This is a genomic window from Nonomuraea sp. NPDC049504 (assembly GCF_040676845.1).
Taxonomy (GTDB): domain Bacteria; phylum Actinomycetota; class Actinomycetes; order Streptosporangiales; family Streptosporangiaceae; genus Nonomuraea; species Nonomuraea salmonea.
This window is the reverse complement of record NZ_JBFAPT010000013.1, coordinates 110638-218972: the sequence shown is the minus strand read 5'-3', so window position 1 is coordinate 218972 and position 108335 is coordinate 110638. Positions and strand designations below refer to the sequence as shown.

Sequence of the window (108335 nt, the reverse complement as noted above, 5' to 3'; positions counted from 1 at the left end):
CTCGACCTGGGATACGGCAGAGCCGGGGTGATCACCGCGGTCTGCACGATCGGCATGGCCATCGGTTCCCCGCTGTCGGGCAGGTTCGTCGATCGTCACGGGCTGCGTCCCGTGCTCGTCGTCACGACCGTGGCGCAGGCCGCGTTCTGGGCGTGCGCGTGGGCGCTGCCGTTCCCCGCGCTGCTCGGCGCGGCGGCGCTCGCGGGGCTGCTCGGCATGCCGGTGTTCAGCGTGACCCGCCAGTGCCTGGCCGCGATGGTGCCGGTCGACCGGCGGCACAGCGGGTTCGCGCTCGACTCGATGCTGGTCGAGGTGTCCTACATGGTCGGGCCCGCGCTGGCCGTCGCGGGCATCACCACGTTCGGCAGCGGGGTGACGATGGCCGCGATCGGCGCCGGGCTCACCGTGGCCGGGCTGGGGCTGATCGCGCTCAACCCGCCCACCAGGTCGGCGGAGGAGGACGCCGCGGCGCAGGGCGTGCGGGTGCCCAGGCGGCAGTGGCTCACGCCGGGCTTCGTGGCGCTGCTCGGCACGGTCGCCGCCGCCACGTTCGTGCTCACCGCGTCCGAGCTGTCGCTGGTCGCCACCATCAACGAGGCGGGCCAGACCGCGTGGGTGGGCCTCGCGGTGGCCGTCTGGAGCGGCGCCTCGCTGGTCGGCGGCTTCGTCTACGGCGGGCTGTCGCGGGGGTTCTCGCCGCTGGTGCTGATCGGCGGCATGGGGGCGCTCACCATCCCGGTCGGGCTGGTCGGCGGCGGGTGGCACTGGGTGGTCCTGGCGCTGCTGCCGGCGGGGCTGCTGTGCGCGCCGTCGTTGTCGTCCACGGTCGACGCGCTCAGCCGGTGGGTGCCGAGCGCGGCCAGGGGTGAGGCGATGGGCCTGCACGGCACGGCGCTGCTGATCGGCGGCGCGGTCTCGGCGCCGATCGCGGGCGCCGTCATCGACGGGGTGGGCCCGTCGTGGGCCTTCGCGGTGGCCGGGCTGGCCGGCGTGGTGATGGTGCTCATCGCCCTGCCCTTCTGGCGCCGCCACCCGTCGGAGCCCACCGTGCTGACCGTTCCCATCTCGGAGATGTCGGTGGAGAAGGTCGTGGCCACCGAGCCCGATCCGGTGTGAGTGTTCTCACGCTCGCTGCCGCGGCCGGGGTCTCGTGAACCTCGGCCGCGCTCTTTCCCGGGGCTGTGACCTGCGACTTCACCCTTCGGCTCGCCGGGATGAGGGCCGCCGTTCACATGCTAGTTACGAAACGGGACCGTTGCGTATCGGAAATAGCTCGCGATACGGTGGCGTTGCGAAACTCTGTCGTATCGAAATTTAAGGACTTTCTTCATGGACCCGATGACGGGACATCCACGCCGATGGGGCATCCTCGGTGTGCTGGTGTTCAGCCTGCTGGCGGTCGTGCTGGACAACACGATCCTGAACGTCGCGATGAAGACCATCGCCGACGAGACCGTGGGGCTGGGCGCCACTCAGAGTGAGCTCGAATGGGCGATCAACTCCTACACCCTGGTGTTCGCCGGACTGTTGTTCACCTTCGGCGTGATCGGTGACAGGACCGGTCGCAAGCGCATGTTGTTCATCGGCATGGCGCTGTTCGGCCTGGCCTCACTCGCCAGCGCCTACGCCCAGGACCCGATGCAGCTGATCCTGGCCAGGGCGGCGATGGGCATCGGCGGCGCGGCCATCATGCCGGCCACCTTGGCGATCATCTCCAACGTGTTCCCGCCCGGCGAGCGCGGTAAGGCGATCGGCGTGTGGGCCGGCGGCGTGGGCCTCGCCGTCGCGATCGGGCCCATCACCGGCGGCCTGCTCATCGAGCACTTCTGGTGGGGCTCGGTCTTCCTCATCAACGTGCCGATCGTGATCGTCAGCATGATCCTCATCGCGACCCTCGTGCCGGAGTCGCGCGACCCCAAGCCGTCCAGGCTCGACCCCGTCGGCGTGGTGCTGTCGATCATCGGGCTCGTGGCCATCGTGTACGGCATCATCCGCGGCGGCGAGCTGGCCACCGTCGCCAGCGCCGAGGTGCTGGTCCCGACCCTGTTCGGCGTGGCGGTGCTGGCCGTCTTCGTCTGGTGGGAGCGGCGCATCGACCACCCCGTCTTCGACGTGCGCAGCTTCACCAACGTCCGGTTCAGCTCGGCCATCGGCATGATGGGCATCGTCTTCTTCGCGATGATGGGCGGGATGTTCTTCCTGACGTTCTACCTGCAGATCGTGCTGGGCTTCACGCCGGTGCAGGCGGGCGCGCTGATGATCCCGTTCGCGGCGGCGCAGCTCATCTTCGCCCCGCTCAGCCAGCGGGTCACCGAGCGGCTGGGCGCCAAGCTGTCGGCCACGCTGAGCATGATCGTGGTGACGTTCGCGCTCGGCAGCTACGCGTTCATGGACCAGAACACCCCGATCGTGCTCATCGAGGTCATCTTCTTCGTGCAGGGCGCCGCGATGGCCAACATCATGCCGCCGGCGACCACCGCCATCATGGAGTCGCTGCCCCGCGAGAAGGCCGGCGTCGGGTCGGCCATGAGCAACACCGTCCGCCAGGTGGCCGGCGCGCTCGGCGTGGCCGTGCTCGGCTCGGTGCTGTCGTCCAGCTACCGCGGCGAGATCGCGCCCGCGCTGGCCGTGCTGCCCGAAGGCGCGCGGCACGCCGCGGGCGAGTCCATCATGGCGACCATGGGCGTCGTGCAGGAGCTCGGCGAGCGCGGGCAGGCGCTGGTGCAGCCGGCCTTCACCGCCTTCGTCGACGGCATGCACGTGACCGCGCTGGTCTCGGCGGCGATCGGGCTGCTCGGCATCGTCGTGGTGGCCGTGTGGATGCCGGGAAAGCCGCGGCTCGCCAAGCACGCCGAGAACAGGGAGCCGGTGCTGTCGTCCTCGGGAGGATGACGGACATGTCGGTGGGCACGTACCGTTTATCACGGGAAGGGGTAGGAGGAGGCTTTTGTGCCTCCTCCTACCCCCGAGAGCGGCGCGGTGCTGATGGCGCCCGCGCCGGAGATGTATGGTGAGGCCGCGATGTCGATCCAGCAAACCGGGACCGCCCGCCCCGCGGGCCGTCCGCGCAGCGAGAAGGCCGAGAAGGCGATCATCGAGGCGACCCTCGACATGATCGCCGAGGGCCTGGGCATGTCCGATCTGACCATCGAGGCGATCGCCGCGCGGGCGGGAGTCGGCAAGACCACCATCTACCGGCGCTGGGCCAACAAAGAGGACCTCGTCGCCGACGCCCTGTCCACGCTCAAGACGCCGGTGCCGCCGCTGCCCGGCACGTCCGTGCGCGACGACCTGATCGCGCTGGTCGACAGCATGAGCAGAGACGGCAGCGACGCACGCAACCGGTGCGTGCTCAACATCGCGATGAGCGAGGCCGACCGCTACCCGCGCCTGATGGAGCGCTTCGTCAAGCGGGCCGTCGAGCCGCGGCGGGCGGCCATCCGCGCGGTCATCGAGCGCGGCATCGCCACCGGCGAGCTGCGCCGCGACCTCGATGTGCACATGGCGCTCGCCATCATCTCCGGCACGATGATGTACCAGACGAAGCGCAGCCCGGCCGAAGGGCTGCCGCCCGACCTCGGGCAGCGCGTCGTCGACACCGTGCTGGCCGGCCTCGCACCCTAGCGGCCGGCCGTCCTGCGGCGGAACAACACGGCCGCCACCGGCAGCGCCGCCGCCACCGCGCCCGCCAGCCACGCCGCCGCCACCCCGCCCGACGCGCCCATGGGCTGGTCGAGCAGCAGCGCCCGCAGGGCCGTGATGATCGGCGTGAGCGGCTGGGCGAGCGCGAAGTCGCGCAGCACCCCGGGCATCGTCTCGGCGGGCACGATGCCGTCCGACAGGTACGGCAGGAACAACACCACGAAGCTGAACGCTCCCGCCGCCTGCGACGACCTGACCAGCAGCCCCCACACGGCGGCCAGCGCCGACAGGGCCAGCACGTAACCCGTCACCAGGGCCAGCACCAGCGCCCAGTCGGCAGGGGAGGCGTCCGGGCGGAAGCCCAGCAGCAGCGCCGCGGCCAGCGCGATGGCCGACGCGGCCACGTTGCGGATCACCGAGGCCACCACGTGACCCGCCGGGACCACCCAGCCGCCGATCGGCAGGGTGCGGAAGCGGTCGATCATGCCGGCCGTCATGTCCTCGCAGATCGTCACCGCCGTGAGCGCGGCGCCGTAGCCGCCGGACATCAGCAGCACGGCGGGCACGACGAAGTCGACGTACTCCAGGCCGCTGGAGCCGGTGGTGATGGCGCCGCCGAAGACGTACACGAAGAGAATCATGATCATCACGGGCAGGGCCGTGCTGATGATGAGGCCGTCGAGCACGCGCAGGTCGCGGCGCAGGTCGCGGACCACCAGGCGGCGCAGGTCGCCCGCCGCGTCGATCATCGGGGTGCTCATGCGGCCTCCGTCAGTTCCAGGAAGACGTCGTCGAGGGTGGGGGTGCGCAGGCGTACGCGCTCGACGGCGACGCCGGCCCGGTGCAGCGCGTCCAGGGTGCGCCGCAGGTGGTCGGGGTCCTGGAGGGCCAGCGTCAGCTCGCCCGCCGCGTCAGGGTGCGCGCCGGGCAGCGCGGCGCACGCGCGGCCCAGGTCGGCGGGGTCCGCGGGACGCAGCGCCAGCCGTTCGACACCGACCTGACGCTTGAGCGCGGCGGGGGAGCCGTCGGCCACCACGCGCCCGCCGTTGAGCAGCACGACGCGCTCGGCGAGCTGGTCGGCCTCCTCCAGGTACTGCGTGGTGAGCAGGATGGTGGTGCCCTGGCCGAGCAGCTCCCTGATGACCGTCCACAGCTCGGCCCTGCTGCGCGGGTCGAGGCCGGTCGTGGGCTCGTCCAGGAACAGGATCGGCGGTGCCGACACCATCCCGGCGGCGAGGTCGAGGCGGCGGCGCATGCCTCCCGAGTACGTCCCTGTCCGCCGGTCCGCCGCCTCCACCAGGCCGAAGCGCTCCAGCAGCTCGGCCGTCCGCTCGCGTGCCCGTCGCCTGCCCAGGTGGTGCAGGCCGGCGAACAGCTCCAGGTTCTCCCTCCCCGTCAGCAGGTCGTCCACGGTGGCCTGCTGCGCGGTCAGCCCGATCGCGCGGCGCACCGCCGCCCCGTCGGTGCGCACGTCGTGGCCCGCCACCGTGGCCGTGCCCGCGTCGGGGGCGAGCAGCGTGGTCAGGATGCGCACGGTCGTCGTCTTGCCGGAGCCGTTCGGGCCGAGCAGCGCCACTAACGAGCCCGCCGGCACCGTCAGGTCGACGCCGTCCAGCACCCTCTTGCCTTCTCCGAAAGTCTTGACGAGTCCCCTCGCGCTAATTGTGTATGGCGTACTGTGTATGACGTTCATAGTTTTCAGAGTAATGCAGAATCCTAGGGAGGCGTCAAGGAGGAGGGCCGGATGGCGGAGGAGCGGTCGTTGCCGCCGATGCTGCGACGCATGTGGGGGCGCGAGCCGGTGCCCCGACGGGGGCCGCGTCCCCGGCTCGACCTGGCCACGATCACCGCCGCCGCCATCGAGATCGCCGACGCCGAGGGCCTGGCCGGCGTCTCCATGGCCGCCGTCGCCTCGCGGGTCGGGGTGGCGACCACGGCGCTCTACCGCTACGTCGACAGCAAGGAGGACCTGCTCACCTGCATGGCCGACGGCGTGGCCCCCGAGCCGCCCGACCCGGCGGGGCTTTCCTGGCGCGACTACCTCGCCCTGTGGACCCGCGCCCAGCGCGACATCCTGCTGCGCCACACGTGGCTGCTGTCGATCACCCAGTACGCGCCGCCGCTCGGCCCCAGGCGGCTGCTTTGGCTCGACCGGGCGCTGGCCGCGCTGGCCGGCACCGGGCTCGACGACGGCGAGAAGATGAACGTGGCCAGCACCCTGACCGGCTACGCGCTGACCGACGCGGCCCTCGCCAGGGCCGCCGAGTCCGGGTTCCCCGAGCTCGATCAGAGCGGCGTCGAGGGCGCGGACGACTACGGTGAGCTGCTGGCCGAGATGCTCGACCCCGCCACCTATCCGGCGCTGTCGGCCGCGATGCGGGGCGGGGCCATGCGGGGGGCCGCCGGGTGGACCGACGACGCGGACTTCACGTTCGGGCTGGGCCTGCTGCTTGATGGGGTGGAGCAGCTGATCAGCCGCCGCTCCTCCTGACCCACGCAGCTCTTCCACCTGCGCCTGGGGACCCCCGCGCCTGCGTCCGGTGGCCCTACCGCCTGAGCCGGTGGCCCTGCCGCCTGAGCCGGTGGCCCTGCCGCCCGCGTCTGCCCCGCTTGACGTCGGCGGGCGCGGGGGCTTGCGGCAGGGTGCCTTTTGCGAGGTCAGGTGAGGTCGGTCGGGAGGAGGTGTTCGGTGAGCAGGCGGCGTGTCCGCTTGGGGCCGGTCGCCCAGCGGCGCACCAGCTCCCATCCGTGGAAATATCCGAATATGTACGGACTCATCGGCGACGGCTGGAGGATGCCCAGCGCCCCCTTGGCCTCCTCCTCGGTGACGAGCGCCCAGCGCCGCAGGTAGGCCGCCAGCTCCGCCTCGCCACGTCCCTCCGCCGCCATGAACGCGACATTCCCCCACACACCCCACAGCACGTTCTTGGCGTGATGCACGGCGGCCAGGTCGCCGTCGATGGGCGGGAGCCCGGCCATGGGCAGGGCGATGGCGTTCAGCCAGTCGCGGGCCTCGTTCTCCGGGAACAGCAGCTCCTCGGCCGCCAGCCCCAGCCCCTCGCTGAGCGCGAACGACGGCGACAGCATGAACCGCACCTTCTCGCCCTTGAGCATCGACTCGGCGATGTGCCCGGGATGGCCCTCGTGCGCGACCAGATAGAGCAGGTCCGCGAGGTTGAACGGGATGTCGGTGTTGATGTGGATCGTGGACCTGTGCCCGCCCTCGTACGCCCCGGCCCCGTGAAAGGCCACCCCGCTCACCAGCCTGCACCGCACCACCTCGTCCGGCGGCAGCGGCACGATCCGGGCGTTCGTCCGCGCCCTGGTCTCGGCCACCGCCGGCTCCACCAGCTCGGGCAGGAGCTCGATCGGATCCAGCCGGTACGCCGCCTGCCAGCCCCGCCACCGCTCCGCCAGCGAGCCCCGCGTACCCGGCAGCGCCCGGTCCAGCTCGTCGTGCGCCCGCCCGAACACCTCCTCCGGCACCCACCGCGGCTCCAGGCCCAGGCACTCCCGCGCGTACTCGGCCAGCGGCGCCCGCTCCCCGCCCACGTACCGGGCGGCGGCGCGCATCGCCCGTACCTGGGCGGCCAGGTAGGCGTCAGGCGCCGACTCCAGCAGCCGCTCCGCCGCCTCCTCGAGCGCGCCGGCGGACGCGGGCGGCTCCCCGGCGACCTGCTCGCGCCATGCCTCAGGGCCCTCGTAGATGAGCGCGGTGCCCGTCACGCCGCCGGTCAGGAGCCGGTTGAGCCGCAGCGCCAGCAGGGCGTGCTCTCGCCGCCAATCCATGACGTCCCTTCCTTCCTGTCGGGATCTCACGAGGGCGGCCTACGCTAGCCGTACGGTTTTCCGTACAGTGCACGGAAGGACGTGCCGATGCCGGAGAGCATCTGGTTCCGCGACGACGCCCGCCCGCGCCGGCCCCGCCTGTCCCGCGAGCGCATCGTGACCGCCGCCGTCGGGCTCCTCGACGCCGAGGGCGTGGCCGGCTTCTCGATGCGGGCACTCGCCGCCCGTCTCGGGGCGGGGACGATGTCGCTGTACGAGTACGTCCGCAGCAAGGAGGACGTCCTCGACCTCGCCCTCGACGAGGCCGTCGGCGAGATCGGCGAACCTCCCGCGGACGGCCCGTGGCGCGACCTCCTGACCGATCACCTGGCCAGGAGCCGGGCCGTCATGCGCCGCCACCCGTGGATGCCCGCCCTCATCGCCACCCGACCTCTGCTGGGCCCGAATGCGCTCGCCGGCTCCCGCGCGATCTACGGCGCGCTCGCCCGCGAGGGCCTGCACGGCCCCGAGCTGACCGCCGCGATCGGCACGCTCTCCTCCTACCTGTACGGCTTCGTCGCGGCGGAGAACACCTGGTGGGCCACGGTCCGCACCCCGGCCGCCGACGCCGAGCTCCGCGCCCGCGTAGCCGACCACCTGCACCGCCACGAGGCCGAGCTCGGCCATCAGGCCCAGGTGGACGACGGCGACTTCGACACCCAGTTCCGCCTGGGCCTGAACCTGATCCTCGACGGCTTGTCCACCCGCCTGAAGGAAAACCCCCGTGAGTGACCGGAGCGCGGCCGCTACGCTGACGAGATCATGTGCACCTACGCGATGGTCCACTACAAGGTCCACTACGTGTGCCTGCCATGCCGGCGCAGCTTCAAGCAGCCCTGGCGGCGCCAGGACCCCCGCTGCTCCGGCTGCCAACGGCCGATGCACTACGCCGGCCACGACTTCGCCGCACCCCGCCGTGGTGACGAGCGCCGATGGCGAGCGGTGGAGGCAGTGCTGACGGCGGGCCTCCGCTACGACGGCTTCGAACCCTGCGGCTGCGGCCGCCAACCCAAGCCCCGCCCCCGCACGAGCGCCGAGGTCCGCACCCGCCGCCGCCTCGCCACCCGCACCACCCTCTCAGACCCCGAAGCCCTGTCCCTACGCCTGTAACCGCCCCCCCACGCCCGCGCCGAAAGCCCGCCACCCGCCGAGCGGGTGCCGCGCCAGGAGCCCGTCACCGCGAGCGGGTGCCGTGCCGAGAGCCGGTCACCGCGAGCGGGTGCCGTGTCGAGAGCCGGTCACCGCTGAGCGGGTGCCTGTGTCGTGGGGTGCGTCCACCGGTATGTGTGGAGTGCACCCACATGCGCGTGAAGGGTCGTTGCTCGGAGGAGGGGCGCCGGTGGGCGGGATGCTGTCGGTCCTGGCGCAGAGGCTGGGCGTCGGGGCTCGAAATGTTCGGTGGTCGGGGTCGCGCGCGAGGGTCAGGGAGTCAGTTTCCAGAGGTGGCCGATGAGGCGGAGGCCGAGGCGTTCGGCGACTCGTTGGGAGGAGCGGTTGTCGGCGCTCGTGCTGTAGTACAGCCGGACGCCCGGCAACAGGCTCGCCCAGGCGGCGGTGGTGGCGGCGGCGTGGCCTCGGCCGCGGTGGGCGGGGGAGGTCCACGTGCCGGCCTCGGCGCCTCCTGGGGTGTTGCGGGCGGTGTGGCAGATCGACACCACCTCGCCGTTCTCCACGATCATCGCCCACGGGGCTCCTTCGCCGCCCGCGACCAGCTCGTCCCACTCGTCGGGCGCCCATTCGGCGGGGCGCAGCGGACGTACGAGCCGGGCGTGCGCCCCCGACGCCGACGTGACCACCTCCGCGGGTACGTCGAACCGCACCGGCCCCTCCACCACATAGCTGAACCCCTCCGACAGGGTGACCCGGTCACCGCCGAGCATCGCCCTGCACGTGGCCAGCACCTCCGGAAAGCGCCCGCCTCCCGACGACACGACACCGAGCAGGCGCTCGGCCAGCTCGTCGGGGAGGTGGCCCGCCACGGCGGCGGTCAGCCCGCCCGTGTGGAGGTGCTCTGGCACGGCGGTGTCCGGGCTGTAGGAGGAGACGTCATCCGGCGCGGGGGTGGTCGCCGCCCCGTAGGGCTGGGCACGGTCTGCTGCGGGAGCGGTCGGATCGGTGACGGGCACGCCGGTGGTGGTCGGGCCGAGGGTGGTCGGGCTGGTGGCGGTTGGGCCGAAGGCGGTTGGGCCGGGGTCGGGCATGCTGGTGGTGGCCGGGCCCGTGGTGGGGACGCCGATCACCATGTCTTCGGGGCCCGGGAGGCGGCCGCGTGCGTCGAGGCGCCAGATGACGCCCAGTTCGATGCGGAGCAGGTCGGTGTCGGTCAGGTGGGGTGTCCGGGGAGCGTGGCCGGCCGAGCGTCTGTCGTCAGGGTCGCTGTCGTCCGAGGTCATGGCGTTCGAGCCTAGGCCGTCACGGGCGCGGGCGTCAGGGTGAAGGGGATGGTGGCGGCTACGCGGCCGTTGACGATGACGTCGAGCTCTCGGGCGCCCGGTGGCTCGTCGCGGGTGGTGACCGGACGGAACGAGTGGCTCTTGCGTACGGTGAACCGCGCTCCTGGTTCTTCGGCGTCGCGCTGACCCAAATGGAAGACGCGGCGCGAGCCCGCTCGCCTGATCGCGTATTTCAGCAGCACAGGACCCGACGCGCCCGCCGTCACCGTGACCGCGAAGGCCAGCTTGCCGCCCACCGCCACCGTGTCGGACTCCAGCACCAAGGTGTCCACCGAGCCGCTGCCCGGGGTGGCGCCCACCAGGGCCAGGGCCTCGGGGTGGCCGGCGCGGAGCAGGCCGCGTACGGCGTGACGCAGCACCCGCTCCACGTGCGAGCCGCCGTCGGAGCGCCAGCGGGCCAGCAGGCCGAGCGCGACCTCGGGATGGTCTTTGGCGAGGTCGTTGACGTGGTTGGCGACCGAGCGGCGGACGTATTCGCTCGGGTCGTCGCGCAGCCGGTCGAGGAGCGGGAGCGTCGGCCCCGGCGTCATCAGCCAGGACACCCGCGTGGCCCACGGCAGTCTCGGGCGGGAGCCCTCGGAGGCCAGGCGGCGCAGGTGCTCGTCGGGGGACTCGGCCCAGCCATGCATGATCGTGAGGGCGTCGTCGCGGTGACGCTCGAGGAAGGGGCGTACGGCGAACTCGCCCGTCGCGTACGGCGTCAGCACGGCCAGCGTGCGCATCCCGTCGTCGAGGTGGCCGAGGCCCCGCTGGGCGGTGTGCTCGGTGGCGGGCCAGCCGCTCCACATGTCGAGCCTCACCCGCCCTGCCGCCTCGCGGACGATCTCCGCCGCCCGCGGGTAGGGCAGCGGCAGCGCCTCGTCGAGCGCGGCGGCGACGTGGGTGACCCGGGCCTTCAGCTCCAGGCCGTCGAGCCCGTGGACCGCCCGCTCCACGAACCGCTCGCGCGGGAACGCCGCCCATGCCGCGGACAGCCCGTCGGCCAGCACCGACACCGACCCATGGTTGATCATTTCCTTCAGAGGTTGAGCCACGGGAAGACCTTGCCAGGCGCCACCGACAATTTCCGGTCCAAGCGAGAGCACGGCCCCGCCGGCAGCGGGGCCGTGCGGGCCGGATCAGGTGGTCTCGCGCCAGCGGTTGGTGATGGGGAGGCGGCGGTCGCGGCCGAAGTTCTTCGGCGTGATCTTGGGGCCGGGCGGGTACTGGCGCCGCTTGTACTCCGCCAGGTCCACCAGCCGGATCACCCGCGTCACCAGCGCGGGATCGTGCCCGGCCGCGATGAGCTCCTGCGAGCCCATGTCCTTCTCCACGTAGTCGTCGAGCAGCCGGTCGAGCACCTCGTACGGCGGCAGCGAGTCGGTGTCGCGCTGGTCGGGGCGCAGCTCGGCGCTGGGCTCCTTGGTGATGGAGTTCTCGGGGATGGGCCGCTCGGCGTCGAGCAGGAACCCGGGGAGCGTGTGGGCGTTGCGCCACCTGGACAGCTCCCACACCATCGTCTTCGGCACGTCCTTGATGGGCGCGAAGCCGCCGGCCGAGTCGCCGTAGAGGGTGGAGTAGCCGGTGGCCAGCTCGCTCTTGTTGCCGGTGGTCAGCACCAGGTGGCCGTGCTCGTTGGACAGCCCCATGAGCAGCATGCCGCGTACCCGCGCCTGGAGGTTCTCGGCGGCCAGGCCGGACAGGTCGATCTCCTTCTCGTACGCGTTGACGATCTCGGCGATCGGCACCACGCGTGCGTTGATCCCCTGCCTGCGCACCAGCTCCTCGGCGTCGGCCAGGGAGTGGTCGGAGGAGTAGCGGGACGGCATGAGGACGACGTTGACCCGCGAGGGGCCGATGGCGTCGGAGGCGATGGTGGCGGTCAGCGCGGAGTCGATGCCGCCGGACAGGCCGAGGATGACGGACTGGAAGCCGTTCTTGGCGACGTAGTCGCGCACCGCGAGCACCAGCGCGGCGTAGACCTCGGCGTGCGGGTCGAGGCGCGGCGCCACGGTGGCGGGCTCGGGCGGGTAGGGGGCGAGGGGCTCGTCCGACAGCACCAGGCGCTCGACGGTGATGGTGGAGCCGTCGCCCGCGTCGTACGGGTACGTGCCCGGCTCGGCCTGCGACACCGGCAGCCCGTCGAGGTCGGCGATCAGCAGCTCCTCCTTGAACTGCCCGGCCCGCGCCACCAGCTCGCCGGCCTCGTCGACCACGATGGAGTCGCCGTCGAAGACCAGCTCGTCCTGCCCGCCGACCTGGTTGACGTAGACGAGCGCGCAGCCGGCCTCGCGGGCGCGCCGCGCGCACAGCTCCAGCCGTACGTCGTCCTTCTCCTTCTCGTACGGCGAGGCGTTCGGCGAGATCAGCAGCCCGGCGCCGGCCTGGCCGACGACGGACACGGGGCCGCCCTCCTGCCAGAGGTCCTCGCACACCGCGATGGCCACGTCGACGCCGTGCAGCCGGAAGATGGGCAGCCGGTCGCCGCGCACGAAGTAGCGGTATTCGTCGAACACGCCGTAGTTGGGCAGGTGGTGCTTGGCGGTCCTGGTGACCACCTCGCCCTTGTGCAGCAGGGCGGCGGCGTCGAGCGGGGCGCCCTTGGGCTGCCCGACCCGGGGCGCCAGGCCGGCGCGGTCGACGTAGCCGACCACGACCGGGAGGTCGCCGAGGCCCTCGCCGGCCAGCCTGCGCGCCACCTCCTCAAGCGTCCTGATGCTGGCGTCCACGAAGGACGTGCGCAGCACCAGGTCCTCCACCGGGTAGCCGGTGAGGAACATCTCGGTGAAGACGACGAGATGGGCCCCGCGCCCGGCAGCCTCGCGGGTCCACGCGATGAGCCGGTCGGCGTTGGCGCTCAGGTCGCCCACGGTCGGATTGGTCTGTGCCAGGGCAATGCGCAGTTGTGCCACGCGACCAGCCTAGTACGCCATGATCTTTATCGTCAAAGAGACGAAAAGTGGGTCATCTCACTCCCGGAGTGACCAGGCCCGACTCGTACGCGGCCATCACGAGCTGCGCCCGGTCCGTCAGCCCCAGGTGCTCCAGCAGCGACGTGACGACGAGACCCACCTCCTCCTCGCGCAAGGAGAGCGTCCGCCCGATCTGCTGGTTGCTCAGCCCGCGGGCCACGAGCTTCAGCACGTCCAGCCGGTCGTCGGGCAGCCCGGCCAGCGCGGGAGGCGAGCCGGGGTCGCTGCGTCCGGCGAACGCCGAGATCAGCCGCATCGTCACCGCCGGGTCGATGAGCGCGTCACCGGCCGCCGCCGCCCTGATCGCGGCCACGAACTGCTCCGGCGCCGACGTCTTCAGCACGAACCCGCTCACTCCCGCACGCAGCGCCGCATAAAGGTTCTCGTCGCTGCCGAACGTGGTCATCATCACGACCTTCGGCGGCGTCGGCGCGGCGAGGATCCTGCGGGCCGCGGCCAGGCCGTCGAGGTGCGGCATCTGGATGTCGAGCAGCACCACGTCGGGCCGCGTCTCCAGGACGGCGGCGATGGCCTCCTCGCCGTCGGCCGCCTCGCCCGCGGGGGTCAGCCCGGGCTCGCCCTCCAGCATCGCGCGCACGCCCGTCCGCACGAGCGCCTGGTCGTCGGCCACCAGCACCCGCAGCTCCCGCCCCGCCTCGCGCACCGGCTCGTGAATCACCGGCGGCGGGTCATCCAGGCGCTGGGCCAGCATGTCGGCCTCCAGACCGGTGAGCGTGGCCGACAAGTCGAGGCCCAGCTCATCCCGCCAGACGGCGCGCGCCCGGCGCAGCGCCGCCAGCGCGTCGCCCTGACGGCCCAGCCGGTAGAGCGCGAGTGCGAGCAGCCGCCACGCCTCCTCGCGCAGCGGGTACGCCGACGCGTGCGCCTCCAGGTCCGCGACCAGCGAGCGCGCCCGGCCCAAGGCCAGCCCGGCCTCGGCCCGCCGCTCGACCGCGATCAGCCGCAGCTCCTCCAGCCGGCTCGCCTCCGTGGCCGCCCAGCTCAGCTCGGCGAACTCGGCCAGCGCCGGTCCACGCCACAGCCCCAGCGCGCAGTCCATGTCGGCCCAGACCTGCGCGGGCGGGCCGTCCGCCTTCACCAGCGACTCGAACCGCCAGGCGTCCACCTGCTCGACGGCGGCGCGCAGCGCGTACCCGGGCGGCGCGGACACCAGCACCGACGCCTCCTCGCGGGGGGCGCGGCCGGGTTCGAGCGCCCGGCGCAGGCGCGAGACGTACCCCTGGATGGTGGACAGGGCCTGCGGCGGCGGCGCGCCCGGCCACAGCTCGTCGATGAGGGTGGACACGGGGACGGCGCGGCCTGCGGCGACCAGCAGCCGGGCGAGCACCGCCCGCTGCCGCTGCCCGCCGAGGTCGATGGGGGCGCCGTCGGCCCAGGCCTGGAACGGTCCGAGAGCGGTGAAGATCAGCATGTCAGGCGTAACTGTAGAGGGAGAGCGCGCCGCCGGTATATGGCGAAACTTCACATCTCACTTGGTACGCCGGAGAGCCGGGAAGCGGTCACCGGCGGCGGACGGCGGGGCCGAGGAGCAGCATGCCGGCCGCCGCCGTCGCGCCCACCCCGCCGATCGTGAACCACAGTGCCTTGGAGCCCAGTTCGAGCAGCACCCCGCCGAGCGTCGGCGCCAGCACGGCCGCCAGCGACCAGGCGAACCCGAACAGCCCGGAGTACCGCCCGCGCAGGTGGGACGGGGCGAGCCGGGCCACGATGGAGCCGGGGATGCCGGCCGTGATGATCTCGCCGGCCGTCCACACCACGATCGTCGCCACCAGCCCCCACGCGGTGGTGACGAACGCGGTCATCGCGAACCCGGCCGCCATCACCACCAGCCCCAGCGCGAACGTCCTGGCCGGGTCCCGCCGTCCCAGCCACCCCGACACGAGCGGCTGGACGATGACGATGAGCACCCCGTTCAGCGCCATGGCCAGGCCGTACGTGCCGAGCGGGAGCTTGACCACCTTCGTCATGGCCACCGGCAGCATGGAGAGCGTCTGGGAGTAGACCACCGCGTTGCCCAGCACGACCAGCGTGAACCCGAGCATGACCCGGTCGCGCAGCACCACCCCGAACCCGCCGGTCGACTCGTGCCCCTGCGGCCTGGTCTCCGGCACGGCCCGCCACACCAGTACGGCGAAGATCAGGCAGGACACCGCGTCGATCCAGAACAGCCACAGGAAGCCGAGCTGCGCCAGCCACCCGCCGGCCGTCACGCCGATGGAGTAGCCGAGGTTGACCCCCCAGAACAGCAGCCCGTACGCCCGCGGCCGCTCCTCCGGCGAGACCAGGTCGGCGACCATGGCGTTCGAGGCCGGCCGGTAGATGTCCATGACCAGGCCGAGGCAGAACATCGAGGCCAGGATCGCGGGCAGCGACGTGCTGTAGCCCAGCGCCAGCATGAACACCGCCGTCGCCACCATGCCGCCCGTGAGCGTGACCCGCCGCCCGATGCGGTCGGTGAGCACCCCCGAGATGAACTGCGACAGCAGCGACCCCGCACCGAACACGCCCATCACCAGGCCCGCGGCGGCGAGCGACATGCCGCGGCTCTGGGTCAGGAAGACGCCGGTGAACGGCATGACCATGGTGCCCAGGCGGTTCACCACGGTGCCGCCCCACAGCGCCCAGAACGGGCGGGGCAGCCCGCCGACCATGGACCGGACGAAGGAGGGCTTCTCGGCAGTTGTGCTCGACACGCTGGACAGCGTGAGGGGTCGGATGCCGCGGCGCGAACGATTTAGGCCACACTAAAAGCATGTCCATCGCCTGGCGGCTCAGCCCTGAGGACGTCGCGCGCCTGCGCTTCGCGTTCTCCCCGATGTGGGAGCTGGTGGCGAGCCTCCGCACCCTGCGCGCGCCCTCACGGCAGTCGATCCACCTGCCCTGGATCAAGGCCGTCCGGCCCCGCCTGGACGGGCTCGACCTGGCCGAGCTGTTCGCGCTGGTGCCGCCGGCCGGCTACCTCGCCGACTTCATCACCCCGCCGCCCGACACGCCGCTGCCCGACTTCGCCTCCGAGCTCCACCGGGTCAGGCGCAGCGACCCCGAACGGGTCAGGCACGAGGCGGCGCGGCTGCGAGCCGGCGCGCCCGAGGTGATCGACCGGTTCATCGCCGACCCCGAGGCGGGCGTCGCACGGGTGGCCGACACGCTGGAGGCGTACTGGGAGCGGTGCTTCGCCGAGTTCTGGCCCCGCGTGTATGGGCTGCTCGAACGCGACGTGCTGCGCCGCTCGCGCGAGCTCGCCCAGGGCGGTGCCCACGCGCTGTTCGCCGGCCTCGGCCCCGAGGTGCGCTGGACGGGGGAGCACCTGCTCATCGAGCGGCCTTCATGCGTGCTCGACGGGCCGCACGGCGACGGGCTCGTGCTCGTGCCGAGCGCCTTCTACTGGCCGTCCGTGGCCGTGATGTCGGCCCCGTACCAGCCGATGCTGGTCTATCCCGTGCAGGGCGTCGGCACCCTGTGGGTGCAGGGGCCGCCGCCCGCGCCCGACGCGCTCGCCGCGCTGATCGGCAGGAGCCGCGCGCGCATCCTGCTCGCGCTCGCCGAGCCCGCCACCACCTCCGCGCTGGCCGCCCGCATGGAGCTCACGCCCGGCGCGGTCAGCCAGCACCTGAGCGTGCTCAGCGGGGGCGGGCTCGCCGTGGGGATGCGGCTCGGCAAGCAGGTCGTCTACCGCCGTACGCCGGCCGGCGACATGCTCGCCGGCACCCGCTGACCACGCGCGGGGCCGGCGGGCCGGCGGCTCAGGCGTAGCGCTTCGACTCCAGGAGCCAGTCCAGGTGGGCGCGCGGCGCCGCCAGGTACGCGCACGCCACCTTGCTGACGTCCCGCGCCGCGGCGGGCGCCAAATCGTCCAAGGGGAGCCGCCTGGCCGCCTGGCGCATGTCCTGGCAGCGCGCCGCGATCCGGTCGAGCACCCACGCCGTCGCCGCCCGCTCGCCCAGCCCGAGCTGCCGCATCGCCAGCACCACGAAGTTGTGCACGTCGCCGCGCTCCTTGGGCCGCGAGGCGACGTCGTTGCACCAGGCCGTCACGTCGCTGCAGGCGTCCACGAGCTGCCGCCACGGCTCCGACTCGTGCACCCAGGCCGGCACCTCGACCCGCAGGCACGGCTCGACCAGGTCGTACAGGTAGGGCCCCACCGTGCCCCTGCGCAGCTCCGGATACTCCTCGATCGTCGGCATCCGCCCCGCCGCGCGGTTGTCGGCCTCGGTGCGGCAGGCGTCGTACTGGCGCTGCAGCCCCACCGCGAACCTGGCCCGCCACCGGTCGCTCATCCGCACGCTCGTCACCCGCCACAGGTCGGCGAAGGCCGCCTCCAGCGGATGACGGGCGGTGCCCGCCAGCATGCCGTGGAAGACCTCCAGGGGCCCCGACCGCTCGTCCAGCTCGTCGTCCAGGTGGAACAGCCAGGTCAGCCACTGCGCGAACAGCGCCGCCGCGGCGGCGTCGAACTCGGCGAACGCGCGGCCCGCCATCCGGTGGTAGCCGACGCCGGGGTCGGCGGGCAGGCCCGTACGCCTGGCCCAGTCGATGACGGCGGCCTCGATCGCGTACACGGCCGGGTGCATCCGGCACGGCGCCGCCATGGCGGGCACCCGCTCGGTCAGCGGCAGCAGCGCCGTCGCGGGTGAGCCGCCCCTGCGCGGCAGCGGCAGCAGCGACGACAGCGCCGTGCGCAGCGCGGTCCGCACCGTGGACAGCACGGTGCCGGACGGGGTGCCGGACGGGCTGACGGAAGGGGTGCCGGACGGGCTGACGGAAGGGCCGCCGGACGGGACGGCGGGTGGGCCCGACGGCGCGTCGGCGGGCGCGGGCTCCCCACTGTCCGAGGGACTGTTGACTGTGCTCTTCATGGGCTCTTCACCGTGTTCTCTGCGTTCTCCGCGCTCTGCGTCTCTTGCCGTAACTCCTCACAGCACCCTTGACAGTGCTCTTCACAGAGGGCCGAAAAGCCAGTTTCCGGTCGCGTTGGGATCGTCGCTGCGGTAGTAGTCGGCGGCCGCGAGGACCAGCTCCTCCACCGTGAGCAGGCCCCTCGCCTCCCGGTCGAGCCGGTCGAACGCCTGGTCCACGTCGTCGTAGGCGACACCGAACGCCGACAGCAGCGTCCGGAACTCGCCCATCGCGACCTCGCCGTCGCGGTCGCCGTCGCACAGCTCCGCCACCGCGACCGTGGCGGGACGGAACACCGGGTCGTAGTGCTCGCCGGTGACGAACGCCGCGGTCATCCCCTTGAGGAAGTCGGGGCGCGCGACGCCGGAGTCGCCGTCGCGTTCGAGCGCGTCGGACAGGGTGAACCAGATGCGGTCGAAGCTCTCGACGAGACGCGCCCCGGTGACCGAGGTGGGGGACTCGCCGAAGCCCACCAGGATGCGGGCGCCCAGCCCCAGCAGGTCCTCACGCTCGACGACGCCGTTGCCGTTCGCGTCGATGTGGTCGAACGCCCGATCGAGCTTGTGATTGAGCAGGTCGATGGCCACCCTTGCCTCCCCCGAGACTGACTGCGTTGATCACAGTAGGTCGGGGCGGGCCCTTTGTCAGCGAGGCTCGCACCGGCGACCCCCGTAACGTGTGCGAAACACGGACACGGCATGCTGGTAGGTGACCTGTACTTTCGTCGAACGAGGGGATGCTGTGGACCGCCAGCAGGAGTTCGTGCTCCGCACGCTCGAGGAACGCGACATCCGGTTCATCCGGCTGTGGTTCACTGACGTGCTCGGCTTCCTCAAGTCCGTGGCCATCGCGCCGGCCGAGCTCGAGGGCGCGTTCGCCGAGGGCATCGGTTTCGACGGCTCGGCGATCGAGGGCTTCGCCCGCGTCTACGAGTCCGACATGCTGGCCAAGCCCGACCCCGCGACGTTCCAGATCCTGCCCTGGCGCAGCGAGACGCCGGGCGCGGCGCGCATCTTCTGCGACATCCTCATGCCCGACGGCTCGCCGTCCCACGCCGACCCGCGCTGGGTTCTCAAGCGCACGCTCGCCAAGTGCGCCGACATGGGCTTCACCTTCTACACCCACCCCGAGATCGAGTTCTTCCTGCTCAAGAACAGGCCGGAGGCGGGCGAGCGGCCCGAGCCCATCGACTCGGGCAGCTACTTCGACCACACGCCCCACAGCTCGGGCCACGACTTCCGCCGCCAGGCGATCATGATGCTGGAGTCGATGGGCATCTCCGTCGAGTTCAGCCACCACGAGGGCGCCCCCGGCCAGCAGGAGATCGACCTGCGCTACGCCGACGCGCTCACCACGGCCGACAACATCATGACCTTCCGCCTGGTCATGAAGGAGGTCGCGCTGGAGCAGGGCATCTGGGCCTCGTTCATGCCCAAGCCGTTCACCGAGCACCCCGGCTCCGGCATGCACACCCACATGTCGCTGTTCGAGGGCGACAGGAACGCCTTCTACGAGGCCGGCTCCGACTACCGGCTGTCCAAGGTCGGCCGCTCGTTCATCGCGGGCCTGCTCAGGCACGCCGCCGAGATCACCGCCATCACCAACCAGTGGGTCAACTCCTACAAGCGGCTGTGGGGCGGCGCCGAGGCCATCGCGGGGCAGGGCGGCGAGGCCCCCTCCTACGTGTGCTGGGGCCACAACAACCGCTCGGCGCTGGTCCGGGTGCCGATGTACAAGCCGCACAAGGGCGGCTCGACCCGCATCGAGTTCCGCTCGCTCGACTCCGCCTGCAACCCCTACCTCGCCTTCGCGCTCATCCTCGCGGCGGGCCTGAAGGGCATCGAAGAGGGCTACGAGCTGCCCGCCGCCGCCGAGGACAACGTCTGGACCCTCACCAGCGCCGAGCGCCGCGCCCTGGGCATCCAGCCGCTGCCCGGGTCGCTCAACGACGCCATCGAGGTCATGGAGCGCAGCGAGCTGGTGGCCGAGACGCTGGGCGAGCACGTCTTCGACTTCTTCCTGCGCAACAAGCGCAGCGAGTGGCGCGAATACCGCCGCCACGTCACCGAGTTCGAGCTCGGCCGCTACCTGCCGATCCTCTGAGGCGATCCGGCCCCGCTACCCGCCGATCCGCTCGGCGTGTGGCGGGCGCCGCCGTGCCGGGCGGGCGGGCTCGTCCGGGAGCGCGTCGAACACGATGGCCTCCAGCAGGCCGGCCTGCGCCCGGTCCACGACGCGGGCGCCGGTCGCGGGGGCCGGGTCGCCGCCCTTGACGCGGGCCAGCAGGCGCTCCACGCCCCGCCGGTGGCGGGCGAACGTCCGCGGCGCCACCACCCGTCCCCGCGCACGCTGCCCGGCCAGCGCCTCCTCCGCGGGCGCGTCCAGCAGCAGCAGGTGGAAGTGCGCGCCGTGCCGGCGGGCCAGCCAGGCGAAAGCGCGCAGCACGTACGGGCCGCAGCCCCGGTTGTGCGCCACCACCGGCGCGCCCCGCGCCAGCGCCCGCCTGATGCGGCTCACGTGGGTGACGAACACCACGGCCCGCCGCACGGGGTAGGGCGCCCAGGTGAGCCTGCCGTCCCAGTGCCGCCGCGACTGCGCGGAGTCGATCACCACGACCGTCCCCGCGGTCAGGGGGCGGCTCTCGGTGCCGTGCAGGCCGTACAGGCGGCGCAGCAGCGTGGTCTTGCCCGCCCCCGGCAGCCCTGTCAGGATGACCAGGGATCCCGGCGGGTACCGCAGCATCGCCCCGGGCACGCTCCCCACCCCCGCCCCGTCTCGTCCGGCCGATCATGTACGCCGCGCCAGCATAGGCCCGTCGCACTCCAGACTCTGCGACTACGGCCGAACTCGCGCACCCCATCACGCCGCCGAAAGGTCCGCCAGGGCGCTGACCTGCGGAGATCGGATCCAGCTCGGCCTGCTTTGACGGGCTCCCCGCCGGATTCGGCAGATTGGTACGCGGCAACCGGGAAACCCCGTTAAGGTACTCCCGACGCCTTGATCGGCCTCACTCCCGGAGCGGTTCGGAGTGAGGCCGATTTTCGTTGCTTCTGACGCCCGGGACACGTCCCCGCGATGCGCGACCTCTACCGTCGTGTATCCCCGGGCGCGGGGAAGTTTCGGGCCCGTTCGAGGCGTTATGGAGAAGCACTGAGCAACCGCCAGGACCCCCGTCCCTAGGTAAAACGGGCGTCCGATAAAATCGGCCTGCTCTTTATGATATTTCCGGACTTTCGCCGAGTGGGGCGATATAGGAGGGTGTGGCATGACGACGGCTGCCTTGCAGACCGTGTTGACCGTTCCCAAGCGCTTCCGCGGTCCCGTGGGCGTCGCCAACGGCGGCTGGATCGCGGGCACCATGGAGGAGGCGCTGAACGGTGGCCGATCAGGCAGCCGATCAGCCGTCGAGGTCACCCTCCATGCCCCCACGCCGCTGGAGACCGAGCTGCGCCTCGACCACGTGGCCAACTCCGTCTCCCTCTCCCACGGCGACAAGCTGCTGGTCGAGGCCATCCCCGTGGCCGAAGACCTCGAGGGTCCCGGTTTCGTGCCGTTCAACGACGCGGCCCGCGCCGAGGCCGGGTTCGCGGGGCTGCGCAAGCACCCGTTCGCCGAGTGCTTCGCCTGCGGCCTGCGCGAGCCCGGCGACGGGCTGCGGATCTTCCCCGGCCCGGTGGAGGACACTGACCTGGTGGCGGCCGGCTGGCGGGTGCCGCACACGGTGAGCGGCGAGGACGGCGTGCCCGCCTCCATCGTGGGCGCGGTGCTCGACTGCATCACCGGCTGGGCGCACTTCAGTCCTGGTGAGAGCGCGCTGCTCGGCCGGCTGGCCGTGCAGATCAACGGCTCGATCCTGCCGGGCGGCCGCTACTCCGTGGTGGCCCGCCCGACCGGCCGCGACGGCCGCAAGCTCTACGGCCAGAGCGCCATCTACGAGATGGACGGCACGCTGGTGGCGGCGGCCCGCGCCACCTGGATCGCTCCACGCTGAAGCGCAGGTGAAAGGGGCCTCCGGGATCTTTCGGGGGCCCCTTCGCAGGTCCGGGCGTCGGGAACTCGCCCGGAGCGTGAGCCGCTCGGGCGTCAGGACGTGAGGCGGGCCGCCACGATGTCCGCGCAGCGCTCGTCGAACAGGATCGTGTAGTGGTTGCAGCCGGGCACCAGCTCGTCGCGCAGGCCGGGCAGCCGCTCGATCCAGGGCGCCGCGAGGCCGTCGGGCAGCAGGCCGACCGGCTGGTCGAGCAGCCCGCGCGGCGCCCTCAGCAGCACCAGCGGCGCGGTGATCCGCTCCAGCGCGGCCCCGATGCGGTCGCGCTCCACGCGCATCCACCGGCCGTCCGCCAGCACCGCCTCCCCGACCGCCCGTGACGTCAGCGCGCCGTCGGGCCCGGTCAGGTCGTACCGCACGTACGCCTCCACGTCGGAGGTCCAGTTGCCGGCGAAGGCGGGGTGGGCCTTGAAGAAGTCCACGTACGCCTCCGGCGAGGCGAACGTCTGCCGCAACCGCTCCAGCGCCGGACCGAGCGTGGCCTGGGTGGCCGCGTCCGGGTCCACGTCGTCGGGCAGAGGAGGCAGCGGGAGACCGCCGTCCACCAGCACGACCTTGGCGAACGCCCGCTGCCCGGCGGCCAGCGCGGCCACGTACGCGCCCATGGAATGGCCGGTCAGCACCGCGTCGGGGCCCGCGCCGACGTGCTCGGCCACCCGCAGCACGTCCTCGGCGTGCCTGGGCAGCCCGTACGGGCCCGGCAGGGACGCGCTGTGCCCCCGCCCGCGCAGGTCCATGGCCACCAGCGACCAGCCGTCGGGCAGCCGCCGGCCGACCGTGGCCCACGCCATCAGCGAGGCCGTGATGCCGTGCACCGCGACGATCTTGCGCGGGCCGGTGCCGAACGTGGCGATCCGCTGCCCGTCCACCTCATCGAATTCGACTGTCATGAGGGGAGCATAGGGACCGGACATCTCACGACAAGCCGGATAATTGACGGCATGCGGATCACGGTCATCGAACACGAGGCCGAAGCCGGTCTCGGGTACCTCGCCGGCTGGCTCGGCGTCCCCTGCGACGTCGTGCGGCCGTACCTCGGGGACGAGGTGCCCGTACGCGCGGCGGACGGGCTCATCGTGCTCGGCGGCGCGGCGGCGGCCTGGGAGGACGAGCGCAGCCCCTGGCAGCCCGCCACCCGCGACCTGCTGCGGCGCGCCGTGGACGAGGGCACGCCCACGCTCGCGATCTGCCTGGGCGCGCAGCTGCTCACCATGGCCTGCGGCGGCACCGTCGAGCGTGGCGCCGCCGGGCTGGAGGTCGGCGCCTGCGAGGTGACCACGCTGCCCGCCGCCGCCTCCGACCGCCTGTTCGGGGGAGTGGGCGAGCGGGCGGTGGCCGTCCAGTACCACCAGGACGCGATGACCCGCCTGCCCGACGGCGCCGTGCCCCTGCTCACCGGCGCCCGCTACCCGCACCAGGGCTACCGCCTGGGAGAGACGGCCTGGGCGGTCCAGTTCCATCCGGAGGCCACCCCCGAGATCTTCGCCGCCTGGACGTCCCAGCCGGAAGGCGGCGACCCCGCCGGCGGCCTGAGCGCCCACGGCTACAGCGCCGAGGACCTCAACGCGGAGGTGAAGGCCGCGGAACCCGCCCTGGTGAGAACGTGGCGCCCGGTGGCGGAAGCCTTCGGCGACGTGGTCAGGAGCTCCTGAGCAGCCACACCGGAGGATGGGTCAGGACTGCTGAGCGGCCGTGCTCGGGGGTGAGGGCCGGCCGGTCGCCGCACAGGAGCCGCACGAGAGGCCGATCACTCCAGGGGGAGCGGCCTTGAGGGCTGGGGCGGCGGCTCGTCAGGGCGTGGGCCAGGGCGTGCACGCCGGCCAGCACCAGGGGGAGCGCCAGGAGGCCGCTCGGCTTCGACGTCGTCGGCACCCCGGCGGCCCTGAGCCGCCGCCAGGCCCACACCGCGTACGGGAGCACCACCAGGGGAGCGGTCACCACGCCCGGCGTGTAGCCCCTGAACAGCGCCGCCTGCGCCAGATGCACCACCCCGTGCACCCCGAACCCGGCGAGCGCGGTCTGGAAGGACGGGCTGTGCCCGCCCGTGCGCGCCCCCATCGCCGCCGCGCCCGCCACGACCGCGCCCATGAGCCCGATGGCCGTGGCGGCGTGCGCCTGCGACACCTCCAGCCGCTCCCACGGCACCCCGGGGAAGCGCGACTCCAGCAGGGGCCGCGCCTCCCGCGTCCACCGCGCCATCGTGACCAGCTCCTCGGCGTCGTGCACGACCCAAGCCCCCAGCAGCCCCCAGGCCACCCCCGCCGGCACGCGCCCGGAATCCCCGCTCATGACACCCTCCCGAAAAGCGAAACGCAACGCAACGTTGCGTTCGCATGCTACGGCGGATCATGCGGGAGCTGTCAAGATGGAAGGGTGCCCAGGATCGAATCCACCGCGGCCCGGCTCGCCAAACTCGGTTTCGCCGACGGCGCCAGGGCCGCCCAGCTGATCCGTCAGTCCCCGGCCGACCTCGACGACATCCTGGAGGCCCTGGTCGCCGTCGCCGACCCCGACCAGGCGCTGGTCTCGCTCACCCGGCTGATCGAGCGCGAGCCCGCCGTCCTCGGCACCCTGCGCCACGACGAGGGGCTGAGAAACCGCCTGCTCGCCGTGCTGGGCGTCAGCGCGGCGCTCGGTGACCACTTCGTCCGCCACCCCTCCCACGTCGCGATGCTGGCGGAAGACCGCCTCGGCGACGCCAGGGCCGAGCTGCTGCGCGCCGTCGGCGCGGAGCCGGGCGAGAGCGAGCCGCGCGCGGAGAGCGGCGGCCACGACGCGCTCACGGCCCTGCGGGTGGCCTACCGCGGCCGGCTCGCCCACCTCGCCGCCCGCGACCTCACCGGCCGGATCGGGCTGCAGGACGTCACCTCCGAGCTGTCCGAGCTCGCGGGCGCCGCGCTGGAGGCGGCGCTCGCCGTCGCGCGTACGGAGGTCGGCGCGGAAGACGTCCGCCTCGCGGTCATCGGCATGGGCAAGTGCGGCGCGAGGGAGCTCAACTACATCAGCGACGTCGATGTGATCTTCGTGGCCGAGCCCAGGGAGGGCGCCGACGAGGCCAAGGCGCTGCGCACGGCCACCCGCCTGGCCCAGGCCATGATGCGCGGCTGCACCACCACCACGTCCGAGGGCTCGCTGTGGGAGGTCGACGCGGGGCTGCGGCCGGAGGGCCGCTCCGGACCGCTGGTCCGCACGCTGGAGAGCCACCTGGCCTACTACCACCGCTGGGCCAAGACGTGGGAGTTCCAGGCGCTGCTCAAGGCCCGGCCGGTCGCGGGCGACCTGGAGCTGGGCGCCGCCTACGTCGCGGCCGTCAACGACATGGTCTGGTCGGCGGCCACCCGCGAGCACTTCGTGGAGGACGTCCAGGCCATGCGCCGCCGGGTCGAGGCCCACGTGCGCGCCGAGGGCGACCGGCAGCTCAAGCTCGGTCCAGGGGGGCTGCGCGACATAGAGTTCGCGGTGCAGCTGCTCCAGCTCGTCCACGGCAGGCTCGACCCGCTGCTGCGCCGCAGGGCCACGCTGCCCGCGCTGGCCGCGCTCTCCCGCGGCGGCTACGTCGGCCGCGAGGACTCGCGCTCGCTCGCCGAGGCGTACACGTTCCTGCGCCAGGTCGAGCACCTGCTGCAGCTGCACCGGCTGCGCCGCACCCACGTCGTTCCCACCGACGAGGCCGACCTGCGCCGCCTCGGGCGGGCGCTCGGCATGCAGGCCGACCCGGTGGGGGAGTTCACCACCCGCTGGCGCCGGCACGCGATGGAGGCCAGGCGGCTGCACGAGAAGCTGTTCTACCGGCCGCTGCTCGAGGCCGTGGCGCGGCTGCCGGAGTCGGAGGCGCGGCTGTCCGCCTCGGCCGCCGCGGCCCGGCTCGAGGCGCTCGGCTACGTCGATCCCACCGGCGCGCTGCGCCACATCGCGGCGCTGTCCACCGGGGTCTCGCGGCGGGCCGCGATCCAGCGCACGCTGCTGCCGGTGATGCTCGGCTGGTTCGCCGACACGCCCGACCCCGACGCGGCGCTGCTCGGGTTCCGGCAGGTCAGCGACAAGCTGGGCACCACGCCGTGGTACCTGCGGCTGCTGCGCGACGAGACCGCGGTGGCGGCCAGGATGGCGCGGGTGCTCGGCACCAGCCGCTACGCCACCGGCCTGCTCATGCACGCCCCCGACGCGGTGGCCATGCTGGGCTCCGACGACGAGCTGACCCCACGCCCGCCCGATTCGCTGCTCGGCGAGGCGTCGGCCGCGGTCTCCCGGCACGCCGGCGACCCCGAGACCGCCGTCACCGCGGTGCGCGCGCTGCGGCGCAAAGAGCTGTTCCGCACGGCCGTGGCCGACATCTCCGGCCTCATCGACATCGAGACCGTCGGCACCGCGCTGTCCCGGCTCAACGACGTGACCCTGCAGGCGGCGCTCGACGCGGCGCTCGGCAAGGCGCGCGAGGTCACCTCGTTCGCGATCATCGCGATGGGCCGGCTCGGCGGCATGGAGTGCTCCTACGCCAGCGACGCCGACGTGATGTTCGTGCACTCGCCGCTGCCCGGCGTCGACGAGCGCACGGCCACTGACGCCGCGTTCGCCGTGGCCAACGAGGTGCGCAGGCTGCTGTCGCTGCCCGCGCCTGACCCGCCCCTGCTCATCGACCCCGACCTGCGCCCCGAGGGCCGGCAGGGCCCGCTGGTGCGCACGCTCGCCTCCTACCGCGCCTACTACGCGCGCTGGTCGTCGCCGTGGGAGGCGCAGGCGCTGTTGCGGGCCAGGTTCTCGGCGGGCGACGCGGAGCTGGGCGCGGCGTTCACCGCCATGATCGACGAGCTGCGCCACCCGCGCGACGGGCTGAGCGGCGACGCGGTCAGGGAGATCAGGCGGCTGAAGGCCCGCATGGAGGCCGAGCGGCTGCCGCGCGGCGCCGACCCCGCCCTGCACACCAAGCTCGGCCCCGGCGGGCTGTCCGACGTGGAGTGGGTGGCGCAGCTCCTGCAGCTCCAGCACGCCGGCCGGCTGCCGGTGCTGCGCACCACGCGCACGCTGGAGGCGCTGCGCGCGGCCGTGGCGGAGGACCTGCTCGCGCCGGAGGACGAGGAGGTGCTGGCCGAGGCGTGGCGCTTCGCCTCCCGTGTCCGCGACGCGATGATGCTGGTCAAGGGCCGGCCCGGCGACAGCATCCCGAAGGACACCGCCGAGCGCAGGCAGGTCGCCCGCACACTCGGCTACCCGCCCGACGGCTCCGAGGACTTCCTCGACGACTACCGCCGGGTCACCCGCCGCGCCCGCAAGGTGGTGGATCGCGTCTTCTACGGCGGCTGATCAGCATATGACGTGACTTTTGATGCGCTGCGTCATTGCGCTGTCACGCCCAGGGGTGTTTCATGGCGGCCGTGTTATCCGTTTACGTGGACCTCGCCCTCGGCCTGGTCGTGGCGTTCCTGCTGCTGTCGCTGCTGGTGAGCGGGCTCAACGAGGCCGCCGTGCGGGTGCTGTCCATCCGCAGCAAGTTCCTGTGGGCCTACCTCAGGGACACCATGGACGGCGCGGGCCCCAAGGGCTCGTGGCTGCCCGCCAAGGTGCTCGACGTGTTCAGGGCGATGCCGTTCGCCCGCGACCCGCGGCCCGTCCACGACGACAGGCCCGCGCCCGCCAGCGCCGGCGAGCTCCCCGAGGCGGGCACCGGCGCCTCCATGATCAACCTGCTGTACGAGCGGGTCAGGGAGATCGACCACGCCAAGCGGGGCAGGACGAGCATCGCCGAGATCCCGCCCGCCAGGTTCGCGGTGGCCGTCATGGAGCTGACGGCCGAGAACGGCGACGTCGAAGGCTTCCTGGCCCGGCTCAGGCAGATGAACAGCCCGCTCTACGGCCATCTCAAAGGCGTCTGGGAGGCCGCGCAGGGCGACCTCGACCGGTTCAGGCGCGGCGTCGAGACCTGGTTCGACGGCGAGATGCAGCGCCTGTCGATGCTCTACAGGCGCTACGTCAAGTGGGTCGTGGCCGCGCTGGGCGTCGCGGTGACGCTGCTGTTCAGCATGGACGGGCTGGAGTACGCCAAGACGCTGCTGCGCGACAACGCCTACCGCGCCTCGGTGACCGCCGTGGCGGGGACGGGGCAGGGCGCGTACGACGAGCTGAAGCAGCTGTGCACGGGCGGCGACCCGGTGCCGTGCGTCACCGAGACGCTCAGCCAGCCCGCGCTGGTCAAGCTGATGGGCCAGGCGCTGGTCAGCATCTCGATCCCGGCCGAGGGCGAGCCCGGCGTGCGCTGGAACGGCGCCGCCTGGTGGGAGCGGGTCAGCGCGCCCAGCCACTGGCCGGGCTTCCTGCTGACGTACGTGGCGCTGCTGTTCGGCGCGCCCTTCTGGTGGGACGTGCTGCGCCGCATCACCGGCGTCAGGTCGCGGCGCTGACCCCGCGCCCGGCGGCCAGCGCGACGACGTCGGCCAGCTCGGCCAGCTCCGCCGGATCGTCGGTGAGCCGGGCCGTCGCCAGGCGCAGGTGGGGCCGGGCGGCCTGGTCGATGACGTACCGGCTGCCGGGGGCGACCGAGATGCCGTGCGCGGCCAGCGTGACCAGGGCGGCGGGCTCGTCGCGTACCGGCACCCAGAGCACCAGCCCGTCGCCGCCGCCGGTGCGCACGCCGCGCGCCGCCAGCTCCGCGGCCAGCCGCGCGCGCCGCCCCGCGTAGACCTCGCGGGCGTGCGCCACGCGCGCTTCCACGTCCGGGTCGGCGAGCAGGTGGGCCAGCGCGTCCTGGAGGATCCTGCTGGTCCAGCCGGTGCCGAAGCTGCGCAGCACCCGGACCCGCTCGACCGCGTCGGCCGCGCCGCCGATGACCGCGATGCGCAGGTCGGGGCCGTGCGACTTGGAGTACGACCGGACCAGCACCGTACGGCCGGGAAAGCGCGTCCCCATGCTGACCATCGGCGACACCGACAGCTCGCCGATGCCGTCGTCCTCCACGATGAGCGTCTTGGCGGGCTCCAGCAGCGCCGCCAGCTCCGCCGAACGCTCCGGCGTGACCGCGTGCCCGCACGGCGACTGCCCCCGCGGCTGGTAGACGAACGCCACCGGCCGCGCCTTGAGCGCCTTGGCCAGCGCGGCGGGCAGCGGCCCCTCCTCGTCGCAGGCGACCGGGACGATCTGGACGCCGATCGTCTCCAGGATGTCCAGCAGCCGCGCCCCGGTCGGCTCCTCGATGGCGATGCGGTCGCCGGGCAGCGCCGCAGTCTGGCAGAGCAGATGCACGGCCTCGTACCCGCCGCCGACCGCGAGCCAGCTCTGCGCCTCGAACGGCCAGGTGGGCTCCACGGCGGCGCGCAGGCGCGGGGTGATCGTCGCGCGGGCGTAGTCGTTGAGCCCGTCGGTGCGGGCGGCGGCGGCCAGCGCGGCCTCCAGCGGCGGCAGCAGCGCCGTGTCGGGGGAGGCGATGGTCAGGTCGATGGCCAGGCGGTCGCCCCAGTGGCCGAGGCGCTCGTACCGGATGGGGCGCGGCACGTCGGGCGGGCCCAGCACCACCGTGCCGCGCCGCCGGTCGGTCCTGATCATGCCGTGCCTGCGCAGCTCGGACCAGGCCTCCGCGACCGTTCCCGAGCTGACGCCCAGCTCTCTGGCCAGGCCGCGGACCGTGGGCAGGCGCGTCTGCGCCGTCACCGTCCCCTCTCTGATGAGGTCGGTCAGGGCGGCGGCGATACCCCGTGCGCTCGGGTCCCCGATGCGCTGCGCCAGCCAAGCGGCGTCCACTTTGTCCCCCTGTAAATCTTTGTTCAGCAACAAAGATCTTCTTGTGCAGTCTGCTCCGCTGAACATATGGTCTGTGGCTATTAACGGCAAGTACGTACTGTTTGGGGGATTTGTGGCGACCGTTCGCCTTGCGCTGCGAGATTGGGACCATCTCGTGCCGATCGTCACCGGCGCCGTCCGGGCCGAGGGGTTCGAGCTGGACCTCGACTCCAGGGCCGTCACGCCGGACGTGCTCAGCGAGCCGGGACTGGACGGCGGCGAGACCTCCTTCAGCCGCTACGTGCTCGGCCGCGCCGCGGGCGACGACCGGCTCGTGGGCCTGCCCGTGTTCGTGATGCGCGGGTTCCGCCACCGCTGCGTGCTCGTCCGCCGCGACAGCGACCTGACCGCGCTCGGCCAGCTGAAGGGCGCCCGCATCGGGCTCACCGGCTGGCCCGACTCCGGCAACACCTGGACCCGCGCCCTGCTGCGCGCCGAGGGCGTGGACCTGACCGGCGTCACCTGGACGGTCGGCCCGCTCGTCGCGGGCGAGACCGGCAAGGACCGCGTCGGCCCCGTGCCGTTCCCCGACAACGTCTCGCTCACCGACGACGGCCTGGCCGAAGGGCTCGCCGAGGGCCGCTACGACGCCATCATGACTCCGTTCATGCCGGAGGAGTTCTTCACCCCGGACAGCCGCTTCCGCCACCTGCTGACCGACCACCGCGCCGCCGAGCTGGCCTACTACCGGCAGACCGGCTTCGTGCCCGGCATCCACCTGGTGACGCTCAAGCGTGAGAGCGTCGAGCGGAACCCGTGGCTGCCGCAGGCCGTCACGGAGCTGTTCGAGCGCTCCAAGCGGCACTGGCTGGCCCGCCGCCGCCTGCTCGCCGACACCACGCCGTGGCTGCTCGCCGACCTCACCGGCACGGCCGCCACCTTCGGCGCCGACTGGATGCCGTACGGCGCCGCCCCCAACGCCGCCATGGTCGCCGCGTTCTGCACCGAACTGCACGCCCAGGGCATCGCGAACCGCCGCATCGAAGCCGAGGAGGTCTTCGCCGCATGACCGACCTGAGAATCGCCGTGGGCCAGTTCGCCTCGGCCGAGGACTGGACCGCCAACCTCAAGACCTGCAAGGAGCTGATCGACGGCGCCGTCGCCGGCGGAGCCGACCTGCTCGTGCTGCCCGAGGGCGCGCTCGCGCTCTTCGTGGACGAGCCCGTACGCATCCGCGAGGCCGCCCAGCCCCTGGACGGCCCGTTCGTCACCGGCCTGGCCGAGCACACCCGCGGCTCGTCCACCACCGTCATCGCCGGCGTGCACGTGCCCGCCCCCGACGGCCGCGTCTCCAACGTGCTCGTCGCCGCCAGGGACGGCGAGATCGTCGGCACGTACGTCAAGCTCCACCTGTACGACGCCTTCGGCCGCCGCGAGTCCGACAACGTCGTCCCCGGCGCGAACGCGCCCGTCGTCATCGACGTCGCCGGCTGGAAGGTCGGCCTGATGACCTGCTACGACGTGCGCTTCCCCGAGATGGCGCGACTGCTCGCCGACCAGGGCGCCCAGGTGCTCGCGCTGCCCGCCGCATGGGTGCGCGGCCCGGCCAAGGAATGGCACTGGGAGGTCATGGTCACCGCCCGCGCCCTGGAGAACACCTGCTACGTCGCCGCGTCCGGCGAGTGCGGCCGCCGCAACATCGGCGCCAGCATGATCGTCGACCCGCTCGGCATCACCAGGGCCCGCCTCGGCGACGCGCCCGGCCTGCTGTGGTCCGACGCCTCCGCCGCCGAGCTGGAAGCCGCCCGCACGACGCTGCCCGTCCTCGAGAACCGGCGCTTCGCCGTGGACCCGCGATTGGAGCCGCATGCCTAAGCACGCGACCGCGCTGCTCGCCACCGCCGCACTCCTGCTGGTCGGCTGCGGCGCCAACCCCCCGGAGGCCGAGGGCGTGCTGGAGCCCACGGGACAGTCCTCCGCCGCCGCCCAGACCAAGGACCAGGCCCTGCACGACCGGCTGCCCGACAAGGTGAAGCAGGCCGGCAAGCTGATCTCGGTCAACAACGGCTCGTTTCCGCCGTACGAGATCGCCGGCCCCGACGGCAGGTCGCTGACCGGCGCCGCCGCCGACATGGCCGACGCGCTCGGCCAGGTGCTCGGCGTCAAGATCGAGCACGTCACCGTGGACGGCCTGCCCAGCTCGCTGACCGGCATCGCCTCCGGCCGCTACGACTTCGCCATCGGCCCCGTCGGCGACTTCCCCGACCGGCAGAAGGCCAACGACTTCATCGACTGGGTCAAGGAGTACGTCGTCTTCGCCGTGCCCAAGGGCAACCCCGACGGCATCGGCTCGGTGGCCGACACCTGCGGGCTGAAGATCTCCGTCATGGCCGGCGGCTCCGCCGAGGCGGTGATCAAGGGACAGTCGGCGGCCTGCGTCAAGGAGGGCAAGCCGAAGATCACGGTGCAGTCGTACAAGGACCAGCCGACCTCCGTGCTGGCCGTCAGCTCGGGCCGCGCGGACGCGTTCTTCTCCTCGCAGGCGCCGCTCACGTACTTCGTCGACCAGGCCGGCGGCAAGCTGGAGCTGGCCGGCAAGGGCCAGCCCAACGGCTTCGACGACCTCTACCAGGGCGCCGTCGTGGCCAAGGACTCGCCGCTGCGTGACGTGCTCAAGGACGCCTTCCAGCAGCTCATGGACAACGGCACCTACGACCGGATCATGGCCAGGTGGAAGACCAGCGACAACAAGCTGGACCAGGCCGGAATCAACCTGGCGAAATCATGACTCAGCCCCCCGAGATCGACGTCGCGGGCGCCGCGCGCACCCGCCATCCGCTGCGCTGGGTCGCCTCGGTCGTCCTGCTCGTCCTCGCCGCCCAGCTCGTCAGCCTGCTGGTCACCAACCCCAACTTCCAGTGGGACGTCGTCGGCAGCTACGTCAACGCGCAGATCATCGGCCAGGGCATCTTCACCACGCTGCTGCTCACCGTCATCGCCATGACGGTCGGCGTGACGCTGGGCGTGCTGCTGGCCGTCGGCCGCCTGTCGGAGAACCCCGTCGCCCGCGCCGCCTGCGGGCTCTACGTCTGGTTCTTCCGCGGCACGCCGGTGCTGGTGCAGCTCGTGCTCTGGTACAACCTGTCGTACCTGCTGCCGGAGATCTCCTTCGGCATCCCGTTCGGGCCCGAGTTCGTCACCGCCGACACCAACGTGCTCATCACGCCCCTCCTGGCCGCCATCCTCGGGCTCGGGCTGAACGAGGGCGCGTACATGGCCGAGATCATCCGCGGCGGCCTCATGTCCGTCGACCCCGGCCAGGGCGAGGCCGCCGCCGCGCTCGGCATGAGCGACGGCCGCACCTTCCGCCGCATCGTGCTGCCCCAGGCCATGCGCTTCATCATCCCGCCCACCGGCAGCCAGGTCATCAGCATGCTCAAGGCGACCTCGCTGGTGAGCGTCATCGCGCTGGCCGACCTGCTCTACACCGTGCAGTCCATCTACAACCGCACCTTCCAGACCATCCCGCTGCTGATCGTCGCGTGCGTCTGGTACCTGATCATCACCTCGATCCTGTACGTCGGCCAGTCGTTCATCGAGCGTCACTACGCGCGCGGCGCCACCAGGAACGCGCCGCAGAGCTTCTGGGCCTTCGCGACCTTCCGCCGCCGCCGTCCTGCGGCTGATCCCACGGAGGTGTCCTCATGAGCATGCCCATGGTGCACGCCCGCGCCGTACGCAAGCACTTCGGCCACCTGGAGGTGCTCAAGGGCATCGACCTCGACGTCCAGGCCGGCGAGGTCGTCGTCGTCCTCGGGCCGTCCGGCTCCGGCAAGTCCACGTTCCTGCGCTGCGTCAACCACCTGGAGACCATCGACGGCGGCGCCATCCACGTGGACGGCGAGCTGATCGGCTTCGAGGCGCGCGCCGGCAAGGTCCGCCACCTGCGCAAGCGCGACATCACCCGGCAACGCAGGGAGATCGGCATGGTCTTCCAGCAGTTCAACCTCTTCCCGCACATGACCGTGCTGCAGAACGTCATGGAGGCCCCCGTCGGCGTCCGCCGCGAGCCGCGCGAGCAGGCCAGGGAACGCGCGCACGCGCTGCTGCGCCGCGTCGGCCTGGAGGACAAGGCGGGCAGCTACCCCCGCCAGCTCTCCGGAGGCCAGCAGCAGCGCGTCGCGATCGCCAGGGCCCTGGCCATGCGGCCCAAGCTCATGCTGTTCGACGAGCCCACCAGCGCCCTCGACCCCGAGCTGGTCGGCGAGGTGCTGGCCACCATGAAGGGCCTCGCCGAGGACGGGCTCACCATGATCGTGGTGACCCACGAGATCGGCTTCGCCCGCGAGGTGGCCGACCGGGTGGTGTTCATGGACGGGGGAGTGGTCGTCGAGTCCGGCACCCCCGCCGAGGTGCTGGACAACCCCGCCAGCGAGCGGACCAAGGCGTTCCTCAGCCGCGTACTGTAGATCGGATGGAGACAGAACGGTTGATCATGCGCCGATGGCGCGAGGAGGACAAAGAACCCTTCGCCGCCATGAACGCCGACCCCGAGGTCATGGAGCTCTTCCCCGCCCTGATGACCCGCGAGGAGAGCGACGCCTTCGTGGATCGGATCGAGCGGCAGTTCGACGAGCGCGGCTACTCGCTCTGGGCGCTCGAAGTGCGTGACAGCGGCCGGTTCATCGGGTTCACCGGGCTGGCGCTGCAGACCTTCGACGTGCCCTTCCTGCCCGCCGTCGAGATCGGCTGGCGGCTGACCCGCTCCGCCTGGGGCCACGGCTACGCCATCGAGGCCGCCAGGCGCGCCGCCCGCTACGCCTTCGAAGAGGCCGGGCTGGACGCCATCATCTCGATGACGGCCGTCCAGAACCGGCGCTCGCGCTCGGTCATGGAACGCCTCGGCATGACCCGCGACCCGGCCGAGGACTTCGACCACCCCAGGCTCCCGAAGGACAGCCCCATCCTCCGCCACGTCCTGTACCGCCTGCACCGATAACGCGCGGCCCCGCTATAGGCTGCCGGGAAACGACCCCGGCAGCCTTCCAGCGGAATGAGGACCGATGCGCTTGCAGCATTCAGCCGCCATCTGGACCGACTTCCCGGCCCTCGTCCCCATGGCCCTGTACGCCGAAGGCATCACGCCGGACGTCTCCGTACAGGACCGCGTAGTGGCATACACCGAACGGGCCGCCGCCAGGCTCGCCACCGCCTCCGAGAGCGACCTGCCGGAGATCCAGGCGTGGCGGCGCGCCTTCTCCCGCATGGGGCTCAAGCCCACGCAGTACAGGTGCGCGTCGGAGTCGCTGCTGCGCCGCTTCAGGAAGGAGGGCGCGCTTCCGTCCCTCCACCCCCTGATCGACCTGTGCAACGCCCTGTCGATCGCGTACGCCGTCCCGATCGCGGTCTTCGACGTCTCCAAGATCGCCGGCTCCATCGAGGTCCGCTACGCCAAGGGCGACGAAACATACCTCACCTTCGCCGGCGAGACGGAGCACCCGCCCGCCGGCGAGGTCGTCTTCGCCGACGCCGAGGGCCGCGCCCACGCCCGCCGCTGGACCAACCGCCAGAGCGGCCTGTCGGCCGTCCGCGACGAGACCTCGAACGCCCTGATCATCGCCGAAGCCCTGCACGAAACGGCCGAAGCCGACCTGACTGATCTGCTGTCCACACTGACGACCGAACTCACCACCCTCTGGGCCCTCACCCCGAAATCGGCCCTCCTCACGCCGACCTCCCCGGCCTTCACCGCCTAGCCGGCGGCGTCCTCGGGCCGTTTGAGCTTGTAGACCCCGTACAGGGTCTCCAGGCCGCCGAGGACCATCAGGACGACGCCGATCTTGGACGGGGTGAAGATGACGATCTCCTCATCGAGCCCGAACAACCAGAGCGCCAGCCCCACCACGAAGGTGAGCGAACCGGTGAACAGTGTCTTCCGGGCAGAAGCCATGGGCAGTCCTTGCATCGCGTACGGATCTTGGCGAAAAGCCTAGTCAGGCACCGTCCGCGCGGCCTCCTGCCGCTGTGGGAGATCGCCCTACATCTTTCGGCTGACCCGCGCGGCTAGGACATGCAGGCGCCGGCCCGGGTGATGTCGCGCTGGTCCACCCAGAAGCGCGTGTCGCCCACCACCGTCGTCGTCTTCACGACCACGAGCCCGTCGGCGATCTTACGGGTCTCGCCCTGGTAGACCCTGACCGTGCTGCCCTTCCTGAAGAAGTTGCTCCAGCCCCACCCGGTCTTCGTCGGGAAGTGGCGCCGGGTGCTCCTGACGACCTCCATCGGGCAGATGACCGCCGCGGCCTGCTTCGCCGCCGTCGCGGATGAGCTCGTCGCGGACGAACTCGCCGCGGATGAGCTCGCCACGGCGAAGGAGGTCGCCGGCGTGATGAGGGTGAGGGTGGCGGCGGCGATGAGGGCGGTGACGGCGGTGGCGGTGGTGACGGTGGCCGACCTGGTGAATGCCATGCGATTCCCTTTCCTGCCTGTTCGGACGTTCCACAGGACAGGAGAAGGGACGGCCTGTTTCCGCGGCGTTTCCGCGACACGAGAAAGGCCCGGCATCGGGAAGCGATGCCGGGCCGTTCTGAGAAGCCGCGTGTTTACACGTCGTAGGTGTGACATATGCAGACGTCCGACCTGGCGAATCCTTGATCGTTAAGGGCTGTGTTACTCCTCTGTTTCTTCACCCAGATCTTCGGCGCCGAACGCCTCGTCGATCGCCTTTCGCGTGCGGCCTACGCTTCCCGGCAGCAGGTGCGTGTACGTCCGGAGCGTGAACCCTGGGTCCTGGTGCCCGAGGTATTCGGCCAGCGCCTTGATGGACTCGCCGGCGTCGAGAAGCACGCTGGCGTAGTAGTGGCGCAGCGCGTGCATGCCGTACTCGCGGACGGACTGGTCGCGCCGACCGGTCTCCTTCATCTTCGGCCGGACCTTCGGGATGATGCCCAACCGTTCAAGGGTGCGCTTCCAGACGTACTCGTTGATGTAGTTGCGGTTCAGCGGCTTGGACTCCCGGCTGGTAAGGATCAGCCGGAAGGTTCTGGGCTCGCCGTCCACCTCCTCCCACGGCAGGGTGACCTCCCGGGCCGGGAACAGCTCCAGGTGTTCCTCGACGGCCGCGGCGACCGACGCCGGGAGGGGGATGTCTCGTTCGTAGTCGTGCTTGGGCAGACCGAAGATCAGGCGGCCCCTAATCTGCTTGACCTGCTGCCGCACGTGGACGACGCCCTCGGCAACGTCCACGTCGTCCACTGCGAGCCCGAAGATCTCGCCCTGCCGTAGGCCGCAGCCTGCGCCGAGGGTGGCCAGGATGCGGTACCGCTCAGGCAGTGCGTCTCTCACCGCCAGCACGCGCTCTCTGGGCCACGGTCTTATCTTCCGCTTCGGCAGCTCGGGTGCCTTCACGGTTTTCGCCGCACACGGATTTTTGCTGATCAGCCCGTCCTCCACGGCGCTTCCCAGGAGCTGATCGAGGAGCGCCAGCACACGGCCGGCCGTGCTCGGCGCCAACTTCCTTTCGAGCTGTTTCAGCCAGGCCCGGATGTCGCTCGGCCGGATTGCGCCGATTTCGCGGCCGCCGAACCTGGGCGCGATGTGCACCCGCCAGTAGCCCTCATAGATCGTGCGGGTGGACGGGTCTGCTGTGTGTGACTCCAGCCAGGTCTTGGCGAGGACGGACAGGATCGTCTTGGCTCCGTTTGGGTCGATGTAGTTACCTCGCGCCTTGTCGGCCTCCATGAGGTTGAGGTGCCGTTCGGCGTCGGTTTTCTTGGCGAAGGCCTTCGTCTGCTGCCGTCCGTCGAGGTCGATCCAGACGGCTAACCAGCGCTTTCCCTTCCCGTTCCGCTTGGTCGGCACGCGCTGTGGCTTGCCGCCCGGCGTGTTCACGGACTTGAACCACAGGTCCTTGACGTGGGCCATGGCTGTTCTCCTGAGGGGCTTGATGATCTTCGCTAACGCGTCTCGTGCTTGCGCAGACATCGCGCTATGGTGTGTCTGACGCGTTAGATGCGTCTAGTTCTATCATTTGTACACGAGAAGACCACCGGCATGGCAGCGACATAGCCCTCACCGCGCGACGCCCGCCCGCCCCACAGGAGCCGCCCGCTAGACAACGAAAAAGGCGCCCCCCGCCGAAGCGGAGAGCGCCTTTCACCTCATCCAAACACCCGCATCCCCTGACGGCTCAAGAAGGTTGGTCGCCCTGGCGAGCCGATCGGGTGGGTGCTCGAAATGCGTGGAGCCGAAGATATCACCTCGCCATGCGTTCGCCCCGCCGCGCCCGCCCGTGCGGGCCGCTGCCCGGCCGAACGACTCACAGAAAACGCGTACCCCGTCCCGCATGGCCGTCCTGTCCGCCGTCCCCGATGGGATGCGGCGTGCCTCCTCGCAGCGTGACTTTCTCCGAGCTGTCAAGGAGCACCCCGACGCGCTCGCACTGAAGTGCCACGCCTACCGGAACCTCACCGAGATCGCGGCCGAGCTGGCCAACTGGGCCGACTGGACGGCCATGACGACCCGCCCGACCGAGCAGCGCATCGCTGACGATCTCGACCTGGCGCTGTCCACCGTGAAGCGCTGGATCAGGTGGCTGCGCGAGCGCAGGTTCCTCGGCGTCGTGGAAGAGGGCACAACGAACCGGTTCCGCAGAGGTAACCAGTTCGGCCACCTCGACGACGGCATGGGGAACCGTGCGGCGGTCTGGGTGTTGTGCATCGCTGCTCCGGAGCTGGACGAACGCGACTTGTGCACCGACAAAACGACAACTGAACCCCCTTCATTGACTCTCCCTAGGAGAGTCAATGAAGGTCCTACGCACGCGCGCGAGGAAAGATCATCTTCGCGCCGCCGGAACCGAATCTCGACGACGAACGAGGCCGCCGCCACGCCGGGGACCCGCAAGCACGCGCTCCAGGTCGCCCAGAAGATCCACGACACCAGCACCACGCTGCGGCGCCTGTCGCCGTGGTACATCCGGCACCTGACCAGGTCCTTCGTCGCTGCTGGGTGGACGGCCGCCGACGTGCTGCACGCCCTGGACCACAAGCCGGACGGATCTGCCTGGACCTACACCTGGACCAGCCGCGGCCAGCTCCGCAACGTTCCCGGCTGGGTGCGGTTCCGGCTCGCTGCATGGCTCGACGAGCACGGCCGGCCCCTGCCCGGCAAGTCGCAGCGCCTCGAGGCCGCGGCCGCCGAGCTCCGCGCGGAGCAGAAGGCGCTGCGGGCGTGGTTTGAGGAGATGGAGGCTCGTCGCGCTGGCGGTCCCAGGGAGGTGCCGCAGAGGTTGAGCAGGGCGGAAGCGCTTGCGCCGCCGCCTGTGGTGGACGTGGTCGGCGCGCCCGGTCCGAACGCGGCTTACCGCGCTGTACGTGCGGCGATGGAGGCGAAGCGGCTGCAGGAGGAGGCCGAGCTGATGAGGAGGTTGGGGTCTTGAGCGAGTCGTACGCCGAGCAGGCGCGGCGGGCGCGGGAGCTGCTGGCGCGCTCGTCACCTGCGGCCGCGCGAGCGATGCGCGCGCGGGAGCAGGAGGCTGCGCGGCCGCGCCGGGTGGCGGACAAGTGGTGGTGGGCCTCGATCGACCAGCAGGTGGGGGAGGCGATCGAGGCGCAGCCCCGGCTCGTCGAGGTATCGCCGCCGGCGGTGGAGGCGGGGGTGGACGTGGAGGAGGAGCGGCGGCGGGTGTCGCTGGCGCGGGCGCGGATGCGGGCCCGCGCCGAGAGCGCAGCCCGACAGAACGACAAAAACGAATCTACGGCGTAAAGCCGGGGACGGGGGAGCGGTGAGCGTCCGGAAATGCTGCTGTGCGCGCGTCAGATCGACGCAGAGACGCTTTTACCAAGCGTCTGATACGTCGGACGCGTCACGCGTGTTCTTCCGCTCTCGGTGCGTCTGAGACGGTAACCGAATTGTGATCAGTGGAAACGTTCGCTGGTATCCCTCATGTACATATACCTCTCTTATGTGTGTTAGCTTGAAGATCAAGCACCACACGAAAGCACCACTGACCAGCCGAAATACGGAAGGAACGCCGTGATCGCCACAATCCCGGCCCCGTACAACGTGCTGCTCGGCGCACGCCGAGCAGGCGCAACCACCACCCACCAACTCGACGCGCTCGCCTGGTCCGCAGCCGCCAACGCTGCCGAATCCCGCGTCAACGACACCTGGGACGACCTCCTCCAGGAGGCCACCGACCGCGTCTACTGCGTCGCCCACTACCGGGCCGTCGAGGGAGCTGACACGCTCGGCATCGACCTCGACACCGGCGTCACCTACGACGAACTGCCCGCACCCGTCACCGCGAACGTCATCACCTCCGCGTTCGTCGCCGCGTGCAACATGTGCGACCGCACCGACGAGCACGACAAGCCGATAGCGGAACTGCTATCAGAGATCACCGTCCAGGACTGACGACCACACATCACCCCGAGCGGCCCCGCCAACGCGGGGCCGCCGCATTTCCACCACAAGGAGAACCGACATGAACGCCATGATCACCCGCTCCCGCGCCGAACTCCGGGCCGCCGCGATGGAAGTCCGCGACGCGGGAGCCACCACCACCCAGATCCTCCACACCGTCGCCCGGATGCTGACCAAGCCGGCCGCCGCCCCGGAGCAGATCGAGGTCAACGAGGCGAACGTCCGCGACATGGCCAGCTTCTGGTTCGACGAGCTGTCCGACGAGTACACGCGTGAGCAGGGCTTCACGCCGTACTCGTGGGAGACCGCCAAGTTCGACGACCTGACCGGAAGGGATCAGGCGTGGGTGGTCGGGCGCGTGATCGAGCAGTTCGGCGAGCCCGACACGATGCCGCGGCACCCCGCGCCGGTCCGGCTCGCTGACCACCTGCTCACCGGACTCCGGCGGGCGGCCGCGCTGAAGGTCGAGTACGGCGAGCACTTCGCGCCCACCTACGCCGAGATCCGCGAGGCGCTCATCACGCTTCTCGGCACCCAGTCCGTTGAGCGCGAGCTGGCGATCGAGTCCATCGGCCACGCGCTGGCGACCGGCAAGGGCATCGCCGAGGCCGTCGCGTACATGGACGGCCAGCTGTGACCGCGCCGACGCTGGACACCAGCACCCGGGCCATCGCCGAGCACCTGCTGGAGACGCTGCGGCTGCTCAACCGGGCCGACGATCAGCGGTTGGCCGTCTCGCAGGGCGGCGCCTACGGCGACGTGCGCGAGGCCCTGATCAAGGTCCTGGAGACGCAGCGCTGGGGCCGCGCGATGGCCAACGAGGCGATCTATCTCGCGATGACCGGCGACATCTCGCTGTGGGACGCCATGTATGCCGCCCGCATGGGCTGATAGCGGAATTGAAATCGGCTCCACGGCCCGAGGCGGGTCGCGGAGCCTTCTCGTCTCAGGAGGAAAACGCTCATGGTCAGCACGCACGCCACCGTCACCGAGGTCACCGACGAGATCGCGCAGCTGGTGGCCGACGCGATCAGCAAGCACTTCCGCGCCGACCCCGACTACGCACCCCAGGTCATGGACGCCGGCTGGGATGGCGGCCCCGGCCGCGTCATCGTCTGGCAGTACAGCGTGCCCGACTGGGCGTACCTGGTGGGCCACGGCGGGACATCGGAGTACGACTACTCGACCGAGTACGAGCCGATGCCGCTGCCCGAAGGCGTGTGGGCCGAGCCGGTCAACCCGATGACCCTGCGCATCATGCCGAACTACCGCTGAACAAGCTGATGGCCGGGCCCGCCACAGGCCCGGCCATCCAAACCAACCAACACCACAGAAAAGCCCCGGACTCCTCGCCGCCACGACGAGGTCCCAGTGCATCCCAGAGTAACGCACACCCCCGGCCATCACGGAAAGTAGGAGGAAACGTGAAATACGTCGCCACCGCCACCCGCCGCTACCGCATGGAGCTCCCAGACCGGGACTGGTTCGAGCCCATCGTCACCGATGACGTTCACCGGGTGATCCGCTCCAGGCGCGCGGCTCGTCTCGCGGGGCTTCAGCTTGTTGTCACTCTGCTGCCGCTCAGGGCCGAGGAGGTGCCCGCCTGCTCCTGGTGTCGTGCCCGGCCGCGCGCGGTCGAGTACGACTGCGATGGGGCGTACCTGACCGCGACGTGCGAATCGGCGCAGTGCAGAAAGGCCCGCCGGCTGGCGTACGAGGGCGTCATCGCCTACCCGTCCTACCGTCGCGGCGATCAGGCGTCGCGGATCGTCAAGCCTGTCCGGGTTCGCCGTTTGGACGGGCCGCGGCCGGGCGTCGTGACGGTGGACGAGTTCGACGACATTACGTGTAGCTGCGGCAACATCTCGTCGTTCGCGGGGTTCCACCCATGTCTGCCGGGCGGTGCGCTCGTCGAGCCGGACCATCCGGAGTGGAACGGTCTGTGGTGGTGTGCGGGTGTCGGGTGTCCTGGCGTGATCGTCGATTGCCGGGAGCCTGCCGAGTACGCGGACGAGCCGGGCACGCCGGTCGAGATCGTCGTTATCTGATTGTGATCATTCGCGATCATGCCGGTATCTCATATGTCTATGTCGGTGTGCTGCACGTGCTAAGCTGCTGCTAGCAGCACCTCAGAAACGAACAGACCAACAAGCCGATAGCGGCACAGCAATCCACACACGGCACCGGCCCCGCGACCCACCGTCGCGGGGCCGTCGCGCGTTCGGAGGACAAACACCATGAGCACCGCCACCGCCACCAAGGCCCCCACGCCCGCCACCGACAAGCAGAAGGCGTTCCTCGACAAGCTGCTCGACGAGCGGGTCCACCAGCTCACCCCCGACATGATCCGCCTGGCCAAGGACAAGGCGTCCGCCCGCGACATGTCGTCCCTCATCGACACCCTGCTCAACGCGCCGCGCAAGCCCAAGCCCGCCGAGCCGGCCGCGACCATCGAGCCCGGCGTCTACAAGAAGAACGGCGACATCTACGAGATCAAGGAGTCCCGCACCGGCGTACTGCGCGTCAAGAAGATCCGCGTTGTCGGGCAGAAGGTCCGCCGCTTCGCCAGTCTCTACCGGCCCAGCCAGTTCACGCCCGACGACCGGATCACCCTTGACGACGCCAGCGGATTCGGCCACCAGTACGGCATCTGCTGCTGCTGCTTCCGGCTCCTCACCGACGCCCAGTCCGTGCACGACGGAATCGGGCCGGTGTGCAAGAAGAAGTACTTCCCCGGCCTCTGACCGCCGATAGCGCAACCGCAATCAGCACCGGCGGCCCCGCAACTCGGGGCCGCCGCTACCCCCAGGAGGAAGCGTTGGAGCAGGAAACCACCCGCATGTTCGGCAAATGCCCCTTCAAGGGCTGCAAGCACCGCGCCGTCATGGACACCCCCGCCATTCGGGAGTACGACCGCGACCGCGCGCAGCGCGTCATTGGCAGCTACCTCAAGCCCGTCGCCAAACACGCCGGGATGCCGGACACCGGCTGGTGGTCCTTCTTCGACGTCTACGACTGGCTGTACCACGACCCGTCCCGGTGGACCCGCGACGTGGCCGACGACCGGCCCCGCTGCCCCGACCACAACCGGCTGTTCCGCTGGGCCCAGCTCGACACCAGCAAGGGCGTCAACCACGACAAGCGGTGCGACGGCCGCTGCCGATCCGCCCGCGGCCACGTCTGCGATTGCCCATGTCTCGGCGAGCAGCATGGCGCCGACAACCTCCTCAAGATCTGAAAGGACCAACCCATGCCCATGTCCCCGAACCGCACCGCGCTCCAGATCATCAACCGGCTCCGGAGGGACGGGTTCACTGTGACCATCCCCGACGAGCCGTACCGCCGCGTCTACTCCATCCCGCTCAGCCGCGGCATGTACTTCGGCGAGTTGGTCGTCTCCGCCGACAAGGGACGCGCGCTGCGGATGTCCATGACGTGGCAGCCGAACATGACCAACCGCAAGGCCATCGGCGGCTCCCACATCATCGGCCTGCTCAACACCCTGCCCGACCACGGCTGGCAGAACTGAAAGGAACCCCCATGCCCCTCATGAACCTTCCGGGCATCGCCCGCGTCCACTACGACAGCATCCAGAACGGCCGCTACACCCAAGCTGACTACGTCGCCGTGCTCGACGGCGCATGGGCGCTGGCCGTCGCGGTGTGCGACGGCGCTGGTGACGACTCCGACGCGGCCGACGCTGCCCACATCAGCGCGCAGATCGCGGCCGCCGTCGCTGGCTCCACCAACAGCGGGGTGCAGGGCCTGCACGCGGCCCGCACCTACCTGCAGCAGCGCAACGAGGACGCTCCGCCCGGCCAGGAGGGCATCACCACGGCGGTCGTCGCGGCGATCACCTACGGCGGTCTGGACCTCGCCTGGGTCGGTGACTCGCCCGCGTGGGCGGTGCACCTGGACGGCAAGGTCGTCCCCCTGACCACACCGTCGTGTCACCCCTGCAGGACGCCGTGCAACGTCGAGGAGAAGCACGAGGGCGGGAGCTCCTGGCCGCACCGACTCGTCACCAGCACCGACGACTACGCCCGCATCATCCTCGCGTCGGACGGACTGACCGCGCATCTGCCGCTCCTTGGGCGGCTCGACCACGTGAACGCCATGCTGCCCGAGCTGTCGCGACTGGCCACGCCCGACCTCGACGGCGAGTACGTCGCGGCCGCGCTGCTCGATTTGGCCAGTCGCGGCCGCGGCGGCGACAACACCACGGTCGCCGTCATCGACCTCCTCCGCGAGGAGCAGAACGGCGGCCCGGCATGACGAGCATCGCGACGACCACCGTCATGGGGCTGCTGCTCACCACCGACCTCAACCCGGGCGACCGGGTGGCGCTGCTGCTGGCCGACGACGGCGACCGGCTCGACCAGCGGTACCTGTCCAGCGCGCTGACCCTCGGCGACGGTGACACCGACACCGAGATCGGCGAGGTCGAGGAGTACCCGCACGTGCGGCTCCTCGTGGGCCGGCTGGCCCACCCGGGCGGCAGAGAACGCAACCTCATCGCCGGTCTGCTGCTCGACCGCGTCTTCCCGCCCGGCTCCAACCGGTGGTGGCTCGATCTGCGCGGCGGCGTCGTCATCACCGGCTTGTGCGACTGCGGCGCGCCCTGTGACCTGCCCGACCCCATCTACGACGCGGCGCGCGCCGCGTCCGACTCCGTCGTGAGAGGAAACCGATGACTAGAAGAATCCGGCCCGCCGCCAACCCGAACAACCACAGCATGATCACCACGAAGGCGCACCTGTGCGGGTGGGCCATCACGAGTGGCCCGGCCAGCGAGGGCACCTCGGAGCTGATCCTGACCCGCGACGACTGGAAGATCGTCGTCGCGCTGAAGGCGGGCACGGTGTTCGCGGCCGCCATTCAGTACCCGGGCCGGCCGAACCCCTCGGCGGTGGTGGGGTCCGACCAGATGGGCCGCTACCTGCGTGGCCACCGCGAGCGGATGTCGGCGTTCCGCATCGGCCAGCGCGTGGTCTGCGGTGACCGCGCCGGGCTGGTGCACGACATCTGCCCGGAAGACGAGGTGAAGGTGCGGCTGGTCGTCCGATACGACGACGGCAGCGTGGGCGAGCCGTACACCACGCACGTCCACGCCGAGGAAGAGGTGACGGTGTGAAGCCGATCCGCCGACCGCTGGCCCTGCTCAACCACGCCGTCTACCAGGACCCGGACGGGGAGCACACCTACCTGCTCGCCCCCGGCGCGCACGGAGTGGACTTCCACGTCCCGGCCTGCCCGAAGCTCAAGGGCGTCGAGGTGCTGTCCAAGAAGACCGGCACATACAACGGCATCTTCGACATCCCCAAGGGCGTGTGGCCCTGCTCGTTCTGCCAGCCGCACGGCCGCCACAAGGTGACCCTGCCGGACGGCACCGACCGGTACCGGCCGCAAGGTCCCATCGCGTTCGGCCGCCACGGCGACCGGGACGAGCTGCACGGCGAGTACGCACTGTGCGAGCAATCCCGGGGGAAGTGGCGGGTCCGCGAGTGGGCCGGTGACGGGCCGGCCGCGCTCGCCCGCGCCGCCGAACTGGGCATCACGGTGATTCTCGGCCCGCCCGACAAGCGGTACGGCCTCCCCATGGAGCCCGCGCCTGCCGAGGTGAAGGCGTGACGCTCATCGCAGCCGCCAGGCCGGTCAAGGCCGACGACGTCATCAGGGGCAGGGACGGGCAGTACGTCGTCCTGCGCGTCCGCGAGCACGGCAACCTGATCAAGGCCCGCCACTCCGCGACCAACACCATCTGGCACCTGGTCCCGCGCGCCGGAACCTGGGTCCGTCTCTAACACGCGTATCGGCCCCACCGCGGCGGTGGGGCCGATAGCGGAACCGCAACCAATGGAGGAACCCGTGAGCGACCGCATGACAGTCGAATGCCCGAAATGCGGCGATACCTCGGGCGTCGTCGTCCTGGCCGACCGCGAAGACACGATCGTCTCCGCGTGCTGCGAGGCCGTGATCCCCGAGCTGAACGACGGGGCGACCATCCTCGTCGAGGACGGCAAGCTCGTCTGCCCCTACGGCGACTGCGGCGCCGCCGACCAGATCCTCGAACTGGACGTGGCCACCCGATCCAACGACCTAACCATCAGCGAGCCGGGCGTCATCAAGGTCAGCCTCGGCGACGGCTCCTTCGAGCGCGACGGCTTCGAGTGCCAGCAGTGCATGCGCAGCGTGTCTCTGCCGGACGGCTACGAGCTTTCCTACCCCTAATCGGCTGATAGCGGAACCGTAATCAACCCCATGGAAGGGAACACCACGATGGCGACCACCACGAAGAAGCCGCGCAAGCGGCGCAAGGTCACGCAGGCCATGAAGGACCGCGACACCGCCAGCCGCGCGGCCGCCCGCGAGGTCCTGCACGCTTACGCCACGGCGTGCCTGGCCAACCCGGCCGCGCTGGAGCAGTTCCGCTCGATCGCCGCGAGCATCGGGTGGAAGTTCGACCCCACCAGCGACGACGACGGCTACTCGCTGCAGAACGCCCTGCTGCTGGCCGCCCAGCGGCGCCCGCTCACCCACTGCGGCGGCTTCGACTACTGGCTGAGCCAGGGCCGGTGCGTCGTCGAGGGGGAGAAGTCCCTGTTCACGTTCCGTCACATCGGCCGGAAGAAGTCCGAGGAGGAGCGCGCCGAAGAGACGAAGCAGGCCGAGGACGGCTGGCAGTCGTCCAAGCGCGGGCCTCGCTACTACGTGAAGCGCGGCACGTTCGACGTGTCCCAGACCCGGCCCGTCGTGAAGTGCCCGCACTGCGGCACCGCCCCGACCAGCCCCGAGGACCGCACCACGCAGTGCCCGCCGACGTGCGCGGTGTTCACGCCCCGGCCCGGCGGCAAGCCTCCCCGCGAGCTTGTCCTTGAGCTGATGCAGGACCAGCTCAGAGACGCCGACGAGGACGGCGAGCCCGGCCCCCAGCAGTAATCACCCCCGCGCAGGGCGGCGGGTGGCCGCCCTGCGCTCTCCTTGAGCGAGGAACTTTGATCACGATCAAGCACACGCACGAAGACGGCACCCTCGTCTACGGCACGTCCAAGGGCGACGGCGTCTACGACATCATCCGCAAGTGGGAGAACGGCAACTTCAAGTTCTTCCCGTCTATGGCTCGGCGAGGACTGCCGTGCATCGGGCTGCGCAACAGCCGGGACCACGTCGCAGACCGGTGGGCTATCAACGCCGCGGCGAAGGCCCTCCGCGCGGCCGGGTTCGAGGTCGAAGTCGATATCGACGACGAGCCCCGCGACCGCGCTCAGGTCCTCGCCGACCAGGCTGACCGGCTCGAAGACCGCCGCGACGCGCTGGAGAGGAAGGCCGAGCGGCACGCTGGCGAGGCGGCCGCCGCGCACGAACGCGCAGAGCAGATCGGCGAGCGGTTCGCGGGTGGCCAGCCCATCCTGGTCGGCCACCACTCCGAGCGGGGCGCGCGGCGCGACCAGAAGCGGATGCACCAGGCGATGCGCAAGAGCATCGACGAGAACGACCAGGCGCAGGAGACGGCCCGCCGCGCCAGCGCGGTCGGATCCAACATGCGCTACTCGGCCAAGCCGAGCGTGACGAAACGCAGGATCGACAACGCCATCAACGAGATCAAGCGGATCGAACGGGACCTGGCCGGCTACACCCGCCGCCACCTCGACCACCACGGCAACCCGCTCTTCATCGATCAGCACGAGCCCGCGTCCGGCGACCACCGCGAACGGCTGCTCGCCCGCCGCGCCCAGCTCGAAAACCAGCTGGAGTATGACCGGGCACAACTCGAGGTCGCGAAGGCCGCGGGCTGGATCGAGTGGGGGCCGGACAACGTGCACGTCGGCGACCTGGTCGAGTACTGGGTGCGCGGCCGGAAGCGGCCGGTTCTGAAGGTCAACAGGAAGACCGTTGCCGTCCAGTCGGACTACTCGTGGCCGGACAAGGTGGAGTTCTCCAAGATCCTATCGGTGGAGTGCCTGCACGAGGACACCGAGTTCCCGGCGGCCAAGCCCAGGTCAGCCACCACCGCGACGCCCCCGCCCCCGAGTCCGGCGCCTGCGCCGCGCAAGGTCGAGGTGCCGACGATCGACACCGAGAAGCTGAAGGCGGCCGCGCAGACCGTCAGCAACGTGACCGTGGGCCGTGGCCGGGAAGCGTTCGTGTCGCCGCCTGCCGTGGTGGACAAGCTCATGGAGTTCGCCGACATCCAGCCCGGCATGACCGTGCTCGAACCCTCAGCGGGGACGGGCAACATCGCGGCGGCCGCCGTCGAGCTGGGCGCGGTCGTGGACTGTGTCGAACTCGACTACAACCTGGCGACCTCCCTGACCTCCCGCGTCCCCGGCGTGAACGCCACCTCTGTCCGTGACTTCCTGGAGATAGACCCGGCCGAGCGCGCCCCCTTCGACCGGGTGGTGATGAACCCTCCGTTCTCCGGCGGCAAGGACATCCTCCACGTCACCCACGCGCTGCGGTTCCTCAAGCCTGGCGGGCGGCTCGTCGCCGTCATGGGCGCCGGGGTGATCTTCCACCAGTCCAAGGCGGCTGAGAAGTTCCGGACCCTGATCGAGGAACGCGGCGGCGAGATTGAGGCGCTGCCCTCGGGCTCGTTCGCCCCGGCCACGAACGCCGCCACGGTCGTCGTGGTCATCCCCGCTTGATAGCGGGGCCGCTACCAGCACACCAGCCCCGCCCCTCGAGGGCGGGGCCCTCACCGGAGCGTCCGTGAAGATCATCCTTTCGTACGGGCTCGGCGTGGACTCGACGGCGATTCTGCTGCGCTGGCTGCTCGAACCCGGCACACGCTGGTTCGACCTGTCCGATCTCGTCGTCGTCACGGCGCAGACCGGAGACGAGTGGGTAGAGACCGGCTACCTCGTCGAGCAGCACATTTACCCGCTCCTCGCCCACCACGGCGTACGCACCGTGCAGGCGTCACGGGCCGGCCCGCGACAGAAGAACGGCATCGTCGTCCACGACGACACCACCCACCCGATCCTCTGCCTGACGTCGGCGCCGGGCGCCTACCGGCTGTCGGACGAGCTGCTGTCGGTGGCGACCATCCCCCAGTCCGGAGGCGTGCGCAAATGCTCGCTGAAGTTCAAGGGATGGGTCCTTGACCAGGTCATCGCCCAGATCGTCGGCGACGACGAGTTCGTGCACGTCGTCGGGTTCGAGGCGAACGAGGCCCGCCGGATGCTGCAGGACATGCCGCTCGGCCTACCTGCCCGGATCCCGTCGTACCCGCTGATCGAATGTGGCTGGGACCGCGCCGACGCGGAGCGGTACATCCTCGACAAGCTCGGCGTGAAATGGCCCAAGTCGGCGTGCGTGCAGTGCCCGTTCGCGTTTTCCCTGGCAGAGGGGCGTGAGCGGACCATTCCGCGCTACCTGGCCAACCCGTACGAGGCGCTGCTGGGGCTGACGATGGAGCACCTCGCGGTCGCGGTGAACCCGCGGCAGGGGCTCCTCGCGGGCGAGCAGCTGTACGACCTGATCGCCTCACACCCGGACAGCGGGCCGCTGCTAGAGCTGTTCGAGCGGCGTCTCAACCGGCTGCCGTGGGCGGTCTACGACGTGCGCCGCGCCATGGGCGCCAAGCCTGGCGACGCGATGGCGCGCGGCCAGACCTACCGGTCGCTGGAACTGCTCGTCGAAGGCACCCGCGCCGACGTGCTCGCGCGTCTCGACCGGGCCGCTCACCTGCTTGGCCGCGAGGTCGAGACGGACGGCCGCCACCACCGGGTGTGGCTGCGCACCCGGAACCTCTACTACCCGTGCGTCGAGCACGCCCTGGTCGTCGCGCCCGCGCTGGCGCACGACAAGACCTTCAAGTCCTTCGAGAAGGCGTGGCTGGCCGGCCTGAACGGGCCCGCCCAGCTCTCGCTGTCGTTCTAACCCCTCGCTATTCGCGAAAGGCAACACCACAGATGAACCGCCACTCTGCAGTACCCCCTGCCGAAAATCACACCGCGAAGGCGCTCGTCAGGGCCTACCGACACGTACGTGCCGTGGCCGCGTTCTGGACGGCCCCCGGCCGCTACGCGGTAGTCGTCACGGCCTCCGGCCACCTCCTCTTCCACCGGGAGCCCGCCGACATGATCCGAATCCCCTTCTATGAGGAGGGCGAGCTGGCCAAGGCCGTCGCGCAGACCCGCGCCGCGCAGACCGCCGCCGAGGAGTCGTTTCGCAAGGAGTCCGGGTGCTGAACCGGCTCTTCCCCGACGACATCGACGTTGTCGAGATGTTCGCGGGCGGCGGCGGCTCTGGAACCGGGATCGCTGCCGTCCCCGGCACGAAGCTCAAGTTCGCCGCCAACCACGCCAAGCCCGCAAAGTGGACGTACGTCGAGAACCACCCGCACGTGGACTTCTGGCTCGGCGACGTCCAGGCCGCCGACGCGATCGAGAAGTTCCCGTACGCCAGCTTCTTCTGGGCTTCTCCCGCCTGCCCGGCCTTCAGCACGGCCTCGGGCGAGACACGGTACTTCGACAAGGAAAACCAGATGGCCCTCTGGGCCGACGACCTGGACAACCTGACCGAGCACCAGAAGACCCGCATCCGGTCGCGCGCCCTGATGGAGGAGGTCGTCACCTACCTGCGGCACTGCCAGGAGAAACACGGCAAGCCGGTGCTCGGGTTCGGCGTCGAAAACGTCGTGCAGGCCCGACTGTGGGCGCACTGGGACCGGTGGATCCGAGAGCTGCGGAAGCTCGGCTACATCATCCAGATCCACGCCGTCAACGCCGCGCACGTGCAGGGACGCACCACGCTGCCCACCCCGCAGTCCCGCGATCGGATGCTCGTCTCCGGCATCCACGAGTCCGTGGGCCGCACACCGAACTACCGCAAGTGGTTCGACCCGTACGCCTTCTGCCCCCGCCACGGCGGATGGGTGCAGGCCGTCCGCGCGTGGAAGAAGCGCGGCACGGACATGGGCGTCTACGGCATCAAGAACGGCCAGTACGTGTGGATCTGCCCCGAAGTAGCGTGCCAGGGGCAGATCATCGAACCGCCCGTGCTCCCGGCCGCGTACACGATCGACTGGACCGACCTCGGCACCCCGATCGGATCCCGGAAGAAGACGAAGCAAAAGCCCGAGGGCCTGGCGCCCAAGACGATCGCCCGCATCCGCGCCGGAGTCGAGGAGCACTGGATCAAGCCGTTCATCACGCCCGCCGGCGGCACCTGGAACGACGGGCCCAGGGGAGTGGACGAGCCGATCCCCGCCCTCACCACGCGCGAGGCGAACGCGCTCGTCGTGCCGTGCGAAGGCCGCGACGGCAAGACAGCGCGGCCGACCAGCTTGCCGAAGCGGACCAGCACCACCCGGAACGAGGACGGCATCGCTTTCCCCCCGGACGCACAACCAGGCGTGTTTCCCTCGTTCCTGTCGCTGATGCGGTCGGGTCGGGCGCGGAACACGGACCCGACCACGGACCCGCTGGCGACGCTCGTCTCGGACGGCTCGAACCACGGGCTCGCTAGTGACCCGGCCTTCAAGGACGGCATGTTGCCGCTGGTGTTCCCCTTCCGGGGCGGTGGCGACGAGTTCAAGTCGAGACCCGCGTTCGAGGACCCCGCGCACGCGGTCACGGCCGGCGGCTTCCACCACGGACTCGGCGTCCCTCCCGGCTGGCAGCCACCGCCAGCGCTGCTCATGCGGAACAACGGCAGCCGGGGAGATGGGCGCGAGCACGTCACCCCGACCAGCGAGCACATGCGCACGGTCACCACAACCGGACACCAGTCCCTCGTCACCGCGCCGCCCAGCCTGCCCATGCACGAGACGCTGCTCATGGCGTACTACGGCAACGGCCGCACGCAGAGCGTGCACGAGCCGGTGGGGACGCTGCCGACCAGGGACCGGTGGGCGCTGCTCACCTCGGACGGCCAGATCGACGTGTCGTCGATCCTGTTCCGGATGCTCCGGATTCACGAGCTCCGGCGGGCGCAGTCGTTCCCCAACGACTACCAGTTCGTTGCCGACACCGCGCGCGACAAGGTCAAGCTCATCGGCAACGCGGTTCCGCCGCCCATGGCCGAGATCCTGACCTGCGCGATCATCGAGGCGATTCTCGGCATCGAGCTGGCCAGGTTCGATTACGCCCTCGCCACCTGATAGCGGTATCGCAATTGGCCTCGCCGCGGCAGCGGCGGGGCCACCTCACCCCGAACAAGGAGAGCCACCTTGGCGTTCGACCAATCCGACCAGCCGAAGCACAGTCACACCAACGACGACGACTGCCCGCCGCACCTGATGGCACGCCCCGACAATCTTGCGCCGGGCGACCACTGGGCGCGCTACTGCGACCTGTGCGGCACGCACGTCCAGCAGGGCAGCCTCGGCTTCTCAGCGCACATGCAGACCGTCCACCCAGAGAAGTCCGCATGACCCGCCACGTGATCCAGATGAGCGGCGGCATCGGCTCGTTCTGGGCCGCCAAGCGCGTCGCCGACCAGCACGGCACCGCTGACCTGGTGCTGCTGTTCGCCGATACCCTCGTTGAGGACGAAGACCTCTACCGGTTCCTCGGCGACGCCGCCGCCCACCTCGGCGTCGAGCTGGTCACCGTCCGGGACGGGCGGACCCCGTTCGAGGTGTACTTCGACGAGCACTTCCTGGGCAACTCCCGTCTTGCGCCGTGCACCAAGCGGCTAAAGCAGATCCCGTGCCGCAAGTGGCTGGAAGCCAACTGCGACCCGGCCGACACCGTGGTGTACGTCGGCATCGACCACGCGGAGCAGCGGCGCATCCCCGGCGTCATCAAAGGATGGTCGCCGTGGCGGGTCGAGTTCCCGATGGACGACGAGCCGCACTGGTCGAAGGACGGCATGCTCGACGAATGCCGCGCACTCGGCATCGCCGTGCCCCGGCTGTACGACCTCTGCTACGAACACAACAACTGCGGCGGGGTGTGCGTCCGGGCCGGCCGGGAGCAGTGGCTGCTCACGCTGGAGGTGTTCCCCGAGCGGTACGCCGAAGCCGAACGCCAGGAGCAGCGGTTCCGCGAGGAGTTCGGCAAGGACGTGGCGATCCTCACCGAGACCGTCGCCGGGGTGAAACGGCCGCTGACGCTCGCTGAGCTGCGCCGCCGCTACGAGGGAGGCCTGATCAGGCGCCGACGCAAGACCAGGCAACTTGCCCTGGCCGACGTCGCCGCCTGATGCACGCCCCGCTGTACCTGGCGCCGCCCAGCACCGACCGGATCCGCGAGCACATCCACGCGGGCCGGCTCGGCGCCATCGTCACCCCGTCCTCCGGGAACCGCATCCCGGAGGACGGGTGGTGGGCGGCCGACTCCGGGATCTTCGGCAGCTCGTACGTCGGCGACGAGGCGTACATGCGCTGGCTGGAGGACCGCGCTGAGTTCGCCGATCGGTGCCTGTTCGCGACCGCGCCCGACGTCGTCGGCAACGCGTTCGCCACGATCAACCGCTCATATCCGTACCTGGGCCGCATCCGGCGCATGGGGTACCCGGTCGCGCTGGTCGCTCAGGACTGGCTCGAATTCTGCAACTGGTGGGATTGGGACGACTTCGACTGCCTGTTCATCGGCGGTAGCACCCGCTGGAAGCTGTCGCCGGCGGCCGCCGTGCTCGCTCGCGTGGCGGCCTCGATCGGCAAGTGGGTGCACGTCGGGCGGGTCAATTCGCTCAAGCGCTTCCGCTACGCCGCCCGCGTCATGCTCGCGGATTCGGCGGACGGAACGCTCCTGGCCAACGGCCCCGACAAGCACCTGCCGTCAGTCCTGAGCTGGCCCCGGCACCTACTGGCCGAGGACGCGCCGTCCCTCATGGACGCGCGCGAGCTCGTCCATGACCCGTACGACGGCCGCTACCAGCTCTGGTCGCGGCCGGCTGGCGCGCCGCCGCGGCGCGCCGCAGCTCCCGAACACGAACAACTCACCTTGGTCTGAAAGGGCTCTTGATGTCTGTCATGTGCTTTCACTGCCGAGAACCGCTCGACGAGTGCAGGCGCGCCATGCTGCAGGACGCCACCGACAAGGCCGTCCGAGAGATCGGTTTCGCGCAGCTTGCCGCCGAGTCCGACGAGGACCAGGCCGTGCACGTCGTGTCCGCGTGGGACGCCGCCCGCGCGGTCAACGAGCTGGTGGACCTCATCGTGGCGCAGGAGTACGGCATTTCGATCGACGAGGCGTTCGGGCGGGCCCACACCCTCATCGAGGAGGTCGTCTGTGCCTAGCTGCCCCTGACTTCGCGTTCGATCAGGGGGGCCAGAGCCCTTTTCAAAGCACTGTAGTCGCGCTCTTCCCGTATACGGCCGGATGGCAGTTCACCCTTGCGCGCCATGACCGCGTAAGGACAGGTGCGGGTACTACCTACTCGGAATCCCTTGATGAGCCTGTCGGTCCTGGCCTCGTAGACCCGGTATACGTAGGTCATGCGGACGGGCCGGATGGCGATGCCTCTCGCGTACCCGCACACCTCGCCTACCCCACGTTCGATGCCGTACTCGCAGACGACCAATTGCACCTTCTCGGAATGGGGGTCTCCACTATCCAGCCATTCCTGTGGTAAGTCGACCGAGGAGGAGTAGTCGCTCGCGCCGTATGGGTGAACCTCGAAGAACCTGATGGGATGCGGCCCCGACCCTGCGTATGGAGAGGCCATGCCGGTGTAAATCGTGGGGCTGCGTACCGGTCCCTGGAGATCGGCGGGGCACGGAGCGTAGGGAAGGACTGGCCCTGCGGGCCGAGTTGGCAGCAGCCACGTCAATACGGGGATGGCGACGGCGGGGACAACAAGGAAGCACAGCACAGCGAGGATCATCAGCCGAATCGCACGTGGGGCTCGACGGAACCACATCCGCATAGACCCGATCCTATGGCTGCGACCGGTGAGGACTGTGATCGTGAAGCGACTGATTGCGGCAGTTCCGTCCGCATCGCAGGAGCGGATGCCTGACGAGGCAACCTGACGATGCGCATGACGCGTCTTATGCGTCAGATGCATACTCTATTGTTCTGCACATCCAATCGGTCGAGTCGGGAGTGAAGCTTGAACAAGGCAGATTTGATCGAGGAGTGGGGTCAGCGGACGAGCGCCCCATCCAAGGCAGCCGCAAAGCGAAGCGTTGACGCGTTCATCGACATCATTGTCGGCACCGTGGCCACCGGCCAGGAGGTCCGGATCGGTGGCCTCGGCGTCTTCGACCGTGCCTACCACCAGGCCACCATCCGCCGGAACCCGAACACCAACGAGGCGTTCAGCGTGCCCGGCAAGTGGGTCATGCGGTTCCGGCCGGCCAAGAGCGTCAAGGCCGCCGTCAACAAGTAGCACCAGCTCGTCGGCGGTCCGCAGCGGGGGCGCGGACCGCCGACGCATTTCCTCCCTCTCTACCGAAGGAACACCACATGAAGCGATCCGACATGGACGCCGCCCTCGAGGAGCTGTACGCCAAGGTGCCGCAGCCCGGCTGCAAGGGCTTGTGCCAGGACTCGTGCGGGCCGATCGGGATGAACCCGCGCGAGCAGCAGAGAATCCGCGAGCGCGGCGTGAAGATCCCGCACTACCGGGACGGCCTGGCCGAGCTGGTCGAGACGGGCGACTACACCTGCCCGGCGCTGAAGGACGGCCAGTGCAGCGTGTACGAGGTGCGGCCGATGCTGTGCAGGTTGTGGGGCGCCACGGAGACGATGCCGTGCACGTACGGCTGCCGCCCCGAGGAGGGGTTGCTTCCGGACGCGGAGGGGCACGCGCTGCTGGCGCAGTCGCTCGACGTCGGCAAGGCGGACACGCTGAGCGCGGAGGAGCTGGGCCGTCTCAAGAAGCGGTTCGACGACCCGACGTTCCGGCAGACGGTCCGCGAGTACGTGCGGGACAATCGGCGCGCCCGGCCGGAGAAGAAGCGCCGCCGGCGCGGATGAAGACGCGGGGCGCGAGCTGGATAGGGACGGCTCGCGCCTCACCACGGGCGCCACAAAGCCGCCGCTTTACCGTGACGGCGGCTTTTGCGTTGGCTGGCCCGGCTACTGTTCCAGGCCCAGCTCGTCCAGGTAGGCCTCGATGGCGTCGTTGATGACAGCTTTGCCGCCCATCTGCTCCTGGTGACATGCGGCGACGAGCCGAGCCCTCGTGTTCGGCTTGAGCCGTACGACCGCCGGCGGTGCGGTCGGCCGGTCGGCCGGCGTGCCGGGCGGCGGCTGGTTCGGGTCGCGCGGCAGCTTCAAGTCGGAGTCCTCCGGCATCTCGGCAGGGATGGGCGGCTGCAGCGCGTCGCAGTAGGTGTTGATGGCCAGCTCGAACGTCTCTTGCAAGCCCATCCCGGTCTCTTCGATGGCCTCGGTGAGGCGGTCGTTGATGTCCTCGTACAGATGGGCGATGGTCGGCTTGAGCTTGGTCCACTGCGGCTTGCGGCCGCGGCGGGGGCTGGGACGCGCCGATTGCGGTTCCGCTGTTGGCTGCTGCGCGGAAGCGGATTTGCTGCTCGACGTGCGTGGCATGGCGGTGGCTTTCTGTGGTGGCGTGGCGTGGTTCAACGGTACGGCGTTTCTGCCGTCTTGTCGCGTCGAACGCACAGCATAGATCACCAGTACACCGCTTGTAATTTCTGGTCTCTCAGTGGTATACAGACGTTTGCAGCCGGTATTATCGGACGTAGTCAAGCGTTGATCATGGTCAACTGCTTGAGACACGCTGATAGCGGTGAAGCAATCAACCGCCACGCCACGCCACCCCGGAAGGGAACCCATGCCCAACGACCCCGAACCTCACGAATGCACCCGCCCCGGCTCGCCTGTCGCCGTCCTCCGAGCGGACGGCAGCGACTCCATCAACATCGGTTGAGACTGCTGATAGCGGAAACGCAATCTGCATCCGGCCGGCCCCGAGCTGGCCAGGCACACCCCCACGACGAATAGAGAACGCAATGAAGAAGCTCGCCATCGTAGACCTCGAAACCACATCCCTCGACGAACGCCACGGCGACCTGTGGGAGATCGGCCTCATCATGCGTGACCTGCGCCAGCCGATCCGGACCGACCGCGAATTCTGGTGGCAGGTCCGCCCGGACCTCGGCCTCGCCGACCCGAACTCCGTGCAGGTCGGGAAGTACTACAAGCGGTGCCGCGTCGTGAACAAGGCGATCGGCGGAGGCCGAAGGCTCGCACCTACCCTCGACGTCTCTGGCAGTCCTTGGATGAAGGAACACACCGGCATGCCCTTGGCCGAGGGCGACTGGTACATGAACGCCGACGCTGTGAGCATCGCCCGCACGCTTGCGAAGGAGCTGGACGGCGCGACCATCGTCGCGAACAACCCGGCGTTCGACCGGCGGTTCCTGGACAAGTTCCTGCGGGCCAACGGGCAGATCCTCACGGCCCACCACCGCATGATCGACATTCGAGCCCTGCTGATCGGTTACGTGGACGGTCGGCTGTCCGCCTTCGACGGCAAGGTGGAGGACGCATTCGCGCCCGAGGTCGTGCCGTACGTCGAGGACTGGCTGGACGGCTACATGGACAGCCCGGCATGGGAGATCGTCGGCATCGCGCAGGACCCGGGAACCGCGCACACCGCGCTCGGCGACGCCCGCCTGGACCGCGACGTCTACGACGCGATCCGTGGCGGCGGCCGGTGACCGCCGCCACCGTCAGCGCCGTCCTCACCAGTGCCGCGAACCGCATCGAAAACAGCGGATGGGCCTCCCACTACCAGCAGCCCGGCGTCACCTTGAGCGGCGCCATCGCGCTGGAGGTCCGTGACGCCCCCGGCTCCAACGCGCACAGAGCAGCGCTCCTCACCGCGGCGTTCGCCGCTCTCGAGCGACACATCGGCGCGGCGTGCCCTTCCGACTGGCTCCGCGACCCCGACCGCACTCAAGCCGAGGTTGTTGCAGCACTCCGCGAAGCTGCCGAACCGGAGGAGGGGCGGTCACTGTGATCACCAAGTGGGAAGTCCTGTCCCTGATCTGGGCGAGCGGCGTCGCCTACACCGCGCCGCGCATCCTCAACCGGTGGTCCCTCATCACCACCTGCGACCCCATCGAGCTGTGCCAAGGCTGCCGCGACGAACGCAGATACGTCATGCAAGAGGGCATGACGTACGAGGTCATGGGCGCCGCCGGCGGGCCGCTGCAGGTGTTGGTGGAGGCGTTCGCCTGGTACCTCAAGCCGTTCCTGCCCGCCCTCCGCAGGGCTGCAGGGCGGCCGCCGCTGCCGACCTGCTCGAAGGGCTCATGCCTGGCCCACACCAGCACGCGGAGGCGCGCGTGAGCCAGCGTTTCGCCCGCTGCATGGCGGTGTTCTGCCTGCTCATGGTCCCCGCACACCTCGCGCTGTTCGACGGCGCGGGTCAACCCGTTGTGGCTGCGGTGTTCGTGGTCTTGGACGTCGTGGCCATGGTCCTCTGGCGGGTCATCGCCCGCCGGCGGGCTGCCAACTCTCCCTCTATCGAAAGGATCTCCTCATGAAGCCCACCATCCGCCTCGTCGCCTGCCTGGTGACGCTCCTGCTCATCGTGGCGATGTGGCTGACCTTCGCGTATCTGATGAAGGACACCGGAATGATCGGCGCGGTCCTCGGCCTGGGCCTGATCGCGGTCCTCCTCATCGGGAACTGGGTGACCGACCTCGCCGTCGAGCCCGAGCCGGCCGAGCGTCAGTTTGCGCTGGCGAAGGAGGGTGAGGAGTGATGGCCGTGGACGTCAGTCACCTCGGCATCACCGAGGCCGTCACGGCGTGGGTGGCCGCCCGCCGATGCTGACGGGCGGCACGCCGTAGGCTTCTTGTGCGTGTGTCTGCACAACCACGCAGAAGCCCCGGTGCCCCTGGCGCCGGGGCTTCCCCTATTTTCGGGGATCGCCGCTCTCCCTCCGATGTAATTATTCCCGACACGTATGCGAAGGTTCCCAACATGTATACTTCTACCATGACCAGAAAAGGCCCTCGCGGGCCTGTGCCCATCTACCAGATGATCATCAACGCCATCAGGGAAGACATCGACGCGGGCCGGCTCCAGTCCGGCCAGGAGTTGCCCACGGAAGCCGAGCTCTGCAAGCTGCACGGCGCGTCCCGGCTGACGGTACGCAAGGCGCTCGCCGTCCTGCGTGACGAAGGCCTCATCTACACCATCCAGGCCAGGGGCTCCTACGTCGGGCCGGAGGACGCTCCAACGATCCGCACGCCGTGGCCGTTCGAGCAGGTCGCGGCCAGCCTCCTCGAAGGGATCAAGAAGGGCGGCTACCAGCCGGACGAGGTGCTGCCGTCCGAGGTGGAGATCACCCAGACGTACGGCGTAGCCAAGAAGACGGCCCGCGCGGCCGTCGCCCTGCTGCGTGAACAGGGCTGGGTGTACACCGTGCCCGCCATTGGGACCTTCGTCTCCAGCCGCGACAAATGGCCGACCAGCGAGTCAGGCTGAAAAGGCTGTAGGGAGTCCGGAATGGCACGCGGTGCAGTCCCGGTCGGACGGGTGCTGCATCGCGTGTCATTTTTGAGTCACCGATCAGCGCCGACCCGCTCTTCCAGAGCCTTCGCATAAACGTCAGCGTGGTTGGCGGTTTCACCGATACGCGGCAGTGCGCGGATGGCCAGGATCACGCTCGCGCACACGAGCAGGGACGCACTCACCATGATGATGATGTCCACGGGGTCGGGGATGTCGGTGAGGACGACGTGGACGACGAAGGCGACGAACGTCAATGTGCCGACGACGAAGGCCGCCGTCTCAAGTGGCGCCACTGCTCGTCTCATGATGGGTCCTTTCTCGGCGAATGTTGCTGGGAGCGTTCCCTTCTACCATCCTTGTCCCGGAATGTAAGCGTCGGCCTGGTTTGTGTTCTCGTGTGGCGACTGTCCGCATGCAAACATTCACAGCGTGACGCAAGTGGCTGTCAGAAAAGTGCCATGTCGTCAACATGCTGCTCATAATGGTAGACAATCCCCGGTAAGAGGACTTTTATGGTCACTCCCGCGTGACACTCGTTGGCGTCTAAAAGTCAACTTGGGTGTCCGCATTCCTTTCGTTCGCACCGTTCCAAACCGGGGGAGTGCCTACCCATGTCCATGCCCAGCGGCGCTTTTGCGCGCCTGGCCAGGCACGTTGTCGCCGCCACCGCGGCGGCCCTGCTGATCGCGGCACCCAGCATCGCCTACGCCGACGACGCCGCTCCGACTCACGAGCCGATCACCATGAGTGACGCCGCCCCCAGCACCGTCCACGATGTCCCGGACCACGTCTCCGCACCGACCCTGCCGGAGCAGGCCGCCATCGACACACCGGTCGAGCAGCAGCAGAACGCCCACATGGGCGGCATGTAGCCGAGACAGCCCGGCCAGAGGAAGCAAAGGACACCAGCAGTCTCGGAGAATCATGATTAGCTGCGCCATCCGAACGTGGCTGTACACCCTGACCATCATGTCGGTCGCGGGCTGGGCGACGGTCGCCGGCTCGTTCCTCATCCTCTACATCGACAAGACCCTCGGCGCGGCCACGCTCACGCTGCTGGGCATGTGGACCGCGGTCGTGCCTCTCCCGGCCACGATCTGCCTCATGCGGTGGTGGCGGCGTGACCGCGTAGCGCGGCGAGTGCTCCTCATTGCCGAAAAGCACGCGGGTTACGTACGTTTGTTCGAGAACGTGCACGGGGAGACTCGATCTGTCCTGCGCTGAAACGATGCAACCGCCACGCCATCAGGGGGAGTGATACAGCCGTGCCACACCAGATCGCCGGCCTCAGCCTGGAACAGGAGCGGCTCTACCGGCACCTGCTCGCAACCGGGCCCAGCAGCATAGGAGCACTGTGCGAGCAGTTCGGCGACCAGGTCCACGACGACCTGTACGAGCTGACGGTTCGGGGCCTCGTGCACGGCGATCCCCTGATGGCGAGGCGCCCCTCGATCGCCATGAACGGCGTTCTCACCGCGCAGGAGGCAGAGCTTCGGCGGGCCCGGTCGTACGTGGAGGAACTGGACCGCATCTACGACAGCGCCCACGAGCCCGCCGGTGGAGACGCCATCACCGTGCTCACCAATCGCGAGCAGGTCCAGCTCTGGTACGAGACTGTGAACGCCACGGCTGAGCACGAGATCATGCAGCTCGTCACGCACCCGTTCCTGCCGCTCGTTAAGCCGGAGGAGACCGGCGCAAGCGCCGATCTGGATGACGAAAACCATCCGGATCGTGTAAACCATCCGGCGAAGTGCCGCGTCATCCTGGAGTGGAAAGTGTTCGAGAGCCGGTCGGCGGTTGACGGCATGCAGCACTCCCTTGAGCGGGGCTGCGAGATTCGTCTCGCTGACAGGTTGCCGCACAAGCTCCTCATCGGGGATCGGCGCATAGCAATGACGCCTCGCTACCCGCGGGACCACGACATCAGCCACATGATGGTCGTACATCCGGGAACGCTGGTGGACTTCCTTGTCCGCGTCTTCGAGACCGAATGGGAGCGGGCGCTACCGCTGCAGCCTGACCCCGGCCGATTCACCGGCAGCGACCGTCTCGACCCCGACGAAATGATGATCGTCGAAATGCTGGCGGATGGTGCCCAAGTTGATCGGATCGCCAGTGCGCTCAAAGTCCACGCCCGTACGGTCAACCGGCATCTCGACAAGTTGAAGCGTAAGGCCGGCGTGACCACGCTGTACCAGCTCGGCGCCCACGCGTCGCGCCACTGGATGAACTGACCGCCCTATTGGGGCCGGAGTATTCGCAGTTGAGCGCTGGTCGCTTTGAGTGTTGAAGCAAGGTGGGACAACAGGACCTTCTCCATCTGCTCCCGCTCTGCGGCGGACACGCCTTTCAGCCCGCGTATCTCGCGGAGCATCGACTGGAGTTGCTGCTGCAAAGATTCGGGCGTGAGGTCCGAGTCGATGGCCGCAAGCGCTGGATCAGCCTTGGTCTGCTCACGGATCCACTCGCGGAACAACTCGGCCGCCTCGGGCCGGCCATGGTCGTCGAGGTCGTCGGAGCTGATGACGACGTCGTTGGCCAGGTCGTTGACGGCAGCCGCCATGAACACGATCTCGCGGTCATCTGGATCCTTGCCGCCCGATTCAATGCGTCGCCAAGCGGGCTCGGAGAACAACTCGCCGGACAACTCCGTGGCGCGCTTGGCGGCGGCGCGCACGGAGATGCGTCGCCGTAGCTTGCCTGGATGTTCTCGGCGTTCGGATATGAACTGAACCACATCTGAGGTCTTGCTGGTGTTGGCCACGGTGCTTGCGAGTCCCTTCGTGGCGGTTGAAGTGTCATAGATGTGCTGGCGCACACGGTATCAACTTGTGCGTCAGGTGTCCTACGACATCGCAAAGTAATCGATTACTCAGCGTGACATTTGCGAGGTAGAAGCGTTGACGCATTCGACGCGCTTTCGCGTTGCATGGTGCGTCAAGAGACGATAGTGTCGGTTATGTCGGTACGTACATGTGTGACCGAAATAAGGACACAGCACAGACGCACCGCCCGACTCGAAACCACAGCCCCCACCGAACGGAGCGCCATGCCCGGCATCCTCCGCTGGGAAGACCCAGCCCCTAGAACCCCGTCAAGCGACGACTACGAGCCCATCGCCACCGCACTCCGCAGCAAGCCCGGCGTCTGGGCGGTGATAGCCGAAAACCCCGACACGCCAGAGGGCAAGCGCGTCTCCGCCCGCATGTTCAACACCGTCAAGCACGGCTACAAGGGCTTCCGCCGCGTCGAGGGCGGCACCTACCAGGTCACCACCCGGACCGTCGCCAAGGGAGACGGCAAGGTCATCCTGGTCCACGCCAAGTTCGAGCGCACCTGATAGCAAAACCGCAATCGACATGCGCACCAACACCACAACACCGCCAGCGCCGACTCTCGACGACCTGGTGCAGCTCATCGCCACACGAGCTGCCGAGCACTGGAACTACGACGTCAAGTCCGCGCTCACCCGTCTGCTCGCCGACGTCCTCGGCGACTACGACGCCGCCTACCAGCTCATCGAGGAGACCGGCCGCAAGCTCATGGCCGCCGACTACGGAGAGGACAACCAGTGACGACGCTTCCACCGGGCTTCGACATCACCCACAACATCCCCACCACCGAGGAGGTCGCCAACTACATCGGCGTCATCACCTGCACCGACGAGCGGCAGCACCCCTACGAGACGTTCGCCGCCCGGCGCCGGCCGAGCGTCGGCGGCGGCCCCGCCCTCGACCCGATGTTCGAGGACGAGTACCGGTTCGGCTGGTACGGCCAGGCCGACTATGACGGGCACCTCGGCGGTGGTGCGTGAATATCACCATCCGCGACGACCAGCGCGACGAGTACGACCCGAGCCACGCCGTCCCCACCAGCAATGGCCGCTACTACTGCGACCCGATGTGCGACCTGGACGACCCCCACCGGCTGAAGATCTCAGTCACCAACGCGATCGACCAGCACATGATCGAGGCCCTGGCCCCCGCCGCGGCGAGGGACACCGCGATCTGGATGATGGACAACCTTCCTGACGCGGTCCGTGCAGCCGCCGACCCCGACGACATGGTCGAGTTCATCAAGCACGCCAAGGCGCAGTACCGAGTCCAGTGGGATAAGAAAGCCGACCTCGGCTCCCGCGTCCACGCCATCGGCGAAGCGATCAACCTCGGCAAGGCATACATCCCCGACGAGGAAGCCGAACCGTTCGTCAACTCCTACCGACAGTTCCTGCACGACTTCGGCGTGGACGTCCGCCGCGACATCGTTGCGGCCGAGTGCACGGTGATCAACCGCACGATCCCCTACGGGGGCACGAGCGACATCTGGGCCAACCTCCGCTTCGACGGCCCGACGTCGCCGCTCATCCCGAAGTTCAAGCCGCGTGCGGTCCCGCCGGACCCGCTCCCCACCCCGTCCGGGCTGTGGCTCATCGACATGAAGACCTCGCTGACCAAGCCAGCCAGCGCCGTCTACGAGGACTACTTGATGCAGCTCGCCGCACTGCGGAACGCGGAGGTCGCCCTGATCTGCCCGCCGTCATGCAGGTACGGCGAGACTGACGACCACGACGAGAGCCACGAGTTCCCTGTGCCGCAGTTCGCGGGCACCGCGATCCTCAACCTCCGCGAGAAGGAGTACGGGTTCATCCCGCTGCCCGCCGGCCGGGACGCGTTCACCGCGTTCTGTGGGCTTCTGCCGGTCGCGCACTACGTCCACGGGCTGGAGATGCGCGGCTTCAAGCCCATCCAGCCCCCGAGCAAGACCACCACCAGGAAGGACGCCGCCTGATGCCCATCGACCCCTCCGTACTGCAGCGCCGCCATTGGCAGGACGGCCGGATCCGTCTCGGCGTGAAGAAGATGAGCCAGAACGGCAAGGAGTACCCCAGCAAGATCGAGACGTTCCGATTCACCTCGCCCAGCGAGGAGATGATCCGGGGCGTCGCCGAGCTGTACGGCGGGCAGGCCCGACCGTGGAAGTCGCCCGAGGGCCCGCAGTTCGAGGTCATCACGGAAGCGACCCGCATTCCCGTCATCGTCCCCCCGAACGGCCTGTCGCAGAACATGGAGGCGTGGGAGAGCAAGGTCTGCATCCGACGCTGCACTGGTGTCGCGATGCAGGCTCCGTGGGTCGGCCCGTGCCTGTGCGGCGCGGACCGCGACCTCAAGAGCCGCCTGTGCAAGCCCACGACGCGGCTCGGAGTGTTCCTCAAGGAGGTGCCCAGCCTGGGGCTGTGGCGGCTCGACAGCAAGGGGGAGAACGCCGCGGCGGAGCTCCCGAACGCCGCCGAATTCCTCTCACACGCGGGCACGTACGTGGACGCCTGGTTGTACCTGGCCAAGCGCAACGGCACGATCATCGACCCAAGGACCAAGCAGCCCAAGCCGACGACGTACATGGTGCCCGGCCTGACGATCGAGGGCATCGGGTTCGACGAGCTGATGTCGGGCGAGGTCGCGCGCCGCGCTGAGCTGTCCCGGGGCGGCGAGAGTCAGCGGGCGATCGAGGCCGCGCCAGCGACCGACTACCTCGCGATGATCAAGACGGCTCCGAACCGTGATGCCGTCGAGGCCATCTGGAGGACGACCAAGCTCGACCCCGCCTGGCAGGGCCGGGGAGCGGAAGTGGAGGCCGCGGCCAAGGCCCGCGTCGCCACCTTCTCCCAGCAGCAGAGCAGCGGCGCACCGCAGGGCCAGTCAGCCCCGCCGGACGAGCATAAGAACGAGGAGCCGACCGAGGACCAGCCGCCGGCGGCGAGCGACCCCGAAGCGGACCGGCTGCGGCAGCACATCATGACCGCGTGGGCGGGCACGACGAGCCAGCTCCACACAGCGTTCCGGGACCGGACCGGCACCAGCATGAAGGCCGCGGCCCTGCAGCAGTTGCAGGAGTTCGCCGACCACCTCGGCCAGCCCGCAGCGGGCCCGATCGCGGACGAACCGCGCAAGGCGTCCGAGCGCGCCGAAGCGCTCCTCGACGAGGCCGCCCGCGCGCAGGACACTGCGGCGGCCGACGGCGGCGGGGACATCGTGGACGCGGTGGTCGTCGAAGACGAGGAGAAGCCGAAGCCGACCGCGAAGGCGCTGCGTGATCTCGGCGTGTGGTTCGGTGAGGCCGGGGTCACCATCCGCACCGGCAAGGGAGCGACCAAGGCCAACGATGAGGCCCGGTTCGCGTGGATCGCCGAGCACCTGGGCGTCACCGTCGCCTCCACCAAGGACCTCAACGCCGCCCAGGTGAACGACGGCGTCAAGCTGCTCATGCAGCAGGCCGCCGCCCGCCGTAAGGACCTGCAGCAGCGCATCGTGGACGTCTGGTCCGACCTCGGCGGCACCAACCAGCAGCTCTCCGCCGCGTTCGAGCAGCACATGGAGAAGCCGGTCGGCGAGGCCACCAACGCCGACCTCGCCAACTACCTGCAGAAGCTCAACGACAGCGAGGTCACCCCGGACGGCGGCCAGTGATGCTCCTGACCAACGCCCAGCGGGCGGCCCTCCGCGCCGATCGGCTCGCCCGCATCAAGCGCGAGCGGCAGCAGCGCGCCGCCGTCCTCGCGCAGATCGCGCAGCACGCTGGCACGTGCGACCACCCCCGTGACTGCCTTACCTGCAAGGCTTTCCGGCTGCTCGCCGAGTACGTGCCGTTCGAGCCCACGATCCGCGAGGAGCAGGAGCACGCCACGCAGGTGCTCGACGAGCTCCGGGAGCGCCTGGAGCGCATCCGCGACGTCCACAAGACCGTCGCCGACGCAGCCCGCATCGGCACCCCGCTGGCCCGCACCGTCCACGACGCCGCGTGGGTCGTCGCCGTCCGCCTCGCCAACGCCTGGCACGGCGAGGAGGTCGAAGACCCCTACGCCCCGCTTCCCCCTGACCACCTCAACTAGCCCCCGCCCGCCGGCCGTGCACCCCACGGCCGCCGGGCGCCCCTCAAGGAGTTCACGGATGAAGTCCATCACTGTCGAGTACGACGACGTCACCCCCGCCACCATCGAGCACCGGCTGGCCGCACAGGAAACCGTCCTCGCGATGGGGAACCGCCGCTACCCGGCCGCGCTGACCGACCGAGCCGCCCTGATGGAGGCGCTGCAGATCGCCGACCGGCTGTCCGCCGCGGTCGTCGGCTGGCGCGGCGACATCGTCGGCGCGCTGCAGAAGCTCGACGCCGACGAGCGCGCCCGCGAGAACGCCGCCACGTAACCCCTGCACCACGGCGCGGGCCCCAGCCTGGAGTTCGCGCCGGGCTCGACCTGCCACACCACGGGAGACCCGATGAGCATCGACCATCACGTCACCGACCCGCACATCACCCCCGAGACCGCCGCGCATGTCCTGTTCCACCTCGGCCGCGGCGGATGGCCCGGCTCCACCTTCGTGCAGAAGCTCCTCCAGGCGTTCGACGTCGCCGACGCACTCAACCGAGCCCGGCTGGCCGCCGGGTTCCCCGAGTACGCGGCCGCGTTCGAGCTGGCCAAGTCCACCGACACCGGTATCGCCCTGCTGCAGGCCCGAGCCGACGACGACCACTAGGAAGATCATGAGCCGCTACACGATCCCCAACCCTCCCGACTCGCCCGAGAGCCGCACCATCACAGTCGGCTGGGACCCGCCCCTCAACACCTACTGGGCCACCGCGTTCGACCCTCCTGCCCCCGGCGACGAGGACGACGTCGAGGTCTTCTGGATCGGATACACCCCATGCGAGCTGCCCGACGTCGAATCCCTCGCCACCGCGCTCCGCGAGCACGGCGTCGAGATCCCGCCCTTCACCCTGGACGCGCTCCGCGCGGACAAACCGACCGAGGGAGAGCGGTTCGCTGGCCGACCCGCGACCAGGATCATCGCCGACGCGACCCGGCCGCACATCCCCGCCGACCAGCAGGCGCGCATCGACGCCGCTCTCCGAGGCGGTGGCCGATGAGGCGGGGCGACGGAGAACTCATCGCCGGGTTCATCGTCTTCGCGATCATCCTCGTGATCGTCGTCGGCGTCGCGGTCGTCAAGACCGGCACGGGCCGCGTTGAGACGGCCACGGTGGAGTCGAAGGAGCGGGTCTGCGACAGCCGCCGCTCGTGCAGGTACCTCATCTTCACCGACCGGGGCGTCTACGAGAACACCGATGCCTGGCTGAGCCTGAAGTTCAACAGCTCCGACATCTACGGCGCGCTCAAGGTCGGCCGCACCTACCGGCTCAAGGTCAACGGGTGGCGCGTCGAGATCACCTCGTCCTACCCCAACATCCTCAACGTCGAGGGCGAGGTCACGAAGTGAAGACGAAGTTCGAGATCGCCATCGAGAAGTCCGAGCCGTACCAGAAGTACCTCGTCCTCGGCGTGAGCACCGCGTTCTTCGCTGGGCTGATCATCTTCGGCGGGGTGTGGGCACTCGTCATCGCCGTCATCTGCATGTTCGTCGGCATCCTGCTCGGGCTGGTCGTCGGCTCCGAGATGATGCGACGCGACCTCGACGGCGAGATGACCGCGCTCCGCGCCCAGTACGAAGCCGCGTCCGAGCTGGCGTACAAGCTGAACCTGGAACTGACCGAGCAGGTGCAGCGCGCCGAGTCGGCCGAGCGTGACCTACTCGCCACCGCCGCTGAGAAGACCGCGCTGCGGGCCAAGCTCGACGGACTCCAGGCGGACGGCCGTTCGTGACCGTGGCGAAGGACATCCTGGCGGTGATCGGCGCGCTCACCGTGCTGGCCACCGCCGGGCTGGTCATCCTGTCGCTGCTCGCCCATCGGGCAGAGCGACGGCGCCTCCGCAGAAACCGACACCACCGGGCCGCCCGGCCGGCCGAGCAGGTCGCCAAAGACCCAGCCCTGTGGTCCGACTTCTTCCTTGACCACGACCTGCACAAGGTCCTCAAGACCCCGAAGGAATGGCAACAGTGATCCCTTACCACGTCGTCGGCCTCGACATCTCCCTCACAAGCACCGGCATGGCCACCGGCCTCGGCTGGTGCGAGAAGACCGGACGCGACGGCATCACCAAGCTGCCCCTGCAGAGCAAGTACCGCGCGCTCAACCGGCTGGCCAGCGACATCATCGCGCTCACCAACGCCGAGAAGGCGCACCTCGTCCTGGTCGAGAAGCTGGTGTTCAACCGGCAGGACGGCGGCCGTGGCGGCGCTGGTGAGCGCTCGTACCTCTACTACCGGACGATGGGCATCATCGCGGACGCCGGGGTTCCCGTCGTCGAGGTGCCGCAGGCCACACTGAAGACGTACGCCCTCGGCAAGGGCAGCGGCGAGAAGAACGAGATCGTCGATTCGGTCGCCCGCCGCCTGCCGATGTTCCACACCGGCGGTAAGCACGACATGGCCGACGCCGCAGTGCTCGCCGCCCTCGGTGCCGATCACCTCGGGCACCCCCTCGCGGACATGCCGAAAGCACACCGGGCCGCCATCGACAAGCTGACGTGGCCGGAGGTGACCCGGTGACCAGCAGCGCGCTCGCCGAAGCCCAGCTCCGCTACCAGCGCAACCGGAACCGTGAGCTGCGCGCCGGTACCTGGCGCGGACTCGTGGACGCTGAAGCCGCCCGCACCCACGTGCGGGACATGAACCGGATCTGGCGGGTCAGCTACCAAGCCATCGCCGAAGCGGTAGGGCTGAGGAAGTCCACCGTCTTCCACCTCATGGACGGGACGCCCGGCCGCGGGCTCAAGCCGCCCGCGAAGATCAGCGCCCGCGTGTCCGACGCGATCCTCGGGTTCGTCGTGGACGACCTGCCCGACCATGCGCGGATCAACGCAATCGGCTGCATCCGACGTCTGCGAGCGCTCGCAGTAGACGGGTGGTCGGTGCGGGAAATCGCCGCCCGGGCGAACGTGGACGAGAAGCACCTGCTGGTGGTCCGCGCGGGCGAACAGGCCACCGTCCACGTCAGCATCGCGCGACGCGTCCGCGACATCACCGACGAACTGCACACCCTCGACCCCCTGGACCACCTGCCGAAGCGCTCAGTCGGCTACACCCGATCACACGCAGCCGCCCAAGGATGGCTCCCTGCGGCGGCGTGGGCCGACGTCATCGACGAGCCCGACGCTAAGCCGTGGGAGATGGTCCGCTGTTCCTACCCGACCTGCATCCACGGGTCGAAGGACGAGCGGCTGCTGTGCGCTCGGCACCTCAAGAAGCTGCAGGAGCGCGGCACCCTCGAGGGTCTGCGAGTCATGCGGAACCGCGACGCCCTCATCGAGGACACCCGGTTCATCCTCTCCACCGACCCGCCGATCAACCCCGACACCGAGGAGATCGACCGGGACCGGCTCGCCGAACGGCTCGGCACGACGTGGGAAGCGTTGGAAGCGGCCCTGCGACGCGCCCAGATCAACGTGAGCACGTTGCGAGCGTCCGCGTGACCGATGTGCTGGCCGAAAGCGGAACCGCTATCACAGGCTCTACAGGGGGCTCCTACGCCATGTCTGAGACGGCAACCGACGTCATCTCCGAAGCGCTGACGGCGGGCACGCCCACCGCCAACGACATCCTCGACGCGCTCGGCACCGCCGGATACCGCGTCATCCGGCCCGAGACCGGGCCGGCCTGGACACCCGTCACGCCGCGCAGCCTCGCCAAGGTCCAGCGGTGCGCGAACCTGCTCAACGACGGCAAGACGCTGCAGGAGGTTGCCGACGCGATGCGGGTGTCGCGCCGCCAAGCCGAACGGTACAGCGCGGCCGCCCGCGAGATGGGACTGACCGAGCGGAGGCGCTGATGTCGCGCCGATGGCGGGACCGCGCCGCCTGCAAGGGCGAAGACCTGGTCCTGTTCTACGGGCCCGGCGAGGGCGAACCCCGCGAGACACCCCAGGAGAAGGAGGCCCGCGTGCAGCGGGCCAAGCAGATCTGCCGCAGCTGCCTCGCACAGATGGACTGCCTCGACTTCCATCTGCAGGTCAGCGCCGCCCAGTACGGCGTCGCCGGAGGCCTCGACGAGGACGAACGCCGGGCCTACCGGCGACGCATGCAACGCAAGACAGCACGAGAAAGGAGATCCCCATGATGACCAAGGCAGCACAAAGGGCGATGGAGGCGCTCGCACAGCGCGTCTTCGAGCGCGACCGCAACGACCCGGAGGAACGGGACAGCACGACAGATTTCGCGTTCGAGTTCATCGTCTGGCTCCGCGCCAACGGCTGGCAGCACACCCCGCCGGCGGCACCGCCGCCGCCTGCCGCGTCGAACGGGCTGCGCGGAGCGGACCTCGCCCGCGCCGTCCTGGCCGAGATGAGCAAGGGGGACAGCGATGGCCGATGACCTCGACGAGACCGGGCTGGTGCCGTTCGACGAGTTCGGCAATCTCCTGCGCGCCCCGTGGACCCCGGAGGGGGAGGTGGTGTGGCGCGCTCCGGAGCCGTTCACCGCGCGCCTGCAGCTGTCCCAGTTCGCCCGCGGCCGCGCCGCCGGCTACGTGATGTGGCTCGACGACGAGAGCCACATGTTCCCCATGTCGATGACGGAGTTCGTCGAGACGGTGCGGACGGTGGGCGTCGAGCCCGGCGGCTGGGCCGAAGCGGAGTGGATCGCGCACCGCCGCGGCGGCGCGTACGGCATCCAGCTGTGCATGTCGCGTCGGGAGCGGCGCAGCGTGCGTCGTGGCCATGGATGAGCAGGTGGTCGCGCAGCCGAACGGGTGCCGTTACTGCGGTCTTCCCCAGCGCGGCAGCCGTACGCAGTTTCCGCATGGCAGTCGGTGGACGTCCTCGACCGGTTGGCACGTCTGGACGCCGCCCACGCAAGACCAGATCAAGCAGCGCATGAAGGCCCGCCGCACCTGGCGCGGCCAGAGCGCATCCCTCGTGATCATCGACGAGGCCATGAACTGGCCCGTCCCCGAAAGGACTGACATGCCCGTCAGCACCCGCTCCGGCAAGGTGATCGTGCGCGGCGGCTTCGGCTCCAGCGGCTCGGGCAGCAAGAGCGGTGGCGGGTGATGATCGAACACCTGACCCTGTACGAGCGTGCAGAGCTGCGCATGCTGCTCGCCCACATCCTCGACGACCAGCGAGTCCCGCCCGAGGCCGCCGACTACATCCGGCAAGCCTTCCGCGACAAACTCGAAGAACTCGCCCGGCCGCGCCCCCTCACCCTGGTTTACACCGGGTGGCGGGGCGCCGCCCGTCCCCGCGTCCGCGCCGACCTCGACGCAGTCCTCGACCGCGCCGGAGGCCGACTCCACGTCATCGTCGGATACAACCCCGACACCGACGACCCGCCCGGCGGCGACCGGTGGACGTACGAGTGGGCGAACAACGAGCCGGGCGTGACCGTCGAAACGCACCCCGCACCGTGGGACATCCCCGAGCTGAGCAAATCCGCTGGGCCGTACCGCAACGGCTACATGCTCGGCCTCGCAGTCGGCTGGCCCGGCGACTTCGGGGTCCTCGCCCACCTGCACCCCAAGAGCCGAGGCGCAGCCGGAACCGCAGCGTTCGCCGAGCACCTGCGCCTTCCCCTCTGGAGGAGACCCGCCACATGACCAGCAAATCCGACGTGAAAAAGCTCGTCGAAGCCGAGACGAAACGCCTCGGCTTCACGATGAAGCTCGCCAACGGCCGCTGGGAGATCACCAACCCCGACAACGGCCGCACCGGCACCATCCCGCTGCAGGCCATGGGCCGCGGCCTCGACAACTACCGGCGCGAGATCCGCTCACTCCTGCACGACCACCCCACCAAGCCCTCACCCATGGTCGCCGCCACCGACCCCGCCACCGAGAAAGACGACAGCATGCCCCGTGACACCTGGTGGAGCGTCGAAGCGCTCCTCGCCGCAGCCTTCGCCAACGGTCTCCGACCGTACGTGTCAGGCGGCATTCTCCACACCCCCGGCCCCGTCGAGGCCAAGCCGTTCGCGGACATGCTGCACGCCCGCGAAACCGAAGTGATCCCCTACCTCACCAAACTCGCCGCCACCGCCACCACCACTCCCGAAGGAGACACCGACATGCCGAAGACCGGCGAAACCGCCAACGCCACCAGGACCAAGCCCCGCGACATCGCCGCAGACTCCGAAGCCCTGTGGGGGCTGCTCCGCGACGCGGCTCGCGACCAGGGCGACAAGCAGTTGACCAACGGCGGCGTCGTCGGCGTCCAGTGGGTCGGCGCGCTCGCCGACATCATCAAGGCCGCCTGCCCCGACTGGGACGCCATCCATGAGAAGGAAGTCCGGCAGTACCTCAACCGGACCGAGCACACCCGCTGTCACCGGCCGCGCGCCACCCCGCCCGTGTGGTGGATCGCCCTGGAGTGGAACGACGGCGGATTGACCATCACCAAGACCACGCCCAAGCCCAAGCCCGATCCCCGGACCGTCGCGGCCGCCGTCAACGCCAAGACGACAACCCCCGCGCCCGCACCCGAACCCGCTGCGCCGGCCGCGACCGGCGGCGCCGCCCTGCAGGCCCTCATCGCGTTCGAGCGGACCGTCCGCCAGGTCGAAGCCGAACGGGACGACGCGATCCGCGACCGCGACGAGGCCCGCGCCGAACGCGACAAGGCAGTCCGAGACCTCGGCGACCTGCGCGGCGAGCTCAACCAGGTGACCCTCGAGCGGGACCAGGCGCAGGCCGAACTCACCACCATCAACGCCCTGTTCGAGCGGCTCACCGGCGGCAAGAAGTGACCGACACCACGCCCGGCAAGAGCGACGGCTGCATGTGTGAACTCCTCGACGAAGGCCGCAACTGCGGAGCCCCGCCCATCGGCGTGTTCGTGACCGGCTGCGTGAACGAACACCTCGACGAGGAACCGCTGTGCTCGCTCCACGCCGACTTGTCGAAGCGGCGCGAACTGTGGTGCCGTGACTGCTGGCTGTCGGGGGTGTACGTCCGCGCCGTCACCCTGGCCAAGATCCTGCCGTCCGGAGAGAGACAGCGTGTTCCCCAGAGCTGACCGAGGACCATGCAAGGGCACGAGGGACAAGCTGCCGTGCGGCAAGGACGTCTGGTGGACCCGCACCGAGACCGGCGCCTGGTTCCCCGTGGACCTGGCCCCGCGCGAGGACGGCAACACCGCCGTGCGGCGCGACGTCCACGGTGTGCTCAGGTCGCGCCGCATCACCGAGGAACGGACGCTCGTCCCGCCGGAGAAGCTGATGATGCCGCACGCAGCCACCTGCACCGGCAAACCACGCGTCCAAGCGCCACCTCCGCGGCCGCCCAAGACCAAGACGTCGCCGCCGGCCGGGCACCTGTACGACCTGCTCGGCGTCGCCCGGGCGGCGAGCCAGGACGACATCAGGAAGGCGTACCGGCGGCTGGCCCGCCAGCTCCACCCCGACGTCAACCCCGACCCGGAGGTGGCCAGGCGGTTCCAGGAGGTGGGGGAGGCGTACCACGTCCTGTCCGACCCCGGCCGGCGGGAAGTCTATGACCTGACCGGGCGGCCGCCGAGAGCAAGATGACGGCTGATAGCGGTACCGCTTACGGTGGCGGGACGCCTCTTCCCTCGGTGGCTCCACCAATTGAACAACCAGCTCGTGAAGGAGAGGCGGCCCGTGCCATGGGTTCGTGTAGATGACCAGTTCCCGGTCAACCGGAAGGTCCGGCGCCTGTCGGACAAGGCGTTCCGCTTGTACGTGTCCGCGTTGTGCTGGTGCAACGCCAACCTCACGGACGGCCGTATCGCCGAGTCGGAGATCACGTACGTGTCGGACGTGCGGAGTCCGAAACGGTACGCGAACGAGCTGGTTTCCGCTGGACTTTGGGAGCGAAACGACGAAGAAAACGGCGGCGGATGGACCGTCCACGACTACCTCGAATACCAGTCGTCCGCCGAGAAGATCAGAGCGGACCGTGAAGCGAAACGCGCACGTCAAGAGCGGTGGCTGGACAGGAAGCGCGCTGAACGAGACACATCTAGAGACGCGTCTCATGACGCGTCGGAAGACCTGTCTGGAGACGCCCCCCCACTCCCACTCCCATCCCACCCCATCCCAACGACACATACATCTAGTCAGTCATCTATCCCGCCGTACCAGGTCGGCCGATCAATCGACGACGACGATGATCTTCGTCAAGTGGATGAGATGGTCATGCGCCAGCTCGCTCCGCTCACAGCGCAGCCCATCACCGCCGACCACGCCGCCCAGGTGAGGAAGACGATCCTCGACAAAGCCCGAGGCCGAGTCCAGAACAAGACCGCGTACGTCAAGCGGGCCCTCGAGAAAGACCCCCGCCCCTACCTGCCGCAGAGGCAGACTGAGACATCCGCACCAGCGGCCGGCCGGTGCACCACCCACCACCAAGACCTGCCCTGCCGAGGCTGCGCAGCCGACGCCAAAGCACGAAAGGATGAAGCATGACCACAGAAACTCCCTGCCCCTGCGACGGCGACGAAGGGTGGATCGCGCCCTGCCAGACCCACAAGCCCGCCGAATACCAGGCATGGCTCACCCAGCGAGCACCGCGACTCGCCGCCGCAGAAGCCGCAGGCGACCCCTTCGTCAAGCGACTCGAAGACGATCGGCCACCCGCGGCCGACATCCCCGAATTCCAGCCCTTCCGCGCCGCGCTTACCCCAGCCGCCCGCCAAAACTTCGACCGGGACTGGGACCTGTACACCGACAGCGAGCCCTGGCCCCATGCCTACGAATTCGCGCTCACCGTCCGCGATACCTGGCCCCAGATGGTCCAGCCCGCCGAACGCGACGCACTGCGAACGCAGCTGGCCGACGCCATCCCAGACGGCGACGGTTACCCGTTCGGCGGCGACACCAGCGGATACGAAACCGACGCCTACGACGGGCAGATCAGCGACCCCGCCGAACTTCTCGACGAAGCCGAGCAGGTCGCCGAGCTCATCCAACGCGCCCAGGCCCTCGAGGTGATGCTGCGACAGCACGCCACGTTGGCAGACAAGCCCACCCCCTGACCAGCGCAAACACCAAACCCACCCGCGCGCCGCAGGCCCGAAACCACGCGGAAGGCGCACCCAGAGCAGCCAAAATCAGACGGAAACCCATCAGCGCGAGCCGAGCACACCTCCTCGTCGCTGATGGGTTTTTCGCATGCACACAGACCGGCCTGACGCATCAGACGCACCACGCGAGACACGACGCACCACCTAGAACGCGCTGAGCTTTACCGTGAGACGCGAACAGGTGCAGGTCGGTACTCGGAGTACAACAAGACAGTTCAAGCGCTCTACGTCGATCTCAGAGCGTTCTAGCTACATAGGGCAAGATCAACAAAAGACGGGGGCTGGATGACTGGTCGCTTGGCGGCGGACCTGGCGATTCGGTGCCAAAGTAGATGATCAGCCCGGCCCGCGATTTATCGAACGTGTTTTCGTATAGGGTCCTGGCCGGCCCCCATCTGACCCGAACAACTGTACGAAAAACCGCGTGCGCCGACTCGCACACGTGCTCTGACCAGGCACGAAGCCCGTGATTAGACCGTTATCAGACCGCCGGGAAACCGTTATCGAAACTGGTTCCCCACATATCTAGGTCGGGCTAGGTTTGTCTACGTGCAGACACACAAGAGCGACAGAGCAGCGTGGGCGGCGGTCGGTGCCGCCGCCGCCGCGCTCCTCCTCGCGTACACACTGCCGGGAGGTAGCGACGTGACCAGCGCGCGTCTCGTCGCCGCCGATCCCGTCACGACCGTGACCGTAAGCGGTCCCCCCGGACCGCCCGGCCCGTCCGGACCCCCCGGACCCCCCGGACCGCAAGGCGACCCCGGCCCGTCCGGACCTCCCGGACCGCAGGGCGAACCCGGCGCGGACTCCACCGTTCCCGGACCGTCCGGACCTCCCGGACCGGCCGTGACCGTCACGGCCACCGGTTACCCGGTGCCCGGACCGTCCGGCCCCCCCGGACCGAAGGGCGACCCTGGACCGTCCGGCCCGCCCGGACCCAAGGGCGACCCCGGCGAGCCGGGCGCGGACTCCACCGTTCCCGGCCCGCAAGGACCGTCCGGACCGTCCGGACCTCCCGGACCGGCGGGAACGCCGGGCAAGCCGGGCGCGGACTCCACCGTTCCCGGCCCCACCGGACCGGCAGGAGTCGGCGAGCCCGGCCCCACCGGACCCGCAGGCCCTCCCGGACGTGACGGCAGCCCCGGACCGTCCGGCGAGCCCGGACCGACCGTGACCATGCCCACGGCCACGCCTATGCCGTCCGTCAGCCCGACTCTGGGCGAGATCAGCGCCGCCAACACCTCCGGTGACAGCGCGCTGGTGGTTCTGGCGGCATGGATGGCCGTCGTTGCCGCAGTCGGAGCCGTAGCGCTCGGACTGCTGATCAGGTGGTGGCGACGCCGCCGCCGAACCGCGTACGTCATCCGCCCGCGTGTCGATAGCGGTCGCGCTATCGATGACACGCAGCACTTCTAACCAACCAACCAACCCGCCCGCCCGGACCGTCCGGGCGGGCACCCCAAGGAAGGCAGATCAATGCTCAACGTCAACCCGGCCGCTCTGTTCGACGCGATCGAAGCCGCTGGCGTCGCCCACCCGAAGACGTTCGGACGGCTGGGCGTCTCCCGCCCGACCGGCTTTACCGTGCTGGGTCTGGCCGCTACCGGCCGCCTTGACGAGCTGGCCAAGGGTGAGAGCGAGGGCAGCGTCGCCGACCGGATCATGACCGGTGACGAGCTGGCCGACCTTCCCGCCGAGTGCGTTTGGTCGCGCGGCAGCGGCAAGGCACAGATGAAGATCAGCAGCTATGCGCTGATCGGCATGCACGTGGCCGCCCAGGTCGGTTTCGGTGACGCGACTCTCAAGGAGCTGGGCAAGCTGCCCGGCACGTCCGCCAGCCAGGTGCAGAAGCTGCTTGCCGAGCTTCCGACCATGGCGGAGTACCGCAAGGAGATCGAGGCCCGCCGCAAGGCCGCCGCCAAGCGCGCCGCCGACGTGGCCGCCGTCCGTCAGGTGGTCGAGTTCGCGGAGCGCTTCAAGGTCACCCCGGCTGAGGAGCACTTTGCCGACGCGATGAAGGCCCGCGACCTCACGTGGCCGCAGGTCCAGGAGATCGTCGCGTCTCTGGCCAAGGAGCCGGAGGCCAATACGGACGCCGACGCCGACGAGCCCAAGGCCGACGAGTCCAAGGCCACCGCCTAGCAGCACCGGGCGGCCCGTGACGCCACCACGGGCCGCCCGGCCCCACCCCGACCGACCAACACACATCGCCACAGGAGGCAGCAGCCATGATCAGCCGAGCGCAAGCCGAAGTAGCCCGGGACCACGCGCGGAACGCGCACCAGGCCCTAGCCGACCACAGGAGCAAGTGCCGCCCGTGCGCAGAGCAGGGCATCCCGTGCGTGCTGGGCAGCATGTTGCAGCGCGGCGCGGCCAAGATCTCACGGGAAGCCGCCGACGCCCTAGCGGTCTACCTGCCGCGCGGAACGGAAGTCACCTACCAGGGCGACCGCACGGAGTACCGGGGGCAGGTGTTCACCGTCATCGGGCTATCGACGCGTTGCCCGTGGAACGGCTACGTCCTCATTGCCCACAAGGTTCGCCCGTTCTTCGCGACCCTGCCGAGCGTCCAACCGAGCAGCCGGGAAGCCCGGCAGCGCGAGCAGTTCGCCGCCGTCAGGCGCGTTGCCGCGCAGTGCTGCGCCGTGCTGGCACAGCAGCGCGTCATGGTTGACGTGAAGGTAGAGCGCAGCGACGCCGGTACCTTGCTGGTCACGTGGAGCAGCGCGGAGTTCATCGGGGCGGAGACCCGCGCCGAGAAGGAGAGCGCGACGAAGGCCGGACAGTACATCGCCGCAGCGCTCTACCTCCTGCAAGCGCTACGCGCGCACACGCAGCGCAAGGAATGGGGCGAAGTGGCGCGCGACGCGTACAGCGCGGGCAGGCTTGCCGAACGCGCAGGCGTTCGCCTGTAGCGCGCGACGCGCCGACCAGCGCCGGACCGGTCGAACGGTCCGGCGCTTTCGCATGCCCCCGGGGGTACCCCGATGGGGGCCGGCCGGGGCTGCTTTCGGCTTGGTACCTGCGGAAACAGTTTGATCTTGTAGTGTTGTGGGCGTTCTTCGACGGGTCGGGGGTGCCGTGTCTGGTTTTGCTTCTGGTGTGTCGCCGGTGTCGGGTGCGTGTGTGGGTCCGTGTAATGGCAGGTCGCGGCGGGCGTGGGCTGCTTTCGAGCGGGCGCGTGATGAGCATGCGGATTTGGTGGACGCGTGGGCGCGGGGCGGCGAGGTGGGGGAGCCGCCTGCGGAGCCGGAGGTTCCGGAGGTGAGGTGGCGGCCGGGGGAGCCGCTGGTGTGTGGTCGGTGTACGGCGTCGGTGCGGGCGGCGTTGTTGGAGGTGGACACGTTCGCTTCGCAGTTGGCGCGGGAGGCGGATGGGTTCCGTCCGCCGTCGAAGTGGTCGAGGGTGTCGGGGTCGCGGCCGAAGCCGGCGGTGTCGCCGGTGGGGGAGTTGCTGGAGAAGTTGACGGGTGGGCTGCTGGACTTCGAGGGTCGGGCGCGGGTGTGGCTGGGTGCGGGGTCGCGGCCGGGTGGGGTGCGGTCGGCGGTGGCTCGTTCGCGGGCGGTGGGTTGGTTGGTGGAGTCGGGCCGGCTGGAGTCGGTTCTCGCCGCTGAGGACTTGGTGGGCCTGGCGGAGTTCGCGTTGTCGTGGCGGCTGGTGTTGGAGCGGGTGGTGGGGGATGAGCCGCCTGCGTGGTCGCCGGCGCGGTGCCGGTGTGGTGAGCGGTCGTTCCGCTGGGACGCGCGGGCGGGCTTCTACGTGTGTGCGGCGTGTGGGTCGCACGTTTCGGAGGGGGAGGCGTCGGCGCGGGTGGAGGAGGAGGCGCCTCGTTGATTGCGGTTCCGCTGTCGGCTTGCGCGGGGTGGAACGCTGTGTAACACTTCCGGGCGACGGAGAGACGTGTGCCCTCGGACTGATCATGGTTCGGGGGCTTTTCGCTGTTCGGGGGTGTTGGTGTCCCCTGTGACGGCGAAGATCGCTGCTGCCCGGCTGGGCCGGGAGGCGGTGACGATCCGGCAGTGGGCGCGCCGGTATGGCGTGCAGGTGCTGGGTCGGGTCGGCCGCGAGGTTGTGTACGACTTCGCTGATCTGGCGACGATCGAGGGCTGTATCTGGCGGGGCGACGACGTGCCTGATTCGCCGGAGGGCCGGGATGCGTTGCGGGCTCGGCTGGCGGCGGCTGCGTGAGACGAGACAGGCAGGGGTGGCTGTGATGGTTCGGAAGTATCAGCGGGTGGCGGGCGCGGAGCGCGAGGAGCTGAAGGCGGAGCTCAAGCGCCGGTACATGGACGGGGAGTCGATCCGGGGGCTGTCGCTCTCGACGGGCCGCTCGTACGGGTTCGTGCACCGACTGCTGGAGGAGGCGGGGGCGCCGCTGCGGCCGCGGGGCGGCAACCGCAGGCCGGCGGCTCGCGCGGTGTGACCCGGCTCAGGGGACAAGCAGGTTGATGGCGACGCCGATTGGGATGGATACCAGCGCGCCGAGGGCGAAGAAGATCCACTGCTGACGCCGCTCAGCCTGGATGGTCGCCTTTGTCTCGCCAACGAGGATCTCGCGAATTCTCTCCGCCTGTCCCTGATCGATTTCCAGGAGTCGCTGTTGCTCTTCGGCTTGAGCGATAAGTGCTTCGCGGGCAGCTTGTTGTGCTGCGAGGTCGCGCTGTAGGTCATGCATCAGTGCTGCGGCTTTGGTGAACGCGGTGTTTACCTCGCGAATGCGATCATGCAGTTGGCGGCTGGGATCCTCTGCCGCGCGCTTGAGCCGACGTTTCCTGTCCCGTTCGAGTAGGTGGACTAGGGTCGGGCTGCCGACGAGGAAGACAGCGCCTACGGCGATCACCCACCAGCCTTCGGACAAGTTGGGGGCTCCCTTGATCCGGAGCAGCTCCACCGCTAGCAGTACGACGCCAATGAACGCGCCCGAAGCCAGCCCCCATCTCCATGCACTCCAGTACGAGAGGATTGGGCGTCTAGGTGATGACATGAGGTAATTACAGCCGATGTGCTTCGGCGGCGCTGGCTATTGATCAGAACCAGGTGTGATCCGGAGTTCGATTTCGCGTTGGTGATCATTTGCTCTCTGGTTCATGATAACTTCGCTTATCGTGAGCTAGAAATCAAGATCATCCCTCGCGAAAGGCTCCTCGTGAGCGACAACCTCCCCGGCCGACTCCACTCAGCCGACGCCATCTCCCTCGACGACGCCGAGCTGTACGCCCGGCTGGCCGCCCTCGACGAAGCGGCCGAACAGATCGACACTCGCACCGCGAACACCAAGCGGAACTACGCGGGCGACTGGCGGACCTGGCAGACATACACCGCCCAGACCGGCATCCCGCCCATGGCCGCCACCCCCGGTTCGCTGACCGGATTCGTCCTATGGCTCGCCCAGCGTGGCGACGCGCCCGCAACGATCCAGCGCAGGCTCTACGGTGCGACCGTCATGCTGCGCGAGCAGGGAGTGACCGTCCCGGATGAGGCGCCCCGGAAGGCGCGCGACGTCCTGAACGCTCTCGCGCGCAACCTTGCCGAGCAGGGGGAGAAGCGGGGCCGCGGGCAAGCCCCAGCGGTGACAGTGCAGCAGCTCCGGAAGATGTCGGCGGCGCTGCCGCACACGCTCAAGGGCCTGCGAGACCGCGCGATCCTGACGGTCGGGTTCGGCATGGCCGCGCGCCGGTCGGAACTGGCGGGCCTGCTCGTGCGTGACGTCGTGCTCCTCGACGAGGGGCTGAAGGTCCACGTCCGGTACGGCAAGACGGGCGGCCGTGCGCCCGCGATCAAGCGGGGCACGCACCCGCTGACCTGTCCAGTGACGGCGTGGCAGGCGTGGGTCGAGGCGGTGGAGCTCGAAGCAGCCAGTCCTGCGTTCCGGAGGATCGACCGGCACGGCAACGTGCTCGGGAAGATGTCGCCACAGGCTGTCGGTAACGTCGTCACCGACGCGGCCGAGTTGGCGTCCCTCGACGGCATCACCGCGCACAGTCTCCGTTCGGGATTGGCGACGGAAGCGCGCCGGGCCGGCCATGACGCGAAGACGATCGCCGAGCAGGGTGGATGGTCGCCCACCTCGGGCGTGCTGTACGGCTATATGCGCACCGTGGACGAGTGGGCGGACAACGCCACGGCGGGGCTCGGGCTATGACGCGCGCACTATGGGGCTACCCCCCGATCCCGGATCGGTCGCGCGAGTCGTTGGACCGCTTCTTGCGGGCTGAGCCGACGCGGCACCGATGCGGCCGGCCCACGAAGCACACTGGAGCCCCATGTCGGGTGCTGCTGCCGTTCTACCGTCCCGCGTGTAGGCAACACATGACCCCAGAGGAGCGCGCGGAGTCTGACCGGCTCGACGCGGTGAACGCCGAGCAGGAGGCCGCCACCGCAGCCTGGCGGGAAGATCGCGAACCGGCGTGCTGGAACTGGCCGGTGCGGCTCGGCCCTCTGGAAAATGACAGCCCGGTGACGGCGCTGGTCTATTGGCAGGACGGGCGCTGCGCGGTGTGCGGCGGGCATGACGGTGATCGGGTCTGGGACCACGACCACGCGACAGACCTGGTGCGCGGGCTGCTGTGCGTGAGCTGCAACCTGCAAGAACCGGGCGGTGGCGCACTGTTCGAGCGATACCGGCTGATGCCACCGACGAAGATCCTCGGCCTGCGAATCGAGCACTTCGGCTATCCATCGCGGTAACGAGCAGGGGGATGATTTGCCCAGGTCGAAGTCAAGTTCAATGGACAAGTCGGCCTGGGTGCACCACTGCGGCCATGTGAACCTGGGGATGTGGACGGACCGGGCGGTGTGCGGCGGCTGCCGGGTTCCGGTGGTGGACGCCGAGGATGTGGAGCAGTACCGGCTGGCCCGGATCTGGTGAATCTGCGCAATCTTCGCATTCGTCGCGTTGGTGCGCATTCGGAACACTGATCGCTCAGATTCGCATGTCCCAGTTGCACGCTGACGCGTGATCACGATCGTCCGAAGGTCATTGGATAGGTCCGAATGCTGATCTTGTTAGCATTCGATCTAAGACGTTTTCACAGGTCAACCGACGTAACGACAAACACGAAGTCGGTAACCCCTCGCCAATCGGGTCACCGGCTCCCCGTTGCGCCCTCGCTCATCCCGTCTAGGCATCAGGAAACAGTGGTGCAGCCATTGGTACTAAGCGGGGTCCCGCTTCCATGGAGACGGCTCGGCGATCACGCCTAGTTCATCTGTCGTCCACGGCCTCGCGCGGTCGGGCTAGGCGGAGGGTCAGATTATGCACCAGGCCGTAGTCGTCGATGTCGAGCCTGTCGATGATCGGGCCCAGACCCATGACCCGGGTGGACAGTTCTCCGTTGGTCACGCCGTACCAGTCGGCCGCGATCATCGCGTTCACCTGTTCTGGGGTGGTGGCGAACAGCGTGGCGATGCCGAAAACGGCTTCGGGGTCGGGGGGCCGACGCGTACGTCTCCGGGTCCGTTCCATGCGCCGTGCTCGACCATGTTCCGCCACCAGCCGTGGGAGCGGACGCGGTTGCATCCTACGGACATGGCGATGTAGTCCATACGGTCGGCGATGGCTCGGGCTGTATCGCGAAATGGCGTTCTGCTCATATCTCCTTGTCTACAGGATATGAAGAATCCGCATAATAGAAATACTCAAAGGATATGAGTGATACGTCATCTCAAGATGCGTGGCGAAGAGCTGTATGCGCGGACGACAGCCGGATCCGCGGAATGGTTGTACCACTGTTCCCCGACGCCGGGGTCGGCGGCGCTGTGCTCTGTTGACGCTCCTGTTGATGACCCCTACCGATCACTCCTCAAGGAGGTCCGCCGTGGCGCTGCGCCCTCCGTTCCAGTACTACGGCGCCAAGGGCAAGCTCGCCCCGTTCCTCGCCTCGCTGCTGCCCAAGCACGAGGTGTACTGCGAGCCGTTCGCCGGGTCCGCCGCGGTGTTCTTCGCCAAGGACCCCGCGAAGATCGAGACGATCAACGACATCAACGGCGACCTCGTCGCGTTCATGCGCACCCTGCGGGACCGGCCGCGTGACCTGCAGCGCGCCATCCAGCTCACCCCGTACGCCCGCGCCGAGCACCAGGCGGCCAAGCTCGGCGACACCACGGCGTCCGACCTGGAGCGCGCCCGCCGCTGGTGGATCCAGTGCACCCAGTCCCGAAGCGGTGAGGCTGGCGCGTCATGGCGGCGGCCGACGTCGCGCACCCGCGTCAACAACCCGATGACGTCGAAGCGGATGGGCGCCGCGCTGCGCTGGCACGCGGACCGGCTGCGTGAAGCGTTCATCGAGCAGTGCGACGCCCTGGAGCTCATCGGCCGGATGGACTCGCCGGACACGGCGTTCTACCTCGACCCGCCGTACCTCCGCTCGACGCGCAACGCCGCCGGCTCGGGCCGGTACGTCAAGGAGATGGACGCCGACGACCAGCACCGCCCCCTGCTGGAGCTGCTGAACTCCTGCCGGGGGACGGTCGTCATGTCGGGGTACCGGTCGGACCTGTACGACGAGCTGCTGTCGGGGTGGCGCCGCATCGACTACCGGGTTCGTCAGGCGTCGTCCGACGCGCGCGCCGTGGCGGTAGAGTCGATCTGGGTCAACAGGTAGGCGATGTCGGCGGCCGCGCGCTGCAAGAACTCCGCCACGGCGTACTCCACTGCTCGCCGGGCTCAAGCAGCCGGCGGCGAGATGACGTTGGCACTGGGCTCGGAACTAAAGTTCCGAATCCTTGCGGAGTCCGATGAGCGTGGAGCCGCAATCAGGACAAGGTGGTGAGATGGCGCTCTCAAAATCGCCCAGCACGCATCCTGCGCAGAGCACTGTCGGGCATGTTCGGCATTCCATGCCCACGCTTGGACTGTAAAAGTTAACGTCGGCACCGTTAGGGTTCACCCGGCCGACGGGCCCGCCACACCTGCGGCAGTAACTCATGTTCAGAGCACGCAAGGTCTGTGGAGATTGCGGATGACCGAGAAACGCAGCCTTCGCGAGATGAACTTCACCTTCCGTGTGCCGGCCCAGGCGCCCGAGGACCATCCCAAGGGTGTTGTGTCCATCGAGGTGGTTAGGGTCGAGCTCAACGCACTTTTGGAGAGGCGCGACCGCGGCATCGGGATCACCAACTTGAGCCAGCGATGCGCCAAGCAGGAACTGCGCGTTGACCGAGTTTGGCTCAAGCTGGGTCGCGACGGCGAAGGACGAGGCTGCCTCTCGGTGAGACCCTTGCTTCCACATGCGCACGCCGTTTTCGAAAGCGTCCTGCGCTTCCACTTGGTGGTCGCCCTGTTGACCGTCGTTAGACGGATTGCGTTTCGGACGGCGGGAGAATATCCCCATCGGCAGCTCCAAGCGATCGACTGACCATCGCTACGACCGTATCAATGTGCCGCCGTGAGGGGTCCCGAATCACTGGGGCGAACCGAAACATTCCTGCGGGGCGGGCCCGATTAGGCTGACGCCTGGACCAGAGCCTTCCCTCGACAGCCTGCGCGGGTATCCCGTGTACCCGCGTCGCTGCAGCTCTTCATCTTCCATCACGCCTCTGTCTCTGCTGGGCGGCGCGGCCAAGCGACCCCTCATCGTCCACCATGAACCGGAGGTGCCGTGCCCGCCATCGTGTCCCAGACCTACCGCATGGTCGCGGTCGGCGACCTCGAGCCGCACCCCGACAACCCGCACCGCGGCGACGTGGACGTGATCGCCGAGTCGATCGCGAAGAACGGCTTCTACGGCACCGTCATGGTTCAAAAGTCGCGGATGCGGATCATTGCAGGTGAGCACCGCTGGCGCGGTGCGAAGAAGCGTGGCTTGGCCGAGGTGCCCGCCCTGGTGATCGACGTGGACGACGACACCGCCACGAGGATCATGCTGGCGGACAACCGGACCGCCGAGTTCGGCGTGTACGACGAGCAGGTCCTTGCCGAGCTGCTGCGCGGCCTCGACGACTTCGACGGCACCGGCTGGTCCGACGACGACCTGAACGACCTGCTCGCCGACATTGATAGCGGCCTCGCAATCGTCGAGGACAGCCCGGCCGGTCGCCGGCCCGCCGCGGCGGACGACGACGAGGAAGACGGCCAGGAGCGGCCGCGGCCGCGTATCGACCTCGACGACGACGAGGACGACGAGGACGACCTGGACGATCACGGCGCAGACGAAGCGCCGCCGCCCCGCCCTAAGGCCGGCCTGACGGCTGACCTGCTCATCACGTTGACCGCTGCCGAGCACGACGAGGTGAACGCGCTGCTCGGCGGTATCCGAGCCCGCGACGGCAACGCCAGTACCGCGCAGATCGTGTTGGCCGCGCTGCGCGCCTACGCCGACTAGCAGACCGGGAGTCCCCTCATGGTTGTCAGCAAGGCCCGCCAGGTCGAGATCTCCCAGCGCCGCTACCAGGCGGTGCAGATGCGGATCGCCGGGGTGTCGCCCACGGTCATCGCTGATCGGTTGGGCTACTCGGGCGCGGCGTCGGTGTCGAAGGACATCGACCGGGCGCTGCAGAAGGCCGCCAAGCAGGAGCAGATGGCCAGCGAGCAGCTGCTGAAGCTGGAGATCGACCGGCTCGACCGCATCATGGCGAGCCTGTGGCCGAAGGTCATCAAGGGCGAGGTACAAGCCTGCGAGACCGCGCTGAAGTGCATCAACCGGCGGGCGAGTCTACTGGGCCTCGACTTGATCAACCGCAACGGTGTCGCGGACGGCGACATGGCGTCGCTGCTGGGCAACATGCTGATCCAGCTGCAGCAGCGGCACGCCGTGCCGGACCCCGACACCGACACGATCCTCGAAGGCGAAGTGCTCGCCGAGATCGAGTCGGGTGATGACCTGTGACCACGCCGGCGGCGAGCCCGCTGACGCTGTCGCCCAAGCAGGAGCGCAGCATCGCGGAAAGCACAGCGCGCCTGAACATCTGGAGCGGGGCGATCCGGTCGGGCAAGACGATCGCTTCGCTGCTGCGGTGGCTGATCTACATCGCGCAGGCGCCCCGCGGCGGGTCGCTGGTGATCGTCGGCAAGACCAGCGACACGATCGCCAGAAACGTCTTCGATCCGCTTACGGACCCTGCCATCACGGGGCCGGTCGCGCGGCGGATCATCTACACCCGTGGCGCCCCGACCGCGAACATTTTGGGCCGCCGTGTCGAGATCATCTCGTCGAACGACGCTCGGTCGGAGAACCGGCTGCGAGGTATGACCTGTGCCGGGGCGTACGTGGACGAGGCCACGCTGATCGAGCGGGAGTTCTGGGACCAGCTCCTCGCCCGGCTCAGCGTCAAGGACGCCAAGTTGTTCGCGACCACCAACCCCGACGCGCCGAACCACTGGCTGAAGCGGCAGTTCCTCGACCGCAAGCATGCGCTCGACCTGCGGCACTGGCACTTTACGTTGGACGACAACACGGCGTTGGACCCGGCGTACGTCAAGGCGCTCAAGGCCGAGTACACCGGGCTCTGGTACAAGCGCTTCATCCAGGGCCTGTGGGTGATGGCCGAGGGCGCGATCTACGACATGTACGACCCGGATCGGCACGTCGTGGACGAGTTGCCGCCCATGGAGCGGTGGCTGTCGGTGGGCGTGGACTACGGCACGGTCAACCCGTTCGACGCGATCCTTGTCGGGGTGTCCACCCCGGACGACAAGGGGCAGCGCCGCATCTACCTCGCGTCGGAGTTCCGGTGGGACTCCCGCAAGGAGCGGCGGCAACTCACCGACGCCGAGTACTCGCAGAAGCTGACCGACTGGCTGGACAACGTGCCCGGCACCTACGGTCCCGGCACGCGGGGGGTGCGGCCGCAGTGGGTGGTGGTGGACCCGTCCGCCGCGTCGTTCATCACTCAGCTTCTTCGCGATGGGTTCACGCCGACGATGGGCGACAACTCCGTCAACGACGGCATCCGCACCGTGTCGAACCTGCTGGGGGCTGACCACCTGCGGGTGCACCGGTCGGTGTCGGGGTTCCTAGACGAGGTCGGATCGTACGCGTGGGACGACAAGCGGGCCGAGCGAGGCGAGGACGCGCCCGTGAAGGTCGATGACCACGCATTGGACGCCGTCCGGTACGCCCTGCACACCACTCAGGCGGCTTGGCTGCCCATGCTGCAGCCGGCCTTCTGACCCCATGAACGCGCACCCCCCGTTCTGTGGCGGGCTGAGGAGGTGCGCCCGCTCCGCACGTCCCACCCACGTGCGTCGAGCAGATGCGGTTCCCGGCCGCTGCCGTTGAGGGGCGGCGGCGGCCGGGACCGTCGCCTACGCCACATCTTGCGACACAAGCGAACGTCAGGGCCATCCGCAGCGGGTGGCCCTTCTGCATGTCCGGGAGGGCACACGATGCGGGACAACGCGCGACTGACCGAGGGAAGCCACTTGGGCGCCGGCGTGGGCGGCCACGACGCTGCGCGGTGGCGTTGCCACTGGAAGCTGGAGAAGTACCAGGGCGACGACACCGGCCCGGCCGCCACACCGTTCGAGACGATCGAGCGTGAGGGCAATTTGCTCATGTACGGCGGGGTGGCCGCGCTGTGGCACCGCCTCACCGGCGGCAGCAGCGTCGCCGCGTTCGACGCGAGCAACGCGCGGATCGGTGTCGGCGACGGAACTGCCGCCGAGGATGCCGTGCAGACCGACCTGCAGGGCACCAACACCGTCCGCAAGGGCATGGACGCCACGTACCCGCAGCACACGGACGGCACCGACGCTACCGCTGCCACGGTGACGTTCCGGTCCACGTTCTCCACCTCCGAGGCCAACTTCACCTGGCAGGAGTGGGCCATCTTCAACGCCGGCAGCGGCGGCCGGATGCTGAACCGCAAGGTGGAGTCCCTGGGCGAGAAGACTTCCGCCGCGAGCTGGGTGTTCACGGTGCAGCTGTCCCTGGCCTGATCCCACGCGACCGCCTGAGGGGGGAACGTGGCGATCATCCTGGAGGACTTCGAGGACGACACCTTCGTCATCACCATCACAGGGACGTGGACGCGCGACTCGGAGTTCGCCGCCGCCGGGTCCTACTCGCTGCGAAGCGCTGTCATCACCGACGACGAGACGACGGACGCCAAGATTGCCATCCCGGCGGGCGCGACATCCGTTTCGTTCCGCTACAAGGTGTGGTCGGAAGAGGACTACGACGAGTTCTTCGTCCTGATCGACGGCGCGGCCGTCCTTCAAGCGTCGGGCAACATCGACTGGACAGCGCCGGTGACGTTCAACGTCACTGGCGCTTCGGAACTCACGTTCCGGTACACGAAGGACTCGTCGGTCTTCTCCGGGCGGGACGCCGCGTGGGTGGATCAGATCGAGTTCACCGTCCCCGGCACGGAGGTGGCGGGCGCCGACGTCGGCGCGCTGACCGAAACCGTCGTCAGCGTTGTCCCGGCGCCCGAGGTCGCGAAAGCCAGCAGCGACAGCGCAACCCTGGTCGAAGCGCGCTGGGCGAGCGAACCGGAAGGCGGGTCCGAGCCGCCATCGGTCCGGTCATCATCCGTCGTCGCCGCCGGCACCGCCACGTACACGATCGCGGCACCAGCCGCGGTCGCGCTGAACGACATGATGTTCGCGCTGCAGGCGGCGGACCGAGGCAGCACATCCGTCATGACGACGCCGACCGGCGGCACCGAGTGGCAGCCGCTGGACGCCCTGGACGGGGAAGGCGAGTTCGGCGTCCTCCAGGTGATCAGGCTCTGGTGGAAGCGCGCTGGCAGCAACGAGCCGAGTCAATACACCTTCAAGCAGATGAACGGCTCGGACGGTGTGTGCGTGATCGTCGCGGTCAAGGACGCGTCGCTGAACGTGTCTCCTCTGTTCGAGCGGTCCACGGACGGAACCGGCCAGGCCGTGACGACACCGGGTATCGCCCCCACGTCGGCCACCGACCTAGAACTCCGGATAATCGCGGTGAGCGCGCTGGGCACCAGCCTGGGCTTCACGCCGCCGGACGGGCTCGACCCCGTGGCCAACGTCCAGTCGCGGACCTACACGGCGGCGGCAGCAGCAGCGCGCGCGCTGCTGTCCAACGCGCCGACCGAGCCGGCCAACTTCGTCGCGTCGGCGAACGCGGTGGATTGGCGTGTCGGGTACACGCTGGCCATCGCCCCGGCCGTCACCGGCCCCCCGCAGGAACCTCATGCCAGCTCCGACGCAGCCACGCTGATCGAGGCCGCGCAGGTCATCGAGGTTCCGGCGGGTGAGCCCGTCGCGGCCGACGACTCCGCGACCCTGACCGAGACGGCAGCGGCCACGGCCGACGTCGTGACGTCGGACCTGGCCGCTCTGGTCGAAGCCCTGACGGTGGAGGCCGGCACGACCGCCGACGACCAGGCGGCGCTGGCCGAAGCGGCCACGCTGGAGGTCGGTTGGCTCAGGTCCGACCAGGCCGTCATTGCTGACACTGCTCAGGTGGACGCGCGGGCGGCGGCCGCCGACACTGGCGCGTTGACCGAATCGTCGGCCATCGATGAGACGGTCGGTCCCGTGTCCAGCGACGCCGCAGGGCTGGCTGAAGCTGCCGCGGTGGACGCTCAGGCGGCGGCTGCGGACAGCGGCGCGCTGGGCGAGCTGGTCGAGGTGGCGGTCCTCAAGGACGGCAGCGACTCCGGGCAGCTCGTCGAGTCGGTGCTGCTTGATCTGGCGTCGTCCGACAGCGCGGCACTCGCAGAGGCCGTTCAGGTCGAGGTGTCCGTCGCGGCCGACGACGGCGCGGTTATCACCGACCTCGCCGTGGTGGAAGCGCCACGGGTCGCGGCCGACAGCGGCGCGCTGGTCGAGACGGCCACGGTGGTGAACCTCGGCCGGGAGGTCGGTGGGCTGGGCCCGATGTATCGCCGCTGGTCGGCTGGTTCGCCGTACCGCAGACACTCCGCTGGTGAGCCGCGCCGCGCTTGGGGCGCTGGGTCGCCGCGAACGTAGGGAGCACCGTCCCATGGAACCGATGTCTTCCCTTTCGAGGGAGTTTCTGTACATCCCCGTTGAGGGTCCGTCCGGCGGTGAAGGCGTCGAAGTCGCCTTCACGAACGAGGACGGCGAGCCGGCCGAGACGGACTGGCACGCCGCGACTTGGGACAACCACAGCGCTGTCGGGGCCGACGCGAAGATTCTCGTCGGCCCGGGTGGTGACGGCGCGGTGGAGCTGCCCGAAGGCACCTACCGGGCGTGGGTCCGCGTCACGTCCGCCGTTGAGCAGCCAGTCCTTCCGGGCGGGCTTGTCCCTGTCATCTGAGGAGAGCCGATGCTTCGCATCCCTGCCACCGGCGACATCGTTCGCTACCGAGGCAAGCAGGGCCTTCACGCCGTGCGGGCGGCGATCGTGACGGCCGACGTGGCGACGCTAGACCCGGAAGGCGTGAGGGTCGGCGCGGTGCCCGCGCTGGACGACTCGCTCCACGTGCACCTGTGGGTGTTCACGCCTGGCCAGCTCGGCGGGTTCCACGAGTTCAACGTGCCGTACGGGGCCGATCCCGGTACGTGGCACTGGCCGGTGGCCGCCGGATGAGTGACCGAACGATCACCTGGCGGCAGGCCGCGCAGCGGGCCGCTGAGGTGCTGGAGCGCGCCGACTGCGAACCGAACCCGGCAATGGTCGAGGCCAAGGTGTCCATCGCCGCGGGCTGGACCCAGCTGGCCGCCGCCTTGTCGGAGATCGAGCAAACGTGAACAGGAGGGTGGCCGATGCCGCTTCCCGAGCGTAATCAGGAGTGGCCGCCGCCGGCGATCCGACAGGAGATGCGGCTCTACGACACGCACGGCGCCTGGTACGCCGGCGACCCGGACCGGCTGTCGCAGGTGTACGGCGGTAACCAGGCGACGCCCCGTGTGGGCATGGATCCGAAGGGCTGGGACCGGCCGATCACCCGCGCGGGCGGCTACTTCGGCCGGTTGGTCCGCTACTTCTGGGGAACGCCGACGCCGGCCGCGCAGTCGCGGGCGACGAAGCTTCATGTCCCGATGGCTGCCGACATCGCGGCGACCAGCGCGGACTTGCTGTTCTCGGAGCCGCCGACGCTGAAGGTCAAGGGCAAGAAGGGTCAGCAGCGGCTTGACGCGGTGATGCACGAGGCTGGGGTGTACGGCTCGCTGCTGGAGGCGGCCGAGCTGGCCGCCGCGTACGGCGGGGTGTATCTGCGGGTCGGCTGGGACACGACGATGGCTGACCATCCGGTGGTGGATGCGCTGCCGCCGGATGCCGCGGTGCCGGAGTTCCACAACGGCCGGTTGAAGGCGGTCACGTTTTGGAAGGTCGTGCATGAGGACGACCGGGCGGGCGAGGTGTGGCGGCACCTGGAGCGGCATGAGGCGGGCCGCGTCTTTCACGGGCTGTACCTCGGCGATAAGGATCGCCTGGGCCGCCAAATGCCGCTGGAGGAGCACCCGGCCACGGCCGAGTTCGCTGCGCTGGTGGACGAGGACGGCGGGTTCGACAGCGGGTTTGAGCGGGGCCTGCTCGTCGATTACGTCCCGAACATGCGGCCGCACCGGCTGCTCAGGGGCACGGCGATCGGCCGGTCCGACTATCAGGGTGTCGAGCCGCTGATGGACGCCTTGGACGAGACGTGGACGTCGTGGATGCGGGATCTGCGGCTCGCCAAAGCCAGGATCATCGTGCCGGAGGTGTACCTGACGACGGCCGGCCGCGGTCAGGCTGCGTCGTGGGATCCCGACCGGGAGATCTACAGTCCGCTGGGCGGCATGCTGCCGTCGCCGAACAACCCCAACAGCATGATCACTCTGTCGCAGTTCAGCATCAGGGTGCAGGAGCACGCGGAGACGTCGAAGCATCTGGTGGAGCAGATCGTTCGCGGCGCCGGGTACTCGGTGCAGAGCTTCGGTGAGGGCGGTGACGGGCAGGCCCGGACAGCGACCGAGATCCACATGCAGAAGCACCGGTCGTACTCGACGCGGGGCCGGAAGGTCGGCTACTGGACGCCGCGTCTGGCGTGGCTGTCGGAGGCGATGCTGGCCGTCGATCACGCGGTGTTCGGCACGAAGGTCGTGGCCGAACGCGCGATGGTCGAGTGGCCGGACGGCGTCATGCCGGACCCGGAATCGACGGGCCGCACTCTGGACATGCTGAACCGCGCGCAGGCGGTGTCTCTGGACACGAAGGTTCGGTGGGTGCATCCCGACTGGGACGACGTGCAGGTGGAGGCGGAGAAGAAGCGGCTGCGTGACGAGCTCGGACTGAACGTGCCCGACCCGGCCACTTTGGATGAGACGTTCGTCCCTGACCTCGGCGAGGACTGATGGCCATCACTCCAGCCGGGGCGATCGAGGCCGGTCTGGAGCAGGCGCGGCTGGTCGCTGCCATGTACGCCGACGCTGAGGCGGCGCTGCTGGAGCGGGTGACCGCGCGGGTCGGCAAGGACCTCGACAACGACGACGGCGACGACTGGGCGGGCAAGCGGCTCGCCGAGGTGACCCAGCTGCGCAAGGAAGCCGAGTCGATCGTTCGCCGCCTGGAGTCGGTGGCGAAGAAGGCAGCGGAGCGTGCGGTGCTGGACACGTGGGCTGAAGGCATGGACGCCGCGGTGCGCGGCGCGGTGCTGCAGGTCCACGATGCGAAGCTGCGTAAGCGGCTGCAGCGGGTGCTGCAGGACGCGAAGAACCTCGGGTCCAATCGGCTGATCAACCCGGGTCAGGGTGTGGCTGAGTTGGCCGCGCAGGCGGTCAGCATGGTCACGGCGGTGCACGAGGGGGCGCTGCGCGCGGTGGACGGCATCTACCGCAACGTCGTCGCCGAGACGGCCGGCCGGACGTTGGCCGGCGCGGAGACTCGGCGGGAGTCCGCGCAGCGGGCCCTCGACCGGTTCACGCAGAACGGCATCACAGGGTTCGTCGATGCGGCGGGCCGTACGTGGGGGATGCGCGGGTACGTCGAGATGGCGATGCGGACCGCGACCGCGCGCGCGGCGGTGGACGGGCATCTGTCCACGCTGCGCGACTCCGGGATCAACCTGGTCATGGTGTCGCGGCTGCCGTACACGTGCGAGCGGTGCGCCCGCTGGGAAGGCACGGTGTTGGGCCTGTCAGGGTCGGCCGGGACGCGTGTCGAGGAGAATCCGGCGACCGGTGTGCAGGTGTTCGTCCAGGTCGCGGGGACAGTCGCGGAGGCCCGCCTGGCGGGGCTGCTGCACCCGAACTGCGGGCACAGCCTGAACGCCTACCTTCCGGGGGTGTCCAGGCCGGCGCCGGTGGTGGAGTCGAAGGCGACGTACAAGGACTCGCAGCGGCAGCGCTACTTGGAGCGGAAGGTCCGAGAGAATAAGCGGCGCGCGGCGGTCGCGCTCGACGACGACGCACGCGCGAAGGCCGACGCCAAGATGGCCGACTACCAGCGGCAGCTCAAGGACTTGACGAAGGCAGCGGGGCTGCGGCGCAAGACCGGCCAGGAAAAGGCCGACGCCCCGCCGGCGGACCTGGAGGCGCTGACCGATCGTGAGCTCGCCGAGCAGGCCAGGAAGTTCGGCCACGACGAGCAGGCCATGAAGCGGCTTGAGCAGGAGACTAAGCGCCGCGACGCGGAGGCCGAGGCGGCGCAGAGGGCCGCCGGTCCGGTAGCGCAGGACGACCCGATCGCCGCCCTGCAGGAGTACAACGACATGGGCGACCTGACGGATGACCACCTGATGGCGTTGATGGATCGGTACCGCGCCGACGAGCAGGGCATGGCCCGGGTGCTCGACGAGCTGGACCGCATCGAGCGGCAGACCCGCCAGCGTGAGAACTGGTCGTGGAACTGGCGCGAGGAGGAGACCGAAGCCGACCGGCAGATTTCGGACCTGATCTCGTCGGGCCGCTACTCCTACATGGAGGCGTACGCCGAGGTTCACGGGCTGGATCCGGCCGAGCTGGACCGTCAGGAGCGGCGGGCGCTGCTGGAGTCGGAGCGCCGTCCGGGCGAGGACATCGATCAGACGGTGCGCCGCATGTACGCCGAATGGCTCGACCAGACGTACGAGCGGGCCGAGGCTGCGACCAACGGCTTCATGCTGAATGCCGAAGGGCGGGCGGCCGGGATCAACGAGCGGTCGTTGTTCTCCGGGCCGGCCTCGAGGGCGCGGAAGTACGCCAGCGAGGAGCTGCTGCGCTGGTGGGCGGACACCCCGCGGCTCACGCTCACGGAGTACCGGGCGCAGATGCTCGGGCGGGCGTCCGACATCAAGGCGGCCGAGCAGATCCGCGCGGGCGGCGCCGGTAGGGAGTTCGGCGTATGACCATCACCGAGACCGACCGCAGGGCGGCCGCGACGTTCGGCCGGCTGGCCGGCGAGCGCGGCATGCCGGTCACCGCGTGCCCGTACCCGGTGCGGGGCGATAACCGGGCGCGTGCGCTGCGGCTGCTGTGGATGCGCGCGTACGTGCGGCACAGCTCGGGCGCATAGTCGCCCGTTTTCATGGCCCGCCGGGCGCGGGCCTTATCCCTTGTCCCGACGACACGCTCCAGGAGGGCGATCTCGTCATGCTCGAAAACACCCTGCCGACCACGCCAGGCGCACTGATCGGCTACCGCAAGAACGGAACCCCGATCTACCTGATCGCCGGTGGCGCACCCGAGGACGGCGAAGGCCAGCCGCAGCAGGAGGAGCAGGCTCCTCCCGCCCAGGCCGAGGTCACGCCGCCCGAGCCGCCCGCGGCCGACGACGAGGCGGTCAACCCGGACGCCAAGCGCGTGGACCAGCTTCCTTCGTGGGCGCAGAAGCTCATCAAGGAGACCCGCGCGGAGGCGGCCGACTGGCGGTCCAAGCTGAAGGACGCGCAGAAGGCCGCCGACGAGGCGACCGGGCAGGGGCCGTCTGCGGAGGAGATCACCGAGCAGGTCAAGACGGACTTCGCCCAGCAGATCGCCAAGGCCCTGGGCCTGGCGGGCGAGGAGGAGAAGCCGATCGACCCGCAGCAGGTGATCGAGACGCTGACGGCCGAGCGGGACAGCACGGCCAAGGAGCGCGACCAGGAGCGGGAGCGGCACCGCCGCGCCCTGATCGAGCTCGCGGTCCACCGCGCCAGCCAGAAGGTCGGCGCGGACCCGGACGCCCTGCTCGACAGCAGGTCGTTCCTGAAGACCGTCCGGGACATGGACCCGGACGCCGACGACTTCTCCACGACGCTGACGGAGACGATCCAGACGTCCGTGGAGAACAACCCGAAGTTCAAGGCGGCCGCCCAGGCGGGGCCGCCCGCGCGCTCGGGAGGTGAGTTCACCGGCGGGCCTGGTGGACGTCCTGCGGATTCCGAGCCCTCCATCGACGAGTTCCGCGCCCAGCGTAAGAAGCGCGCCTCGTCCTAGCTGCCGATAGCGGAGCCGCTATTGGCCTCTCTAAGGAGTTGAAAGGCCCGAATGGCTAACACTTTTCTCACCCCGTCGATCATCGCCAAGGCCGCGCTCGCGACGCTGTACGAGACCTGCGTGATGGCGCAGCTCGTCCACCGCGACTATGAGCAGGAGTTCGTGAGCCGCGTCGGCGACACGATCTCCGTGCGGAAGCCCGCGGTGTTCACGGCGAACGAGTTCGACCGTGAGGACGGTATCCAGATCCAGAACGCGTCCGAGGGCAGCGTGCCGATCACGCTGAACCACTTCGCCGACGTCTCCTTCGCCGTGACTGCCGAAGAGCTGACGTTGGAGATCGAGGACTTCGGGACGCAGCTGCTCAACCCGGCGATGGAAGCGATCAGCCAGAAAATCGACCGGGACATCCTGCTGCTGCGGAACGACATCGTGCAGCGTGTCGGTGTGGCGGACGCCCCGATCACGGGTGTGACCGGCAACGCGATCCACCCGTACGACGACCCGAAGACCGCGATCGACGCGAGGCGTGTGCTGAACCAGCGCAACGTCCCCGCGGCTGACCGTCACCTGGTGGTCGGGCCGGAGATCGAGGCGCTGTGGCTCAGCGACCCGCTGTTCCACCAGGCCGACACCCGTGGCGACACGGACGGTCTGCGTGAGGCGAACCTCGGCAGAAGGATCTTCGGGTTCGATGGCTACCAGACGCAGAACATCGAGGCCCCGGCCGGCACGCCGACGACCGGCCAGCCGAACACCGAGATCGGCGTGGCGTTCCACCGCACGGCCTTCGCTCTCGTGACCCGGCCTCTGGTTCTGCCGCAGGGCGCGGCCAACGCGGCCGTCGAGAGCTACCGCGGGTTCGGCGTCAGGGTGGTCATGGACTACGACATCTCGAAGAAGCAGGACATCGTCAGCGTGGACTGCCTCTACGGCGTGAAGACGCTCGACCCCAACCGCGCCGTCCTCATCCACGGGGTCGCGGCGTGACCTGGATCTACAAGAACGCCAACACCGGCCAGGTGGTCCCGCTCGAACAGCGGGACCCCCGGCTGGACGTGTTGGACAACTGGCAGATCATCAGCGGGCCCGAGCCCGCCGAGGAGTCCGGTCCGGCTTCGGCCGGGCCGGACCGCCCGTCCGAGCACGACAACAAGGCCGCGTGGATCGCCTACGCGGTCGCTCGCGGCATGGCCGAGGGCGACGCCAAGTCGCTGTCGAAGGCCGCGCTGATCGAGGAGTTCGGGGAGGCCGCAGATGGCGAGGACTGACCTGGTCGTCCAGTCGATGCCGCGCACTGGTGCGGCGCTCGACGCCGCGGTGGTCGCGGCCGGCGTGGACGGCGACGCCTTCGACCACACCGCGCGGCGGATGCTGCTGCTCAAGAACAGCGGCGACGCGCCGGCCACGGCGACGGTGCAGATCCCCGCGACGGTCGAGGGCCAGGACGTGGTGGACCTGCCGGTCACCGTCCCGGCCAACGGCAGCGTGCTGCTGCCGCCGTTCTCGGCGGTGTACCGGCAGGCCAACGGCAAGGTGTACATCGACTACGCGGACCCGACCGGGCTGATGGTCGGCGTGCTCGAACTGCCCGCGTGAGGTGAGCTATGGGGTACGCGACCGCTGACGACTACACGGCATATACGGGCAAGGCCGGCCCAGACGATATCGAGCAGCGGCTGGAGCGCGCGTCGGAGCGGGTAGACGAGCTGCTGTTCGCCTCGATCTACCCGACCGACGATGCGGGCATGCCGACCCGGCCAGAGGACGCCGAGGCGATGAAGCGGGCGACCTGCGCGCAGGCCGCGTGGACGATCGCCGTGGGCGACGAGTTCGGGGTCGCGGCGGCGTTCAAGTCGGTGTCGATCGGTTCGGTCCGCCTCGACCGTGGCGGCTCCGGGGACGGGCCGCCCGCGCGGTACGCCCCCGACGCGTCGTCGATCCTGCAACGGGCCGGGCTGCTGCCCGGCTTCATCCTCGACGGGAGCGTGTGGTGATGCTGCCGGAATGGCTGCTGCGTCACACGGCGACCATTGAGCCGTTTCAGGGGGACGGCGCGTACGGCCCGGTGTTCGGGCCGGCGTTCGAGTCCCGGTGCCTGGTGGACGACGAGCGGCGCCTGGTGCGTGATGCGCAGGGCGCCGAAGTCGTCTCGGACACGACCGTGTTCTTCCCCCCGGGGACGATCTGCCCGGAGGGGAGCAGGGTCACCGTCAACGGGCGGCAGACCACTGTCATCACGTCTTTCTCCCGCGACGCTGGCGGGCTGCCGACACCGGACCATGTTGAGGTGGTGTGCCGCTGATGGCCAACGCCAGATTCAACGCGAAGATCAACGCTGAGGAGTTCACCGCCGAGTACAGGCGCGCTGCTGGGAGGGGCTTGCGCCTCGCGACGGAGCACGTGCTGGCGGTGTCGAACCAGCGGGTGCCGCACGACGAGGGCGTGCTGGAGCGATCGGGCGCGGCCGTCGTGGACGAGACCGACTTGCGCGGCGTCGTCTCGTACGACACGCCATACGCCGTGGTGCAGCACGAAAACCTCGACTACCAGCACAAGCCGGGCCGGGCGGCGAAGTTCTTGGAGCTCGCGGTCCGGGAGGAGGCCGAGGTGGTCAAGCTGATGATCGCCAAGCAGCTGCGGCAGGTGCTCAAGTGAGCTGGACTCGTGACCTGCTGACTGGGTTCGCGGTCCTGCTCGGCGAGGCCGGCGTGGCGACGTGGAACCCGAACGGCATCTACGCCGACAACCAGATCGCGCTGACGATCGGTGGTCTGCCGACGTCGCCCGACACGGCTATCGCGCTGCAGGTGTACGGCGTGGGCCAGGGCGGCGACGACGTCGAGCAGCCGGACTCCAGCGTGCAGATGCAGGCCCGGTTCCGAGCCAAGACGGACCCGCGGGTCGTGGACGATCTGGCGGACGGCGTGTTCGACGCGGTCCATGGCCTGGCGAATGTGACGCTCTCGACGGGCGTGCTCGTGCTGCTCGCGCGGCGCACGCTGGTCGCTCCGCTCGGCCGTGACAGTTCGGGCCGGTGGGAGCGGGCCGACTCGTTCGACCTGATGGCTCACCGGCCGTCGCCGCACCGCGACGCGTGACCTGACCTTTTTCGCGCCGATAGCGGTTCCGCTGTCGGCTTCTTGGCATGCCCACCAAAGGAGTGATCATGGGGCTGCGTTCTCTTCTCGCTAAGGACTGGAAGCTCGACGTCAACACCGGGCCCGACTTCGAGACCCCTACCTGGACGTCGGTCAAGGGCCTGACCAGCTTCCAGGAGACGACCGACGACAACACCGAGGACGACGGCGACTTCGACGACGAAGAGGGCTGGGGCTCCTCCGTCGTCACCGGCCGTACCTGGCAGATCGAGGCGGAGGGTCGCCGTAAGCGGACCGACGCCGCGGTGTTCACCGCCGACCCGGGCCAGGAGGCGATCCGTCAGGCGGCCCGGAAGGTCGGCTTCGGCGCGAACATCAAGGTCCGCTGGTACCGGCGCGACGGCGCGCCCGACGCGTACGAGGGCGTCTGCACCGTCTCGGAGTTCGTCAAGGGCGGCAGCGTGACGGACCTGGAGCCGTTCTCGTTCACGCTGCTCGGCCAGGGCGCGCCCGTCGAGATCGAGAACCCGGTGACGGCCCCGTGACCCAGTTCCAGGACCTCGACGACTTTTTCGACGACTCGCTGAGGCTGCCTGTGGGCGGGAAGACGTACGTCATTCCCGCCCCGGACGCTGAGGTGGGTCTGCTGTGCCAGCGGCTCATGCACGCCAGCCTGGCCGCCCAGTCGGGTGAGCAGGTGGACGACCCGAAGCTGAACGAGCTGGCCGAGGTCGTGCTGAACGACGACGAGGAGCGTGACCTCTACCAGCGGGTTCTCGGGCCGGTCTGGGACGAGCTGGTCCGTGACGGCGTGTCGTGGCCGAAGGTCCAGCACGTCGGCGCGACGGCCATGGTGTGGGTCGCGGCCGGTGAGGATGCCGCCGCCAAGATCTGGGCTCGGGGCGGCGCGGGGGAAGCCTCGGCCCCGAATCGGGCGACTCGTCGAGCGACGGCAGCGGCGGCGAAGTCGATCCGATCTCGGGGGTCCGCGACTACTACGACCCGGACGACGGCCTCTCGGTCTCGAAAGGCCGCACCGTCTCGTGGCAAGACATCCTGACGCGTTGGGCGCTCGTCGAGGCCGACCTGCATGAGGTGTTCGGCATCGACCTCGGCGAGCCCGGCGTGCTGCGCGGCCGGTCGTGGCGGTGGCTGCGGACGCGGTTGCACGGGCTGCTGACGTGTGACTCGCGTATCGCCCGCGCGCTGGACCCGGGCGAGGACAAGCGGTGACGCCGCGTCTCCTTGACGGGTTCTGTGGTGTGGGCGGGGCTGCCCGCGGCTATCAGCTCGCGGGGTTCCATGTCGTCGGCGTGGACATCAAGCCGCAGCGTCGTTACTGCGGCGACGAGTTCGTGCGGGGCGACGCTGTGGAGTTCATCGCCCGGCATGGCCACGAGTTCGACTTCATCCACACCTCGCCGCCGTGCCAGGCGTACACGACGTTGACGACCGGCACGAACCAGGGTCGTGTCTACCCGGATCTCGTCGCGGTGACGCGGCGGGCGCTGCAGCGGACCGGCCGGCCGCGGGTCATCGAGAACGTGCCGACCGCGCCGATCAGGCGGGACCTGATGTTGTGCGGCGAGATGTTCCCGGAGCTGGCGGTGCTGCGGCACCGCTGGTTCGAGTTCGGCGGGGTTCGTGTCGATCAGCCTGAGCATCCGAAGCATCGCGGTCGTGTCGCCGGCTACCGGCATGGCTGCTGGTACGAGGGCCCGTATGTCGCGGTGTACGGCAAGGGCGGCGGTAAGGGCCCGGTGTCGCTGTGGCAGAAGGCCATGGGCATCGACTGGACCAGCACACGCCGTGAGATCCGGCAGGCGATTCCCCCGGCCTACACCGAGCTGATCGGGCGTGCCGTTCTCGCCCAGCTTTCGGCCGCTGGCTTCACCCCTACCACGAACCCCCAGGAGGTGAACCCCGAGTGGCTCTGAACGTCGGCGAGCTGTTCGCCGAGATCAACGTGAAGGACCGGGGCACGAGCACGGTCCGCCGGTTCATGACGTTTGTGCGGGACGCCGTCAAGAACCTCGACATCGACGTGGGCAAGGTCGCCAAGTCGGCCGGCTCGATGGGCGCCAAGTTCACCGCGAGTGCGCTGCAGGTGTCGTCGATGGCGGCTACGATGGCGGCGGCCGCGCAGGGCGCGGTCGGCCTGGTCGCGGCTCTCGCTCCGGCGGCGGGCATCGTCGCTGCTCTGCCAGGAGCTATCGCGCTGAGCAAGGCGGCGCTCGCCACACTGAAGATCGCGCTGCTCGGCGTTGGCGAGGCCTTCGGGGCGGCCCTGGGCGATGATGCGAAGAAGTTCGAGGAGAGCCTGGAGGGCCTGTCCCCGGCGGCGCAGGCGGCCGCGCGGGAGCTCCGCTCGGTCAAGCCGGCCGTGGATGGGCTAAAGAGCGCTGTTCAGGATGCCTTCTTCCAGCCGCTCGCAGGGCAGATCCGTGCGGTCGCGGACGCCGTGGTGGGGCCGCTGCGGTCCGGCATGCAGGGCGTTGCCCGCGAGTTCGGTCTGGCCGGCGTGGAGGTGGCGCGGTTCGCGTCGTCGTCGGCGTCGGTGTCCGCGCTGTCCACGATCTTCTCGTCGCTGCGGTCGGCGCTCGCGTCGCTGCAGCCCGCGATCCAGCCGCTGTTGGCCGGTCTGCGCGACATCACCACGGTGGGCGCGCAGTTCTCGGCCGGGCTCACTCCGGGCATCGCCTCTGCGGCCGCGCGCTTCGGCGAGTTCCTGTCGAACGCTGCTGATAGCGGTCGCGCTCTCGGCTGGATGGAGGGCGCCGTCGAGGTGTTCCGCCAGCTCGGGCAGATCGGCGGCGACGTGGTCGGAATCATCCGGTCGATCTTCTCCGCGATGTCCACGGGCGGGTCGGGGGCGCTGGGCGTGGTCGGACAGCTCCTTGATCAGCTCAACGCGTTCCTCGCGAGCGCCGAGGGCCAGCGGATCTTGGTCACGATCTTCCAGAGTCTTTCGCAGGTCGGTAGCAACCTGATGCCGATCTTCAAGGCGCTGGGTGGCGCGTTGGCGCAGGTAGCGCCGCATATCGCCAACATCGCGACGGCGCTGGGTCCAGGGATCGCCGCCGCGGTGTCCGCGCTCGGGCCGGCCTTGGCCGCGCTGGGACCTGGCCTGACGATGGTCGCGCAGATGCTCGCACAGGCGTTCGCGTCGCCGGAGCTGCAGGCTGGGCTTCTCATGCTCGGTCAGGGGCTCTCGGCGGCACTGACGGCAATTGCCCCGCTACTTCCTGTAGTGGCTCAGCTTGCCGGGATCCTCGGCCAAGTCCTTGGCATCGCACTTAGTAATCTCTCGGCTGCGCTCGGTCCAGTGATCAGTGCCTTGGCGAGCGCCCTGCAACCCGCCCTGACGTCCATTTCATCCGCTTTGACCCAGCTTGCGCCGGTCATGCAGCCGATCTACGCCGCCTTCGGCCAGATCGCGGCCACGATCGTTTCGCAGCTGCTGCCCCCGCTGCTCAACCTGATCCCGAGCCTGCTCGACGGCCTTATTCCTGCCTTCGTGTCCCTGGATCAGGCCGTTCTTCCCGTTTTGCCCATTTTGACCGATCTGGCCGTCATGGCGATCCAGCAGGTGCTTCCTGCGGTCCTTCCACTGATCCCCATGCTGACCGAACTGGGAGTCGGTTTCGCCGCCTTCGGAGTCAAGGTCGCCGAGGTCATCGCCAAGATCCGGCCCCTGATCGAAAAGGGCGTCGAAATCTTCCGGTGGATGTACAACGTGCTGGTCGGCAACTCGATCATCCCCGACATGGTCAACGGGATCGGCCGGTGGATCGGGACCACGCTGGTCGGCTTCTTCCGCGAACTGCCAGGCAACATCAAAAACGCGATGTCATCCATAGGTCCGACCATGGCAGGCATCGCGCAGGACGTGGTGAACGGCTTCTGGAACAAGCTCCAGTCGCTGGCAGGCACCCTTTACAACAACGTGCGGGGCTTCTTCGCCAACATCGTCAAGAGCGCCAAGGACGCCCTCGGCATCAAGTCGCCGAGCAAGGTGTTCGCCCAGATCGGCCACTTCATGATGCAAGGCATGTCGATCGGCCTCGACAAGAGCGCCGGACTCGTCGCGACCTCGCTGAAGAAGGTGGCCACGCTCGCGACGAAGACGGCGATGCCGGACCTGTCGGTGCCGGGCGTGACCGTCCCTGAAGGGCTCGGCGGTGGCCGCGCCTCGTCCAGGGCGGTGGTCAACGTGACGAATCACTATCCGCAGGCGGAGCCGACCTCCGTGACGGTGAACCGGTCACTCCAGTACGTCGGCGCGATGGGAGTGATCTGAGGTGCCGAGCTACTCACTCGACGGTGTGCCGCTCGACCACCCGGCCGGCTGCTGGCGAACGAAGAAGGGCACACAGCGCAGGCCGTTGCCCGGCGCGCGGGCCGTCAAGGTCAGCGTGCCGGGCCGGCACGGCGACATCCCGGTTGTCGGCCTCGACCTGGAGGCCACGACGCTCGGCCTGACGTTCAAGGTCACCTCGGCCACCCCTTCGGGGACGGACGGCGGCTACGAGCAGATGGAACGCAACCTGGAGGCGCTGTCGGCGCTTCTGGGCACGCGCCATCGGCTGATGCAACTGCGCTACCAAGCGGGCAACCTCGTCCGCGTCGCCGACGTGACGATCACCGCCAACAGCGAACCCGAGGTCAACACCGGCGCCGCGACTGCCCGCCTCACAGCGGTGGTCGAGATTCCGGGCGCGCTGTGGCGCGACGAGTCCGAATCCACTTGGACGGGCGAGCCCAACCAGATCGCCCAGGCGGTGACCACGCTCGCGGGCGCGACCGGGCCCATCGTGGACGCGCTGCTGCGGTTCACTGGCCCGGCCGTGCAGCCGTCCATCGGTGACGTGGCCACGGGCGGATGGGTGCTGCGCGCCGGCGGGCTGCTGGCGGGGGAGCGGCTGCTGATCGACTGCGGCCGCATGCAGGCGGCTGTCGTGACCTCGGACACGTGGGATCTGGCCGCCGGGGACGACGTGACGGGGGAGATCGACGCGATCGGCCCCGGCTCGCAGTTCCGGTGGCTGCACTTGACGCCCGCGGTGGCGGTAGGTGACCCGTTCTCCCGCGCGGTGTTGGTGTCCACGGCCGCTACGAGTACGGACGTGAACTCGAAGGTGGAGATCCGGGCAAAGCGCGCGTACCTCTGACCCGCGTAGAAGCCTGTCGGTTCGCGGATTCGCGGGTCGCGGGTTCGCGGGTTCGCGGCGTAGTTCATCGCGAGTACTGCCAACTGTTCGCTGCGGCTTGTCCGCCGCACAATAATTTCGGCTGCTAGTTTTCGTAGTCCGTCGCGATGTTAATCTGTGCTGCTAGTTTTCGTAGTCCGTCGCGATGTCAATTTGTGCGGCTAGTTCTCGTAGTCCGTCACAACCTTATTTTGTCGCTGGACGTCCACGTAGTCCGTCACAAACTTCTGAGGACTTGCTAGTATGTCAAGGGTTCCACCGGCCGTAGGTTCGTCTCGGCCAGGTGATGGACCTGGGAGAGCACAACGAGGAGACTTCGCAACGGGCCGTCATTCCACGAAGCGAAGCCTCCCCGCCGGGCGGGCTCAGTGTCAGCTGAGCCCGCTGTGCTTCAGGTACCAGTCGAGGATTATGAGGATCATCTGCAGTCGCAGAAGCCACTCCTCGTTCGGCACCTCCGGGCTCCCCATAGGGATCCCCCCTCTCGGCGGACCGGTCACCCCCTGACGGGGAGGCAGCCGCGGTCCTATCGGCCACCTCCGGAGGGGTGTCCGAGTTTTACCGAGGGACGCACGAAGCGCATGCGTGTGCCCCACATACTAGCGGTGGCGAGCAGCTCACGTTGCCATTCTTTGAGGGCCTCGAAGCGTTCCTCAATAGGCACTGAATTGGTTAGCATAACGGCCCACTGTTTTCCCAGGTCAGTCGATGAATGGGGAAGCAACAGGTCGAACTGCCTCCTCGCTTGGGGGCTTGTACCAAGGGGCGATGCAGTCAGCGCTGGGCTCAACATCGAACAAGCGCGCGCCGCTTAGCCGGCTCACGCCCTGTGTCGATGTGTACGGGCGCGGCTCGTCGCGGCGGCCGCCGTCAGCTGCTCTGCGAGGAGGTCGGCGTCGTCGGCGTCGAGCTCGGGCGGCCACACGGCCGGAACCATGATGATGCGGCCGCGAGGAGTCACGTGGACGTCGATCGGGGGCCGTGAAGTGGGAGCGATCACGATGCCTCCCATTGTCGCAGTTGGGGAGGTCTGTCCGTGACCTTCGATCTTCGGCTCGTGGTCTACGCGCCGTTCGGTGGCCGGCTCGGCGTGCTCCCGCATCCGCTGTCGGTCGAGGCGGGCTGGCCGCTGAACGACGTGCCGTCGCTCAAACTGGCCTACACCGCCACGGCGATCGGCGCGGCCCTGCTCGACCAGCCGTGCGAGATCGCTGTCCAGTGGAGCGTGGACGGCACCGTGTGGACCGAGGCCCCGGATTCGCGGTTCCTGCGGATCAAGCGCCGCGGCGACGGCTCCAACCCAACCGGGCTGGCCCGGTATGAGCTGCCGGGCTTCGTGTGGATGCTCCGCAAGATCGTGCTCTATCCGGGTACGGCACCGCTGGTGGACGGCAAGCGGGCGTTCCTCTCGGCTACCGCTGGGTCGATCCTGCAGACGTTCATCGGCGAGGCCAAGGGCCGGGGCGCGGTGCCGGGCCTGCAATGGGACTTCACCCCTGAGCAGGACAGCGCCGGCCAGTCGTGGGACAAAGTCATCACCATCTACTACCAGCCCGGCATGGACGCGCTGACGGCGCTGCAAAACCTCAGCGAGCAGGGCGTGTGCGACTTCCGCATGTCCGGCCGCACTCTGCAGGTGTTCAACGCCGACACGGAGATGAACGACGACCTGGCGTCCGGACCCGCGCCGGTGGATCTGCGGTATGGCCGCGACATCGCCGAAGCGCCCGACGACGGCACGTTGGAAGACACCGCGTCGTCGGTGCTGGTCGTCGGCGACAACGGGCTCGTCAAGACGCTCACGAACCCCGCGGCCGTCGCGCCGTGGGGGCCGTGGGAGCAGTACGTCGGCGCTGGCGGCGTCTCCGATGAGGGGACCGCGACGATCCTCGCGCAGTCCGCGCTCGAGCGCGCCGGGTTGGAGCGGGTGCAGCGGACACGGGGCGTGGTCTTGTCCGGGGCGCGTTGGCTGCCGTTGCGGGACTACGGGCCTGGTGACCGGGTGTTCGCTCCGGGGGACGGCGGCGTGTTGGAGTCGCTGCGGGTCCGGCAGGTGACGTTGGCCCGCACCTCGACGGGTGTGCTCGGCGGGTCGCTGGTCCTCAACGACCGCTTCTTGGAGAGGGACATCCGGCTGGCCCGCCGCACGGCGGGCATCGTCGGCGGTTCGACAGCGGACGGAGGATCCGGTGCTCGGCCGGTCCCGGCGTTGGAGGCTCCGGAGCCGCGCACGCCGGCGGCGCCGCAGGGCCTGATCGTGGACCCGCAGGCGTACATCGACGAGCACGGCTTGCCGCATGGTCAGGTGACCGTGACGTGGGGCGCGGTGGCGGCCGACGTGGGCGGGGTCGCGCTCACGATCGGCGGCTACGAGCTGTTCATGCGGATCAACGTCACCGGTCAGCCGTGGTTCCTGGTCGCCTCGACGGAGGCGGGCGACACCACGGCGACGTTCTCGCCGCTCGTCATCGGCGAGTCCTACGCGTTCAAGGTGCGGGCGGTGAACGTCGGCAAGGCGGGCCCGTTTTCGTCGGTGGTGGCGGTGACGGTCCCTGACGACGACGAAGCGCCGCCGGTGCCGACTGCTCCGCAGCTCTCCACGCGTCTCGGCGTGGTCCGGGTTGCCTGGGATGGGCTCGGCGTCGGCGCGGTGCCGATGCCGCCGGACCTCTTGCACGTCCGCGTGTGGATGCAGGACCCGCTCGCTCCCGGCTGGTCGGAGATCGGCGTCCTGGGTGAGGCGGGGGCAGTCCTCGTCCCATACCTCCCGTACGGCGCGGACCGGGAGTTCCGGTTCACCTCCATCGACCGGTCCGGCAACGAATCCGCGCCGTCCAACGCCGAGACGATCGCCGCGGTGCAGCTCGTCACCGGCGACGCCGCGAACGAGTCCATCACGACGGGCGCGCTGGCGGCGAACGCAGTCACCGCCGACAAGCTGGCCGCCGGGTCGGTCGAGGCCGAGCACATCAAGGCCGGCGCGGTGGTGGCGGATTCGCTCGCTGCGGTGCTGACGCTGTCCACGCGGGTGGTCGCGGGGAGCGCGTCTGGCGCGCGGGTGGAGCTCAACAGCTCGGGCCTGGCGGCTTACAACGGTTCCGGTCAGCAGACGGCGAGCATTTCGGCGGCCACCGGCGCGGTGTCCATCGTGGGGCAGCTCGCGTCCGGGGTGACCGGGGCACGGGTTGTGGTCAACCCGGCGGGCGCGGTCAACCCGGAGGTGCGGTTCATCCCCGGTTCGGGGACGAACGCGAGCCGCATCTACAGCGACGGTTCCCGCTTCACGGGTGAGGCGACGCTGGTTATGGAGTCTGGCACCAACCAGGCGGCCACGGCGATGTGCCGCCTGACGCACGCGGCCGGCTTCTGGCAGGCGGCGATCTTCAACCCGGCGAACGGTGAGCAGCGCGGCGGCGTGGTGTCGGCCCTGGAGAACCAGGGGGCGATCGGGTGGACCCACCCAACGCAGCAGGACCAGCTCATGCTGTTCGACCAGTCGGGGACGTTGCATCGGGGCACGTGGCTGTACGCGAACGACTCCGGCTTGATCATGCTGTCGCTGTCGGTGGCCCGGGGCGCTACCTACTACCAGGTGGTGCTCGGGTTCTCCTTTCCGACGACTCCGAAGGTCGTGTTCTCGGCTGAGCAGGTGACCACGATGCAGCTGTTCTCGCGGACTAACGGCGATCTGTTCTTCTTCGACCCGGCTGGCGGGTCGAGCCCGCCGAGCCGGACGTTCCATATCTGGGCCTGGAGGTGAGTGGTGCCGGACGACTGGCAGGTCACGGAGGTGACCGACACAGCCGACGAGTCCGGGCGGATCGAGGCATGGGAGATCACGCTGATACGCGCGTCCGATGGGGCGTCGGTGGCCATGTTTCTGCCGAAGATGGCGATCGAGGCCACCGCCGTGGCGTACGGGCTGGCCTCGACGGACGAGGCGATCGATGTGCTGATGCACCGCGCCGTTCACCCGGTCTACGAGCCGAACTTGCCGGAGACCAGTCCGTGGCAGATGCCCGGCGAGGAGGCCCGCGCCGCCGTGCTGGAGCGAATTGAGCGGTGCAAACGCGACCATGCGACGGTCGCGACGGCCGCGCCGAAGGCCCGGACGGCGGCCGCGCGGCGGGCGGCTGATGTGCTCGCGCCGCTGCGAGCGGTGCGGATTGATCCGGTGAAGGCTGCAGCCGCCCGGCTTCAGTACCAGCAGTCGGCGCTGCGGGCGGCAACGTGACGCAGGACTTGGTGGTAGAGCCCGGCCGCATCATCGCCGCGCTGCGACGCCGCGTCGAGGAGCTGGCGTACGACAACGCTGTGCTGTCGGCGGCGGTGGACCAGCTGCACGACGAGATCAACGAACTCAAGGGGGCCAACGGTGCAGGTGATCGTCCCGGGTAAGCCCGCCACGTTCGCGCTCCGGCTGGTGGCGTACGCGCCGAACGGACCGCGTCTGGGTGTGCTGCCGC

General features: G+C 69.5%; 141 protein-coding genes (2 of these 141 only partly in view). 117 read left to right on the top strand and 24 right to left on the bottom strand.

The genetic code is table 11. From position 1 onward, the window contains the following. The 3 genes from AB0K28_RS25475 to AB0K28_RS25465 all read left to right on the top strand — a co-directional run. Positions 1-1116, top strand: the 3' portion of a protein-coding gene (locus AB0K28_RS25475; protein WP_364374538.1) for an MFS transporter. Its footprint begins 129 nt before the window's first position; the window shows 1116 of its 1245 coding nt (coding positions 130-1245); its start codon lies beyond the left edge, outside the window; its stop codon occupies positions 1114-1116. Positions 1117-1329: 213 nt separating this feature from the next. After that, positions 1330-2892: an MFS transporter gene (locus tag AB0K28_RS25470; RefSeq protein ID WP_345400762.1), complete on the top strand. Its 1563-nt coding sequence runs from the start codon at positions 1330-1332 to the stop codon at positions 2890-2892. A gap of 57 nt (positions 2893-2949) precedes the next feature. Continuing rightward, entirely contained in the window at positions 2950-3624 is a 675-nt protein-coding gene (locus AB0K28_RS25465) for a TetR/AcrR family transcriptional regulator (RefSeq protein WP_364374535.1), read from the top strand. Here the strand turns inward: AB0K28_RS25465 and AB0K28_RS25460 are convergent. Together AB0K28_RS25460 and AB0K28_RS25455 are read right to left on the bottom strand one after the other, a co-directional pair. Further along, a complete protein-coding gene (locus AB0K28_RS25460; protein ID WP_364374532.1) occupies positions 3621-4403 on the bottom strand; it encodes an ABC transporter permease in 783 nt (260 codons plus the stop codon). The two genes, AB0K28_RS25465 and AB0K28_RS25460, sit on opposite strands and share 4 nt — an antisense overlap. After that, on the bottom strand, positions 4400-5335 hold the full coding sequence (locus AB0K28_RS25455) for an ATP-binding cassette domain-containing protein (RefSeq protein ID WP_364374529.1): 936 nt from the start codon (positions 5333-5335) through the stop codon (positions 4400-4402). The genes AB0K28_RS25460 and AB0K28_RS25455 overlap by 4 nt, the downstream gene beginning before the upstream one ends. Before the next feature lie 51 nt (positions 5336-5386). Between AB0K28_RS25455 and AB0K28_RS25450 the strand changes: the two genes are divergently transcribed. Continuing rightward, complete coding sequence (locus AB0K28_RS25450; RefSeq protein WP_364374526.1) at positions 5387-6133, top strand: TetR/AcrR family transcriptional regulator; 747 nt, start codon at positions 5387-5389, stop codon at positions 6131-6133. Positions 6134-6300: 167 nt separating this feature from the next. On the opposite strand, the gene AB0K28_RS25445 is transcribed toward AB0K28_RS25450, so the two are convergent. Then, positions 6301-7431: a hypothetical protein gene (locus AB0K28_RS25445; protein ID WP_364374523.1), complete on the bottom strand. Its 1131-nt coding sequence runs from the start codon at positions 7429-7431 to the stop codon at positions 6301-6303. A gap of 87 nt (positions 7432-7518) precedes the next feature. Here AB0K28_RS25445 and AB0K28_RS25440 point away from each other — a divergent pair, with 87 nt between their 5' ends. Beyond that, positions 7519-8202, top strand: a complete 684-nt coding sequence (locus AB0K28_RS25440) for a TetR/AcrR family transcriptional regulator (RefSeq protein ID WP_364374520.1) — start codon at positions 7519-7521, stop codon at positions 8200-8202. A gap of 30 nt (positions 8203-8232) precedes the next feature. After that, complete coding sequence (locus AB0K28_RS25435) at positions 8233-8580, top strand: hypothetical protein (protein ID WP_364374517.1); 348 nt, start codon at positions 8233-8235, stop codon at positions 8578-8580. A gap of 311 nt (positions 8581-8891) precedes the next feature. Here AB0K28_RS25435 and AB0K28_RS25430 read toward each other — a convergent pair whose 3' ends face one another. From AB0K28_RS25430 to AB0K28_RS25410, 5 genes are all read right to left on the bottom strand, one after another. Continuing rightward, positions 8892-9863, bottom strand: coding sequence for a GNAT family protein (locus AB0K28_RS25430; protein ID WP_364374514.1), 972 nt, complete (start codon positions 9861-9863; stop codon positions 8892-8894). A gap of 11 nt (positions 9864-9874) precedes the next feature. Then, complete coding sequence (locus AB0K28_RS25425) at positions 9875-10957, bottom strand: hypothetical protein (RefSeq protein WP_364374511.1); 1083 nt, start codon at positions 10955-10957, stop codon at positions 9875-9877. A gap of 84 nt (positions 10958-11041) precedes the next feature. After that, on the bottom strand, positions 11042-12814 hold the full coding sequence (locus AB0K28_RS25420; protein WP_364374508.1) for an NAD+ synthase: 1773 nt from the start codon (positions 12812-12814) through the stop codon (positions 11042-11044). A 52-nt stretch (positions 12815-12866) separates the two neighbouring features. Then, positions 12867-14306 (bottom strand): BTAD domain-containing putative transcriptional regulator, encoded by a 1440-nt coding sequence (locus tag AB0K28_RS25415; protein ID WP_364374505.1) that lies wholly within the window; start codon positions 14304-14306, stop codon positions 12867-12869. An 88-nt stretch (positions 14307-14394) separates the two neighbouring features. Further along, positions 14395-15588, bottom strand: coding sequence for an MFS transporter (locus tag AB0K28_RS25410; protein ID WP_364374502.1), 1194 nt, complete (start codon positions 15586-15588; stop codon positions 14395-14397). A 59-nt stretch (positions 15589-15647) separates the two neighbouring features. On the opposite strand from AB0K28_RS25410, the gene AB0K28_RS25405 reads away from it, so the two are divergent. Beyond that, positions 15648-16610, top strand: a complete 963-nt coding sequence (locus tag AB0K28_RS25405) for a DUF5937 family protein (protein ID WP_364374499.1) — start codon at positions 15648-15650, stop codon at positions 16608-16610. Positions 16611-16638: 28 nt separating this feature from the next. Here the strand turns inward: AB0K28_RS25405 and AB0K28_RS25400 are convergent, their stop codons facing one another. Together AB0K28_RS25400 and AB0K28_RS25395 are read right to left on the bottom strand one after the other, a co-directional pair. Continuing rightward, positions 16639-17751, bottom strand: a complete 1113-nt coding sequence (locus AB0K28_RS25400; protein WP_364374496.1) for a hypothetical protein — start codon at positions 17749-17751, stop codon at positions 16639-16641. Between the two features lie 81 nt (positions 17752-17832). Further along, the gene (locus tag AB0K28_RS25395) at positions 17833-18378 is read right to left on the bottom strand and encodes a hypothetical protein (RefSeq protein ID WP_345400804.1); all 546 of its coding nucleotides are present in this window, start codon (positions 18376-18378) and stop codon (positions 17833-17835) included. Positions 18379-18532: 154 nt separating this feature from the next. Here AB0K28_RS25395 and glnA point away from each other — a divergent pair, with 154 nt between their 5' ends. Further along, the gene (gene glnA, locus AB0K28_RS25390; RefSeq protein WP_345400807.1) at positions 18533-19894 is read left to right on the top strand and encodes a type I glutamate--ammonia ligase; all 1362 of its coding nucleotides are present in this window, start codon (positions 18533-18535) and stop codon (positions 19892-19894) included. 15 nt (positions 19895-19909) lie between these two features. On the opposite strand, the gene AB0K28_RS25385 is transcribed toward glnA, so the two are convergent. After that, entirely contained in the window at positions 19910-20545 is a 636-nt protein-coding gene (locus AB0K28_RS25385; RefSeq protein ID WP_364374492.1) for an AAA family ATPase, read from the bottom strand. Between the two features lie 511 nt (positions 20546-21056). Between AB0K28_RS25385 and AB0K28_RS25380 the strand changes: the two genes are divergently transcribed. Continuing rightward, the gene (locus AB0K28_RS25380) at positions 21057-21782 is read left to right on the top strand and encodes a hypothetical protein (protein ID WP_364374489.1); all 726 of its coding nucleotides are present in this window, start codon (positions 21057-21059) and stop codon (positions 21780-21782) included. A 92-nt stretch (positions 21783-21874) separates the two neighbouring features. Here the strand turns inward: AB0K28_RS25380 and AB0K28_RS25375 are convergent, their stop codons facing one another. Continuing rightward, positions 21875-22729, bottom strand: coding sequence for an alpha/beta hydrolase (locus tag AB0K28_RS25375; protein ID WP_364374486.1), 855 nt, complete (start codon positions 22727-22729; stop codon positions 21875-21877). 51 nt (positions 22730-22780) lie between these two features. Here AB0K28_RS25375 and AB0K28_RS25370 point away from each other — a divergent pair, with 51 nt between their 5' ends. Continuing rightward, positions 22781-23491, top strand: coding sequence for a type 1 glutamine amidotransferase (locus AB0K28_RS25370; protein ID WP_364374483.1), 711 nt, complete (start codon positions 22781-22783; stop codon positions 23489-23491). On the opposite strand, the gene AB0K28_RS25365 is transcribed toward AB0K28_RS25370, so the two are convergent. Continuing rightward, entirely contained in the window at positions 23478-24128 is a 651-nt protein-coding gene (locus AB0K28_RS25365) for an HXXEE domain-containing protein (RefSeq protein ID WP_364374480.1), read from the bottom strand. The genes AB0K28_RS25370 and AB0K28_RS25365 overlap by 14 nt on opposite strands. A gap of 84 nt (positions 24129-24212) precedes the next feature. On the opposite strand from AB0K28_RS25365, the gene AB0K28_RS25360 reads away from it, so the two are divergent. Both AB0K28_RS25360 and AB0K28_RS25355 read left to right on the top strand, forming a co-directional pair. Beyond that, complete coding sequence (locus AB0K28_RS25360) at positions 24213-27140, top strand: bifunctional [glutamine synthetase] adenylyltransferase/[glutamine synthetase]-adenylyl-L-tyrosine phosphorylase (protein WP_364374477.1); 2928 nt, start codon at positions 24213-24215, stop codon at positions 27138-27140. 62 nt (positions 27141-27202) lie between these two features. Continuing rightward, positions 27203-28234 (top strand): hypothetical protein, encoded by a 1032-nt coding sequence (locus tag AB0K28_RS25355; RefSeq protein ID WP_364374474.1) that lies wholly within the window; start codon positions 27203-27205, stop codon positions 28232-28234. Here the strand turns inward: AB0K28_RS25355 and AB0K28_RS25350 are convergent. After that, entirely contained in the window at positions 28218-29567 is a 1350-nt protein-coding gene (locus tag AB0K28_RS25350) for an aminotransferase class I/II-fold pyridoxal phosphate-dependent enzyme (protein WP_364374471.1), read from the bottom strand. The genes AB0K28_RS25355 and AB0K28_RS25350 overlap by 17 nt on opposite strands. Positions 29568-29721: 154 nt before the next feature. Between AB0K28_RS25350 and AB0K28_RS25345 the strand changes: the two genes are divergently transcribed. The 7 genes from AB0K28_RS25345 to AB0K28_RS25315 all read left to right on the top strand — a co-directional run bounded on the left by AB0K28_RS25345 (position 29722) and on the right by AB0K28_RS25315 (position 35302). Continuing rightward, positions 29722-30615, top strand: coding sequence for a hypothetical protein (locus AB0K28_RS25345; RefSeq protein ID WP_364374468.1), 894 nt, complete (start codon positions 29722-29724; stop codon positions 30613-30615). Next, positions 30612-31421 (top strand): deaminated glutathione amidase, encoded by an 810-nt coding sequence (locus tag AB0K28_RS25340; RefSeq protein ID WP_364374465.1) that lies wholly within the window; start codon positions 30612-30614, stop codon positions 31419-31421. Before AB0K28_RS25345 ends, AB0K28_RS25340 begins: the two co-directional genes overlap by 4 nt. Next, positions 31414-32334 (top strand): ABC transporter substrate-binding protein, encoded by a 921-nt coding sequence (locus AB0K28_RS25335; protein WP_364374462.1) that lies wholly within the window; start codon positions 31414-31416, stop codon positions 32332-32334. The genes AB0K28_RS25340 and AB0K28_RS25335 overlap by 8 nt, the downstream gene beginning before the upstream one ends. Next, entirely contained in the window at positions 32331-33254 is a 924-nt protein-coding gene (locus AB0K28_RS25330; protein WP_364374459.1) for an amino acid ABC transporter permease, read from the top strand. Before AB0K28_RS25335 ends, AB0K28_RS25330 begins: the two co-directional genes overlap by 4 nt. Further along, positions 33251-34015, top strand: a complete 765-nt coding sequence (locus AB0K28_RS25325; RefSeq protein WP_364374456.1) for an amino acid ABC transporter ATP-binding protein — start codon at positions 33251-33253, stop codon at positions 34013-34015. Before AB0K28_RS25330 ends, AB0K28_RS25325 begins: the two co-directional genes overlap by 4 nt. Positions 34016-34020: 5 nt before the next feature. Continuing rightward, positions 34021-34545: a GNAT family N-acetyltransferase gene (locus AB0K28_RS25320; protein ID WP_364374453.1), complete on the top strand. Its 525-nt coding sequence runs from the start codon at positions 34021-34023 to the stop codon at positions 34543-34545. 64 nt (positions 34546-34609) lie between these two features. Further along, positions 34610-35302 (top strand): phenylalanine--tRNA ligase beta subunit-related protein, encoded by a 693-nt coding sequence (locus AB0K28_RS25315; protein ID WP_364374450.1) that lies wholly within the window; start codon positions 34610-34612, stop codon positions 35300-35302. Here the strand turns inward: AB0K28_RS25315 and AB0K28_RS25310 are convergent. The 3 genes from AB0K28_RS25310 to AB0K28_RS25300 form a co-directional block, all read right to left on the bottom strand. Then, positions 35299-35496 (bottom strand): DUF5708 family protein, encoded by a 198-nt coding sequence (locus tag AB0K28_RS25310; RefSeq protein WP_345400837.1) that lies wholly within the window; start codon positions 35494-35496, stop codon positions 35299-35301. The genes AB0K28_RS25315 and AB0K28_RS25310 overlap by 4 nt on opposite strands. A gap of 113 nt (positions 35497-35609) precedes the next feature. Beyond that, positions 35610-36014 carry a hypothetical protein gene (locus AB0K28_RS25305; protein WP_364374447.1) on the bottom strand — a complete coding sequence of 135 codons (405 nt, stop codon included), beginning with the start codon at positions 36012-36014 and terminating at the stop codon, positions 35610-35612. A 201-nt stretch (positions 36015-36215) separates the two neighbouring features. Next, complete coding sequence (locus AB0K28_RS25300) at positions 36216-37469, bottom strand: site-specific integrase (protein WP_364374444.1); 1254 nt, start codon at positions 37467-37469, stop codon at positions 36216-36218. A gap of 421 nt (positions 37470-37890) precedes the next feature. Between AB0K28_RS25300 and AB0K28_RS25295 the strand changes: the two genes are divergently transcribed. The 27 genes from AB0K28_RS25295 (at position 37891) to AB0K28_RS25165 (ending at position 55846) form a co-directional block, all read left to right on the top strand. After that, positions 37891-38985, top strand: a complete 1095-nt coding sequence (locus AB0K28_RS25295) for a hypothetical protein (RefSeq protein ID WP_364374441.1) — start codon at positions 37891-37893, stop codon at positions 38983-38985. After that, complete coding sequence (locus AB0K28_RS25290) at positions 38982-39311, top strand: hypothetical protein (RefSeq protein WP_364374438.1); 330 nt, start codon at positions 38982-38984, stop codon at positions 39309-39311. The genes AB0K28_RS25295 and AB0K28_RS25290 overlap by 4 nt, the downstream gene beginning before the upstream one ends. 270 nt (positions 39312-39581) lie before the next feature. Continuing rightward, positions 39582-39962 (top strand): hypothetical protein, encoded by a 381-nt coding sequence (locus AB0K28_RS25285; RefSeq protein ID WP_364374435.1) that lies wholly within the window; start codon positions 39582-39584, stop codon positions 39960-39962. Between the two features lie 70 nt (positions 39963-40032). After that, positions 40033-40608, top strand: coding sequence for a hypothetical protein (locus tag AB0K28_RS25280; RefSeq protein ID WP_364374432.1), 576 nt, complete (start codon positions 40033-40035; stop codon positions 40606-40608). Then, entirely contained in the window at positions 40605-40862 is a 258-nt protein-coding gene (locus AB0K28_RS25275) for a hypothetical protein (protein WP_364374429.1), read from the top strand. Before AB0K28_RS25280 ends, AB0K28_RS25275 begins: the two co-directional genes overlap by 4 nt. Positions 40863-40934: 72 nt before the next feature. Beyond that, on the top strand, positions 40935-41246 hold the full coding sequence (locus AB0K28_RS25270; protein WP_364374426.1) for a hypothetical protein: 312 nt from the start codon (positions 40935-40937) through the stop codon (positions 41244-41246). A gap of 149 nt (positions 41247-41395) precedes the next feature. Continuing rightward, entirely contained in the window at positions 41396-42019 is a 624-nt protein-coding gene (locus AB0K28_RS25265) for a hypothetical protein (protein ID WP_364374423.1), read from the top strand. A 189-nt stretch (positions 42020-42208) separates the two neighbouring features. After that, complete coding sequence (locus AB0K28_RS25260) at positions 42209-42715, top strand: DUF6011 domain-containing protein (protein ID WP_364374420.1); 507 nt, start codon at positions 42209-42211, stop codon at positions 42713-42715. A gap of 74 nt (positions 42716-42789) precedes the next feature. Further along, positions 42790-43209 carry a hypothetical protein gene (locus AB0K28_RS25255; RefSeq protein WP_364374417.1) on the top strand — a complete coding sequence of 140 codons (420 nt, stop codon included), beginning with the start codon at positions 42790-42792 and terminating at the stop codon, positions 43207-43209. A gap of 12 nt (positions 43210-43221) precedes the next feature. Next, positions 43222-43500 (top strand): hypothetical protein, encoded by a 279-nt coding sequence (locus AB0K28_RS25250; RefSeq protein WP_364374414.1) that lies wholly within the window; start codon positions 43222-43224, stop codon positions 43498-43500. An 11-nt stretch (positions 43501-43511) separates the two neighbouring features. After that, on the top strand, positions 43512-44246 hold the full coding sequence (locus AB0K28_RS25245) for a protein phosphatase 2C domain-containing protein (protein ID WP_364374411.1): 735 nt from the start codon (positions 43512-43514) through the stop codon (positions 44244-44246). Continuing rightward, the gene (locus AB0K28_RS25240; RefSeq protein WP_364374408.1) at positions 44243-44665 is read left to right on the top strand and encodes a hypothetical protein; all 423 of its coding nucleotides are present in this window, start codon (positions 44243-44245) and stop codon (positions 44663-44665) included. The genes AB0K28_RS25245 and AB0K28_RS25240 overlap by 4 nt, the downstream gene beginning before the upstream one ends. Further along, positions 44662-45105, top strand: a complete 444-nt coding sequence (locus AB0K28_RS25235) for a hypothetical protein (protein WP_364374405.1) — start codon at positions 44662-44664, stop codon at positions 45103-45105. The genes AB0K28_RS25240 and AB0K28_RS25235 overlap by 4 nt, the downstream gene beginning before the upstream one ends. Beyond that, entirely contained in the window at positions 45102-45602 is a 501-nt protein-coding gene (locus tag AB0K28_RS25230) for a hypothetical protein (protein ID WP_364374402.1), read from the top strand. Before AB0K28_RS25235 ends, AB0K28_RS25230 begins: the two co-directional genes overlap by 4 nt. Next, on the top strand, positions 45599-45775 hold the full coding sequence (locus tag AB0K28_RS25225; RefSeq protein ID WP_364374399.1) for a hypothetical protein: 177 nt from the start codon (positions 45599-45601) through the stop codon (positions 45773-45775). The genes AB0K28_RS25230 and AB0K28_RS25225 overlap by 4 nt, the downstream gene beginning before the upstream one ends. 64 nt (positions 45776-45839) lie before the next feature. Then, on the top strand, positions 45840-46202 hold the full coding sequence (locus AB0K28_RS25220; protein WP_364374396.1) for a hypothetical protein: 363 nt from the start codon (positions 45840-45842) through the stop codon (positions 46200-46202). A gap of 48 nt (positions 46203-46250) precedes the next feature. Then, a complete protein-coding gene (locus tag AB0K28_RS25215) occupies positions 46251-46910 on the top strand; it encodes a hypothetical protein (protein WP_364374393.1) in 660 nt (219 codons plus the stop codon). Positions 46911-46966: 56 nt separating this feature from the next. Next, positions 46967-48616, top strand: coding sequence for a DUF3560 domain-containing protein (locus tag AB0K28_RS25210; RefSeq protein ID WP_364374390.1), 1650 nt, complete (start codon positions 46967-46969; stop codon positions 48614-48616). Positions 48617-48680: 64 nt separating this feature from the next. Further along, positions 48681-49853 (top strand): hypothetical protein, encoded by a 1173-nt coding sequence (locus tag AB0K28_RS25205; protein WP_364374387.1) that lies wholly within the window; start codon positions 48681-48683, stop codon positions 49851-49853. Between the two features lie 113 nt (positions 49854-49966). Further along, on the top strand, positions 49967-50164 hold the full coding sequence (locus AB0K28_RS25200; protein WP_364374384.1) for a hypothetical protein: 198 nt from the start codon (positions 49967-49969) through the stop codon (positions 50162-50164). Further along, positions 50158-52077, top strand: coding sequence for a DNA cytosine methyltransferase (locus AB0K28_RS25195; RefSeq protein WP_364374381.1), 1920 nt, complete (start codon positions 50158-50160; stop codon positions 52075-52077). Before AB0K28_RS25200 ends, AB0K28_RS25195 begins: the two co-directional genes overlap by 7 nt. A gap of 69 nt (positions 52078-52146) precedes the next feature. Next, positions 52147-52350, top strand: coding sequence for a hypothetical protein (locus AB0K28_RS25190; RefSeq protein ID WP_364374378.1), 204 nt, complete (start codon positions 52147-52149; stop codon positions 52348-52350). After that, complete coding sequence (locus tag AB0K28_RS25185; protein WP_364374375.1) at positions 52347-53123, top strand: hypothetical protein; 777 nt, start codon at positions 52347-52349, stop codon at positions 53121-53123. Before AB0K28_RS25190 ends, AB0K28_RS25185 begins: the two co-directional genes overlap by 4 nt. Then, entirely contained in the window at positions 53123-53875 is a 753-nt protein-coding gene (locus AB0K28_RS25180) for a hypothetical protein (protein ID WP_364374372.1), read from the top strand. The genes AB0K28_RS25185 and AB0K28_RS25180 overlap by 1 nt, the downstream gene beginning before the upstream one ends. A 65-nt stretch (positions 53876-53940) precedes the next feature. Continuing rightward, entirely contained in the window at positions 53941-54162 is a 222-nt protein-coding gene (locus AB0K28_RS25175; protein WP_364374369.1) for a hypothetical protein, read from the top strand. An 815-nt stretch (positions 54163-54977) separates the two neighbouring features. Continuing rightward, positions 54978-55256: an HU family DNA-binding protein gene (locus tag AB0K28_RS25170; protein ID WP_364374366.1), complete on the top strand. Its 279-nt coding sequence runs from the start codon at positions 54978-54980 to the stop codon at positions 55254-55256. Positions 55257-55333: 77 nt separating this feature from the next. Next, positions 55334-55846 (top strand): YkgJ family cysteine cluster protein, encoded by a 513-nt coding sequence (locus AB0K28_RS25165; protein ID WP_364374363.1) that lies wholly within the window; start codon positions 55334-55336, stop codon positions 55844-55846. A gap of 102 nt (positions 55847-55948) precedes the next feature. On the opposite strand, the gene AB0K28_RS25160 is transcribed toward AB0K28_RS25165, so the two are convergent. Next, the gene (locus tag AB0K28_RS25160; RefSeq protein WP_364374360.1) at positions 55949-56509 is read right to left on the bottom strand and encodes a hypothetical protein; all 561 of its coding nucleotides are present in this window, start codon (positions 56507-56509) and stop codon (positions 55949-55951) included. 338 nt (positions 56510-56847) lie between these two features. On the opposite strand from AB0K28_RS25160, the gene AB0K28_RS25155 reads away from it, so the two are divergent. The 6 genes from AB0K28_RS25155 (at position 56848) to AB0K28_RS25130 (ending at position 59338) form a co-directional block, all read left to right on the top strand. Beyond that, positions 56848-57558, top strand: coding sequence for a hypothetical protein (locus AB0K28_RS25155; RefSeq protein WP_364374357.1), 711 nt, complete (start codon positions 56848-56850; stop codon positions 57556-57558). Next, on the top strand, positions 57555-57860 hold the full coding sequence (locus tag AB0K28_RS25150) for a hypothetical protein (RefSeq protein WP_364374354.1): 306 nt from the start codon (positions 57555-57557) through the stop codon (positions 57858-57860). Before AB0K28_RS25155 ends, AB0K28_RS25150 begins: the two co-directional genes overlap by 4 nt. Continuing rightward, the gene (locus tag AB0K28_RS25145; protein WP_364374351.1) at positions 57857-58192 is read left to right on the top strand and encodes a hypothetical protein; all 336 of its coding nucleotides are present in this window, start codon (positions 57857-57859) and stop codon (positions 58190-58192) included. Before AB0K28_RS25150 ends, AB0K28_RS25145 begins: the two co-directional genes overlap by 4 nt. Further along, complete coding sequence (locus tag AB0K28_RS25140; protein WP_364374348.1) at positions 58189-58389, top strand: hypothetical protein; 201 nt, start codon at positions 58189-58191, stop codon at positions 58387-58389. The genes AB0K28_RS25145 and AB0K28_RS25140 overlap by 4 nt, the downstream gene beginning before the upstream one ends. Then, entirely contained in the window at positions 58386-58610 is a 225-nt protein-coding gene (locus tag AB0K28_RS25135) for a hypothetical protein (protein WP_364374345.1), read from the top strand. Before AB0K28_RS25140 ends, AB0K28_RS25135 begins: the two co-directional genes overlap by 4 nt. A 236-nt stretch (positions 58611-58846) precedes the next feature. Next, the gene (locus AB0K28_RS25130; RefSeq protein WP_364374342.1) at positions 58847-59338 is read left to right on the top strand and encodes a winged helix-turn-helix domain-containing protein; all 492 of its coding nucleotides are present in this window, start codon (positions 58847-58849) and stop codon (positions 59336-59338) included. 77 nt (positions 59339-59415) lie between these two features. Here AB0K28_RS25130 and AB0K28_RS25125 read toward each other — a convergent pair whose 3' ends face one another. After that, complete coding sequence (locus AB0K28_RS25125; protein WP_364374340.1) at positions 59416-59670, bottom strand: hypothetical protein; 255 nt, start codon at positions 59668-59670, stop codon at positions 59416-59418. 306 nt (positions 59671-59976) lie between these two features. Between AB0K28_RS25125 and AB0K28_RS25120 the strand changes: the two genes are divergently transcribed. The 3 genes from AB0K28_RS25120 to AB0K28_RS25110 all read left to right on the top strand — a co-directional run bounded on the left by AB0K28_RS25120 (position 59977) and on the right by AB0K28_RS25110 (position 61602). Beyond that, positions 59977-60237, top strand: coding sequence for a hypothetical protein (locus AB0K28_RS25120; RefSeq protein ID WP_364374338.1), 261 nt, complete (start codon positions 59977-59979; stop codon positions 60235-60237). A 97-nt stretch (positions 60238-60334) separates the two neighbouring features. Beyond that, entirely contained in the window at positions 60335-60589 is a 255-nt protein-coding gene (locus AB0K28_RS25115) for a hypothetical protein (RefSeq protein WP_364374336.1), read from the top strand. A gap of 41 nt (positions 60590-60630) precedes the next feature. Beyond that, a complete protein-coding gene (locus AB0K28_RS25110; protein ID WP_364374334.1) occupies positions 60631-61602 on the top strand; it encodes a helix-turn-helix transcriptional regulator in 972 nt (323 codons plus the stop codon). Between the two features lie 5 nt (positions 61603-61607). Here AB0K28_RS25110 and AB0K28_RS25105 read toward each other — a convergent pair whose 3' ends face one another. Continuing rightward, the gene (locus AB0K28_RS25105; RefSeq protein ID WP_364374332.1) at positions 61608-62186 is read right to left on the bottom strand and encodes a hypothetical protein; all 579 of its coding nucleotides are present in this window, start codon (positions 62184-62186) and stop codon (positions 61608-61610) included. A gap of 231 nt (positions 62187-62417) precedes the next feature. On the opposite strand from AB0K28_RS25105, the gene AB0K28_RS25100 reads away from it, so the two are divergent. The 29 genes from AB0K28_RS25100 (at position 62418) to AB0K28_RS24960 (ending at position 79715) form a co-directional block, all read left to right on the top strand. Next, entirely contained in the window at positions 62418-62708 is a 291-nt protein-coding gene (locus tag AB0K28_RS25100; RefSeq protein WP_364374330.1) for a hypothetical protein, read from the top strand. A 19-nt stretch (positions 62709-62727) separates the two neighbouring features. After that, complete coding sequence (locus AB0K28_RS25095) at positions 62728-62943, top strand: hypothetical protein (protein ID WP_364374328.1); 216 nt, start codon at positions 62728-62730, stop codon at positions 62941-62943. Continuing rightward, complete coding sequence (locus tag AB0K28_RS25090) at positions 62940-63182, top strand: hypothetical protein (protein ID WP_364374326.1); 243 nt, start codon at positions 62940-62942, stop codon at positions 63180-63182. Before AB0K28_RS25095 ends, AB0K28_RS25090 begins: the two co-directional genes overlap by 4 nt. Next, the gene (locus tag AB0K28_RS25085) at positions 63179-64156 is read left to right on the top strand and encodes a hypothetical protein (RefSeq protein ID WP_364374324.1); all 978 of its coding nucleotides are present in this window, start codon (positions 63179-63181) and stop codon (positions 64154-64156) included. The genes AB0K28_RS25090 and AB0K28_RS25085 overlap by 4 nt, the downstream gene beginning before the upstream one ends. Beyond that, on the top strand, positions 64156-65832 hold the full coding sequence (locus AB0K28_RS25080; protein WP_364374321.1) for a hypothetical protein: 1677 nt from the start codon (positions 64156-64158) through the stop codon (positions 65830-65832). The genes AB0K28_RS25085 and AB0K28_RS25080 overlap by 1 nt, the downstream gene beginning before the upstream one ends. Then, positions 65832-66254 (top strand): hypothetical protein, encoded by a 423-nt coding sequence (locus AB0K28_RS25075; RefSeq protein ID WP_364374318.1) that lies wholly within the window; start codon positions 65832-65834, stop codon positions 66252-66254. Before AB0K28_RS25080 ends, AB0K28_RS25075 begins: the two co-directional genes overlap by 1 nt. 58 nt (positions 66255-66312) lie before the next feature. After that, the gene (locus tag AB0K28_RS25070; RefSeq protein ID WP_364374315.1) at positions 66313-66567 is read left to right on the top strand and encodes a hypothetical protein; all 255 of its coding nucleotides are present in this window, start codon (positions 66313-66315) and stop codon (positions 66565-66567) included. Positions 66568-66639: 72 nt separating this feature from the next. Beyond that, positions 66640-66897: a hypothetical protein gene (locus AB0K28_RS25065; protein WP_364374312.1), complete on the top strand. Its 258-nt coding sequence runs from the start codon at positions 66640-66642 to the stop codon at positions 66895-66897. A gap of 7 nt (positions 66898-66904) precedes the next feature. Continuing rightward, entirely contained in the window at positions 66905-67288 is a 384-nt protein-coding gene (locus AB0K28_RS25060) for a hypothetical protein (RefSeq protein WP_364374309.1), read from the top strand. After that, positions 67285-67638, top strand: a complete 354-nt coding sequence (locus tag AB0K28_RS25055; protein WP_364374306.1) for a hypothetical protein — start codon at positions 67285-67287, stop codon at positions 67636-67638. The genes AB0K28_RS25060 and AB0K28_RS25055 overlap by 4 nt, the downstream gene beginning before the upstream one ends. Further along, positions 67635-68021: a hypothetical protein gene (locus AB0K28_RS25050; protein WP_364374303.1), complete on the top strand. Its 387-nt coding sequence runs from the start codon at positions 67635-67637 to the stop codon at positions 68019-68021. The genes AB0K28_RS25055 and AB0K28_RS25050 overlap by 4 nt, the downstream gene beginning before the upstream one ends. Further along, the gene (locus AB0K28_RS25045; protein ID WP_364374300.1) at positions 68018-68260 is read left to right on the top strand and encodes a hypothetical protein; all 243 of its coding nucleotides are present in this window, start codon (positions 68018-68020) and stop codon (positions 68258-68260) included. The genes AB0K28_RS25050 and AB0K28_RS25045 overlap by 4 nt, the downstream gene beginning before the upstream one ends. Next, positions 68257-68808 (top strand): hypothetical protein, encoded by a 552-nt coding sequence (locus AB0K28_RS25040; RefSeq protein WP_364374297.1) that lies wholly within the window; start codon positions 68257-68259, stop codon positions 68806-68808. Before AB0K28_RS25045 ends, AB0K28_RS25040 begins: the two co-directional genes overlap by 4 nt. Further along, on the top strand, positions 68805-69731 hold the full coding sequence (locus AB0K28_RS25035; RefSeq protein ID WP_364374294.1) for a hypothetical protein: 927 nt from the start codon (positions 68805-68807) through the stop codon (positions 69729-69731). The genes AB0K28_RS25040 and AB0K28_RS25035 overlap by 4 nt, the downstream gene beginning before the upstream one ends. Before the next feature lie 59 nt (positions 69732-69790). Then, a complete protein-coding gene (locus AB0K28_RS25030; protein ID WP_364374292.1) occupies positions 69791-70087 on the top strand; it encodes a hypothetical protein in 297 nt (98 codons plus the stop codon). Further along, positions 70087-70374 carry a WhiB family transcriptional regulator gene (locus tag AB0K28_RS25025; protein WP_364374289.1) on the top strand — a complete coding sequence of 96 codons (288 nt, stop codon included), beginning with the start codon at positions 70087-70089 and terminating at the stop codon, positions 70372-70374. Before AB0K28_RS25030 ends, AB0K28_RS25025 begins: the two co-directional genes overlap by 1 nt. Next, positions 70371-70628, top strand: a complete 258-nt coding sequence (locus tag AB0K28_RS25020) for a hypothetical protein (RefSeq protein WP_364374286.1) — start codon at positions 70371-70373, stop codon at positions 70626-70628. Before AB0K28_RS25025 ends, AB0K28_RS25020 begins: the two co-directional genes overlap by 4 nt. After that, positions 70618-70980: a hypothetical protein gene (locus AB0K28_RS25015; protein ID WP_364374283.1), complete on the top strand. Its 363-nt coding sequence runs from the start codon at positions 70618-70620 to the stop codon at positions 70978-70980. Before AB0K28_RS25020 ends, AB0K28_RS25015 begins: the two co-directional genes overlap by 11 nt. Next, positions 70973-71305, top strand: a complete 333-nt coding sequence (locus AB0K28_RS25010) for a hypothetical protein (protein WP_364374280.1) — start codon at positions 70973-70975, stop codon at positions 71303-71305. The genes AB0K28_RS25015 and AB0K28_RS25010 overlap by 8 nt, the downstream gene beginning before the upstream one ends. Continuing rightward, positions 71305-71850, top strand: a complete 546-nt coding sequence (locus AB0K28_RS25005) for a hypothetical protein (protein ID WP_364374277.1) — start codon at positions 71305-71307, stop codon at positions 71848-71850. The genes AB0K28_RS25010 and AB0K28_RS25005 overlap by 1 nt, the downstream gene beginning before the upstream one ends. Next, positions 71847-72995, top strand: a complete 1149-nt coding sequence (locus tag AB0K28_RS25000) for a hypothetical protein (RefSeq protein ID WP_364374274.1) — start codon at positions 71847-71849, stop codon at positions 72993-72995. Before AB0K28_RS25005 ends, AB0K28_RS25000 begins: the two co-directional genes overlap by 4 nt. Then, positions 72992-73264, top strand: a complete 273-nt coding sequence (locus AB0K28_RS24995; RefSeq protein WP_364374271.1) for a hypothetical protein — start codon at positions 72992-72994, stop codon at positions 73262-73264. The genes AB0K28_RS25000 and AB0K28_RS24995 overlap by 4 nt, the downstream gene beginning before the upstream one ends. Then, positions 73248-73775 (top strand): J domain-containing protein, encoded by a 528-nt coding sequence (locus AB0K28_RS24990; protein ID WP_364374268.1) that lies wholly within the window; start codon positions 73248-73250, stop codon positions 73773-73775. The genes AB0K28_RS24995 and AB0K28_RS24990 overlap by 17 nt, the downstream gene beginning before the upstream one ends. Before the next feature lie 896 nt (positions 73776-74671). Then, positions 74672-75244: a hypothetical protein gene (locus AB0K28_RS24985; protein ID WP_364374265.1), complete on the top strand. Its 573-nt coding sequence runs from the start codon at positions 74672-74674 to the stop codon at positions 75242-75244. A 1524-nt stretch (positions 75245-76768) separates the two neighbouring features. Continuing rightward, positions 76769-77434: a hypothetical protein gene (locus AB0K28_RS24980; protein ID WP_364374262.1), complete on the top strand. Its 666-nt coding sequence runs from the start codon at positions 76769-76771 to the stop codon at positions 77432-77434. A 200-nt stretch (positions 77435-77634) separates the two neighbouring features. Then, entirely contained in the window at positions 77635-78207 is a 573-nt protein-coding gene (locus tag AB0K28_RS24975; protein ID WP_364374259.1) for a hypothetical protein, read from the top strand. Positions 78208-78490: 283 nt separating this feature from the next. Beyond that, positions 78491-79126: a TFIIB-type zinc ribbon-containing protein gene (locus AB0K28_RS24970; protein ID WP_364374256.1), complete on the top strand. Its 636-nt coding sequence runs from the start codon at positions 78491-78493 to the stop codon at positions 79124-79126. 129 nt (positions 79127-79255) lie between these two features. After that, entirely contained in the window at positions 79256-79480 is a 225-nt protein-coding gene (locus AB0K28_RS24965) for a hypothetical protein (RefSeq protein WP_364374253.1), read from the top strand. A gap of 16 nt (positions 79481-79496) precedes the next feature. Continuing rightward, entirely contained in the window at positions 79497-79715 is a 219-nt protein-coding gene (locus tag AB0K28_RS24960) for a helix-turn-helix domain-containing protein (RefSeq protein WP_364374250.1), read from the top strand. 6 nt (positions 79716-79721) lie between these two features. Here the strand turns inward: AB0K28_RS24960 and AB0K28_RS24955 are convergent, their stop codons facing one another. After that, a complete protein-coding gene (locus AB0K28_RS24955; RefSeq protein ID WP_364374247.1) occupies positions 79722-80183 on the bottom strand; it encodes a hypothetical protein in 462 nt (153 codons plus the stop codon). Positions 80184-80357: 174 nt separating this feature from the next. Between AB0K28_RS24955 and AB0K28_RS24950 the strand changes: the two genes are divergently transcribed. From AB0K28_RS24950 to AB0K28_RS24940, 3 genes are all read left to right on the top strand, one after another. Then, positions 80358-81434: a tyrosine-type recombinase/integrase gene (locus tag AB0K28_RS24950; RefSeq protein WP_364374642.1), complete on the top strand. Its 1077-nt coding sequence runs from the start codon at positions 80358-80360 to the stop codon at positions 81432-81434. Between the two features lie 128 nt (positions 81435-81562). Next, positions 81563-81979 (top strand): endonuclease domain-containing protein, encoded by a 417-nt coding sequence (locus AB0K28_RS24945; protein WP_364374244.1) that lies wholly within the window; start codon positions 81563-81565, stop codon positions 81977-81979. A 40-nt stretch (positions 81980-82019) separates the two neighbouring features. Then, complete coding sequence (locus AB0K28_RS24940) at positions 82020-82160, top strand: hypothetical protein (protein ID WP_364374242.1); 141 nt, start codon at positions 82020-82022, stop codon at positions 82158-82160. Between the two features lie 336 nt (positions 82161-82496). Here the strand turns inward: AB0K28_RS24940 and AB0K28_RS24935 are convergent, their stop codons facing one another. Further along, positions 82497-82757 (bottom strand): hypothetical protein, encoded by a 261-nt coding sequence (locus tag AB0K28_RS24935; RefSeq protein WP_364374239.1) that lies wholly within the window; start codon positions 82755-82757, stop codon positions 82497-82499. Positions 82758-83109: 352 nt separating this feature from the next. Here AB0K28_RS24935 and AB0K28_RS24930 point away from each other — a divergent pair, with 352 nt between their 5' ends. Further along, on the top strand, positions 83110-83895 hold the full coding sequence (locus AB0K28_RS24930) for a DNA adenine methylase (protein WP_364374236.1): 786 nt from the start codon (positions 83110-83112) through the stop codon (positions 83893-83895). A gap of 105 nt (positions 83896-84000) precedes the next feature. Here AB0K28_RS24930 and AB0K28_RS24925 read toward each other — a convergent pair whose 3' ends face one another. Then, positions 84001-84522 (bottom strand): hypothetical protein, encoded by a 522-nt coding sequence (locus AB0K28_RS24925; protein WP_364374639.1) that lies wholly within the window; start codon positions 84520-84522, stop codon positions 84001-84003. Positions 84523-84921: 399 nt separating this feature from the next. Here AB0K28_RS24925 and AB0K28_RS24920 point away from each other — a divergent pair, with 399 nt between their 5' ends. The 25 genes from AB0K28_RS24920 to AB0K28_RS24800 all read left to right on the top strand — a co-directional run bounded on the left by AB0K28_RS24920 (position 84922) and on the right by AB0K28_RS24800 (position 103830). Beyond that, the gene (locus tag AB0K28_RS24920) at positions 84922-85614 is read left to right on the top strand and encodes a ParB/RepB/Spo0J family partition protein (RefSeq protein WP_364374233.1); all 693 of its coding nucleotides are present in this window, start codon (positions 84922-84924) and stop codon (positions 85612-85614) included. 18 nt (positions 85615-85632) lie between these two features. Continuing rightward, positions 85633-86118: a hypothetical protein gene (locus AB0K28_RS24915; protein WP_364374230.1), complete on the top strand. Its 486-nt coding sequence runs from the start codon at positions 85633-85635 to the stop codon at positions 86116-86118. Further along, positions 86115-87401 carry a PBSX family phage terminase large subunit gene (locus AB0K28_RS24910; protein ID WP_364374228.1) on the top strand — a complete coding sequence of 429 codons (1287 nt, stop codon included), beginning with the start codon at positions 86115-86117 and terminating at the stop codon, positions 87399-87401. Before AB0K28_RS24915 ends, AB0K28_RS24910 begins: the two co-directional genes overlap by 4 nt. Before the next feature lie 252 nt (positions 87402-87653). Beyond that, a complete protein-coding gene (locus AB0K28_RS24905; protein WP_364374225.1) occupies positions 87654-88169 on the top strand; it encodes a hypothetical protein in 516 nt (171 codons plus the stop codon). 27 nt (positions 88170-88196) lie between these two features. Then, on the top strand, positions 88197-90188 hold the full coding sequence (locus AB0K28_RS24900; RefSeq protein ID WP_364374223.1) for a hypothetical protein: 1992 nt from the start codon (positions 88197-88199) through the stop codon (positions 90186-90188). 13 nt (positions 90189-90201) lie between these two features. Continuing rightward, the gene (locus AB0K28_RS24895; RefSeq protein WP_364374221.1) at positions 90202-90498 is read left to right on the top strand and encodes a hypothetical protein; all 297 of its coding nucleotides are present in this window, start codon (positions 90202-90204) and stop codon (positions 90496-90498) included. A gap of 9 nt (positions 90499-90507) precedes the next feature. Then, the gene (locus AB0K28_RS24890; RefSeq protein ID WP_364374218.1) at positions 90508-90771 is read left to right on the top strand and encodes a hypothetical protein; all 264 of its coding nucleotides are present in this window, start codon (positions 90508-90510) and stop codon (positions 90769-90771) included. Next, on the top strand, positions 90768-90932 hold the full coding sequence (locus AB0K28_RS24885) for a hypothetical protein (RefSeq protein WP_364374215.1): 165 nt from the start codon (positions 90768-90770) through the stop codon (positions 90930-90932). The genes AB0K28_RS24890 and AB0K28_RS24885 overlap by 4 nt, the downstream gene beginning before the upstream one ends. A 15-nt stretch (positions 90933-90947) precedes the next feature. Next, positions 90948-92519, top strand: coding sequence for a phage portal protein (locus AB0K28_RS24880; protein ID WP_364374212.1), 1572 nt, complete (start codon positions 90948-90950; stop codon positions 92517-92519). Then, positions 92519-94489: a phage minor capsid protein gene (locus tag AB0K28_RS24875; protein WP_364374209.1), complete on the top strand. Its 1971-nt coding sequence runs from the start codon at positions 92519-92521 to the stop codon at positions 94487-94489. The genes AB0K28_RS24880 and AB0K28_RS24875 overlap by 1 nt, the downstream gene beginning before the upstream one ends. Beyond that, positions 94486-94656, top strand: coding sequence for an Rmf/CrpP fold protein (locus tag AB0K28_RS24870; protein ID WP_364374206.1), 171 nt, complete (start codon positions 94486-94488; stop codon positions 94654-94656). Before AB0K28_RS24875 ends, AB0K28_RS24870 begins: the two co-directional genes overlap by 4 nt. A gap of 77 nt (positions 94657-94733) precedes the next feature. Continuing rightward, complete coding sequence (locus AB0K28_RS24865; RefSeq protein ID WP_364374203.1) at positions 94734-95558, top strand: hypothetical protein; 825 nt, start codon at positions 94734-94736, stop codon at positions 95556-95558. Positions 95559-95609: 51 nt separating this feature from the next. Continuing rightward, positions 95610-96548, top strand: a complete 939-nt coding sequence (locus AB0K28_RS24860) for a P22 phage major capsid protein family protein (protein WP_364374200.1) — start codon at positions 95610-95612, stop codon at positions 96546-96548. Next, positions 96545-96829 carry a hypothetical protein gene (locus tag AB0K28_RS24855; protein ID WP_364374197.1) on the top strand — a complete coding sequence of 95 codons (285 nt, stop codon included), beginning with the start codon at positions 96545-96547 and terminating at the stop codon, positions 96827-96829. The genes AB0K28_RS24860 and AB0K28_RS24855 overlap by 4 nt, the downstream gene beginning before the upstream one ends. Continuing rightward, positions 96816-97157, top strand: coding sequence for a hypothetical protein (locus AB0K28_RS24850; protein ID WP_364374194.1), 342 nt, complete (start codon positions 96816-96818; stop codon positions 97155-97157). Before AB0K28_RS24855 ends, AB0K28_RS24850 begins: the two co-directional genes overlap by 14 nt. A gap of 8 nt (positions 97158-97165) precedes the next feature. Continuing rightward, entirely contained in the window at positions 97166-97555 is a 390-nt protein-coding gene (locus AB0K28_RS24845; RefSeq protein ID WP_364374192.1) for a hypothetical protein, read from the top strand. Then, on the top strand, positions 97552-97863 hold the full coding sequence (locus AB0K28_RS24840; protein WP_364374189.1) for a hypothetical protein: 312 nt from the start codon (positions 97552-97554) through the stop codon (positions 97861-97863). The genes AB0K28_RS24845 and AB0K28_RS24840 overlap by 4 nt, the downstream gene beginning before the upstream one ends. Beyond that, a complete protein-coding gene (locus AB0K28_RS24835) occupies positions 97863-98216 on the top strand; it encodes a hypothetical protein (protein ID WP_364374186.1) in 354 nt (117 codons plus the stop codon). Before AB0K28_RS24840 ends, AB0K28_RS24835 begins: the two co-directional genes overlap by 1 nt. Then, positions 98213-98659 (top strand): minor capsid protein, encoded by a 447-nt coding sequence (locus tag AB0K28_RS24830; protein WP_364374183.1) that lies wholly within the window; start codon positions 98213-98215, stop codon positions 98657-98659. Before AB0K28_RS24835 ends, AB0K28_RS24830 begins: the two co-directional genes overlap by 4 nt. 68 nt (positions 98660-98727) lie before the next feature. Further along, positions 98728-99204 (top strand): hypothetical protein, encoded by a 477-nt coding sequence (locus AB0K28_RS24825; protein WP_364374180.1) that lies wholly within the window; start codon positions 98728-98730, stop codon positions 99202-99204. Next, positions 99201-99719, top strand: coding sequence for a hypothetical protein (locus AB0K28_RS24820; RefSeq protein ID WP_364374177.1), 519 nt, complete (start codon positions 99201-99203; stop codon positions 99717-99719). The genes AB0K28_RS24825 and AB0K28_RS24820 overlap by 4 nt, the downstream gene beginning before the upstream one ends. Positions 99720-99754: 35 nt before the next feature. Further along, positions 99755-99892, top strand: coding sequence for a hypothetical protein (locus AB0K28_RS24815; RefSeq protein ID WP_364374174.1), 138 nt, complete (start codon positions 99755-99757; stop codon positions 99890-99892). Further along, positions 99889-100596, top strand: a complete 708-nt coding sequence (locus AB0K28_RS24810) for a DNA cytosine methyltransferase (protein ID WP_364374171.1) — start codon at positions 99889-99891, stop codon at positions 100594-100596. Before AB0K28_RS24815 ends, AB0K28_RS24810 begins: the two co-directional genes overlap by 4 nt. Continuing rightward, complete coding sequence (locus tag AB0K28_RS24805; RefSeq protein ID WP_364374168.1) at positions 100587-102959, top strand: hypothetical protein; 2373 nt, start codon at positions 100587-100589, stop codon at positions 102957-102959. The genes AB0K28_RS24810 and AB0K28_RS24805 overlap by 10 nt, the downstream gene beginning before the upstream one ends. Before the next feature lies 1 nt (position 102960). Then, complete coding sequence (locus tag AB0K28_RS24800; protein WP_364374165.1) at positions 102961-103830, top strand: hypothetical protein; 870 nt, start codon at positions 102961-102963, stop codon at positions 103828-103830. A gap of 859 nt (positions 103831-104689) precedes the next feature. Here AB0K28_RS24800 and AB0K28_RS24795 read toward each other — a convergent pair. Then, positions 104690-104869: a hypothetical protein gene (locus tag AB0K28_RS24795; protein ID WP_364374163.1), complete on the bottom strand. Its 180-nt coding sequence runs from the start codon at positions 104867-104869 to the stop codon at positions 104690-104692. 36 nt (positions 104870-104905) lie between these two features. Here AB0K28_RS24795 and AB0K28_RS24790 point away from each other — a divergent pair, with 36 nt between their 5' ends. The 4 genes in view from AB0K28_RS24790 to AB0K28_RS24775 are tightly spaced (at most 3 nt apart) and all read left to right on the top strand, a layout consistent with a single transcriptional unit that may run on beyond the window. After that, positions 104906-107629, top strand: coding sequence for a fibronectin type III domain-containing protein (locus AB0K28_RS24790; protein ID WP_364374160.1), 2724 nt, complete (start codon positions 104906-104908; stop codon positions 107627-107629). A 3-nt stretch (positions 107630-107632) separates the two neighbouring features. Further along, positions 107633-108103, top strand: coding sequence for a hypothetical protein (locus AB0K28_RS24785; RefSeq protein ID WP_364374157.1), 471 nt, complete (start codon positions 107633-107635; stop codon positions 108101-108103). Continuing rightward, positions 108100-108267 (top strand): hypothetical protein, encoded by a 168-nt coding sequence (locus AB0K28_RS24780; protein ID WP_364374154.1) that lies wholly within the window; start codon positions 108100-108102, stop codon positions 108265-108267. Before AB0K28_RS24785 ends, AB0K28_RS24780 begins: the two co-directional genes overlap by 4 nt. Next, positions 108245-108335, top strand: partial view of a hypothetical protein gene (locus AB0K28_RS24775; RefSeq protein WP_364374151.1) — the start only. Its footprint extends 2711 nt past the window's final position; 91 of the gene's 2802 nt are visible here — the first part of the coding sequence; its start codon is at positions 108245-108247; its stop codon lies off the right edge, out of view. Before AB0K28_RS24780 ends, AB0K28_RS24775 begins: the two co-directional genes overlap by 23 nt.

Excerpts from the sequence above, each read along its gene's own strand:
- AB0K28_RS24845 (WP_364374192.1), top strand. The coding sequence starts at position 97,166 with ATGGGGTACGCGACCGCTGACGACTACACGGCATATACGGGCAAGGCC.
- AB0K28_RS25460 (WP_364374532.1), bottom strand. The coding sequence starts at position 4,403 with ATGAGCACCCCGATGATCGACGCGGCGGGCGACCTGCGCCGCCTGGTG.
- AB0K28_RS25240 (WP_364374408.1), top strand. The coding sequence starts at position 44,243 with ATGACGAGCATCGCGACGACCACCGTCATGGGGCTGCTGCTCACCACC.
- AB0K28_RS25300 (WP_364374444.1), bottom strand. The coding sequence starts at position 37,469 with ATGGCCCACGTCAAGGACCTGTGGTTCAAGTCCGTGAACACGCCGGGC.
- AB0K28_RS25370 (WP_364374483.1), top strand. The coding sequence starts at position 22,781 with ATGCGGATCACGGTCATCGAACACGAGGCCGAAGCCGGTCTCGGGTAC.
- AB0K28_RS25020 (WP_364374286.1), top strand. The coding sequence starts at position 70,371 with ATGATGACCAAGGCAGCACAAAGGGCGATGGAGGCGCTCGCACAGCGC.
- AB0K28_RS25330 (WP_364374459.1), top strand. The coding sequence starts at position 32,331 with ATGACTCAGCCCCCCGAGATCGACGTCGCGGGCGCCGCGCGCACCCGC.
- AB0K28_RS25120 (WP_364374338.1), top strand. The coding sequence starts at position 59,977 with ATGTCCATGCCCAGCGGCGCTTTTGCGCGCCTGGCCAGGCACGTTGTC.
- AB0K28_RS25305 (WP_364374447.1), bottom strand. The coding sequence starts at position 36,014 with ATGGCATTCACCAGGTCGGCCACCGTCACCACCGCCACCGCCGTCACC.
- AB0K28_RS25130 (WP_364374342.1), top strand. The coding sequence starts at position 58,847 with ATGACCAGAAAAGGCCCTCGCGGGCCTGTGCCCATCTACCAGATGATC.
- AB0K28_RS24925 (WP_364374639.1), bottom strand. The coding sequence starts at position 84,522 with ATGTGGAAGCAAGGGTCTCACCGAGAGGCAGCCTCGTCCTTCGCCGTC.
- AB0K28_RS25320 (WP_364374453.1), top strand. The coding sequence starts at position 34,021 with ATGGAGACAGAACGGTTGATCATGCGCCGATGGCGCGAGGAGGACAAA.
- AB0K28_RS25215 (WP_364374393.1), top strand. The coding sequence starts at position 46,251 with ATGGCGACCACCACGAAGAAGCCGCGCAAGCGGCGCAAGGTCACGCAG.
- AB0K28_RS24980 (WP_364374262.1), top strand. The coding sequence starts at position 76,769 with ATGCTCAACGTCAACCCGGCCGCTCTGTTCGACGCGATCGAAGCCGCT.
- AB0K28_RS25325 (WP_364374456.1), top strand. The coding sequence starts at position 33,251 with ATGAGCATGCCCATGGTGCACGCCCGCGCCGTACGCAAGCACTTCGGC.
- AB0K28_RS25335 (WP_364374462.1), top strand. The coding sequence starts at position 31,414 with ATGCCTAAGCACGCGACCGCGCTGCTCGCCACCGCCGCACTCCTGCTG.
- AB0K28_RS24825 (WP_364374180.1), top strand. The coding sequence starts at position 98,728 with ATGGGGCTGCGTTCTCTTCTCGCTAAGGACTGGAAGCTCGACGTCAAC.
- AB0K28_RS24880 (WP_364374212.1), top strand. The coding sequence starts at position 90,948 with ATGCCGCTTCCCGAGCGTAATCAGGAGTGGCCGCCGCCGGCGATCCGA.
- AB0K28_RS25245 (WP_364374411.1), top strand. The coding sequence starts at position 43,512 with ATGCCCCTCATGAACCTTCCGGGCATCGCCCGCGTCCACTACGACAGC.
- AB0K28_RS25455 (WP_364374529.1), bottom strand. The coding sequence starts at position 5,335 with ATGAACGTCATACACAGTACGCCATACACAATTAGCGCGAGGGGACTC.
- AB0K28_RS25060 (WP_364374309.1), top strand. The coding sequence starts at position 66,905 with ATGAGCCGCTACACGATCCCCAACCCTCCCGACTCGCCCGAGAGCCGC.
- AB0K28_RS25000 (WP_364374274.1), top strand. The coding sequence starts at position 71,847 with ATGACCAGCAAATCCGACGTGAAAAAGCTCGTCGAAGCCGAGACGAAA.
- AB0K28_RS25430 (WP_364374514.1), bottom strand. The coding sequence starts at position 9,863 with ATGACCTCGGACGACAGCGACCCTGACGACAGACGCTCGGCCGGCCAC.
- AB0K28_RS25365 (WP_364374480.1), bottom strand. The coding sequence starts at position 24,128 with ATGAGCGGGGATTCCGGGCGCGTGCCGGCGGGGGTGGCCTGGGGGCTG.
- AB0K28_RS24920 (WP_364374233.1), top strand. The coding sequence starts at position 84,922 with ATGGTCGCGGTCGGCGACCTCGAGCCGCACCCCGACAACCCGCACCGC.
- AB0K28_RS25055 (WP_364374306.1), top strand. The coding sequence starts at position 67,285 with ATGAGGCGGGGCGACGGAGAACTCATCGCCGGGTTCATCGTCTTCGCG.
- AB0K28_RS25400 (WP_364374496.1), bottom strand. The coding sequence starts at position 17,751 with ATGAAGAGCACAGTCAACAGTCCCTCGGACAGTGGGGAGCCCGCGCCC.
- AB0K28_RS25125 (WP_364374340.1), bottom strand. The coding sequence starts at position 59,670 with ATGAGACGAGCAGTGGCGCCACTTGAGACGGCGGCCTTCGTCGTCGGC.
- AB0K28_RS25355 (WP_364374474.1), top strand. The coding sequence starts at position 27,203 with ATGGCGGCCGTGTTATCCGTTTACGTGGACCTCGCCCTCGGCCTGGTC.
- AB0K28_RS24935 (WP_364374239.1), bottom strand. The coding sequence starts at position 82,757 with ATGGAACGGACCCGGAGACGTACGCGTCGGCCCCCCGACCCCGAAGCC.
- AB0K28_RS25450 (WP_364374526.1), top strand. The coding sequence starts at position 5,387 with ATGGCGGAGGAGCGGTCGTTGCCGCCGATGCTGCGACGCATGTGGGGG.
- AB0K28_RS24835 (WP_364374186.1), top strand. The coding sequence starts at position 97,863 with ATGGCCAACGCCAGATTCAACGCGAAGATCAACGCTGAGGAGTTCACC.
- AB0K28_RS25100 (WP_364374330.1), top strand. The coding sequence starts at position 62,418 with ATGCCCGGCATCCTCCGCTGGGAAGACCCAGCCCCTAGAACCCCGTCA.
- AB0K28_RS24870 (WP_364374206.1), top strand. The coding sequence starts at position 94,486 with ATGACCATCACCGAGACCGACCGCAGGGCGGCCGCGACGTTCGGCCGG.
- AB0K28_RS25065 (WP_364374312.1), top strand. The coding sequence starts at position 66,640 with ATGAGCATCGACCATCACGTCACCGACCCGCACATCACCCCCGAGACC.
- AB0K28_RS25260 (WP_364374420.1), top strand. The coding sequence starts at position 42,209 with ATGAGCACCGCCACCGCCACCAAGGCCCCCACGCCCGCCACCGACAAG.
- AB0K28_RS25030 (WP_364374292.1), top strand. The coding sequence starts at position 69,791 with ATGTCTGAGACGGCAACCGACGTCATCTCCGAAGCGCTGACGGCGGGC.
- AB0K28_RS25235 (WP_364374405.1), top strand. The coding sequence starts at position 44,662 with ATGACTAGAAGAATCCGGCCCGCCGCCAACCCGAACAACCACAGCATG.
- AB0K28_RS24985 (WP_364374265.1), top strand. The coding sequence starts at position 74,672 with ATGACCACAGAAACTCCCTGCCCCTGCGACGGCGACGAAGGGTGGATC.
- AB0K28_RS25470 (WP_345400762.1), top strand. The coding sequence starts at position 1,330 with ATGGACCCGATGACGGGACATCCACGCCGATGGGGCATCCTCGGTGTG.
- AB0K28_RS24875 (WP_364374209.1), top strand. The coding sequence starts at position 92,519 with ATGGCCATCACTCCAGCCGGGGCGATCGAGGCCGGTCTGGAGCAGGCG.
- AB0K28_RS25070 (WP_364374315.1), top strand. The coding sequence starts at position 66,313 with ATGAAGTCCATCACTGTCGAGTACGACGACGTCACCCCCGCCACCATC.
- AB0K28_RS25445 (WP_364374523.1), bottom strand. The coding sequence starts at position 7,431 with ATGGATTGGCGGCGAGAGCACGCCCTGCTGGCGCTGCGGCTCAACCGG.
- AB0K28_RS24895 (WP_364374221.1), top strand. The coding sequence starts at position 90,202 with ATGGAACCGATGTCTTCCCTTTCGAGGGAGTTTCTGTACATCCCCGTT.
- AB0K28_RS24915 (WP_364374230.1), top strand. The coding sequence starts at position 85,633 with ATGGTTGTCAGCAAGGCCCGCCAGGTCGAGATCTCCCAGCGCCGCTAC.
- AB0K28_RS25340 (WP_364374465.1), top strand. The coding sequence starts at position 30,612 with ATGACCGACCTGAGAATCGCCGTGGGCCAGTTCGCCTCGGCCGAGGAC.
- AB0K28_RS25315 (WP_364374450.1), top strand. The coding sequence starts at position 34,610 with ATGCGCTTGCAGCATTCAGCCGCCATCTGGACCGACTTCCCGGCCCTC.
- AB0K28_RS24850 (WP_364374194.1), top strand. The coding sequence starts at position 96,816 with ATGGCGAGGACTGACCTGGTCGTCCAGTCGATGCCGCGCACTGGTGCG.
- AB0K28_RS25435 (WP_364374517.1), top strand. The coding sequence starts at position 8,233 with ATGTGCACCTACGCGATGGTCCACTACAAGGTCCACTACGTGTGCCTG.
- AB0K28_RS25135 (WP_364374345.1), top strand. The coding sequence starts at position 58,386 with ATGAAGCCCACCATCCGCCTCGTCGCCTGCCTGGTGACGCTCCTGCTC.
- AB0K28_RS25010 (WP_364374280.1), top strand. The coding sequence starts at position 70,973 with ATGGATGAGCAGGTGGTCGCGCAGCCGAACGGGTGCCGTTACTGCGGT.
- AB0K28_RS25095 (WP_364374328.1), top strand. The coding sequence starts at position 62,728 with ATGCGCACCAACACCACAACACCGCCAGCGCCGACTCTCGACGACCTG.
- AB0K28_RS25310 (WP_345400837.1), bottom strand. The coding sequence starts at position 35,496 with ATGGCTTCTGCCCGGAAGACACTGTTCACCGGTTCGCTCACCTTCGTG.
- AB0K28_RS25080 (WP_364374321.1), top strand. The coding sequence starts at position 64,156 with ATGCCCATCGACCCCTCCGTACTGCAGCGCCGCCATTGGCAGGACGGC.
- AB0K28_RS24865 (WP_364374203.1), top strand. The coding sequence starts at position 94,734 with ATGCTCGAAAACACCCTGCCGACCACGCCAGGCGCACTGATCGGCTAC.
- AB0K28_RS25165 (WP_364374363.1), top strand. The coding sequence starts at position 55,334 with ATGAAGCGATCCGACATGGACGCCGCCCTCGAGGAGCTGTACGCCAAG.
- AB0K28_RS25180 (WP_364374372.1), top strand. The coding sequence starts at position 53,123 with ATGCACGCCCCGCTGTACCTGGCGCCGCCCAGCACCGACCGGATCCGC.
- AB0K28_RS25025 (WP_364374289.1), top strand. The coding sequence starts at position 70,087 with ATGTCGCGCCGATGGCGGGACCGCGCCGCCTGCAAGGGCGAAGACCTG.
- AB0K28_RS25415 (WP_364374505.1), bottom strand. The coding sequence starts at position 14,306 with ATGCTGATCTTCACCGCTCTCGGACCGTTCCAGGCCTGGGCCGACGGC.
- AB0K28_RS25250 (WP_364374414.1), top strand. The coding sequence starts at position 43,222 with ATGCCCATGTCCCCGAACCGCACCGCGCTCCAGATCATCAACCGGCTC.
- AB0K28_RS25270 (WP_364374426.1), top strand. The coding sequence starts at position 40,935 with ATGGTCAGCACGCACGCCACCGTCACCGAGGTCACCGACGAGATCGCG.
- AB0K28_RS24940 (WP_364374242.1), top strand. The coding sequence starts at position 82,020 with ATGGACAAGTCGGCCTGGGTGCACCACTGCGGCCATGTGAACCTGGGG.
- AB0K28_RS25015 (WP_364374283.1), top strand. The coding sequence starts at position 70,618 with ATGGCCGATGACCTCGACGAGACCGGGCTGGTGCCGTTCGACGAGTTC.
- AB0K28_RS25375 (WP_364374486.1), bottom strand. The coding sequence starts at position 22,729 with ATGACAGTCGAATTCGATGAGGTGGACGGGCAGCGGATCGCCACGTTC.
- AB0K28_RS25075 (WP_364374318.1), top strand. The coding sequence starts at position 65,832 with ATGCTCCTGACCAACGCCCAGCGGGCGGCCCTCCGCGCCGATCGGCTC.
- AB0K28_RS25405 (WP_364374499.1), top strand. The coding sequence starts at position 15,648 with ATGTCCATCGCCTGGCGGCTCAGCCCTGAGGACGTCGCGCGCCTGCGC.
- AB0K28_RS25295 (WP_364374441.1), top strand. The coding sequence starts at position 37,891 with ATGGCCGTCCTGTCCGCCGTCCCCGATGGGATGCGGCGTGCCTCCTCG.
- AB0K28_RS25115 (WP_364374336.1), top strand. The coding sequence starts at position 60,335 with ATGTCGGTCGCGGGCTGGGCGACGGTCGCCGGCTCGTTCCTCATCCTC.
- AB0K28_RS25185 (WP_364374375.1), top strand. The coding sequence starts at position 52,347 with ATGACCCGCCACGTGATCCAGATGAGCGGCGGCATCGGCTCGTTCTGG.
- AB0K28_RS24860 (WP_364374200.1), top strand. The coding sequence starts at position 95,610 with ATGGCTAACACTTTTCTCACCCCGTCGATCATCGCCAAGGCCGCGCTC.
- AB0K28_RS25005 (WP_364374277.1), top strand. The coding sequence starts at position 71,305 with ATGATCGAACACCTGACCCTGTACGAGCGTGCAGAGCTGCGCATGCTG.
- AB0K28_RS25155 (WP_364374357.1), top strand. The coding sequence starts at position 56,848 with ATGAAGAAGCTCGCCATCGTAGACCTCGAAACCACATCCCTCGACGAA.
- AB0K28_RS25175 (WP_364374369.1), top strand. The coding sequence starts at position 53,941 with ATGCTGCAGGACGCCACCGACAAGGCCGTCCGAGAGATCGGTTTCGCG.
- AB0K28_RS24890 (WP_364374218.1), top strand. The coding sequence starts at position 90,508 with ATGCTTCGCATCCCTGCCACCGGCGACATCGTTCGCTACCGAGGCAAG.
- AB0K28_RS25280 (WP_364374432.1), top strand. The coding sequence starts at position 40,033 with ATGAACGCCATGATCACCCGCTCCCGCGCCGAACTCCGGGCCGCCGCG.
- AB0K28_RS25380 (WP_364374489.1), top strand. The coding sequence starts at position 21,057 with ATGACGACGGCTGCCTTGCAGACCGTGTTGACCGTTCCCAAGCGCTTC.
- AB0K28_RS25440 (WP_364374520.1), top strand. The coding sequence starts at position 7,519 with ATGCCGGAGAGCATCTGGTTCCGCGACGACGCCCGCCCGCGCCGGCCC.
- AB0K28_RS24885 (WP_364374215.1), top strand. The coding sequence starts at position 90,768 with ATGAGTGACCGAACGATCACCTGGCGGCAGGCCGCGCAGCGGGCCGCT.